This window comes from Mariprofundus micogutta, assembly GCF_001895085.1.
GTDB lineage: Bacteria > Pseudomonadota > Zetaproteobacteria > Mariprofundales > Mariprofundaceae > Mariprofundus > Mariprofundus micogutta.
The window spans coordinates 1-82251 of record NZ_BDFD01000011.1 but is presented as its reverse complement, the minus strand read 5'-3'; the positions used below and the strand labels follow the sequence as shown (position 1 = coordinate 82251).

General features: G+C 50.5%; 81 protein-coding genes, 3 tRNA genes and 1 riboswitch. Of the genes, 47 read left to right on the top strand and 37 right to left on the bottom strand.

Annotated elements, in window-relative coordinates:
• Nucleotides 1-297: 297 nt before the first annotated feature.
• The gene (locus MMIC_RS07465) at nt 298-819 is read left to right on the top strand and encodes a LexA family transcriptional regulator (RefSeq protein WP_072659836.1); all 522 of its coding nucleotides are present in this window, start codon (nt 298-300) and stop codon (nt 817-819) included.
• Complete coding sequence (locus tag MMIC_RS07460; RefSeq protein WP_227819412.1) at nt 779-1504, top strand: hypothetical protein; 726 nt, start codon at nt 779-781, stop codon at nt 1502-1504. Before MMIC_RS07465 ends, MMIC_RS07460 begins: the two co-directional genes overlap by 41 nt.
• 219 nt (nt 1505-1723) lie before the next feature.
• Here MMIC_RS07460 and MMIC_RS12595 read toward each other — a convergent pair whose 3' ends face one another.
• Together MMIC_RS12595 and MMIC_RS07455 are read right to left on the bottom strand one after the other, a co-directional pair.
• Nucleotides 1724-1978 (bottom strand): hypothetical protein, encoded by a 255-nt coding sequence (locus MMIC_RS12595; protein WP_143144908.1) that lies wholly within the window; start codon nt 1976-1978, stop codon nt 1724-1726.
• A gap of 91 nt (nt 1979-2069) precedes the next feature.
• A complete protein-coding gene (locus MMIC_RS07455) occupies nt 2070-2483 on the bottom strand; it encodes a PilZ domain-containing protein (protein ID WP_072659835.1) in 414 nt (137 codons plus the stop codon).
• Nucleotides 2484-2630: 147 nt separating this feature from the next.
• Between MMIC_RS07455 and MMIC_RS07450 the strand changes: the two genes are divergently transcribed.
• Nucleotides 2631-2706 (top strand) — tRNA-Thr (locus MMIC_RS07450).
• Nucleotides 2707-3365: 659 nt separating this feature from the next.
• Here the strand turns inward: MMIC_RS07450 and MMIC_RS07445 are convergent.
• Nucleotides 3366-3791: a DUF3617 domain-containing protein gene (locus tag MMIC_RS07445; protein WP_072659834.1), complete on the bottom strand. Its 426-nt coding sequence runs from the start codon at nt 3789-3791 to the stop codon at nt 3366-3368.
• Nucleotides 3792-3901: 110 nt separating this feature from the next.
• Nucleotides 3902-4180 (bottom strand): hypothetical protein, encoded by a 279-nt coding sequence (locus tag MMIC_RS07440; RefSeq protein ID WP_072659833.1) that lies wholly within the window; start codon nt 4178-4180, stop codon nt 3902-3904.
• Nucleotides 4181-4277: 97 nt separating this feature from the next.
• Here MMIC_RS07440 and hypA point away from each other — a divergent pair, with 97 nt between their 5' ends.
• Genes hypA through MMIC_RS07410 form a run of 6 tightly spaced genes read left to right on the top strand, consistent with a single transcriptional unit; the run spans nt 4278 to nt 9110 of the window.
• A complete protein-coding gene (gene hypA / locus MMIC_RS07435; protein WP_227819411.1) occupies nt 4278-4784 on the top strand; it encodes a hydrogenase maturation nickel metallochaperone HypA in 507 nt (168 codons plus the stop codon).
• Nucleotides 4784-5587, top strand: a complete 804-nt coding sequence (gene hypB / locus MMIC_RS07430) for a hydrogenase nickel incorporation protein HypB (protein ID WP_072659832.1) — start codon at nt 4784-4786, stop codon at nt 5585-5587. Before hypA ends, hypB begins: the two co-directional genes overlap by 1 nt.
• Nucleotides 5587-5814 carry a HypC/HybG/HupF family hydrogenase formation chaperone gene (locus MMIC_RS07425; protein WP_072659831.1) on the top strand — a complete coding sequence of 76 codons (228 nt, stop codon included), beginning with the start codon at nt 5587-5589 and terminating at the stop codon, nt 5812-5814. Before hypB ends, MMIC_RS07425 begins: the two co-directional genes overlap by 1 nt.
• A complete protein-coding gene (hypD, locus tag MMIC_RS07420; protein WP_072659830.1) occupies nt 5811-6929 on the top strand; it encodes a hydrogenase formation protein HypD in 1119 nt (372 codons plus the stop codon). Before MMIC_RS07425 ends, hypD begins: the two co-directional genes overlap by 4 nt.
• Entirely contained in the window at nt 6926-7951 is a 1026-nt protein-coding gene (gene hypE, locus MMIC_RS07415; protein ID WP_072659829.1) for a hydrogenase expression/formation protein HypE, read from the top strand. Before hypD ends, hypE begins: the two co-directional genes overlap by 4 nt.
• Entirely contained in the window at nt 7905-9110 is a 1206-nt protein-coding gene (locus MMIC_RS07410) for a Kae1-like domain-containing protein (RefSeq protein WP_143144907.1), read from the top strand. The genes hypE and MMIC_RS07410 overlap by 47 nt, the downstream gene beginning before the upstream one ends.
• A gap of 56 nt (nt 9111-9166) precedes the next feature.
• Here MMIC_RS07410 and MMIC_RS07405 read toward each other — a convergent pair whose 3' ends face one another.
• The 4 genes from MMIC_RS07405 to MMIC_RS07390 all read right to left on the bottom strand — a co-directional run bounded on the left by MMIC_RS07405 (nt 9167) and on the right by MMIC_RS07390 (nt 13086).
• Nucleotides 9167-9853 (bottom strand): hypothetical protein, encoded by a 687-nt coding sequence (locus MMIC_RS07405; RefSeq protein ID WP_143144906.1) that lies wholly within the window; start codon nt 9851-9853, stop codon nt 9167-9169.
• Nucleotides 9854-10062: 209 nt separating this feature from the next.
• Entirely contained in the window at nt 10063-10707 is a 645-nt protein-coding gene (locus MMIC_RS12890) for a TSCPD domain-containing protein (protein ID WP_072659826.1), read from the bottom strand.
• Nucleotides 10704-10928 carry a hypothetical protein gene (locus MMIC_RS12700; protein WP_072659825.1) on the bottom strand — a complete coding sequence of 75 codons (225 nt, stop codon included), beginning with the start codon at nt 10926-10928 and terminating at the stop codon, nt 10704-10706. The genes MMIC_RS12890 and MMIC_RS12700 overlap by 4 nt, the downstream gene beginning before the upstream one ends.
• Entirely contained in the window at nt 10915-13086 is a 2172-nt protein-coding gene (locus tag MMIC_RS07390) for an adenosylcobalamin-dependent ribonucleoside-diphosphate reductase (RefSeq protein ID WP_083530506.1), read from the bottom strand. Before MMIC_RS07390 ends, MMIC_RS12700 begins: the two co-directional genes overlap by 14 nt.
• A gap of 321 nt (nt 13087-13407) precedes the next feature.
• On the opposite strand from MMIC_RS07390, the gene ubiE reads away from it, so the two are divergent.
• From ubiE to MMIC_RS07350, 8 genes are all read left to right on the top strand, one after another.
• Nucleotides 13408-14202 (top strand): bifunctional demethylmenaquinone methyltransferase/2-methoxy-6-polyprenyl-1,4-benzoquinol methylase UbiE, encoded by a 795-nt coding sequence (ubiE, locus tag MMIC_RS07385; RefSeq protein WP_072659824.1) that lies wholly within the window; start codon nt 13408-13410, stop codon nt 14200-14202.
• Nucleotides 14203-14278: 76 nt separating this feature from the next.
• Nucleotides 14279-14932: a ubiquinone anaerobic biosynthesis accessory factor UbiT gene (gene ubiT, locus MMIC_RS07380; protein WP_227819414.1), complete on the top strand. Its 654-nt coding sequence runs from the start codon at nt 14279-14281 to the stop codon at nt 14930-14932.
• A 13-nt stretch (nt 14933-14945) separates the two neighbouring features.
• On the top strand, nt 14946-16550 hold the full coding sequence (ubiB, locus tag MMIC_RS07375) for a 2-polyprenylphenol 6-hydroxylase (protein ID WP_072659822.1): 1605 nt from the start codon (nt 14946-14948) through the stop codon (nt 16548-16550).
• A 90-nt stretch (nt 16551-16640) separates the two neighbouring features.
• The gene (gene metK, locus MMIC_RS07370) at nt 16641-17810 is read left to right on the top strand and encodes a methionine adenosyltransferase (protein ID WP_072659821.1); all 1170 of its coding nucleotides are present in this window, start codon (nt 16641-16643) and stop codon (nt 17808-17810) included.
• 76 nt (nt 17811-17886) lie between these two features.
• A riboswitch (S-adenosyl-L-homocysteine riboswitch) is annotated at nt 17887-17961 on the top strand.
• 20 nt (nt 17962-17981) lie between these two features.
• The gene (gene ahcY / locus MMIC_RS07365) at nt 17982-19388 is read left to right on the top strand and encodes an adenosylhomocysteinase (protein ID WP_072659820.1); all 1407 of its coding nucleotides are present in this window, start codon (nt 17982-17984) and stop codon (nt 19386-19388) included.
• A gap of 23 nt (nt 19389-19411) precedes the next feature.
• Nucleotides 19412-19687, top strand: coding sequence for a hypothetical protein (locus MMIC_RS07360; protein ID WP_227819410.1), 276 nt, complete (start codon nt 19412-19414; stop codon nt 19685-19687).
• Nucleotides 19688-19761: 74 nt separating this feature from the next.
• On the top strand, nt 19762-19941 hold the full coding sequence (locus tag MMIC_RS07355; RefSeq protein WP_072659819.1) for a hypothetical protein: 180 nt from the start codon (nt 19762-19764) through the stop codon (nt 19939-19941).
• A gap of 32 nt (nt 19942-19973) precedes the next feature.
• The gene (locus MMIC_RS07350) at nt 19974-20597 is read left to right on the top strand and encodes an OmpA family protein (RefSeq protein WP_083530505.1); all 624 of its coding nucleotides are present in this window, start codon (nt 19974-19976) and stop codon (nt 20595-20597) included.
• Between the two features lie 189 nt (nt 20598-20786).
• On the opposite strand, the gene MMIC_RS07345 is transcribed toward MMIC_RS07350, so the two are convergent.
• The 5 genes from MMIC_RS07345 to msrA form a co-directional block, all read right to left on the bottom strand.
• Nucleotides 20787-22040: a M48 family metallopeptidase gene (locus tag MMIC_RS07345; RefSeq protein ID WP_072659818.1), complete on the bottom strand. Its 1254-nt coding sequence runs from the start codon at nt 22038-22040 to the stop codon at nt 20787-20789.
• Nucleotides 22041-22149: 109 nt separating this feature from the next.
• On the bottom strand, nt 22150-23139 hold the full coding sequence (locus MMIC_RS07340) for a nicotinate-nucleotide--dimethylbenzimidazole phosphoribosyltransferase (protein WP_072659817.1): 990 nt from the start codon (nt 23137-23139) through the stop codon (nt 22150-22152).
• A 95-nt stretch (nt 23140-23234) separates the two neighbouring features.
• Nucleotides 23235-24347, bottom strand: coding sequence for a 3-dehydroquinate synthase (gene aroB, locus MMIC_RS07335; RefSeq protein WP_072659816.1), 1113 nt, complete (start codon nt 24345-24347; stop codon nt 23235-23237).
• 106 nt (nt 24348-24453) lie between these two features.
• The gene (gene msrB / locus MMIC_RS07330) at nt 24454-24942 is read right to left on the bottom strand and encodes a peptide-methionine (R)-S-oxide reductase MsrB (RefSeq protein WP_072659815.1); all 489 of its coding nucleotides are present in this window, start codon (nt 24940-24942) and stop codon (nt 24454-24456) included.
• Nucleotides 24939-25526, bottom strand: coding sequence for a peptide-methionine (S)-S-oxide reductase MsrA (gene msrA, locus MMIC_RS07325; protein WP_072659814.1), 588 nt, complete (start codon nt 25524-25526; stop codon nt 24939-24941). The genes msrB and msrA overlap by 4 nt, the downstream gene beginning before the upstream one ends.
• 110 nt (nt 25527-25636) lie before the next feature.
• On the opposite strand from msrA, the gene MMIC_RS07320 reads away from it, so the two are divergent.
• The gene (locus MMIC_RS07320; protein ID WP_072659813.1) at nt 25637-26824 is read left to right on the top strand and encodes a BaiN/RdsA family NAD(P)/FAD-dependent oxidoreductase; all 1188 of its coding nucleotides are present in this window, start codon (nt 25637-25639) and stop codon (nt 26822-26824) included.
• Nucleotides 26825-26889: 65 nt separating this feature from the next.
• On the opposite strand, the gene MMIC_RS07315 is transcribed toward MMIC_RS07320, so the two are convergent.
• Genes MMIC_RS07315 through dusB form a run of 3 tightly spaced genes read right to left on the bottom strand, consistent with a single transcriptional unit; the run spans nt 26890 to nt 30321 of the window.
• Nucleotides 26890-28284 (bottom strand): sigma-54-dependent transcriptional regulator, encoded by a 1395-nt coding sequence (locus MMIC_RS07315; RefSeq protein WP_072659812.1) that lies wholly within the window; start codon nt 28282-28284, stop codon nt 26890-26892.
• The gene (locus MMIC_RS07310) at nt 28281-29324 is read right to left on the bottom strand and encodes a two-component system sensor histidine kinase NtrB (protein ID WP_227819409.1); all 1044 of its coding nucleotides are present in this window, start codon (nt 29322-29324) and stop codon (nt 28281-28283) included. Before MMIC_RS07310 ends, MMIC_RS07315 begins: the two co-directional genes overlap by 4 nt.
• Nucleotides 29296-30321 carry a tRNA dihydrouridine synthase DusB gene (dusB, locus tag MMIC_RS07305; protein WP_072659811.1) on the bottom strand — a complete coding sequence of 342 codons (1026 nt, stop codon included), beginning with the start codon at nt 30319-30321 and terminating at the stop codon, nt 29296-29298. Before dusB ends, MMIC_RS07310 begins: the two co-directional genes overlap by 29 nt.
• 28 nt (nt 30322-30349) lie before the next feature.
• On the opposite strand from dusB, the gene yihA reads away from it, so the two are divergent.
• Nucleotides 30350-31087: a ribosome biogenesis GTP-binding protein YihA/YsxC gene (gene yihA, locus MMIC_RS07300; protein WP_227819408.1), complete on the top strand. Its 738-nt coding sequence runs from the start codon at nt 30350-30352 to the stop codon at nt 31085-31087.
• On the opposite strand, the gene MMIC_RS07295 is transcribed toward yihA, so the two are convergent.
• Nucleotides 31084-31365, bottom strand: a complete 282-nt coding sequence (locus MMIC_RS07295; RefSeq protein WP_072659810.1) for a Dabb family protein — start codon at nt 31363-31365, stop codon at nt 31084-31086. The two genes, yihA and MMIC_RS07295, sit on opposite strands and share 4 nt — an antisense overlap.
• Nucleotides 31366-31541: 176 nt before the next feature.
• Between MMIC_RS07295 and MMIC_RS07290 the strand changes: the two genes are divergently transcribed.
• The 6 genes from MMIC_RS07290 to MMIC_RS07265 all read left to right on the top strand — a co-directional run bounded on the left by MMIC_RS07290 (nt 31542) and on the right by MMIC_RS07265 (nt 36346).
• Nucleotides 31542-31886: a hypothetical protein gene (locus MMIC_RS07290; RefSeq protein WP_072659809.1), complete on the top strand. Its 345-nt coding sequence runs from the start codon at nt 31542-31544 to the stop codon at nt 31884-31886.
• A 124-nt stretch (nt 31887-32010) separates the two neighbouring features.
• Nucleotides 32011-32556, top strand: a complete 546-nt coding sequence (locus MMIC_RS07285; protein WP_072659839.1) for a BPSL1445 family SYLF domain-containing lipoprotein — start codon at nt 32011-32013, stop codon at nt 32554-32556.
• Between the two features lie 123 nt (nt 32557-32679).
• Nucleotides 32680-34494, top strand: coding sequence for a DUF1538 domain-containing protein (locus tag MMIC_RS07280; RefSeq protein WP_072659808.1), 1815 nt, complete (start codon nt 32680-32682; stop codon nt 34492-34494).
• Entirely contained in the window at nt 34481-34846 is a 366-nt protein-coding gene (locus MMIC_RS07275; RefSeq protein WP_072659807.1) for a P-II family nitrogen regulator, read from the top strand. Before MMIC_RS07280 ends, MMIC_RS07275 begins: the two co-directional genes overlap by 14 nt.
• Nucleotides 34843-35175 carry a hypothetical protein gene (locus MMIC_RS07270; RefSeq protein WP_072659806.1) on the top strand — a complete coding sequence of 111 codons (333 nt, stop codon included), beginning with the start codon at nt 34843-34845 and terminating at the stop codon, nt 35173-35175. Before MMIC_RS07275 ends, MMIC_RS07270 begins: the two co-directional genes overlap by 4 nt.
• 73 nt (nt 35176-35248) lie before the next feature.
• On the top strand, nt 35249-36346 hold the full coding sequence (locus MMIC_RS07265) for a tRNA-queuosine alpha-mannosyltransferase domain-containing protein (RefSeq protein WP_072659805.1): 1098 nt from the start codon (nt 35249-35251) through the stop codon (nt 36344-36346).
• On the opposite strand, the gene MMIC_RS07260 is transcribed toward MMIC_RS07265, so the two are convergent.
• Entirely contained in the window at nt 36336-36899 is a 564-nt protein-coding gene (locus MMIC_RS07260) for an NnrU family protein (RefSeq protein WP_072659804.1), read from the bottom strand. The two genes, MMIC_RS07265 and MMIC_RS07260, sit on opposite strands and share 11 nt — an antisense overlap.
• Nucleotides 36900-37072: 173 nt before the next feature.
• On the opposite strand from MMIC_RS07260, the gene MMIC_RS07255 reads away from it, so the two are divergent.
• The 4 genes from MMIC_RS07255 (at nt 37073) to sthA (ending at nt 44212) form a co-directional block, all read left to right on the top strand.
• Nucleotides 37073-37474 (top strand): rhodanese-like domain-containing protein, encoded by a 402-nt coding sequence (locus MMIC_RS07255; RefSeq protein WP_072659803.1) that lies wholly within the window; start codon nt 37073-37075, stop codon nt 37472-37474.
• A 91-nt stretch (nt 37475-37565) separates the two neighbouring features.
• A complete protein-coding gene (locus MMIC_RS07250) occupies nt 37566-39215 on the top strand; it encodes an NAD(P)-binding protein (protein ID WP_072659802.1) in 1650 nt (549 codons plus the stop codon).
• Between the two features lie 12 nt (nt 39216-39227).
• Entirely contained in the window at nt 39228-42830 is a 3603-nt protein-coding gene (gene nifJ, locus MMIC_RS07245; RefSeq protein WP_072659801.1) for a pyruvate:ferredoxin (flavodoxin) oxidoreductase, read from the top strand.
• Entirely contained in the window at nt 42827-44212 is a 1386-nt protein-coding gene (gene sthA / locus MMIC_RS07240; protein WP_072659800.1) for a Si-specific NAD(P)(+) transhydrogenase, read from the top strand. The genes nifJ and sthA overlap by 4 nt, the downstream gene beginning before the upstream one ends.
• 41 nt (nt 44213-44253) lie before the next feature.
• On the opposite strand, the gene bioB is transcribed toward sthA, so the two are convergent.
• The 12 genes from bioB to MMIC_RS07180 all read right to left on the bottom strand — a co-directional run bounded on the left by bioB (nt 44254) and on the right by MMIC_RS07180 (nt 52967).
• Nucleotides 44254-45240 (bottom strand): biotin synthase BioB, encoded by a 987-nt coding sequence (gene bioB / locus MMIC_RS07235; protein ID WP_072659799.1) that lies wholly within the window; start codon nt 45238-45240, stop codon nt 44254-44256.
• 119 nt (nt 45241-45359) lie between these two features.
• Nucleotides 45360-47057 carry a phosphoenolpyruvate--protein phosphotransferase gene (ptsP, locus tag MMIC_RS07230; RefSeq protein WP_072659798.1) on the bottom strand — a complete coding sequence of 566 codons (1698 nt, stop codon included), beginning with the start codon at nt 47055-47057 and terminating at the stop codon, nt 45360-45362.
• The gene (locus tag MMIC_RS07225; protein ID WP_072659797.1) at nt 47054-47323 is read right to left on the bottom strand and encodes an HPr family phosphocarrier protein; all 270 of its coding nucleotides are present in this window, start codon (nt 47321-47323) and stop codon (nt 47054-47056) included. Before MMIC_RS07225 ends, ptsP begins: the two co-directional genes overlap by 4 nt.
• A complete protein-coding gene (locus MMIC_RS07220) occupies nt 47320-47760 on the bottom strand; it encodes a PTS sugar transporter subunit IIA (RefSeq protein ID WP_072659796.1) in 441 nt (146 codons plus the stop codon). The genes MMIC_RS07225 and MMIC_RS07220 overlap by 4 nt, the downstream gene beginning before the upstream one ends.
• 2 nt (nt 47761-47762) lie before the next feature.
• The gene (gene rapZ / locus MMIC_RS07215; RefSeq protein WP_072659795.1) at nt 47763-48644 is read right to left on the bottom strand and encodes an RNase adapter RapZ; all 882 of its coding nucleotides are present in this window, start codon (nt 48642-48644) and stop codon (nt 47763-47765) included.
• The gene (gene hprK, locus MMIC_RS07210; protein WP_072659794.1) at nt 48641-49594 is read right to left on the bottom strand and encodes an HPr(Ser) kinase/phosphatase; all 954 of its coding nucleotides are present in this window, start codon (nt 49592-49594) and stop codon (nt 48641-48643) included. The genes rapZ and hprK overlap by 4 nt, the downstream gene beginning before the upstream one ends.
• Entirely contained in the window at nt 49594-50034 is a 441-nt protein-coding gene (locus MMIC_RS07205; RefSeq protein ID WP_072659793.1) for a PTS sugar transporter subunit IIA, read from the bottom strand. Before MMIC_RS07205 ends, hprK begins: the two co-directional genes overlap by 1 nt.
• 8 nt (nt 50035-50042) lie before the next feature.
• The gene (gene hpf / locus MMIC_RS07200) at nt 50043-50600 is read right to left on the bottom strand and encodes a ribosome hibernation-promoting factor, HPF/YfiA family (protein ID WP_072659792.1); all 558 of its coding nucleotides are present in this window, start codon (nt 50598-50600) and stop codon (nt 50043-50045) included.
• A gap of 100 nt (nt 50601-50700) precedes the next feature.
• The gene (rpoN, locus tag MMIC_RS07195) at nt 50701-52098 is read right to left on the bottom strand and encodes an RNA polymerase factor sigma-54 (RefSeq protein ID WP_072659791.1); all 1398 of its coding nucleotides are present in this window, start codon (nt 52096-52098) and stop codon (nt 50701-50703) included.
• A gap of 190 nt (nt 52099-52288) precedes the next feature.
• Nucleotides 52289-52615, bottom strand: a complete 327-nt coding sequence (gene grxD / locus MMIC_RS07190) for a Grx4 family monothiol glutaredoxin (RefSeq protein ID WP_072659790.1) — start codon at nt 52613-52615, stop codon at nt 52289-52291.
• Between the two features lie 3 nt (nt 52616-52618).
• Nucleotides 52619-52852 (bottom strand): BolA family protein, encoded by a 234-nt coding sequence (locus MMIC_RS07185; protein WP_072659789.1) that lies wholly within the window; start codon nt 52850-52852, stop codon nt 52619-52621.
• 38 nt (nt 52853-52890) lie between these two features.
• Nucleotides 52891-52967, bottom strand: a tRNA-Ile gene (locus MMIC_RS07180).
• 139 nt (nt 52968-53106) lie between these two features.
• Between MMIC_RS07180 and MMIC_RS07175 the strand changes: the two genes are divergently transcribed.
• Nucleotides 53107-54432: a DEAD/DEAH box helicase gene (locus MMIC_RS07175; RefSeq protein WP_072659788.1), complete on the top strand. Its 1326-nt coding sequence runs from the start codon at nt 53107-53109 to the stop codon at nt 54430-54432.
• Between the two features lie 106 nt (nt 54433-54538).
• Entirely contained in the window at nt 54539-57952 is a 3414-nt protein-coding gene (locus MMIC_RS07170; RefSeq protein WP_072659787.1) for a response regulator, read from the top strand.
• A gap of 3 nt (nt 57953-57955) precedes the next feature.
• Here MMIC_RS07170 and MMIC_RS07165 read toward each other — a convergent pair whose 3' ends face one another.
• Nucleotides 57956-58291, bottom strand: coding sequence for a hypothetical protein (locus tag MMIC_RS07165; protein WP_072659786.1), 336 nt, complete (start codon nt 58289-58291; stop codon nt 57956-57958).
• 112 nt (nt 58292-58403) lie between these two features.
• Here MMIC_RS07165 and MMIC_RS07160 point away from each other — a divergent pair, with 112 nt between their 5' ends.
• Together MMIC_RS07160 and MMIC_RS07155 are read left to right on the top strand one after the other, a co-directional pair.
• The gene (locus MMIC_RS07160; protein ID WP_072659785.1) at nt 58404-59144 is read left to right on the top strand and encodes a hypothetical protein; all 741 of its coding nucleotides are present in this window, start codon (nt 58404-58406) and stop codon (nt 59142-59144) included.
• An 83-nt stretch (nt 59145-59227) separates the two neighbouring features.
• Nucleotides 59228-60661: a diguanylate cyclase domain-containing protein gene (locus MMIC_RS07155; protein ID WP_072659784.1), complete on the top strand. Its 1434-nt coding sequence runs from the start codon at nt 59228-59230 to the stop codon at nt 60659-60661.
• A 6-nt stretch (nt 60662-60667) separates the two neighbouring features.
• Here the strand turns inward: MMIC_RS07155 and MMIC_RS07150 are convergent, their stop codons facing one another.
• A complete protein-coding gene (locus tag MMIC_RS07150; protein WP_227819407.1) occupies nt 60668-60889 on the bottom strand; it encodes a hypothetical protein in 222 nt (73 codons plus the stop codon).
• Between the two features lie 210 nt (nt 60890-61099).
• On the opposite strand from MMIC_RS07150, the gene MMIC_RS07145 reads away from it, so the two are divergent.
• Genes MMIC_RS07145 through MMIC_RS07135 form a run of 3 tightly spaced genes read left to right on the top strand, consistent with a single transcriptional unit; the run spans nt 61100 to nt 64537 of the window.
• On the top strand, nt 61100-61960 hold the full coding sequence (locus tag MMIC_RS07145) for a glycine--tRNA ligase subunit alpha (protein WP_072659783.1): 861 nt from the start codon (nt 61100-61102) through the stop codon (nt 61958-61960).
• Complete coding sequence (glyS, locus tag MMIC_RS07140) at nt 61957-64056, top strand: glycine--tRNA ligase subunit beta (protein ID WP_072659782.1); 2100 nt, start codon at nt 61957-61959, stop codon at nt 64054-64056. The genes MMIC_RS07145 and glyS overlap by 4 nt, the downstream gene beginning before the upstream one ends.
• A gap of 13 nt (nt 64057-64069) precedes the next feature.
• Complete coding sequence (locus tag MMIC_RS07135; RefSeq protein ID WP_227819413.1) at nt 64070-64537, top strand: MEKHLA domain-containing protein; 468 nt, start codon at nt 64070-64072, stop codon at nt 64535-64537.
• 17 nt (nt 64538-64554) lie between these two features.
• Here the strand turns inward: MMIC_RS07135 and MMIC_RS07130 are convergent.
• Nucleotides 64555-64631: transfer RNA gene (locus MMIC_RS07130), tRNA-Arg, on the bottom strand.
• Between the two features lie 100 nt (nt 64632-64731).
• Here MMIC_RS07130 and MMIC_RS07125 point away from each other — a divergent pair.
• Nucleotides 64732-66954 (top strand): heavy metal translocating P-type ATPase, encoded by a 2223-nt coding sequence (locus tag MMIC_RS07125; RefSeq protein ID WP_072659780.1) that lies wholly within the window; start codon nt 64732-64734, stop codon nt 66952-66954.
• On the opposite strand, the gene MMIC_RS07120 is transcribed toward MMIC_RS07125, so the two are convergent.
• Together MMIC_RS07120 and MMIC_RS07115 are read right to left on the bottom strand one after the other, a co-directional pair.
• A complete protein-coding gene (locus tag MMIC_RS07120) occupies nt 66955-68097 on the bottom strand; it encodes an MFS transporter (protein WP_072659779.1) in 1143 nt (380 codons plus the stop codon).
• A 37-nt stretch (nt 68098-68134) separates the two neighbouring features.
• On the bottom strand, nt 68135-68620 hold the full coding sequence (locus tag MMIC_RS07115; protein ID WP_072659778.1) for a hypothetical protein: 486 nt from the start codon (nt 68618-68620) through the stop codon (nt 68135-68137).
• Between the two features lie 15 nt (nt 68621-68635).
• Here MMIC_RS07115 and MMIC_RS07110 point away from each other — a divergent pair, with 15 nt between their 5' ends.
• The 5 genes from MMIC_RS07110 to arsC all read left to right on the top strand — a co-directional run bounded on the left by MMIC_RS07110 (nt 68636) and on the right by arsC (nt 74487).
• Nucleotides 68636-69262: a hypothetical protein gene (locus tag MMIC_RS07110; RefSeq protein WP_072659777.1), complete on the top strand. Its 627-nt coding sequence runs from the start codon at nt 68636-68638 to the stop codon at nt 69260-69262.
• A gap of 45 nt (nt 69263-69307) precedes the next feature.
• On the top strand, nt 69308-70120 hold the full coding sequence (locus tag MMIC_RS07105) for an HDOD domain-containing protein (RefSeq protein ID WP_072659776.1): 813 nt from the start codon (nt 69308-69310) through the stop codon (nt 70118-70120).
• A gap of 105 nt (nt 70121-70225) precedes the next feature.
• Nucleotides 70226-72022, top strand: coding sequence for a chloride channel protein (locus tag MMIC_RS07100; protein ID WP_072659775.1), 1797 nt, complete (start codon nt 70226-70228; stop codon nt 72020-72022).
• Complete coding sequence (locus MMIC_RS07095; protein WP_072659774.1) at nt 72015-74117, top strand: ATP-dependent helicase; 2103 nt, start codon at nt 72015-72017, stop codon at nt 74115-74117. The genes MMIC_RS07100 and MMIC_RS07095 overlap by 8 nt, the downstream gene beginning before the upstream one ends.
• A gap of 25 nt (nt 74118-74142) precedes the next feature.
• On the top strand, nt 74143-74487 hold the full coding sequence (gene arsC, locus MMIC_RS07090; RefSeq protein ID WP_072659773.1) for an arsenate reductase (glutaredoxin): 345 nt from the start codon (nt 74143-74145) through the stop codon (nt 74485-74487).
• 62 nt (nt 74488-74549) lie between these two features.
• Here the strand turns inward: arsC and recQ are convergent, their stop codons facing one another.
• Nucleotides 74550-76715 carry a DNA helicase RecQ gene (gene recQ, locus MMIC_RS07085; RefSeq protein ID WP_072659772.1) on the bottom strand — a complete coding sequence of 722 codons (2166 nt, stop codon included), beginning with the start codon at nt 76713-76715 and terminating at the stop codon, nt 74550-74552.
• A 286-nt stretch (nt 76716-77001) separates the two neighbouring features.
• Between recQ and MMIC_RS07080 the strand changes: the two genes are divergently transcribed.
• The 5 genes from MMIC_RS07080 (at nt 77002) to MMIC_RS07060 (ending at nt 81608) form a co-directional block, all read left to right on the top strand.
• The gene (locus MMIC_RS07080) at nt 77002-77781 is read left to right on the top strand and encodes a uroporphyrinogen-III synthase (protein WP_072659837.1); all 780 of its coding nucleotides are present in this window, start codon (nt 77002-77004) and stop codon (nt 77779-77781) included.
• A 14-nt stretch (nt 77782-77795) separates the two neighbouring features.
• On the top strand, nt 77796-78785 hold the full coding sequence (gene hemB, locus MMIC_RS07075; RefSeq protein ID WP_072659771.1) for a porphobilinogen synthase: 990 nt from the start codon (nt 77796-77798) through the stop codon (nt 78783-78785).
• A 1-nt stretch (nt 78786) separates the two neighbouring features.
• Nucleotides 78787-79914, top strand: a complete 1128-nt coding sequence (locus MMIC_RS07070) for an NADPH-dependent FMN reductase family protein (RefSeq protein ID WP_072659770.1) — start codon at nt 78787-78789, stop codon at nt 79912-79914.
• The gene (locus MMIC_RS07065) at nt 79914-81053 is read left to right on the top strand and encodes a tetratricopeptide repeat protein (protein WP_072659769.1); all 1140 of its coding nucleotides are present in this window, start codon (nt 79914-79916) and stop codon (nt 81051-81053) included. The genes MMIC_RS07070 and MMIC_RS07065 overlap by 1 nt, the downstream gene beginning before the upstream one ends.
• Before the next feature lie 159 nt (nt 81054-81212).
• Nucleotides 81213-81608, top strand: a complete 396-nt coding sequence (locus MMIC_RS07060) for a Rieske (2Fe-2S) protein (protein WP_072659768.1) — start codon at nt 81213-81215, stop codon at nt 81606-81608.
• Between the two features lie 60 nt (nt 81609-81668).
• On the opposite strand, the gene MMIC_RS07055 is transcribed toward MMIC_RS07060, so the two are convergent.
• Nucleotides 81669-82028 (bottom strand): tellurite resistance TerB family protein, encoded by a 360-nt coding sequence (locus MMIC_RS07055; RefSeq protein WP_072659767.1) that lies wholly within the window; start codon nt 82026-82028, stop codon nt 81669-81671.
• Nucleotides 82029-82251 lie beyond the last annotated feature (223 nt).

Genomic DNA, 82251 nt, shown 5'->3' with positions numbered 1-82251 from the left:
TTCGTTTCCACTGTGATCACTCCTGTTTTTTCCTCCAACTAAATCATTAGCTGGGGATACTACAGGGGGGTCAAATTTGGACGCTGATTTACCCCTCTAGGGGGTCAATTTTGAACGCTGAATAACAATTACTGAAGTGCCGCAGGACTGGAAAGAAATCCAGTTCCGTATACCTGCTCGCGGCTATTCGCTGACCAGCCTTGGCCTGAAACGGCAGGCCAACAGGCTAAGAGATCGGATGTCTGATTGACATTCCTTATTCCGGATTCCAGAATCCAGAATTATTGAGGCTGTGTCATGGAACTGAAACAACAGGATATCTATGTTGCCCTGAAGCTGGTTGTGCTGAATAACGAGCCCTGCTCCATGCAGCGGCTGGGCGAGGCGATTGGTATGAGTGCATCACGGGTGCATGATTCCATCCACCGCTTGATCCGGGCAAACCTGATCAGGAAAGATGCTGGATACAGGCCGGTAATGGCGAATTTGAAGGAATTTATTCTGCACGGTGTCCGCTTTGCCTTTGTACCGGAGATCGGCCAGCCGACCCGTGGCGTGCCAACCGCCGCATTTGCACCGCCGTTAAACCGCGAATTTGTCCCTTCCGGCGAATTACCCCAGGTCTGGCCCGATCCGATGGGAGAGGTGCGCGGCATATCATTTTCACCGCTGCATAAATCCGCGCCTGCGGCCGCACGCAAAGATCCCGCTTTTTACGAATTGCTGGCCATGGTGGATGCGATTCGCGGGGGCCGTGCGCGCGAAAGAAATATGGCGCTTGAAAAGCTTGCTGAAAGGCTCTCATCCGGTGAGGCGTGATGATCCGAACCTTGAAATGTTGCAGCTGGCAGCAGACGGATTGCGGCCGTTTCTGGATGAGATCGTGTTTGTTGGCGGCTGCGCCACCGGGTTGCTGATTAGCGACTCTGCCGCTCCTCCGACGCGAGAGACAAAGGATGTGGATGTCATAGTCGAGGTCGCAAGCCTTCATGACTATCACCGGTTGGCCGAAAAATTGCGAAACAGAGGATTTCGGGAAGATTTAAGCGAAGGCGCGCCCATGTGTCGATGGGTGTTCGGTGCTGTGACAGTGGATGTGATGCCGACGGATGCGGCCATTCTCGGGTTTTCCAATCGCTGGTATTCAGAGGCCATAGCAAATGCAATCAATATAAGCCTGCCTGCCGGAATCGTGATCAGACTGGCTGCCGCCCCGTGGTTCCTGGCAACGAAATTGGAAGCCTTCTACGGGCGCGGTAACAGGGATAATATGGCCAGTCATGATCTCGAAGACCTGATCGCGGTCCTCGATGGCAGGGAATCTGTTGTGCATGAGGTTGAACAATCCGGAACCGTTGGTCGCTATCTGGCTGGTGAATTCAGTCGACTTCTGGCACTGGAAGCATTCCACGATGCCTTGCCATGTCATCTACCATCCGATGCCGCCAGCCAGATGCGAGCAACCATAGTGATTGAACGTATGACGGCGATCAGTGGATTTTGACCGGGATTCATAGCGTGAATCGCGTCTGCTTATCTGGTTACGGAGGTTCCGTACCACTGGGGAAATCGGATTATAATCCAGTCATTTGATCTATCGCGCTATGCGAAGCAACACCCGCTGCTTCGCATAGATTGCTCATACCGGCTCGCGGTTACTCATTAACACCAACCGGCCTGTAGCGGCAAACTAATCAAATCACGCGGTGTTTTTCAATTCGTTTTAGGCGAGCCTGTCTAGACGTGAACCTGTGCTTTCCCAGTGATGAACAAGCTTGCCGTGCAGGTTGTAAGAGTCCTGGCGGGAGTGGTCGGACTGGTCGGGGTGTTGTTGCCACTGTGCTGCGGCGTAACCGGAAACCGCCTGTGTACCGGTTGCGACAGATGGGGAAGTTGAAACCTGATGTAATACGGATGGTGGCACCACAACTGCAGGCGGGCGCTCATGATAGAGTGTGATTCCGGATACCATCATCATATGACTATTATAGCATATTCGTAAAATTCAGGTTTTAAGTTGTTGTTCGGGACAGGCTTGTTTGCTCAGTACTCAGGAAAAAAGCAGTTATCTAGGCTGCGTTTTGACTACCGATTAAGGCATCAATCAGGTCTTTGTCTTGCGGGCTTTCATAATTAAAGCGGATGCCTATGCCGCTTTCAGTATGACGCACCACTGTGCCGCCGAGATCGACAAGATCGGACGAAATACTGACATCAAGTGTAATACGAACCTGATCACCGATTTCGAAGCGGTCAGGGCCTTCGATAAAGATGCCTGCAGTGCTCAGGTCTTTGGCTTTTCCGAAATGCTGTTTGTCCTCGGATTTGAACGAAACCTGTTCATTATACTGAGTGCGCGGTGAGCGGCGCGAACATCTGGACCATGATTCAATCAGCTCCAGCAGTTCGTTGCTCTGCGTGCCGGGCAAACGATTGGCAATTTCGGTTAATGCTTCAATGTCTTGAGTGGATACAGCTTCCATAGAAACGAATATAGCGTCCGGCAGATGATATCTCTATTGCTTTCTATGCATGCTGCAGGGCAGGTATGCATAGCGTTTTCACAATCATTATAATCTCATGCTTGAGTCCGTCTTTGCGCTGCGTATAGTTCGCCGAAGTTGTGATTGGCCGGCATAGCTCAGTTGGTAGAGCAGCTGATTTGTAATCAGCAGGTCACGGGTTCGACTCCTGTTGCCGGCTCCAGTTCAATGATCAGATGATGTAAAAGGGGAGCCATTCGGCTCCCTTTTTTATGGTTCATCGCGGAAGTCCGGGAAACAGTCTTTGTAAGAACTGAAGGCGTTTCTCTCTTGCTATTATGGCGGGATTGTTTGTTCATTTCTTTTCCAGAAAAGAAACGAACCAAAGAAAGCTGCCCGGCAATCTGCTTCTCCCTGCGCATTTATTGTTCAATGGGGCGAAACCTTTTTGATTCGAGCCTTGCATGGCTCTCACCCTTCGGGCGAGCTAAAGCTCGTCCAAACGGTACCTTCTGTTTGTCGCCTCATCCCATTGAACAGTAAATACTCCGGCGCATCTTGGAACGGGGTTGAAAATCCTGGTAGATTTATCACACATTGGACCTCAGCCTTTGGATCCCCCGCTAGCAGGCTGCCGAGACAAATGTCCAAAACCGGAATAAAGCGGCGGAGCCGTGACCGGTTTTGGGTATGCAGGATCGGGAATCCGCAGGACAGGCTGGTTCCGGGGCGGCTTTCTTTCACCCCTTTCTTTACCGCTAAAGAAAGGGGAATGCTCTGCTTTAGCAGAGTAGTAACTATTGAATGTATCTATTTAACAGGGATCAAAAGTCTTCTTCAGGCATGGTTCACGCTAATGCTCGATGAACCTTTTTTATGGCCTTACTTGCACGGGCCGAGGCGTTTGCCGGTGATATGACTTTCCATTGTCATGCCCTGCGAGTTCATGTGCATGCTGCCTTCCATGGTATCGCCACTGTAGGTGGTGGTGCCGCTCATCTCTGAAATCATGCCATTTGCAGTGCAGCGCATGCTCCAGGTCACGGTATTTCCCGACACCAACTGTTCGATCTTTTCGCAATTCTGATGCTTATCCGTCTGCGCAGGCACCATCATATCGTTGCTGAGGCACTGCCGATGTGTCATTGGCGGCATGGCTGGCATTCCTGCAGGCATACCGCTCATTTCCATTTGCGTCGTCATTTCCCATTCGCCCTCCTCAAGAATGCGGGCGGGGGCGTCGGATGAGCAGGATGTGCCGGTGCATAGAATCAGTAGTGCGAGAAGTGTTATATGGTGCCTTTGCATGGTCACCCTCCAGTAAAAAGGTGTGCGTTTTTACTATAGCATAAAAAAGCCGCCACACTGATCGTGTGACGGCTCTGATTCATGTATCTGGCGATGGATTCAGCGCTTGCCTACTCCTCGATCCAGCCGTTCAGCGCTTCAACAATCTGCCTGGCCTGTTTGGCGTTGGTGATATTGAACTTCGAGCGGGGTGTGTATTCACCATTACGCTTCTGGAAGCGGCGAATGGTAAATTTATCCTCACCGTACGCTTCAGTTTTAAAGTCCCAGTTCACATAGCGGAACATGATCGTTGTCCAGGCACCTTTGCTCAGGATTACTTTATCCAGCTGTTTGGTGGTCAGGATGCCGCCTTCTTCAAAATCGATCGTTAAGTCATCAGGTGTCATAAATTCCTCTTCGTTGTAATAAAGACTTATAAAAAAGGGGACCGTCAGGCCCCCGTTTTCTATCTGTGCAATGCATCAATGGCGCAACTTTATACTAATGTCGCAGATATTTCCCGTACTGCAAGCAGGCTTAAGCGCAGCAGGAGAGCAGATCCGTTTTTTATCCGGGCGTATCAGAGCCATGATGGACTGGCTTGCGGCACTGGAATCGACAGGCGGAGTTGTTAGCATCTTTGCATGGGTCACGATCGCGGTTATTTGCATGCATGAACTTTCGTTGTGCGAGGGCATTGTGGAGATGCTGCAGGATAAAGCCCGGCAAGAGCAGTTCAGGCGTGTTCAAAGTATACGGCTGGAGATCGGCAGACTCTCCTGTGTAGAAGTTGATGCATTAAGGTTTGCCTTTGAGGCGGTGGCCCGAAACAGTGTGGCCCGGAATGCCGTACTTGAAATAGACGAGATTCCCGGACGTGGCTTCTGCAGTCGTTGCGGGGAACTTGTAGAGATGACACACCGGTTTGATGTCTGCCCGCTGTGTGGTGGTTATCCCGTTGAACTCAGGCAGGGAGATGAGATGCGAATTAAACATGTGGAGGTGTTGTGATGTGTACGGTATGCGGATGTGGTGAACAGGATGATCACCAGCATGAACATCATCACTCACATCAACACGACTACAGTCGTGGCGAAGCCGGAGTACACGTGGCCGGTATGGAGCAATCACGCCTGATCAGTATCGAACAGGATATACTGAGCAAAAACAATCAATATGCAGCTGCCAATCGCCGCTACTTCAGTGAACATGGCATCCTCTGTCTGAACCTTGTCTCCAGCCCGGGATCCGGAAAAACGACCCTGCTCAGTGAAACAATCAAAGCCATGTCCGGGCAGATTGCTGTGTCGGTTATCGAAGGTGATCAGCAAACCGAGCTGGATGCCGAGCGCATCCGCAGTGCGGGCAGCACAGCCGTGCAGATTAATACCGGCAAGGGCTGCCACCTCGATGCACACATGATCGGCCATGCCATTGATGAGCTGAAGCCGAACCCGGCCAGCATGCTGTTTATTGAAAATGTCGGGAATCTGGTTTGCCCTGCCGCCTTTGATCTTGGTGAAGCAGCCAGAGTGGTGATTCTTTCGGTCACAGAAGGGGCTGATAAACCGTTGAAATATCCGGATATGTTTCACACTGCAAACCTGATGATTCTGAATAAAACGGATCTGCTTCCCTATGTCGATTTTGATGTGGATGCCTGCTGTGAATATGCCCGCCGCATTAATCCCGGCATCAAAATTCTTAAACTGTCCGCCAAAACAGGTGAAGGCATGGCTGACTGGTCCAGCTGGGTCCGGGCGAATCTGGACATTGCACGAATCGGCGCATCTTCCCCGGAACAAAACAGCTAATGTGCCTTGCCGTTCCGGCCAGGGTCGAATCACTGGATGATGTTTCCTCTACAGCGATGGTTGATCTGGATGGTATCCGAAAAGAAGTTTCCACCGTGCTGCTTGATGAAATAAATGTTGGTGATTATGTGCTGATCCATGTCGGTTATGCGCTTGAGCGCATCGATCCGATAGAAGCAGAAAAAACGCTTTTACTGTTTGATGAACTGAGGGATAGCGAAGCGTGAAATATGTCGATGAATATCGTGATGGTGATAAGGCGCGCGAGTTAGCTGCACGGATTCACAATGAGATAGACCCACAGCGCCAATACCGTTTCATGGAGTTCTGCGGCGGTCATACACATGCGATTTTCCGCTTCGGTATCCATGATCTGATGCCGGAAAACCTGAAGTATGTACACGGGCCGGGATGTCCGGTCTGTGTATTACCGGCCGGACGCATTGAAGCTGCGATCAAGCTGGCAGAGAGCGAAGATGTGATACTCTGCACCTATGCCGATCTGATGCGCGTACCTGCAGGCAAGGGTGATAGTCTGAACAGGGCAAAAGCGCGCGGTTCAGATATCCGCATGATCTATTCGAGTTCCGATGCCCTTGCAGTCGCGCGTGAAAACCCTGATCGGCAGGTCGTTTTTTTTGCCATCGGTTTTGAAACCACGACCCCGCCGACTGCCGCGGCAATCCGCATTGCCCGGGCCGAGGGCTTAAAAAACTTTACGGTATTCTGCAATCATGTTCTGACCCCTCCTGCCATGCTGCATATTCTCTCAAGCGGTGAAGCCTGCATTGACGGTATTCTCGGCCCTTCACATGTCAGCACGATTATCGGCAGCCATGCCTATGCCGACTGTTGCAGTTTATATCGTATGCCATTGGTGATCGCCGGTTTTGAGCCCTTGGATGTCATTCAGTCCACGCTGATGTTGGTGCGTCAGGTCAATCAGGGCCGATGTGAGGTGGAGAATCAGTATGTCCGGGCAGTCAGGGAAACGGGTAATCAGAAGGCTCAGGCATTGATGGCAGAGGTTTTTGAGCCGCGCTCCGTGTTTGAATGGCGCGGACTCGGTGATCTGCCGGCCAGTGCGGTGCAGATTAATGCGCAATATGCGCTGTTTGATGCCGAAAAACGCTTTGCCATGCAAAAGATGCAGACGGCCGATGTGAAGGGCTGCATCTGCCCTGCGGTATTGCGCGGTATCAGTGACCCGGATCAGTGCAAGCTGTTTGCCACGGCCTGCACGCCAGAAGAGCCCAAGGGCGCTTGCATGGTGTCATCTGAAGGGGCATGTGCAGCACAATACAGCTATGGCAGATATCGCAGCGCCGAGACCCGGGTATGAGTCGACTGGATATCAAAAACGGCCTTGTAGAAATGGCGCATGGCAGCGGCGGCCGAGCATCTGCTGCGCTGATTGATGGTTTATTTACCAGACACCTTGATAATGCACTGTTGAGACAGGGCGATGATGCCACACTGTTCGAGGTGTCGGCTGGCCGTATGGTCATTTCGACAGATGCGCATGTTGTATCGCCGCTGTTTTTTCCGGGTGGGGATATCGGTTCACTTTCGGTGCACGGCACGATTAATGATGTTGCCATGTCCGGCGCGAAACCTCTCTATTTGTCGGCGAGTTTTATTCTTGAGGAAGGTTTTTCACTGGCTGAACTGGAGAAGATCGTTATCTCGATGGCAGAGGCCAGCCGTCTGGCCGGTGTGCCGGTGGTGACGGGTGATACCAAAGTGGTCGAGTCCGGCAAAGGCGATGGCGTGTTTATCAGTACCACTGGCATCGGAGTGCTTGCCGAAGGCATACGGGTTTCCGGTGATCGGGCAGAAGCAGGTGATGCCATCATTGTCAGCGGTTATATCGGAGATCATGGCATTGCGATTCTCTCCAGCCGGCAGGGGCTGGAATTCGATACGCAGATTCAATCCGATTCCGCCGCACTGCATGGGCTGGTGGCTGATATGGTGCAGGCCGTACCGGATATCCACTGCCTGCGTGACCCTACCCGTGGCGGTCTGGCGACGACACTCAATGAATTGTGCAAACAGTCGGGCGTAGGCATGCGGATTCATGAGACTGATATTTCAGTGCGTGCCGAAGTGAAAGGAGCCTGTGAACTGCTTGGGCTGGACCCGCTGTATATTGCCAATGAAGGAAAGCTTGCCTGTATCTGCCCCAAGGCATCAGCAGCAAAGCTGATATCTGTCATGCAGGCGCATCCACTGGGCAGGGAGGCGGCCGTGATCGGTGAGGTGGTTGCCGATGAATCCCGGCTTGTTGTCATGCAAACCACATTCGGTGGCCAGCGTGTGGTGGACTGGCTGGCCGGAGAACAGCTACCGCGCATCTGTTGAAATGACAGATCCGTTGAGCATGCATATCGATCTGCCGGCAGGCTTTGAAGCTTCAGCGCCGCTGCTGGCACTGGGCGGCGAATTGAAAAGCAGTCTCTGCCTGCTCAGGGATGGCCGGGCACAGATGAGTGAGGCCATCGGCGATCTGGAGCAGGAGCATGTCTACCGCTCGTTTATTACACAACTCGATGCTCTGTTTGCTTTATCTACTCCGGCACAGCTTGTCATCGATAAACATCCCGATTACCTCTCCTCACAATGGGGAGAAAAACGGGCACAAAAATTCAATATCGGCCTGACTGCGGTACAGCATCACCATGCGCATATTACATCTGTGATGGCTGATTCCGGTCTGCAGGCCGACGCAAAACCGCTGCTTGGCATTGCGCTGGACGGACTGGGTTTCGGTGATGATGGCAGCTTATGGGGCGGTGAAATATTACTGGCCGATTACCGGACATGTGAGCGGCTGGCCTGCTTGCAGCCGGCTGCCATGATCGGTGGTGCTGTTGCAAGCCGTGAGCCATGGCGCAATACGCTGGCACATCTGCTGCCGATTTGGGATCAGGTATGTGACCATTATTCGGATGTCGATATGGTGCAATTCCTGCAAAACAAACCGCTCCCGATGCTGCAGTCCATGCTGGATAAAGGTCTTAATGCTCCGCTTGCCTCCTCATGCGGACGCCTGTTTGATGCTGTGGCGGCATGCCTCGGCGTATATCGCGAACAGGTTTCATTTGAGGCTCAGGCAGCCATCGCGCTGGAGAAACTGGCCACGACCTGTTTTGAACAGGCCAATGCAGCCTATGCATACCGGATTGATGATGGCGATTTGCTGCAGCTGAACTGGCAACCGATGTGGCTGGAACTGCTGGCTGATATCCAACTCGGTATTGAAGCGGCAGTTATCGCATCCCGTTTCCATCACACATTGATTTCCGCCCTGACCAGAGTGGTGCAGCGCTTAAGAGAGAAACATGAGTTTGATACGATCGCTCTCTCTGGCGGGGTTTTCCAGAATCGCTTGCTCTCCACCTATCTGCCGCGAGTACTTGAGGCAGACGGGTTTACAGTCTTGCAGCACAATCAGGTGCCGCCACATGATGGCGGCCTGTCTTTGGGGCAGGCCGTGATTGCTGCTGCGCGAGGGCTGTAGAAAGGTTTTGCAGATGAGCTGTTTGGATGGCGCTTGCCGGACAGGCAGTGGTGGTTTCAGGCCCAGTAACTGGTTTCCCGCCTGATATCATCAAGAATCATCTGCTGCCTGTATTGTCCGATAGCATCGTGTATTTCGCTGGCTTTCAGTGATGAAACAGATTGAATCACTTGCGCAGGGGAAGCCGGGCTTGTGCCGATTGGCCTTGCTTGTGCCGTGGCAGGCGTGATTTCCGGCTGCATCTGAACAGTGGGCTGGATAGATACGTGTCTGGGTGGCGGTGGTGTAACTGCCGCAGTCAATGAATCTGCTTCACTTCCGGTATGTGCCACTGGCGATGAGGCTTTTGCATGTGTCGAAGTGGTAGCTGCAACCATATGTTCACCAATATCTTTGCCCGTGGTCCGGCTGCTAAAGACATTAACCAACGCCGAGGCAAGACCGCCGATCAGGCTGCCGAGCACGCCGCCGAAAATGGCACCGCCGATGACACGTGGCGCATCACCGATTTCATCGCCACTGATTTTGCGATAAATGGTCGAAATGACCGGCAGATGTTGCAGCGGGTTAATCATATCCAGGAAATCCCCGAACCCGAATCTCTTTTCTTCCCATAAACCGGATGCCTTGTCTGTCTTTTCAGGTGCTGATAGTTGCTGCACCGGTTCAGGTTTTGCATGAACCGGTTGCCCGTTCATTGGACGGTTCACTGCTGGCGGAGCCAGAAAAGAGGTGTGCGGCATCACTTGCATACCCGGTGTGTTGCAAGATAGAAGCCAGTATCAATATCCTGTAAATTCAAACACTTGGATGATCCGCCCGTGCGCCGTCCGGCAAAATGTTCCTCCCGAACCGGCAACAAAACAAAAAGGCTGCTATTCAATGAATAACAGCCTTTTAATAGGTTTATGTGCTTTGAGTGACTACTGTCTAAGTTTACAACTCTTGGGTGTCATCCGCACTTAGAATCGCCACATTCCAGACAACAGTTACAATTATCGAGCCTTACAACGGCCATGGCACCGCATTTGTCGCACTGGTTGCCTTTGGCAATGGCATCTGATCCCAGCTTCTCTTCAGCTTCATGACGCTTGGCCTGCAGCTCGGAATTATTGAGCTGGCCTTCCATCATGCCGATGGAAATCAGATGCTGTTGAATCACTTCTCCGATCTCTGCAACGATAGATGGCATATATTTGCCACCGCGTTTGTAGTAACCACCACGCGGATCGAATACAGCTTTCAGCTCTTCAACCAGGAAGGTGACATCGCCGCCTTTGCGGAAGATGGCAGAAGTAATACGCGTCAGCGCAACGATCCACATGAAATGTTCCATGTTTTTCGAGTTGATGAACACCTCGAACGGGCGGCGATGCGATGATCCATCCGGTTCAGTGACAATGACATCGTTAATGGTGATATACATAGCATGTTCAGAATTCGGTGTTTTGATTTTGTAGGTGCTGCCTTCAAGGATGTCATCACGCTCAAGCAACGGCGCAATCTGGTGTACAACTGCACTCTCTTCCTGTTTGGCATCATCTCCGGGTTTCTTTACTTCGTAACCGGTAATTTTGCTATCGATTTTAATGCTCATCTTTTACCTCCACGCATGGTCAGAATCTGATTCATCCGGACTTGCCCAAAATTACGCAGCGAGTTTTCATGGTCTTTCATGCCCGGACGCTGCGACCGGTAGTTGTGGGTGCTCTCACCATCCCTTGCTGTGACGGGAGAGCTGTTCAAGGCCCACAGGTTTATCGGCGGGAAGTTCAACTCCGGCCAGCTGATTCCGTTGCCGGAATCAGAATTTCCCATAATACCCCTCTTTGAGTGCATCAAAGAGGTTGGCGGCAGTATGCATTTCACCGTCATATTCAATCTCTTCATTACCCTTGGCTTCAACTACGGTGCCGTCATCGAGGCTGAATTTATACACGGTGTTTTCCAGATCTTCTTCTTTTACCAGTACGCCCTGGAAGGCTTCCGGATTAAAGCGGAATGTGGTGCAGCCTTTCAGGCCCTGATCGTAGGCATAGAGGTAGATATCCTTGAAATCCTCGTATGGGAAATCAGTCGGCACATTTGCAGTTTTGGAGATGGATGAATCCACCCAGCGCTGGGCCGCAGCCTGAATATCGACATGTTGTTTCGGTGTAACTTCATCAGCCGAGATGAAATAGTCCGGCAGTTTGCTTGCTTCATCCTGAGAGAAGGGCATGGCATCTGCATTGATTAGTGCACGATAGGCCAGCAGCTCATAAGAGAATACGTCCACTTTCTCTTTCGATTTTTTGCCTTCACGGATGATGTTGCGCGCATAGTGGTGGGCAAAGCTGGGCTCAATACCGTTAGAGGCATTGTTAGCCAGGCTCAAAGAGATGGTGCCGGTTGGCGCGATAGATGAGTGATGCGTGAAGCGGCACCCTTTCTCGATCAGTGCTTCAATCATCGCCTTGTCTTCCTGTGAACCGGTAGCCAGGAACTTCTGCATATACTTCGAATATTTGGCCCAGAGGATTTTACCACTGAGTTTGTCTCCGATTTTAATGCCGTCATCAGCCATTTCAGGGCGTTTGGCCATCATTTCACGGGTAACTTCGTAATCTTTTTCCAAAGCGGGGGCGACACCCTTCTCCTCAGCCAGTTGCAAGCCTGTCGCAAAACCGGTGCGTGCCATTTCATAGGCAATCTTGTCGGTGAATTCGAGGGAGCCGGCAGTGCCGTATGGTGTGCGCAGCATGGTCAGCGCGGAACCAAGCCCCAGGAAGCCCATGCCATGGCGACGTTTGGAGAGAATTTCATCACGCTGTTTTTCCAGTGGCAGGCCATTGATGTCGACAACATTGTCGAGCATGCGAGTGAAAATAGAGACTACATCACGGTAGGCATCCCAGTCGAAATAAGCATTCTCAGTGAATGGTTCACGTACGAACTTGGTTAGATTGACGGAGCCAAGCAGGCAGGCACCGTATGGCGGCAATGGCTGTTCACCACATGGGTTGGTGGCGCGCACATCTTCGCAGAACCAGTTGTTATTCATGTCGTTTACTTCATCAATCAGAATGAAGCCCGGCTCGGCATAGTCATAAGTTGACGCCATGATGACATCCCACAGGCGCTGTGCCTTGATGGTCTTATATACCTTGCAGGCAACGCGGCCGCGATCATCGTGTGTGGCGTCCTTGGGTGGATTGGCCACTGTTCTGAACACGATACGCGTTTCCGGATCGTCGATTTCAGTCTGTGTGGCCGGGAAAACCAGGTCCCAGTCAGCATCATTTTTCACGGCTTCCATGAAATCACGTGTGATCAGGCAGGAGAGGTTGAACTGACGCAGGCGCCCGTCTTCACGCTTGGCGCGGATAAAGTCCATGGCATCCGGATGGCTGATATCAAATGTGCCCATCTGAGCGCCACGACGGCCACCGGCAGATGATACGGTGAAACACATCTTGTCATAGATATCCATGAACGAGAGCGGGCCGGAGGTGTAAGCTCCTGCTCCGGATACATAAGCACCTTTCGGGCGCAGTGTGGAGAATTCATAACCGATACCGCAACCTGCTTTCAGGGTGAGGCCGGCCTCATGTACCATGGAAAGGATACCATCCATGGAATCGGGAATTGTACCGGATACCGTGCAGTTGATGGTGGAGGTGGCAGGTTTGTGCGCTTCCGCGCCTGCATTGGACATAATGCGCCCGGCCGGAATCGCACCGTTGGCCAGTGCCCAGGTGAATTTCGCGAACCACTCGTCGCGCTTGTCTTCATCTTCAACCGCGGCCAGGGCTTTGGCAACGCGTTCATAGGTTGCTTCAATGCCATCATCAACATTGTTGTTGAATTTGTCCTTCAGGCGATATTTTTTGTCCCAGATATCAAGCGATGCAGGCTGAAAGCCGATTTCGGCAGCCTTGCTTTCATGATCCTGTTGAACCGATGCAATGCTTAAAGCATTTGATGTGATGCTCATGCGGCCTCCCAATTATTCCCTCTGCTAATGTGTGAAAATGCAAAATAGTGGTGGCGAGTGTAGGCACTATATCTAGGGTGTCAAGCAATCGAAGCACACTAACTGTAGTGCTTTGATACACACAAACTATACACTATTTATCCACAGCTTATGCACCGTTTTGGCCGTATTCCTGTGGATTTAAAGCAATATTCGGCGACTCAAAAACTGTATGGGAGACTTGCCGGACAAGCCCCTGAACGGCGATGCAGGCAGTGACAGATAACTGTGCTGCGGCTTTCATTTGGAGAGTGGCGGTTAGCCTGATACGATGCGCATCCCATGAATGATATAAACCCAAACATTGATCCCGACACCTCATCCGGTGCTGAAGCCAGCCCGACCCATTTCGGTTTTGAAACCGTAACGGGTACGGAGAAGGTCAATCGCGTGATGGGCGTGTTCTCATCGGTTGCCAGTCAGTATGATATTATGAACGATGCCATGAGTGGCGGCATGCACCGCTTATGGAAACGCAAGATGATTGCCACGGCAGCCATAGGTGCGGGTTCTCGCGTATTGGATGTGGCAGCAGGCTCTGGTGACATCGCGATCGGTCTGGCTAAAAAAATGGGACCCAGCGGGCGCGTGGTGCTGACCGATCTCAATGGCCCGATGCTGGCTGAGGGTGCGCGAAGAGTAATTGATGAAGGCTTATTGCCCGGTAGGGCAGACTGCATTCAGTCCGATGGCACCAAACTCGCCTTTGCAGATAACAGCTTTGATTGTGTCACGATTGCTTTCGGCATTCGCAACTTTCTGGATATCGAAGCGGGACTGGCTGAATTTTATCGTATCCTGAAGCCGGGCGGGCAGTTCATGTGTCTGGAATTTTCGCGTCCGACATTGCCGGGCCTGGATGTCGTATACGATGCCTACTCCTTTAATGTGATTCCGTTTATGGGTGAAAAAATAACCGGTGATCGTGACTCGTACCAGTATCTGGTTGAATCGATTCGCCGCTTCCCCGATCAGCAGCGTTTTGCCAAACTGATCAGAGGCGCAGGCTTCGATCTGGTGCAACACGATAACCTGACCGGCGGCATCGTAGCCCTGCACAGAGGATATAAGGTATGAACGCAATCACTCTCCCGCCACGGATGGCGGGCGAAGCACAGCTTCGTGAGATTTCCGGAGGACGCCCGTGAGTGTGATGTTTTTGCCGTTAAGGTTGATTCCCGTGCCGGTACAGTGCGTGGTGATGACCACCGTACTGGAGCTGGTATTTTCGCGTGATGAATCACTCAAGCCCTGTCTGGCTGATATGGAAGGACGTGTTTTTCGTATCCATGTACGTGATACCGATGCCATCATGTTCCTGGGCTTCAAGCGTGGAAAGGCCTGGGTGCATTCGAATTATAATGGTGATGTTGATGTGCGCATGAACGCCACGACAGCCGGTTTTGCACGCATGTGTTTCGGCCATGAGGACCCTGATGATCTGGTATTCCAGCAGGTTTTGAAGCTGTCGGGCGACTCCGATGCGATGTTGCGATTCAAGAAATTGTTTGCAGCAGCTGACCTCGATTGGGAGCGCGAATTGCGCGCCGCATTCGGCGATTTTTTCGGCACCCGCGTGGCCAAGGCTGCGCATGCTCTGGTTGCTGCTGAACAGAAGCTGGCCGAAGGCTCGAAACAGGCATTGAGCAATAGTCTGCGTGGCATGGACGTACCTGACAGTACGCGTTTGCAGGAGTGGCAGGCTGGCGTCGAACATCTGTCACATCAGATATCCCGCACCAAAGGTCGCATGACCAGACTGGAGCACAAGCTGGAACATCTCACAGAAGCAGTCGAGAAACAGTGATCAGCATCCGGATATGAGACTTCCCGCCAATCTCCGTCGCAATATTCGTTTGATGCGTATTGGCCATATTCTGGCCACGCATGGCATGGCGGCTCTGGCCGTACGGCTTCGTCTGTTTTATCCCTATGTATGGCTTGTGCAGCTATTCCGTGGTGATGAGTTACCGAAAGACCTTGGCACGCAGATCCGGCTGGTGCTTGAACAGCTCGGGCCGACGTTTATCAAGTTCGGACAGATGCTCTCCACACGTGTCGACCTGTTGCCGCTGGATGTGGCGCTTGAGCTGAAAAAGCTGCAGGACGATGTGCCGCCGGAGTCGTTTGAAAAAGTACGGCGCGTGATTGAACAGAGCTTCAAACAACCACTGACCGGGGATGATGGCGTGTATGCCGCATTTGATGAAACACCGGTTGCTGCAGCCTCAATCGCCCAGGTTCATTTTGCCGAACTGAAAGATGGACGCAAGGTGGCCGTGAAGGTGCGCCGCGATCATATCAGTCGCACCATCGAATCCGATCTTGCCATCCTGAAATTGCTGGCAGGCCTGTTTCACCGCTATTTCCCTGAATATCATCGCTTGAAAGCACCTCAGGTTATCGAAGAGTTTGCCACCACTATTCGCGGGGAATTGAACCTGCGTGCCGAAGCTGCACATGCCAGTCGCTTTGGTGAAAACTTTGCCGAAGTCGAAGGTGTGCGAGTGCCTGAGGTGATGTGGGACTATACCCATACCGAAGTGTTGACCACGGAACGTATCTCAGGGACGCCGATTGATGAGCGGGAAAAGCTGGAGGCGGCAGGGCACGACTGTCTGAAGCTGTGTGAGCGAGCCGCTACTCAGTTTTTCCGCATGGTCTTTACCGATGGTTACTTCCATGCAGATATGCATCCGGGCAATATTTTTGTAGGCGATAACGGCGATATCATCTTTATCGATTTCGGCATTGTGGGCAGGCTTGATATCAAATCACGCCGATACATTGCAGGTATGCTGCTGGCATTTCTGCAGGAAGATTATCGTCGTGCTGCAGAAGTGCATGTTGAAGCCGGTTATGTGCCTGCCGAGACCGACATCTCCGCGTTTGAAGATGCCTTGCGTGAGATTGCTGTACCGATCTTTAACCGACCGCTGGCTGATATTTCAATCGCAGAACTGCTGCTCTCGATGTTTGCAGTCACAGAACGCTTCAAAATGGAAACACAGCCGCAGTTGCTGCTGCTGCAGAAGACAATGGTTGTGATTGAAGGGGTAGCCAGGGAACTGGCTGATCAGGCAAATATCTGGATGCTGGCCCGGCCGATGATTACCGAGTGGATGGCACGTCATATGGGGCCGGTTGGTAAGGCTGAGGCGCTGGGTGAAGAGATACGTGGCCAGCTGTATAACTGGATGCAGCTTCCGGCCAAGGTGGATGGCGTGCTCTCACGCATTGAGCAGGGTGAAGTAAGCTTTAACAACGAACCATCCCGCTTCTCTGTGGTTGCTGGTGCCATGCTATCAGCTGCTGGTGGTGGCGGACTGGTCTGGAGTGCAGTCAACGATGGCGGCACGGGTTTGCTGCTACTATCTGCTACAGTGATGGGGCTTGGCTTTGTTCTGACAATGAGTCGTGGCTAGCTGTGTTTGGCGCTTTACCCTGTTTCGTCTATACTGCGCTCCAACTCCGTTAATTTGTAAGTATATTATTTCAATAAGGATAGATTATTCATGAGCAAAAACTTTGTTTTTACATCTGAATCTGTGTCTGAAGGACACCCGGATAAGGTTGCTGACCGTATTTCCGATAGCGTACTCGATGCGATTCTGGAGCAGGATAAATACGCACGCGTAGCCTGCGAAACCATGGTCACGACAGGCCTTGCCCTGATTGCAGGTGAGATTACTACCTCCGCTGTCATCGATTATCAGGATGTTGTACGGGGCGCGATTAAGGATATCGGTTACAATAGCTCGGCCATGGGTTTTGACTGGGAATCCTGTTCCGTGCTGGTCTCCCTCGACAAACAGTCGGTTGATATTGCCGCTGGCGTCAACGTTGGTGAGGGTATTGATCTGGATCAGGGTGCAGGCGATCAGGGGCTGATGTTCGGTTATGCGTCGAATGAAACTGATGTGTTGATGCCGACAGCCATTCATCTGTCACATCAGCTGGTGGCCAAACAGGCTGAGGTTCGTAAAAACGGTTCGCTCGAGTTCCTGCGCCCGGATGCAAAATCTCAGGTCACTGTACGCTATGAAAATTACAAACCTGTAGCTATTGATGCGGTAGTGCTCTCTACCCAGCACAATCCTGATATTGAACATAAAGAACTTTCCGAAGCAATCATGGATGAAGTCATCAATCCTGTGCTGGGTTCAACCGGTCTGCTGCATGCAGACACAGAATATCACATCAATCCAACCGGCCGTTTTGTGATTGGCGGCCCTGTAGGTGACTGCGGTGTAACCGGTCGTAAGATTATCGTAGATACCTACGGTGGTTTCGGTCATCACGGTGGTGGTGCATTCTCCGGTAAAGATCCAACAAAGGTAGACCGTTCCGCATGTTATATGATGCGTTATGTGGCCAAGAACATCGTGGCAGCAGGCCTTGCCGATCGTTGTGAAGTTCAGGTTGCATATGCCATCGGTGTTGCGCGTCCACTTTCAGTGATGATCAATACCTTCGGCACTGGCAAAATCGATGAAAGCAAGCTGGCTGAAATCGTACGTGAAGTGTTTGATCTGCGTCCGAAGGGCATTGTTCAGGAACTGGATCTGCTGCGTCCTATCTATGCTAAAACAGCTGCTTACGGTCACTTCGGTCGCGAACTGCCGGAGTTTAGCTGGGAGAAAACTGACAAGGTGGATGCACTGAAGGCAGCCGCGGGTATTTAATCAATAAAGAACTGGAAAACGTGTTTGCGTTTCCCGGTTATGCGAAATCAGGCGTTTAACGCCTGATTTTTGCGTCCTGACTGAGGAGCACTGCAGTATCCGTTGGGTACGAGGCTCAGTCGAAAACATAGTTTAACGGTGCTCATATTTTTATATATTAGGAGTATGAGAATGTCTGAGTTTACAGATTATAAAGTAGCGGATATGTCCGCTGAATGTGTTGCATGGGGTCGCAAAGAGCTGGCTATTGCTGAAACTGAAATGCCCGGCCTGATGGCAACACGTGAGAAATATGCAGCATCACAGCCTTTGAAGGGTGCGCGTATTGCAGGTTCACTGCACATGACCATCCAGACAGGTGTGTTGATTGAAACACTGACAGCCCTCGGTGCGGAAGTGCGTTGGGCATCGTGCAATATCTATTCTACACAGGACCACGCTGCTGCAGCGATTGCTGCCGAAGGTATCCCGGTCTTTGCTCACAAAGGCGAGACGCTGGATGAGTATTGGGAGTTCTGCCACAACATCATGGAATGGCATGACGGTGGCACACCGAACATGATTCTTGATGATGGCGGTGATGCAACAACACTGCTGGTGCTGGGCGCCAAGGCTGAGCAGGATGCATCTGTACTGGATAATCCGGGTTCCGAAGAGGAAGTAGCCCTCTTTGCATCAATCAAAAAACGTCTGGCTTCTTCGCCGGGTTACTACACCAGCCGTCGCGATGCGATACGCGGTGTAACTGAAGAGACCACTACCGGCGTACATCGTCTGTATCAGATGTTTGAGCGCGGTGAACTGCCATTTCCTGCCATCAATGTGAATGACTCTGTGACCAAGTCCAAATTCGATAACCTCTACGGTTGTCGTGAGTCACTGCTCGACGGCATCAAGCGCGCTACCGACGTGATGATTGCAGGCAAGATCTGCGTAGTGCTCGGTTATGGCGATGTGGGTAAAGGCTGTGCGCAGGCATTCCGCGGCATGGGCGCAACCGTATGGGTTACTGAAATCGATCCGATTTGTGCTTTGCAGGCAGCTATGGAAGGTTACCGTGTAGTCAATATGGATGATGCATGTTCACAGGGTGATATCTTTGTCACCACCACCGGCAACTACCACGTGATTACGCACGACCATATGATTGCCATGAAAGATCAGTCGATTGTCTGCAACATCGGCCACTTCGATAATGAGATCGATGTAGCAAGCCTGAAGAAATATGAGTGGGACAACGTCAAACCACAGGTAGACCAGATCATCTTCCCGAATGGCAACCGCATCACGCTGTTGGCTGAAGGTCGCCTGGTGAACCTTGGCTGTGGAACCGGACATCCGAGTTTCGTAATGTCCAACTCCTTCACCAACCAGACGCTGGCTCAGATCGAACTGTTCACGCAGACCGGTGAGTACAAGAATGAAGTGTACACGTTGCCCAAGAAGCTGGATGAAGAGGTTGCACGTCTGCATATGGCCAAGGTTGGTGTAAACTTGACGCCGCTTTCACAGGAACAGGCTGATTATATCGGCGTTCCGGTTGAAGGTCCGTACAAGCCAAACCACTACCGCTACTAAGCAGGTCTGATATGAGGATGGTGATGATGAAGCAACTGTTTCGCATCACCATCCTTGCATCAGTTTTTCTTGTTTCCCCGCTCTGGGCTGCCGGAGGCCTGTCGGTTGATGCCAAATTTGACCTGACCGGCGATGGTATTATTGATGCCTCTGACTGGGGTCGTTTGACCGAAGATGCAAAAAAGACCTATGCTTACGAATCGGTTCAGGCTCTTGGCGAAGACCCTTATGCCATTCTTGAAGAAAAACTGAATCGGGGTGACCGCTATTTGCAGGGACTGCGTGCCGTCTACGAATAAGTTTGTGACTGATATCACCTCGCCAGATGGAAAAGTGATTAGGCTCGGAGAATTCTGTAACCAGGAGGGTTTTCATGTTCAGAACCGTAATATTGGCCGCTTGTCTTGCCTTGCTTTCCGGTTGCGCAAGCAACGACAATCAGGTTGATCCCGCAGCCCGGGCGGAAAATGAGCGCTTAAAAGCTGAAGCGGCGGCACTTCGTGAAGCAGTGGTTGAGCAGAGGGCAACGTTGGAGTCGCTGAAGCAAAACTGAACCTGATTAACCTTGAACCAGAGGGGGGACATATGTCCAAGTTAAAAGCCTATCTCATCGTATTATTACTGCCGTTGGTTTCCGGCTGTGCCACAATTGATGAATTTTTGTTTGATGCTCATCCGGACGGGACACCCATCAGACAAGAGCGCGCTCATGAGACTCCGGTTCAGAGCGCTCCTGAGACTGTGACGGCCGAGCCGGAATCTGTCCCGGAGGCTGCTAATGCTCAGCTCGAACCCGAACCAACCCCTGTTGCTGAGCCGGTAAGTGAGCAGCTATGGGTTAGAATTACATTTAAATCCGGACAGACTGGTCTGGCACCAGGTGCACGTTCTGCCTTGATGAAGGCAGCAGGAAAATTCAAATCGCAGCAGAACGATCAGCGTATTGCTGTGCGCGGGTACTGTGATGATGAGCCGATTGGTGGGTATGATGGTAAACAGAAGTCAGCCCATCACTATGATTCGCAGCTGACCCTGAGTCAGGCACGAGCGGATTCGGTCAGAGATGTGCTGATCAAAGCCGGTATAACATCCGATAAAATCACTGCTACAGGTCATGGCGCCACTGCTTTCATTGCCGATAATGCAACAGTCGAAGGTCGCAATAAAAACCGCAGAGTGGATATCTATCTGTTAGGAAACCAGCAATAGTGTGATGTCTCATCCTGAAATACGTTGACGTTTTTTAATTAAGCCGGTTGCCATTTGCAGCCGGCTTTTTTATGCGGCATCGCACAAAGTTCCGGAAGCTTTCTAACCGTGGGCTAACACATTTTCTTCAGCCACACTCAATCCTGTTGGTCCGCGATGCATGTCTTTCACTATCCAAACAAAACCAGCTTAAGTTGCTGTTTTGAGAAGCCGTTCAATATTGGCAATGCGAATAGGTGCAGGCGGATGTGAATCATTCCACGCACTGTAGACAGGGTCAGGCGTAAGTGTGCTGGCATTATCCTCATACATTTTTACTAGCGCACTGGCCAGGGCTTCGCCGCTGCTGTTGGTCACTGCATAAGCATCGGCTTCAAACTCATTCTTGCGCGAGAAAAAACTCATGATTGGCGATAATGCAAAGGTAAATCCCGGCATCACCAGCATAAACAGGAGCAGGGCGATATGGCTGGATGGGGTCTGAATGCCCAGCCCTGTGTAAAACCAGCTCTGCGCACTGAGCCAGCCGAGCAGGGCAAAACCGATCAATGTTGAGAATACCATGATGACCAGTCGCTTTTTGACGTGGCCGTGATGGAAGTGCCCCAATTCATGCGCCAGTACTGCTTCGGTTTCAATCGGCTGAAGCTGCTTGAGCAGGGTATCGAAAAAGACGATACGTTTGGCATTGCCAAGCCCAGTAAAGTAGGCGTTTCCATGGTTAGAGCGTTTCGAGCCATCCATCACAAAAAGTCCGTTGCTTTCAAAGCCGCAGCGTTTGAGCAGTGCTTCGATCGTTGATTTCATTTCACCATCAGGCAGCGGTTCGAATTTGTTAAACAGGGGCGCGATGAATGTCGGATATGCCCAGATCATGAGCAGCATAAATGCTGTCCAGAAACCCCATGCATAGAGCCACCACAGCTCTCCTGCGCCAAGCATCAGCGTCAGGATTACCCAGGCAATAGGTGCGCCGATGGCCAGCATCAGAGCCAGCTGTTTAACCATGTCAGAGATAAACAGGGCGGTAGTCATCTTGTTAAAGCCGAAACGCGATTCGATGGAGAAAGTTCCGTAAATCTCCAGCGGCAGTTCCAAGAGTTGGCCGATGAGGAAGAACAGCAACAGCACACTGACGCCTGTCCAGACTTCAGAAAGACCGAATGAACGCGACAGACCATCCAGCCATTCCAGGCCGCCACCAATGGTCCATAGTACCAGCAAGAGCAGACTAAAAACCTGGGCGATGCGGCCCAGCCCCAGTTTCGCAGTGGTATAATCAGCAGCCTTTTGATGTGCCGAAAGAGAAACTTTCTCTGCAAAATGTTCAGGAACAGCACCTCTGTTGGTCAGTACTGATGCCTTTTGCCTGATCGAGAGACACAGGCCTGTTAATGTGGCGATCGATGCAAAGCTGAATACGATCCATGTCCAAGTTGTCATGTTTACCATCCTGATAGTATTGAGTCACAAGCTAGCGCAGAGAGTTGTAAAGCCAATGCCAACTGGCTTAAGGGTATTGCAGCGTTATAACAACAGTGTGAACAAGCCGTTAATCTTCCAGCGACACCAGTCCGGCTTGTAGTGAAAGAGCAGATTGAATAACCGGTATTAGCAGTGTTGCGACTCTGGCTTCCCCGATGCTCTTGTTAAGTTCCATCAATGGCTCCAGACCGAGGTCATCGATGGCATGCCTTTGTCCGGCATTATCAGAGGAGACATGGCTGGCCAGCATCCAGCCTGCAATACGTACATCCCATGCTGCAGCGGCAAGAGCGGCGGCAGTGGATGCAAGGTCATCAAGCAGTACAGGTACGCCTTGATGTGCGGCAGCACGATAGAATCCGGCCATGGCGGCAAGTTCAAAGCCACCGAGCTCACGCAGAATATCATGCGATGGCGTGCCCTGTGTGCGACTAAGGGCCGCTTCAACTGCGATCAGCTCCTGAGCGTAAATTTCAGGACTGCCATTAGAACTGGAGCGCAGCACCTCTTCCGGGGAAAGGCCTACCAGTTCGGAAATAATGGCTGCAACAGAAACTTCATTGTTGGCAGAAATAGAACCGGCAATAAGCAGGTTGGCGCCATCAGCTATCATGCGATTGGCTATCTCTTCGCCGATACCCGTACTTTCCCAGTAGTCTCCCTGATCCATAGCGGCTTCCTGTGCGATATTGCCTGAACCTGTGCGTATCTTTGCTTGTTCAAGATCATCCATGTCAGCAAGCTTCTCACGCACGCCGAGATCAACGATAAGCAGCGAAGCACTTCCCTGTTTGCAGAGCTTGCGAATGATCGAGTTTTTATCAAGGGCAGCATGTGTCCGTTCGGCGGTAGTTGTGGACTCACCATAATCCACATCTGATGTAATATTATGATCGGATGCAAACAGGACTACGGCTGGCTTGATAGCATCAGGAATCTTTTTGCCCTGGCGCGTCGAGAACCAGGCCGCAATATCTTCCATCCGGCCCATACAGCCTGAGGGTTGGATTAAATTACTGTGGTATTCCTTATCCGGATATATGGACGGGATTTCCATGCCCTACTCCCCCTTGCCAGTCATGCCGTTTATACACGTTATGAAAGCAATATTCAGTATAGCTGCTTTTCGGTGATATGCGAACGCCACACTCATCATGTTGACTGGTACGAATCAATCAGATGTCGAATGGCATCGGGTTTCACATCCTCAGCCAGGAATGCTTCACCAATGCCTCTGAGCAGAATATAGCGGATACGACTGCCGACATTCTTTTTATCGTGTCCCATGGCATCAAGCCAGTGTTCGGCATCAAATGCAGGAACATCAACCGGAAGTCCGGCCGCTTGAAAGATGGCTCTGATTTGTGTTTCGATACCGTTCCCGGAAAATCCTAGCTGCTCGGATAGGCGGGCGGCCATCAATGTGCCGATGGCAACAGCTTCACCATGCAGATAGGTGCTGTAATGGGTCATCGATTCAATGGCATGGCCGAAGGTATGGCCCAGATTCAATAGCGCGCGCACCCCTTGCTCGGTTTCATCAGCCATGACGACTTCCGCCTTGTGGCGGCATGAAGTATGAATCATTTTACTGAGTACGGAGGCATCCAGATCAAGTGCTGCAGCCATATTGCTGTTCATCCAGTCGAAGAAAGAGGCATCCCGAATCAGACCGTATTTGATGGCTTCTGCAATGCCGGCTTTCACCTCACGCGGCTCCAGCGTATTGAGCACCAGTGAATCCACCCAGACCAGTCGGGGTTGGTAAAATGCACCGATCATATTTTTCCCATGCGGATGATTAATGGCAGTTTTTCCGCCAACGCTCGAATCCACCTGAGCCAGCACAGTGGTTGGCACCTGAATAAAGGGAATACCGCGGCGGTAACAGGATGCGGCAAAGCCGGTCATGTCGCCGACAACACCACCACCAAGCGCAATGACAGGTTCATTACGAGAGAGTTTGGCATCCATCAGTGCATCCATGATGAAAGCAAAACTTTCCATGGTTTTGTATCGCTCTCCATCAGCCAGAATACATTCGCTAACCTGCCACCCGGCTTGTTTCAATGAGGCGCGCAGGCGATCCATATATAGCGGTGCAATGGTGACATTGCTGACCACCATACAGCGGCTCGGTTTTTCAAACAGGCCAGCCATAGCCGGACCGATGTCATCAAGACAGCCGGGTTCAATGTGAATATCATAGGAGCGCGGACCCAGTTCGACGTGGTAAACCTGCGCTGTAGCACGTGTTTCAGTCATGAGCCGACTCTGACATTTAAAGGCCGATCAGAGAAGCCGGAAATATCCTCAGTCTGTTATCGCTTACTGATTGATGGCGTTTTGAAGCATCAGCGCCTGAACCGGCTCAGGCCGGGATGAATTTCAATGCTACGCCGTTATTGCACCAGCGTTGACCGGTAGGTTGCGGACCGTCATTAAACACGTGGCCCTGATGGCCACCGCAGCGGGCACAGTGGTATTCAGTGCGTGGCAGAATCAGTTTGAAATCGCGTTTGGTTTCAACGTTTCCCTCAATAGGCTGGAAAAAGCTCGGCCAGCCTGTGCCGCTGTCGAATTTGCTTTCAGAATCGAAGAGAGGCAAATCGCAGCCGGCGCAGGTATAGGTGCCTTTGCCGTACTCTTTGTTCAACGGACTGCTGAATGCGCGCTCTGTGCCTTCATTCCTCAACACTTCGAACTGCTCGGGAGTGAGTATGTCAGCCCACTGTTGTTCACTTCTTTCAATCTTATCAATCATAGCGGATTTCCTTTCATTGCCGGCAAAACCTGTACGAGATAAACCGGCCAGAACTGAGGCTGCAAGCGCAGCCTGTATAAATGTCCGGCGTTTCATTTTTTACCCCATAGCTGTTCAAGACGTTGATCGCGTCCGCAGTTATAACGGTAGAATTTATAGCGGACCGGATTCTTCAGGTAATAGTCCTGATGATAATCCTCAGCGGGCCAGAAACTGCCTGCAGCGGTGATTTCTGTAACGATATCCTCCTTAAAGGATTTGTTTTGCATCAGGGTTGCCTTTGAAACTTCGGCAGCCTGCTTTTGTGCTTCTGAATGATAGAAGATACCAGGCCGGTACTGTGTACCAACATCGCAGAACTGGCGATTTGCCGTGGTTGGATCGGAGTTGCGCCAGTAGACATCCAGCAGTTCCTTGTAACTGACTACTGAGGGATCAAAAACAATCTGTACGGCTTCGGTATGGCCGGTAATGCCAGCGGAAACCTCCTCATAAGTCGGGTTCTCTTTGCTGCCTCCGACATAACCGGAAGTTGTTGATATTACACCGTTCAATTCATCAAAAGGATGCTCCATGCACCAGAAACAGCCGCCGGCAAAGGTGGCCGATTCTGTTTTTTCTGCTGCGATTGCGGGAGCTACCATGATCATCACCATCCACATCAATATAATTTTTCTCATCAAACCTCCTGCTACTGAAGATTAGACGCTCTATCCGGTCAATCATTACAGCGGATTCTGAAGTGAAGATGAAACGTGCCTGAAGCTGGTCTTGCGGGCAGCATAAGGGCATGAAAGATGTAGATCTGATCGTGATCGGCGCAGGAGCTGCAGGTTTGATGTGTGCCGGTACGGCTGCCGGGTTCGGCAAGTCGGTGCTTGTACTCGATCACGCCGAAAAGGCTGGCAAGAAAATTCTGATTTCCGGTGGCGGGCGCTGTAATTTTACCAACCGTTTTGCTGGTCCGGCTAACTTTATTTCGGCAAACCCTCATTTCTGTAAATCGGCTCTGGCACGTTTCTCAGCAGCGGACTTTATCTCCTGGGTGGAGCAGAACGGCATAGCTTATCATGAGCGTGAGCATGGTCAGCTGTTCTGTGACGAATCAGCACGTGATATTCTCGATATGCTTTTGCAACCATGTCATGAATTCGGAAGCCGATTCATGCTGAATACAGAAATCCATGGCGTGGAAAAGCATGCATCGTTTGTAGTGAAGACCGACAAGGGTGATTTCAGTGCAGCGTCGGTAGCGATTGCAACCGGAGGGCTCTCCATTCCCAAAATGGGTGCCAGTGCGTTTGGCCTTAGAGTTGCCGAGGCCTTCGGATTGAATGTGATAGAGGCGAATCCGGGCCTGGTGCCGTTCACATTTACAGGAAAAGAGAAAGAGCGTTTGCAGACGCTGGCTGGCATCTCACTGGATGTCACAGTATCAAATCGAGGTACTGCATTCACTGAAGCCATGCTGTTCACCCATCGAGGTCTTTCCGGCCCGGCCATGCTGCAGATCTCATCTTACTGGCAGCCTGGCGATAGTCTTTGTATCAATCTGCTTCCGGCCTGTGATGTCAGGGCCTTGCTTGCCGAGAAATCTCAACAGAGGCCGGATGCGCAGCTGGCAACGGCACTCTCAGAAATATTGCCAAAGCGGCTGGTGCAATTGCTTTTCGATGCAGATTTGCGCGAGCTTCGTTTGAAGCAACTCAATCACAGACAGCTGGAACAGGTGTTGGAGACACTGCAGGGCTGGTCTCTCAAGCCCAATGGTACGGAGGGCTACCGTACTGCCGAGGTGACCACTGGCGGCGTCGACACCAATGAACTCTCATCGAAAACCATGCAGAGCAATAAAGTTCCCGGTCTATATTTTATCGGTGAAGTGGTAGATGTGACTGGCCATTTGGGAGGTTTTAACTTCCAGTGGGCCTGGTCATCAGGTTATGCCGCAGGCATGGCTATCGCAGGCATTATTTAGTTCTTTTCCGTAAAAGAACTAAAGATAACCGGGGATGAATACAGCAACATGCCCAAGTCTTTACTCTAACGAAAATATTGCGGATCGATATCGTATTTACGCAGTAACTTTCGCACGGTATTGCGATTCAGCCCAAGCATATCAGCAACCTTGAGTTGATTACCGTTACACTTTTCCATCGCCAGTACCAACAGCGGTGGTTCGACCTGTTCAAGCAGGTGTTGATGCAGATTGATAGCCTGCGCATAGCCAAGCTGATTCAGATAACTGCGGGTACAGCGCGTAACCGCATCGGAGAGGGTTTCTTCACCCTTTTGCATATTATCCACATTGCCAAGTGCCAGAGCCACATCGGACAGTGTGATGCTGGCTCCCGGTGTCAGCACTGCGAGCCTGCGCATGACATTTTTCAATTCACGCACATTGCCGGGCCAGTCATGACGACTTAACAGATCGGCTGCATCATCGAGCAGGATCGGGGCTTTCATACCCAGTTCTTCAACAGCCTGATCCAGCAGAAAGTTGGCCAGTTCATGAATGTCGTCACGGCGCTCGCGCAGTGGTGGAATATGCACAGGAATAACATTCAGACGGTAATAGAGGTCTTCGCGGAACTCTCCTTTGGCAATCTTTTTCGGAAGATGCTGATGGGTCGCTGCAAGCAGACGCACATTCACCGTTTTTGACTGGCTGCCGCCGACACGCTGAACGCGTCCCTCTTCCAGTACGCGCAGCAACTTGGCCTGCAGAGCTGCCGGCATATCACCGATTTCATCAAGAAACAGTGTGCCTCCGTCAGCCTGTTCAAACCTGCCTTCACGCGTCTTGTCGGCTCCGGTAAATGAGCCTTTTTCGTGGCCGAATAATTCTGATTCCAGCAGTTCAGCAGGAATAGCTGCGGTATTGATAGCAATGAACGCGCTGTCGGATCGCTGACTGCGTTCGTGGAGAGTTTTAGCGACCATCTCCTTGCCTGTTCCCGATTCACCGGTAATCAATACTGTCAGGTCGGATGCGGCTACCCGCCCTAATGTGCGGAATAGATTTTGCATCGCCTGACTGCGGCCAATGATCAGGTCCTTTTTTTCGGCGTGGGCCGGTTTTAGTTTTTCTTTTACCGGGCGTACACGCTGAACCAGCTGACGCACTTCATCGAGATCAAACGGTTTGGGAAGATATTCCATAGCACCGATACGATAGGCCTCGGCGGCATGGCCGAAGGTTGTTTCTGCAGTGAGCATCACAACCGGCATCGTCAATGCACCGGTCGCGAGAAAATCCATGCCATTGCCATCTGGCAGGTAAACATCCAGAAACGTAATGCCGATGTCGTGATCGAGCAGTGCTGCCTCGGCTTCTCCGATAGAGCCTGCCTGAATGACTTCCAAATCCTCTTCCTGCAGTACCCGATCCAGAATCCAGCGGATTCCTTCATCATCATCTATCACCAATGCCTTCATGGCTGGTTCTCCTCTGTTATTTCACGCTTGACCGGCAACTGTAATGTCAGCGTAGTGCGCCCATTTTCACTCTTCAATTTTACCCGGCCGCCATGCTCAACCATGACGCGTTCAACCAGTGCCAGACCCAGCCCGCTGCCGCGTTTTTTGCCTGTGACATAAGGCTCGAACAGGCGATCCTGCAGCTCTTCCGGGATTGTTGCGCCGTCGTTGGTAATCGCGATTTCAATCACCTGACCATGATGCCCGGGCAGGTGCACCAGCGGTGCCATGCGTGTTTGCCACTCGATTCTATTGTCGGCTGCTTCCACAGCATTCTGCCACAGGTTTTCCAGTGCCTGCCTGAATCTGGCCGGATGCACCATGGTTTCCGGCAGGCTGGGATCAAAAACACGACCGACATGAATCCCATCCTGATACTGGATGACATCCTGAATCAGGGTGTGAATATTGGTCAGTTCCATCTGCACAGATGCACGTGGGCCAACCTGTAGAAAATTATCGATTCGATCACGAATGCGATCTACCCCGACCAGCATCTGTTCGACTGCCTCGCGACTAGCGGTGGACATATCCTGTTCGGATAACCACTGCGTTGCACCGCGAAGTGCAGCCAGAGGGTTTTTTACTTCATGTGCCATTTCCAATGCAATGCGTGCCACAGCTTCGGCCATCTCATGGCGCTTGGTATGCTGGTCGACTTCCACACGATGAGCTTCCGGGACAATGATCGCGGATAGTCCCTCTTCATGTGAACTCATATGAAGAGATGCCGGCATACGTGTTGAAAGTATGCAAATCTGATGGCTGGAAACACTGCTGTGAGGAGTCAGACGTTTGAATAACTCATCAATCTCGGCTTTGGGTGAAAAGATATCATTCAGGTGCAGGCCGATCAGATGTTTGTTTGAATGCCCCAGCATTTCCTGAGCCAGAATGTTGGTTTGAGTGATGCGGCAGTCATGGTCGAGCAAAATCATCGGCAAGGGAAGTGCCGAGAGAGCTACGGAATCAGGCGGCATGCGCCAGTTCGCCGGCATGATCATCTTCAGCAAGGCTAAGGAAATAGGCTTCAGCACTGTCGAGCATCTGCTGCCAGTCAGGCATGACTTGAAAATGACTACGAAAATCTGCAGATCCTCTCAGGCCCTTGCTGTACCAGAGCACATGTTTGCGGGCCATTTTGGAGGCAAACTGAACACCGTGGTGCTCGGCAAGATTGTGCATATGTTCAAGCACAATAGCACAGCGCTGCTCAGCAGTAGGTGGGGCTGGTTGCGGCTGATCGGTAAGGGCGGCGTAGACTTCGCCCAGCACCCATGGATTTCCTTGTACGGCGCGACCCACCATCACACCATCACAGCCGGAAATGCGTATCATTTCTTTAGCTGACTCAGCACCAACCACATCGCCATTGCCGATCACAGGGATTGAAACGGCTGCTTTGGCCAGGCCAATATCTTCCCAGCTGGCATGCCCATGAAACATTTGTGCGCGTGTGCGACCATGCACAGTGAGCAACTGAATGCCTGACTCTTCGGCGATGCGTGCAATATTTTCAACATTCTTGGAAGAGTCATCCCAGCCGGTTCGAATCTTCAATGTTACCGGTACTTCCACTGCTTTAACCACGGCTTCCAGTACACGTGCGACAAGCGGTTCATCTCTGAGCATGGCGGATCCGGCGGTCTGTTTGCAGATTTTCTTCACCGGGCAGCCCATATTGATATCGACAAAGTCTGCACCATGATCAACGGCCCAGCGCGCGGCTTCACAGACAAAGACCGGATCGGAGCCGGCAATCTGAATTGATGCCGGATGTTCATCGGCACCAAGCTCAGCCATGCGCTCAGTGCGAACGCGACCCATATCTATTGCGCGTGATGCGATCATTTCGGTGACCACAAGGCCGACACCAAAGCGTTTGCAGATTTTGCGAAATGGAAGGTCGGTGATACCGGCCATGGGGGCCAGCACCAGTGGTACATCGATTTGATGATCTCCCAGCTTGAAGCCGGGAAGTAGTTTGTTACTCATGGGGTTTATCTATCCTGCTGCCTAAATATTGGGCAATCATACTGAATCGATATCAATCCACCAGCCTTATTCACTGTCTCCACTGCTGCTTGCTACTGATCCCGGCAATCGTCAGCTTTGCGCCATGAGCAGTGATCAGGAAAAAAAGGCCATCCACTGGCCGAATACACACTTTGTGCAGTCGGTTGCCGATCCGAAGATGTTTCCAGACATCGATTTGCCCCAAATTGCAGTGGCCGGCCATTCCAATGTGGGTAAATCATCATTGATGAATGCCCTGTTCGGGCGCAAAGGTCTGGTTAAGACCTCCAAGAATCCGGGCTGTACCCGATTGCTGAATCTGTTCGAAGTGGATGAGCAAGTCATGTTGGTGGACCTGCCGGGTTACGGATATGCACGCGCGCCGAAAAAAGAACAGAAGCGCTGGATCAGTATGATTGATGGCTATCTGGCTCATTCCGATCTGAAGCTGGTGTTGCTGCTGCTAGATATCCGGCATGGACCGAAAGATTCCGATATGCAGTTGATCGAATACCTGAATGAGGTGGGACTACGCTGGATTCCTGTTGCCACCAAGGCCGACAAACTGTCCGGCAATAGTCGCGCCAAGCGATTGAAAGAGATGACTGAAGCCATGGGTGGTATGCTTAGCCCGATGCCAACCTCCAGTTCAAAAGGCATAGGTATCGATAAGTTGCGAGCTCTGCTTCAGAAGGAGATTTTCAAATCTCCTTACGATGACCTTCTCATCGGCAGAGAAGATTAAACTTCGTAATCAACCACGGTACGGGCAATTGCTGCACCCTTCACAAGTGGAATGACTGCTACGTGTTCCGGGTGTGCCTGATAAATCTCCAGCGCAGCTTTATCTGCCAACTCTGAATAGAGTACAACATCAGCTGATTGTTCTGTCTCCAGAAAATCAATTCCGACCTCGATCCTGATCAGTCCCGGAATTTTGCCAGCCAAAGCTTCCAGCCGCGTTTTGATCTCCGCCGCATCAGCCTTATCTCTCAATTTCCACATTACGATATGCTTGACCATATTGTCTCCTGAAAAGCCTAAAGACTAACCATCTATATTTAGTCTGTTTTATGCAATCATTAAGCAAATAATCTTATGCAAACAGGGGATGAGTTTATGTATAGATACACTGCTCTAATCACTTATGTTGTAATTATCTGGTGAGTGTCGGCGACACTGCCTGTGAGGTGTAAACTATGAGCCAGTTCACGCAAGCGCTTAGCGCAAGGGGAACATCCGATTTTAAGACGGTGCTCAAGAGGGAGATAGAAGGGCTGTCGGTTAATGAGTTGCCTCTGCAGCAGGGGCTTACAACAGGCAGCTATGCACTGGATCGTGATATTGAAGCTATGGTACTTAAAACCTGGGAGTCCGATGATTTCATCCATGTGAAGGCAGGAGTATTCTACAAAAGCATTATTGCCGGATGCAGCTGTGCAGATGATCCGACGCCGATAGATGAGGTTGATGAACATTGTGAAGTGATGATCGAAATCGACAAAATTTCGGCAGAGGCTACGATCAGATTGCTGCAGGGTTAAGCAAGGGTCTGCAGGGGCCTTGTTCGACAGATACCGTTGCATTCAGGCACACTCAGCTCGGACAAACAGGTCTATTTTTGCTATAGTATTGATACAGGAACAAAAGGAGGTTCATATGAAAACTATGACGATTCGTTCCATTTTAGTTCTTTTGACCCTTGCATTTGGTCTACACAGCATTCCTGCTGCCGATGCGGCAAGCAAGGCAGAGATTGATGCCAAGGTGAATGCGACCATCTCCACTTTCTATTCACAGGTAAAATCCGGTAAGGAGTTGGCGAGAAAGGCTGTGGGTATTCTGGTGTTCCCCGAAGTATTCAAGGCCGGTTTTGTTGCCGGAGGTGAATATGGTGAAGGCGCGATGCGTGAAGGTGGAAAAACCACGGGTTATTATAATACTGCCGCTGCTTCTATCGGCTTTCAGCTGGGGGCCCAGATGAAATCTCAGGTGATTATGTTTATGACCCGAGATGCACTTAAGGCTTTCAAGGCCAGTGATGGATGGAAGGCTGGTGTGGATGGCAGTGTTGCACTGATTACGGTCGGTGCCGGTGGTGAAATTGATACGAATACCATCAAAGATCCGATTATCGGATTTATCTTCTCCAATAAGGGGCTGATGTATAATCTTACCTTTGAAGGCAGCAAAATCTCTAAAATGAAAAAATAACAGATGCTGAGCCGGGTTAAGCCCGGCTCAATCCATTTCCAGAACACGACACTTCAATCAGGCACAAGCAGTTTATGGCTTAATTCTTGCTTCCCCATAAGAAAAATCCCTAGGGGGCCGTGCATGAATGAGGAGCATTCAGGCAGTAGTGCTGAGAGCATCAGGTTTTCTACATACTTGCGTTATACCTGTGTTAATCAGACGACTGTAAGTTTCAACGCTGTATCCGAACAGCTTAAAATCAAAGCGGAAACAGATGGGGCCGGCCCGGGTTTAGGGCTGCGGGTGCTTGACTGGTTCAGGTTACTGTTTCCATACACCAGGGATATGCTGGTTGAGCAGATGAAGGCAGTTCTGCCATTGGTATTCTATATCGCCATATTTACAGTGCTGGTGTTGCACCAGTCCTTATCTGACCCAATCGTCGTAAGTGCCGGTGTGGCAGCGATTATTCTGGGCCTGATGTTGTTCATGGAAGGCTTGAAACGAGGCCTTATGCCTTTTGGTGAGGCCATTGGCGTAACACTGCCTGCCAAAGCCAAGCTGCCGGTTGTCATGCTGATTGCCATGCTGCTGGGCATTGGTGTGACCTTTGCTGAGCCTGCTATCGGGGCTCTGAAAACAGCAGGCTCTATTGTCGATGTTGAAAAGGCACCCTATTTGTATGCCCTGCTGAATGAGTGGTCAGGCACGCTGGTGCTGGTTGTAGGTGTCGGTGTTGGTCTTGCTACTGTATTGGGTACGCTCAGGCTGCTGAATGGGTGGAGCCTGAAGCCATTGATATTCGCGGCATTGATTCCAACATTGTTGTTAACGGTTGTCTGTATGCTTGATGCGAACCTTTCGCAGGTCATCGGCCTTGCCTGGGATTGTGGCGCAGTCACAACCGGACCGGTAACAGTTCCATTGGTGTTGGCTCTGGGCATTGGTATGGCTGAGGCAGCAGGCAAAGGAAAATCACCTTTGGCTGGTTTCGGTATTGTTACCATGGCATCGCTGTTTCCAATTTTGGGTGTGCTGTTGCTGGCGCTGTTTGTTGCGAGCAATACGACGCCTGAAGCGATTATTCTTGCAGCCCAACAGTTGTCGGCGGCTTCCGCTTCAGTTGAGCAGTCAGTCTGGTATCAGGTGACTCCGGGGCAGGAAATCCTTGGTGGCATGCAAGCAATTGTTCCTCTGGTTGTATTTTTGATGATAGTTATGAAATTTGTCATTCGTGAAGATTTAAGCCGTCTGGCCATTGTCATGTATGGCATTACGCTGTGCGTGTTGGGTATGATTATTTTTAACCTCGGCCTGACATTTGGTCTGGGGAAAATCGGAGCAATGGTTGGAGCCATGTTGCCCGGAGCTTTCGCCTTAATTGATACGATTGCTAATTCACCGCTCTATTCATTCACGCTCGGTATGACCATTGCCCTGATCTTTGCCTGGCTGCTGGGTTTTGGCGCCACGTTAGCTGAACCGGCCCTCAATGCCTTGGGCATGACTGTGGAAAACCTGACTCAGGGCAGCTTCAGGAAATCCATGCTGATGTATGCCGTATCATTGGGCGTGGGCACAGGCATTACGCTGGGAGTGATGAAAATCGCCTTTGATTTCCCGCTGGCCTATATGTTGATTCCACTCTACCTGTTGGCTTTGTTGCTAACGCTTTTTTCCACGGAAGAGTATGTGAACATCGCATGGGATAGTGCAGGTGTTACGACAGGTCCGGTTACGGTTCCACTTGTCCTTGCCATGGGGTTGGGGCTGGGTAATGCCGTGGATGTGGTCGAAGGCTTTGGCATTTTGTCCATGGCCTCTATTGCACCGATAATTTCAGTGCTGACAACGGGTTTATGGGTGAGCTGGAAGGTGAAACGTCGCCACAAGCAGGTGGATGAACATACACCGAAAAGTAAACCAATGGGAGAAATTCAATATGAGCCAACGTAATATAATTACATTGAGTGACGTATCGCTGGTGACCTGCATGGTGCAACGAAAACTTGCTGATGACGTAATAAGGTCTGCTCAGGATGTTGGTGCCCAGGGTGCTACGGTCCATTTTGCACATGGCGTTGGCGCACATGAACTGCTTGGTATTTTGAGCGTTGCCGTGGATGTAGAAAAAGAGGTGATCAATATTCTGGTGCCTGATGGGGAGATCGATCAGGTATTTGAATCCATGTTCCTGGCCGGAAAGCTGGATACGCCGGGTATGGGTTATATCTATGTCACAAAACTGGAAAAAGCTGCTACATACGTGCACCCGGAAGTTCTGGCTGAGCTGGGAATCAAGACATGAAGACGGCAAACAAACTGATTACATGTATCGTGCCTGAGGGTTTGGGGAAGCCGGCTATAAAGGCTCTGTATGAAACCTATGGGACAGCTTCTGCAGATTTCCACGTGGCAAGTGGTATCGGAAAATCCGCGATGTATTCGGAGCACAGCCTGGGGCAGAGGACCGAAAAGGATATTATCACAGTGATGGTTTCTCTTGAGCAGGCTGAGGACGTTTTCGCATTTCTTTATCAACAAACAAATATAAATCGTCCGCATGGTGGAATCATTTATATGAATGATCTGAGTCATGCCAGTGACTATTCTGTTCCTGAGATCGCAGGGGATTGATTTTAGAACTGATCGGGCACTGATAAACCAATTTCATCGTTGTGGAAGGCCTGGAAATATCGAACAATAGGGCATGCGTATCCTTTTGCTCTCCGCTTATGATGCAACCAGCCACAGGCAATGGCGGCGGGGGCTGGTAACGCATCTCAACGAACATGAGTGGACGGTTTTAACGCTGCCCGACAGGCATTTTTCATGGCGGATTCGTGGCAATGCCCTTTCCTGGGCTACAGAGCAAAAAGACCTACTGCAGCAACCATTCGATCTTATTGTTGCCACATCAATGGTTGATCTTGCCACCCTGAGAGGCCTGGTTTACCAGCTCGCGGCAACACCGACTCTGCTTTATTTTCATGAAAACCAGTTCGCTTACCCTGAGTCAGGCCATGCCCATAGCAGTGTCGAAGCACAGATCACTTCAATCTACAGTGCGATGGCAGCAGACCGTCTGTTGTTCAATTCGGAATACAACCGCAAGACATTTCTGCTGGGTGCAACAGGACTATTGAAAAAGATGCCCGATCATGCGCCGTTATCAGCACTTGAAATACTGGAGCATAAAAGCGCCGTGCTTGCCGTACCGGTTGATGATATATGCGTTGAGCACAGGCAAACCAGGGGCGATCTGCCAGTCACACTGGTTTGGAACCATCGCTGGGAATACGACAAAGGACCCGAGCGTCTCTATCTGGTATTAAAAGAGCTATCTCGTTGCAGGCTGGATTTTCAAATACACATTCTGGGTCAGCAGTTCCGTAAGCGACCGGATGCCTTTGCAATGATAAACAATGAATTCGGAGAGCAGATTCTAAGCTGGGGTTATATCGAGGACAGGAATGCCTATCTGCAAATATTACAGCAGTCAGATATCGTGTTTTCCACTGCGCTGCATGATTTTCAGGGCCTTGCCATGCTCGAGGCGATAGCCGCGGGATGCGTACCTGTTGCGCCGAATCGCCTGGCCTATCCTGAGTATATTTCTACAAACTTGTTGTCAGATTCTTATGAATGCGAAGCCGAGCACGATGCGATTGCCATCGCTGCTATGATTATGCGCGTCGCGGACAATATAGATGAATACCGTACAGATATTCCCGATATTGCCGGGAAATCATGGGCAGGCATGGTAGAGAGCTACCGCAGAGAGTTGGGGCGCCTGACTACTCCATGATTGGCACGCCCGCGATGGATGCGTGGAAGAACATAATTAGTGTGTAAATCACGGCAGTGATGACCAGTACGATACCATCGCCTTTAAAGGTAAGTGGGCCAGCAGAAGGCCGGGCACCGCGTTGATTGGCTGAGAACATGGCAAACAGTGAGTAGATCAGAAATGCACCAAACATTGTGACAGAAGCCAGATCACCATTGGCCAGCAGGTGACCGGTCGACCATGCTGTAATACCCCAGAGCATGGGATGAGCGCTTACTGTTTTGATACTGGTTGGAAACTTCATTTGTGCAGCAATCACACCATATAGTGCGAACAGCATCAGCAGGCTGGTTACGTGCCTTCCCCATGATGGTGGCTCGTAGACATCAACAAACTCAGCTTCACCCATACCCATCACTATCAGCACCATGCCGGCAAGCGAGACCAGTGCAAAAAGCCCCTTGAATGCTTTTTCGCCCAGCTTGTTTTTCAAAGCTGCATACAGTGGTTTTACACTGGGTAGCAGATGTATGGCGAAGAAAATGATCAAGCCTAAGCGTAGCGTATTCATTGGTGCACCCCTTCTCATAGTGTCTGTTCGGTCGAAACTTTATGGCCAATAAATGAATAATATGTGAATGTTGCCTTATACGGTGAGATTTTAGGAGATGATGACTTATTGCCATGCGGGCAACATAAATTCGGAAGCACTGAATGAATCTGCACTTCCCTAAAGGAGAAATTATGAATCAATCTGCATCCGGGTTTCTTTTGATCGGCTTGTTCAGCCTGCTGTGTGCCTGCACGCTGTTTGAAAGTAGCGCTGAAAAAGTAAGCCAACAGCAACTGCTTGAGCGCATGGCTGCGCAAGAAGAGATGTTAATCCTGGATGTGCGAACACCGGGTGAATACAGCGAAGGATATATCGGCAATGCGATCAACATCGATCACCGCGAAATTGAGGAACGACTGGCAGAAATTACGGCGTTTAAAAACAAGCCCGTCATAGTCTACTGCTATTCGGGCATGCGTGCAGGAATGGTGGAAGCGAAGTTGATAGAACATGGTTTTACTCAAGTCCAGCATCTGGATGGTGACTGGTCGGCATGGCAGGACGCGGGACTGGCTTCGACAAAACCGAAATAGCCCTTTTTGTATTATACTCTTTCAGGCTATTTTAGATTATAGTTGTTCGCCTCGTTGGTATACGAATATTTTTGAATGTGAGAGTGACTTTATGAGCTCAAAAAAATATATGACAGGTAGTCTTGACCTGACTAAACATGATGCCGGAACTGGAGCGCACCGCTCGCGAAAACCGGTATATATGGATTTTTTACCACCGTGTAATCACGCCTGTCCCGCAGGCGAAGATATTCAGGCATGGCTGGCACTGGCGCAGGCCGGAGAATATGAGGCGGCCTGGCAAAAACTGTTGGAGAATAACCCGTTTCCGGCCATTCACGGTCGTGTCTGTTATCATCCGTGTGAGACAGCCTGTAATCGAAATTATACCGATGATACCGTGAGCATCCATGCCGTGGAGCGCTTCCTTGGTGACCTGGCCATGGAGAAAGGCTGGAAGCCTGAGTTTGATGCGCCTGCAGGTGGCAAGCGCGTATTGATTGTTGGTGCAGGTCCTTCGGGTCTGTCAGCGGCCTATCATCTGGTTCGTCTTGGCCATGAGGTGGAAATTCGTGAAGCTGGCCCGGTAGCCGGGGGCATGATTCACTTTGGGATTCCAGCATATCGGATGCCGCGTGCCGAGTTGAATCAGGAGATTCAGCGTGTTGTTGATATGGGTGTCAAAATCACACTGGATTATCGTGTTGATGATATCGAAAAAGAAAAATCTGAAGGTAATTTCGATGCGGTATTTATCGCAGTAGGTGCACATCTGAGTAAAAATATCGAAATTCCGAGCCGCGATGCACGTAAAATGATGGATGCGGTGAGCTTTCTGAAAAGTGTGGAAAATGGTGAAGATCTGCAGCTGGGGCGTCGCGTTGCGATTTACGGCGGAGGCAATACAGCTATGGATGCGGCGCGCACTGCCAAACGTCTGGGAGCTGAAGAGGCAGTCATTATTTATCGTCGTGACCGCGCCAGCATGCCAGCGCATGATTTTGAGGCTGATGAGGCTATTGAAGAAGGCGTGAAGATTAACTGGCTGCGTACGATCAAAGAGATCGATTGCACCACCATGACCGTTGAGGTGATGGAGCTGGATGAGAATGGACGCCCGCAACCTACTGGTGAAACTGAAACTCTTGAAACTGACGCGCTGATTATGGCCGTAGGGCAGGATACTGATACCGGCTTCCTCAAGCAGGTTGAAGGAATTGAATTCAACTGGGATGGCACGGTCAACGTTGGCCCGAATATGATGACCGGTGCTGAAGGTGTATTTGCCGGTGGCGACATGGTTCCATCCGAGCGTTCAGTGACCATTGCAACCGGGCATGGCAAAAAAGCAGCGCGTTATATCGATGCATGGCTGCGTGGCGAAAGCTACAAGCCTGCAGCCAAACATCCGATTGTTGAGCATGAAAAATTACAGCTCTGGTACAGCACTGAAGCGCCGAAACGTAAACAGGGTGAACTCTCGCCTGAATCGCGCCTCGGTGGTTTCGAAGAAATTCTCAAAGGTTACAGTGAAAAAGAGGCGCTGTTTGAAGCCAAACGCTGCCTCTCATGCGGCAACTGCTTTGAATGTGATGGTTGCTACGGTTCTTGCCCGGAAGATGCGATTATCAAGCTCGGTAAAGGTAAGCGCTATTTGTACGACTATGACAAATGTACAGGCTGTGCTTCATGTTTCGAGCAGTGCCCATGCCATGCGATTGAAATGGTTGATGAAAACGCAAACAAAGCAGTTCAGGAATAAGGATCGGCTACGATGACAGATAATAACAAAGCCAAACAGGTTACATTTGACGGCGGCACTGGTGTTGCCCATATCGCTTACCGGGTCAGCGAAATCTGCTCGATTTATCCGATCACACCTTCTTCAGATATGGCCGAGCTGTGCGACCAATGGTCAGCTCAGGGCAAGGAGAACATCTGGGGCCAGGTTCCGGATGTGATGGAATTACAATCTGAAGGTGGTGCTGCGGGTACTGCCCACGGTGCATTGCAGACCGGTGCGCTGACAACAACCTTTACTGCATCGCAGGGCCTGCTGCTGATGATTCCGAATATGTACAAGATTGCAGGTGAGCTGACTTCAGCCGTATTCCATGTGGCAGCCCGCTCACTGGCTACGCAGGCACTGTCCATTTTCGGCGATCATCAGGATGTCATGGCAGCACGCATGACCGGTTTTGCCATGCTCTCCTCAGCCTCTGTGCAGGAAGCGCATGATTCAGCCCTGATTGCCCACGCGGTAACACTGAAAGCACGTGTACCGTTTATGAACTTTTTCGATGGTTTTCGCACCTCACATGAAATCAACAAAATCAGCCTGATTTCTGATGATCAGATCAGGGCAATGATTGATGATGAACTGGTGTATGAACATCGTCGTCGTGCACTGAACCCGGACAATCCGTTTATCCGCGGAACCGCACAGAACCCGGACGTCTATTTCCAGGGCCGTGAATCGGCCAATCAGTTTTATGATGCAGTGCCGGGCATGGTACAGGAATCTATGGATCAGCTGGCTGAACTGACGGGACGTCAGTATCATCTGTTTGATTATTTTGGCGCTGAAGATGCCGAATCTGTCATCATAGTTATGGGTTCTGGTGCCCAGACGATTGAAGAGGCAGTCAAAGTGCTCAATGCACAGGGTGCGAAACTGGGTGTAATTACTGTACGCCTGTTCCGTCCGTTCTCTCGCGAACATCTGATTGCAGCGCTGCCGGTGACAGTGAAAAAAATCGCCGTACTGGATCGCACCAAGGAGTTGGGCGCACGCGGGGAGCCACTGTATCAGGATGTTATGGCTTCGCTGTCCGAGTCGGTTATGGTCGGTGACATGGCGGTACTGCCGCATGTGATTGGTGGCCGTTACGGGCTTTCTTCAAAAGAGTTTACCCCGGCCATGGTGAAAGCCATTTATGATGAGCTGAAGAAAGATAATCCGAAGAACAACTTCACGGTTGGCATTAATGATGATGTAACTTTTACCAGCCTGGAAGTGGATCATAGCTTCATCATTGAGCCGAACAATGTGACCCGTGCATTGTTCTACGGACTGGGTTCCGATGGAACTGTTTCGGCCAACAAAAACAGCATCAAGATTATCGGTGAAAATACACCGCTGCATTGTCAGGGTTATTTCGTTTACGATTCCAAGAAGGCAGGTTCTCAGACTGTTTCTCACCTGCGTTTCGGTCCTGATCCGATTCGAGCCCCCTACCTCGTGGATTCAGCAAACTTTATTGCCTGCCATAAAGCATCGTTTATCAATCAGGTGGAGATGCTGGATAAGGCGGCACAGAACGGCGTATTCCTGCTTAACAGCCCGACTCCGGCCGATCAGGTATGGAATGACCTGCCGAAACATGTGCAGCAGTCGATTATTGATAAGAATGTAGAATTCTACGTGATTGATGCCTCGACCGTTGCCCGCAATGCAGGCATGGGGCGTCGTATCAATACCATCATGCAAACCTGTTTCTTTGCACTGTCGGGTGTGTTGCCGCGTGATGAAGCGATTGCACAGATTAAAAAGGCCATTGAGAAGACCTATGCCCGTAAAGGTATGGATGTGGTTGAGCAGAACTTCAAGGCTGTAGATGCTGCCCTTGATCATCTGCACAAGGTTGAAGTTACCAGTGTTACTACCAGCCACCATGATATGGATCTGATGGTGCCGGTACGTGCGCCGGAGTTTGTTCAGGACGTGATTGCTCCGATGCTGGCTGGTAAAGGTGATGATTTGCCTGTTTCCAAGGTTCCTGTGGATGGTACTTATCCATCCGGATCTGCGCAGTGGGAAAAACGCAATGTTTCCGATTTTGTGCCGAAGTGGGAGCCGGATGTATGTATCCAGTGCGGTAACTGTTCTTTTGTCTGCCCGCATAGCGTGATTCGTGCCAAGTTCTATCATGAAGACCATCTGGCCAAGGCTCCGGAAGGTTTCCCCTCTGCAGAAGTTTCTGCGCGCGGCTTCCCGGAAACACGTTATACCTTGGAAATTTATCAGGAAGACTGCACCGGCTGTGAAATGTGCGTGAACGCATGCCCGGCTTTCGATTTGACAGATGCATCCAAAACTAAGAAAGCCATTAATATGACAGCAAAAGCACCACTCATGGAGCAGGGGCGTAAAGATGTGGAATTTTTCGAAACGCTGCCGGTGAATGACCGTGCGACTATTGATTATTCATCCGTGCGCGGTACTCAGTTCCTCGAACCGCTGTTTGAATTTTCGGGAGCCTGCTCCGGTTGTGGTGAAACACCTTATGTGCGTCTGCTGACGCAGCTGTTCGGACCGCGCCTGCTGGTTGCAAATGCCACAGGTTGCTCTTCTATTTACGGTGGTAACTTGCCTGCAACGCCATGGACGTCGAACAAGGATGGGCGTGGGCCTGCCTGGTCGAATTCGTTGTTTGAAGACAACGCGGAATTCGGTCTGGGTATGCGTATTGCGGCCGATCACCATACGCATATGGCCAAGCAGGAGCTTGATAAGATGCGTGGCCAGTTTGATGATTATTTCGTAGACGAAATTATTCATGCTGACCAGAGCATCGGTTATGAGGTGACCCAGCAGCGTGAGCGTGTGGAGAAGCTGAAGCTGGTGCTTGAAGGCATGGATACACCGCAGGCGAAAAATCTGCTTACTGTGGTCAACCATCTGGTACGTCGCAGTGTCTGGCTGATTGGTGGTGATGGCTGGGCTTATGATATCGGTTCATCCGGACTCGACCATGCGCTGGCATCCGGACGAAATATCAACGTACTGGTGCTCGATACCGAAGTGTATTCGAACACAGGTGGTCAGGCCTCCAAATCGACACCGATTGGTGCGGTAGCCAAATTTGCTTCGGCGGGCAAACCGGTGGGTAAAAAGGATCTGGCTCTGCAGGCGATCTCCTACGGTAATGTTTATGTGGCACGAGTTGCCATGGGAGCCAATCCGCAGCAGACATTGCTGGCCATGCGCGAAGCCGAAGATTACCCGGGACCATCGATTATTCTGGCTTACAGCCATTGTATCGCCCACGGTATCGACATGACCAAAGGCCTGCATCAGCAGGATATAGCTGTGCAATCCGGCTACTGGCCGCTGATTCGATACAACCCGATGCTGCGTCAGGCTGGCAAAAGACCGTTTGTTCTCGATTCTCCAACTCCAACGATGAAGGTGAAGGACTACGCCTACACCGAGATGCGTTACAAATTGCTGCAGAAGAATGATCCGGAAGAATCAGAGCGTCTGATGAAGCTGGCTCAGGAATCTGTTGATCTGCGTTGGGCAACCTATGAACACATGGCTCAACAGGATCCATCCGAATTTCAACCCATGGATAGTCTGGAATCGCCTGTATGAATGAATCAGGACGCGATTACGATGTCCTGATTGTTGGTTCGGGCCCTGCCGGACAGCACGCCGCCTGGCAGGCTGCTCGCATGGGCAAAACCGCCGCAATTATTGAGCGCAAACCAAGTATTGGTGGCGCAGGTCTGCAAACGGGAACTATTCCCAGCAAGGCATTGCGTGAAGCCGCTTACCTGTCATCGAGAAGCAGTGATCAGGGCATGCGCGAGGGGCATACCAGCTCCCGTTACGGTGTTTTGGCAGCTGCTATGCGTCGTAAAGATATGGTGGTTACTCAGCAGGAGTCGGTAATCGTAAAACGCCTGCTTAAATCGGGCGCTGCTCTTATTCCGGGCGAAGCATCGTTTGTTGATGAGCATACGCTTGAGGTGATTGATTCAAAGGGTACGTTCAAACGTTTATCAGCTGACGTGATTTTGCTGGCAACAGGCTCAAGGCCACGGCGTCCGTCTGATGTGCCGTTTGATAAGAAGACAGTGCTGGATTCGACTTCAATTCTGAAGCTCAAGAGATTGCCGAAAAGTCTGGTGGTGATCGGCGGCGGTGTGATTGCCTGTGAATTTGTATCCATTTTTGCAGCTCTTGGTGTGGAGGTCAGCGTGGTTGATTCGCATGAACAACTGCTTGCTTACCTCAGTGAAGATGTGGTCGGTGTGTTGGCTGAATCATTTGAAAATATGGGTGTGCAGCTGCATATGAAACAGCGCGTTGTTGCTATTCGTAAAGAAGAGGGTCGTACTTTGACGCTGCTGGAGTCAGGCAAGAAACTGTATAGCGATGCTGTTCTCTATGCGCTTGGACGTGAGCCCAACTCACAAAGTTTGAATACAGCCAAAGTTGGTTTTGAACTGGATAAGGGCTGGATTGAAGTGAATGAACATTTTCAGACCAGTGTGCCGCACATCTATGCTGTGGGCGATCTGATAGGCAGACCGGCGCTGGCTTCAACCGGTATGGAACAGGGACGTACAGCTGTGCTGCACGCCTTTGGTGAAACAGGTCAGTCCATGCCTGAAAATCTGCCGATGGCGATTTATGCTATTCCGGAGATTTCATGGGTGGGCAAAACCGAGAAAGAAGCCAGGCGTGATAAAATTGATTACGTGGTAGGCCGCGGTTTCTACAAAGAGAGTGCTCGCGGTCAGATTATCGGTGATGCCAATGGTCTGGTGAAGCTGATTGTTGATGCTAAAAGCCACAAACTTATCGGCGCGCATATTGTTGGAGAACATGCCAGTGAGCTGATCCATACCGGTCAGCTGCTCATGCATTTCAACGGTACAGTTCACGATCTGGTCGCCAATGTATTCAATTATCCCACATTGGCTGAGTGTTATAAGCTGGCTGCACTGGATTGCCAGCAAAAACTCTGATCAGTTATCTCCCGATGTTTTCATGCATCCTCAGTGGTGATTCAAGCATTCACCATGCGGCGGCTTGAAGGAACAGGTTTTTCCATCGGGCGCAGTCCGAGTTTGGCAAACAGTTTTTGATCATTCTCGGCATCCTGGTTGCCGGTCGTCAGAAGTTTCTCACCATAGAAAATAGAGTTGGCTCCGGCGAGGAAACAGAGGGACTGCATCTCTTCAGACATCTCTTCACGACCGGCGGAAAGTCGCACATGTGAGCCCGGCATCGTGATGCGGGAGACTGCAATGGTGCGAATGAATTCAAAGTTATCCAGATCACCGGCAAACTGTGCATCATTTGCAACAGGTGTGCCCTCCACTTTCACCAGCATATTGATTGGCACTGATTCCGGGTGTGGGCTCATGCGAGCCAGCTGGGCTACAAGCCCAGCACGATGACTCCGTGTTTCACCCATGCCGACAATACCACCACAGCAGACACTCATGCCATTGGCACGTACATGTTTCAGGGTGTCGAGACGTTCATCATATGTGCGGGTAGAGATAATCTCTTTGTAGTATTCCGGATCGGAATCGAGGTTGTGATTGTAGTAGTCCAGTCCGACCTCTTTGAGGTGTGCAGCCTGATCAGCATTGAGCATACCAAGGGTGGCACAGGCTTCCATGTCCATCTCCTTGATTTCGGAAATCATGTCGCAGACCAGTTCAAAAGCACGTCCTTTGGGCTCACGCCATGCTGCACCGATACAGAATCGAGATGCGCCCTTCTCTTTGGCGATTTTGGCGGCGGCGATGACCTGTTCTTTTTTCATCAGCAGTTCAGATTCCACATCAGTGTTATAACGCGATGACTGAGGGCAGTATTTGCAGTCTTCTGGGCAACCGCCGGTTTTAATCGATAACAGTGTGGATAATTGCACTTCATTGGCATCGAAATGGGCACGATGGGCCTGTTGAGCACGGAACATCAGATCATTAAATGGCAGTTCAAACAGTGCCTCAATCTCATCTACACTCCAGTCGTATCGCATAAGTTCTCCTGTTATACACTCTGTTAACCTTGGGACGCGAAGGGTAAACGGCTTTGTCCAATTCGGCAAAGAGCAGATTGTGTTTATGGGGAAAATGTACTGATAAAATCGCAGTATCGTTAAGAAATCAGTGGCAGATAGGTCTGGCGGCTAAGGTATCGTCGAATAGTGAGTATATTACTCGCGCTCATGGAGAGGTATTGCATGTCCAGATTCAGAAATGTGGCAGTCCATTCCGGATCGGCAGCCAGTTCACCACAGACTGATATCGGGATGCCATGTTTTTTTGCAGCTGATGCCGCCAGAAGAATCAGCTGCAAAATAGCGGCATGACCAGATTGATACAGGCCGGCCATCTCGTCATCGCTACGATCCGAAGCCAGTGTATATTGCATCAGATCATTGGTGCCGATGGAGAAGAAGTCGGAAACTTTGCCGAGGTCTTCCGCGATCAGGGCTGCTGCAGGTACTTCGATCATGGCGCCAATCGGAGGCAATTCGGTTATGCCGAGCTGATTTCGACACTGATCTGCCAGTTCTCTGACCTGTTCCATCTCTTCGCGGCAGCTGATCATTGGCACGAGAATGTTTACCGGACCTTCCTGCGCTGCCCTGATCATGGCACGCAACTGGACTTTCAACGGTTCAGGGTTTCTCAGCATTAAACGAATACCACGCAGACCCATGGCTGGATTGGCACCGGAGTAGTCGGCACCGGCCAGATCACGATAGAGCCAGGGGCGATCACCACCGACATCAAGCAGACGCATGGTGACAGGTTTCCCCTGCATGCGACGGACAAGCATCACATACTGTTCAAACTGGAATGTTTCATCAGGCATGGTTGTTTCATTGATGAACAGGAATTCGCTGCGATAGAGGCCGATCCCGTCAATACCAATCGATTCAGCCACATCAAGTTCTTCCGGAAATTCGATATTCGCCATCAGCTTTAATTCACGGCCATCTTTGCTGAGTGAAGGTTTGCAGGCAAAGGCTTCCAGTCCGCGTTTGCTGACCAGAATAGCCTCCATAAATTTGCGGTAGGCCTTCTGCTCAATCTCACTTGGATTGAGTACCCAGAGCCCCTGTTCTGCATCGAGAATCAGTATCTCACCATCATGGATGTCATTAAGAATGCCGGTAGCACCGACCAGTGCCGGAAGGCCGATGCCGCGGGCAACGATGATGTTGTGTGCGTCAACGCCACCCTGCTCCGTTACTACGGCAGCAACACCATGGCGCCACATATGCACAATATCGGAAACTGAAAAATCATCCCCGACATATATTACAGGCTCTTTATCTGCACTCTGTTCCTGCAGTCCCTGTTCTGGTTTTGATTGCCCCAAAAGGTGACTCAGTATGCGTCGGCCAGCCTGTTCAACATCGTCTTTGCGATTGCGCAGATATTCATCCTTCATCTGTTCAAACACCGTTTGAATGACGTCCATTTCCTGTCTCAGTGCCCATTCAGCATTGATACACTCATTTCGGATACGTTGGCTGGCGGATTTCAACAGTTCGGGGTCTGCAATCAGCATACAATGCACATCTAGAATCAGCATTGGATCACGTGTGCCGATATTGCTTAAATGTTGGCGCTCTTCATCGATCTCTTTTTTTGCGGCGGTGATTGCCTGCAGCAACCGGTCTACTTCAGCTTCAAGCTGCTCAGGTTTGAGATACTTTTCAGGGATTGGCTGGCGCCCGTGCAATAGTTTTTGAACCCGGCCGATAACAATGCCGGAACTGGATGCAACCCCCTTACCGTCGCGACGGTTTTCCGGTAGCTGTCCAAATCGCTTTGGACTCACCCGCCTTCTCCAAAGTGGTTGTTGACCAATGTCTCCAGAGCATCGAGCGCAGAATCGGCATCGACACCGTCTGCAATGAGTTTCAGCTCTGTTCCTTTGCATGCAGCGAGCATCATAATGCCCATGATGCTTTTACAATTCACTTCGATGTCATCTTTGGCGAGTTTAATATTGCTCTCAAAGCGACTGGCTTCAGTTGCCAGTTTAGCCGAAGCCCGGGCATGCAGTCCCAGCTTGTTCTGGATTCTGATGAAGCGTTCAGTCATCGCCGCCCCCCCTCAGTACTCTTCTTGTCTGATTGTCCGGTATTGTGAAGATGCGGAGCAATGCGCATATACAGCCGACCTGACTCAACGACCTGTTCGGCCAGCTTCGCAAGATTCTTCTGTTTGTCCCGCAGTGTTGCGGCTTTGATCAACAGCGGCAGGTTAAAGCCGGATACCACTTCAACATGACCGGCTTGCAAGCAGCCCATGGCAATATTGCATGGGGTTCCGCCAAACATATCGGCCAGCAGAAGTACGCCTTTGCCGATGTCACAGGCACGTATTTTTGCCTGCATAGAGCGGGTCAGTTCATCGGGAGTTTGCGAATCCAGAACATCGAGTACTTCGATCAGTGGCTGTTTTCCCACAATATGTTCCATGGCTGCCAGCATTTCACTGGCAATGCGTTCATGGCCAATCAGGACAATACCGATCATGCTTATTTTGCCTCCGGGCTTACATCTATTATGCTGCTGTGACTGATGCCCAGTTCACGATGCTGTACGGTAGGTTCGGCCCAGCCCTGACTGTTCAGCCATCCCGAGATCAGTTCGGCCATATACACTGAGCGGTGGCGTCCACCGCTGCAGCCCATGGCAATGGTTAGGTATTGCTTGCGTTCTTTGCGAACCAGCGGCCATGTGAATGCCAGCCAGCGCTGGATATGTAATGCTGCCTCTTTGACATCTTCGTAACTCTCAAGAAAGGAGATCACGCCCTGATCACATCCTGTCAGAGGTGCCAGCTCCGGCTGGTAATGCGGGTTGGGAAGAAAACGCATATCAAAGACGATATCGGCATTAGCAGGCAGACCGTTTTTATAACTGAAAGAGATGATGTTGCAGATCATCTGTCGTTTCTTTTTGCCGGGTTTCAGGCAGAAAATGTCGACCTTTTCTGCTAGTTCGTAAGGTGTGAGGTGACTGCTGTCGAGAACCAGGTCTGCCATGTTCCGGATTGCCAGCAGACTCTCCCGTTCAAGCCTGATGGATTCCATCAGGTCGGAGCCTGCCGGAAACGGGTGGCGGCGTTTAACTGTGGAGAAGCGCCGCCTTAAAACCTCATCCTCTGCTTCGACAAACAGCAATTGCCACTGGTCATGGCTTGGAATGTCCTTGATGGCGGCGCGAATAGCTTTGGCTGTGAAACCACTACGTGAATCCAGGCAGACGGCTGCAGGTTGTTTGCGTGCCAACATACTGTTGGACCAGTCAGATAATAGCTCCAGAGGAAGATTGTCGGTGCAGAAAAAACCTGCATCTTCCAGAGCATGCAATACGGTACTTTTTCCGGCACCGGAGAGACCACTGATTAGTATCATAGCTCCTGGCCGCCTTCGTCAATCTTGTGTTGCAGAGATCGCACGAAGTCATCACCGCTGTCGATGCCACGTTGTTTCAGCAGTTGATTACGAGTTGCAACTTCGACCAACACTGCAAGAGAGCGGCCGGTTCGAATGGGAATGGCAATGCGGGGAATGCTGACTTCAAGAATTTCAGTATCACTGTCTTCGCCGAGGACTCTGTCTTCTGCAGCCACCTGGTCCCAGGGTACAAGCTCAACCACGAGGCTTAATCGTTTGGTATCAGTGATGGCTGCAGCGCCATAGAGGTCGCGGATATTCAGAATACCAATGCCACGAATTTCCATGTGGTAACGTAGTGTGTCCGGGCTTTTGCCTACTATGGTAGTCGGGTTTTTTCGTGAAAACTCCACCATATCATCAGCAATGAGGCGGTGGCCACGGGAAATCAGCTCCAGCCCGATTTCACTTTTACCAATGCCGCTGGCACCTGTAATCAACACACCCAGGCCAAAAATATCCATGTAAACGCCATGCTGATAGACCACTGGTGCCAGGTGCTGGGAGAGAAAGAGCATCATGTTAGTCATGAATGTTGAAGATGGATCATCAGACACTATCAATGGAGTGTCGGTGCGTTTTGCGGCATTGAGTATAATGTCGGGAGGTGTTTGATTGCGGGTAATGACGACGCCAGCCAGACGCAAATCAAATACGGCATCAACAGCAGTTTGCTGTTCCTGAAGGCTGCGGGTAGCCAGATAATGTAATTCGGTCTGACCGATCACCTGAAGTCGGTAATCACTCAAATGTTCAATAAATCCGGCGAATGCCAGGGAGGGTTTCTGCATGCGTGGATGGTCAATATAACGATCAAGACCGGCTTCTCCGGCCAGAAGGCGCATCTTGGCAGCTTCGCCCTGTGCGGCCAGCAGTTCACGGATTGTGATACGGCGGGCCAGGGTCATTATTCTTTTTTCACCAGTTCGGAAAATATATCCGCAATATCCTGCGTGCTTCGGGCATGAAGAATGGCTTCCCGTACACTGCTTTGCTGCAGGGTTCGGGCCAACTGTGCCAACAGCTCCAGGTGTTGACGGTCATCCGAATCTGGTACCAGCAGTAACACGACAATATGCACAGGTTCGCCATCAATTGAATCGAAGTTGATCCCCTCGATATGGCGTCCAATGGCAATCATGGGGGTCTGCAGGTCAGGCATGCGGCCATGGGGTATAGCTATCCCATGGCCGATTCCTGTGCTTCCCAGTTGCTCACGCGCCATGACGACCTCCATTACCCGGTCGGGGTCGATGGAGGTTAATATATTGGCAACCTCGGTAATCAGAGCTCGTTTACTGTTGGCTCCACAATCGAGGATGACATGTTCAGGCGTTAGCAAGCGCATAGTTGTGATCAGGCTGCTTCGGGTTCAATCCAGCTTAGTGCGCCGTCAGGTCGACGATAGACTGCATTAAGCTGTTCGGTCTGCCCGTTGGTGAAAAACAGCACATCGCGGCTGCCCAGCTCCAGCTGCATCACTGCTTCATCCACACTCATCGGTTTGGCATCGATCTGTTCATGGCGCAACGTTTCAGGCTGGTGATCTTCAGTCAGCTCATCTTTGTCATTGGCCATATCCAGAACTTTGTGTGAAACCTTGATTTCACGGCCTACCGGGTCACCACGATGACGACGAAGTTTTGCCCGATAGCGTTTAAGCTGACGGTTGAGTTTATCTACGACTCCATCAATTGAGGCATACATATCTTCAGTCTCGTGACTGCCGTGAATGTTGATGCCACTGGCTTGCATGTTGACTTCACAGCGTTGACGAAACTTCTCCACCGAAAGCACAACATGCACGTCTACGACGTGGTCGAATGAGTGTTTCAGGTGTTGCAGTTTGTCATCCACATAAGCCTTCAGCGGCTCTGTGAGATCTACATGACGTCCGGTGATGGATACTTGCATGTTGTTACCTCCGCTTTTGTTTTATTGTAACAGCCTTGCTGTGACTGGTTACATTTGGAAAGATGTTTTCTTTCCTTTCTGATATGTATACATATCAGGGCTAACGTGTTTTTGTACCACGCCGCCGTTGGCTGCTTGGGGGCAGCCCTAACTGTTCTCGATATTTCGCTACAGTTCTGCGTGCGATTTCAATACCTTCTGCCTGTAATCGGTCGGCAATGGCCTGATCCGAAATAGGGCGTCCTACAGGTTCGGATTCAATCAATGCTTTCACACGTTGTTGTACACGATAGACCGATATCGTACCTCCACCACGTGTCGGTAGGCCAGCAGAAAAGAAGCGTCTGAGCTCAATCATGCCGATTGGTGTGTCGGCATATTTTCCGTTGGTGACTCTCGAGATGGTGGATTCATGCAGGCCGACCTCTTCTGCCACATCTTGCAGGGTCAGAGGTTTCAGGCCCAATACACCATACTCAAGAAACGTGCGTTGACGCTGGGCCAGACACATGGCGACTTTCATCAGTGTTTCACTACGCTGATCCAGTGCATGCAAGAGCCACTTAGCCTCTTTCATGGCCTGCGTCATAAACTCTTTGTCTTTCCCCTTCCATTCGTGCTCTTTCCAGCGTTCATTGATACTAATGCCTCGCCAGCCAGTGCCGGGAATATCGACTTCTATATTGTTGTCATTATTGCGGCGGAAGACGATTTCAGGTCGGATGAAGTAGTTATTGTCTCCGCGCAGGCCATGGCCCGGGAACGGGTCCAGGCGGCGCATGCGGATTCTTGCCTGTACAATCGTTTCCACATCACATTCAACCTTTTTTGCCAACTCTTCATCATGAGCCAGCAGGGCATCGGCAAAATGCAGCAGTAATCGTTTGACCCAGCGATCAATTTCGCATGTGTCATCCAGCTGCAACAGCAGGCATTCGGTAACATCCCGAGCTCCGAGACCGGTCGGGTCAAGCTGATGGATAACATTGAGTAGTACGCGTTCTACCGTTTCACCATCGGTTTCAATATTGCCTTCAAGTTCTTTGGCAAACTCGGAGGGATCATTGCGAAAATAACCGTCATCATCGAGAGAGTCGATCAGGGCATGTGCGACTTCTCTTTCATTATCTGACATGGGTTGGCGGTCAATCTGATCATGCAGGCTGTCGCTGAGGTTTTCTTCACCTGCCCAGAGTTGTTCGCGGTCAATATAGCGGTCGTCATCACGCGTGGAGGGTGCATACATGCTTTCCCAGCGATCATCGCCCTGCTCTTTCCACTGCTCCTGCTCTGAGACCTCAATGGCCTTTTCCTGTTGTGCCGGTTCTGCAGCAGTAGCTGCATTAGGGTCCATTTCCAGCATGGGATTGGATTCGATGGATTCTTCCAGATAATTCTCAAGTTCCATACAATTCATAGCCAGAACCTTGAGGCTCTGGGTCAATTGCGGCGTCAAGGCCAGTCGCTGGCCAAGCTTATGGGAAAGTTTGGTTTCCATCAGTCGTTCAGATTGCCTTTGTATGCATAAAAACTGGTTTTAGGATTGTACGCTTGCTGCTGTGGGTAGAATCCACGGAAGTCTGGTGAGGGAGAAGTGTTCTTAATAACCATCAACATCCTTTTTATAACAAAATCAGCACCGTTAATCAAGCACTACGCAGTGCATGGAAGGCAGCGTAAGGCTGAGGTTACGCTTCTTTTTTCAGTGGAGCCAGCAATTCTTCCAGCTCACCATTTTCATGCATTTCCGTCACGATATCACAGCCACCAACGAAATCAGCTTTGATATATAACTGCGGGATGGTGGGCCAGTCAGCGTAAGTCTTGATACCCTGGCGCACTTCTTCACTGAGCAGTACATTCACCGCTGCAAATGGAACACCATAGCCTGAAAGGATACCTGCTACGCGCTGGGAGAAGCCACACTGAGGGAAATCGGGCGTGCCTTTCATAAACAGGACAACGTCATTGTTTTTTACGACCTGATCAATCTGCTCTTGTACGGGATCACTCATTGTTTACTCCTTGGGAATCGAGGTCTTCAACGCCAGAGCGTGAATGGCCTGTTTCATATGTTCACCCAGCGCGGCATAGACCATCTGATGCTGGGCAATACGTGATTTGCCTGCAAAACTTGCTGAAACAACATTCATTTCAAAATGGTCGTCACCGGAATACAGATGTACCTGTACTTGTGCATCAGGAATATGCTGGCGTACCATGTCGGCAATGTCTTCTGGTTTTGGAGGCATATTCTTCCTGTTGTTCTCTGATTAATATATTCAGGGAGTGGTGGGCTCACTAGGACTCGAACCTAGAACCAACCGGTTATGAGCCGGTTGCGCTAACCAATTGCGCCATGAGCCCGCATTCCCGGAAAGCGGGCAGACTAGGGCCTAAAATAGAGGACTGCAATCATAAGCAGACTAGGGAAATTATCTTGCCCTGTATGGATGGATAGTAACATTTGTGGCAAGCCTAACGTCTAGCGCGTACAGTTACCGCCATGAAACAGACACTTGTCATCAAACCAACGCTATTTACCGAACTCAATCTTCCCGAATCACTGCTGAAGGGCATTGAGGAGCTTGGCTTTACGGAGATGACGGATGTGCAGCAGATTGCACTGCCGATGACACTGGCAGGCAAAGATGTCGCCGGGCAGGGGCGAACAGGTACGGGTAAAACAGCAACGTTTCTGATTACCGCCATTAATCGCCTGCTTTCAACTGAACCGAAGCAGGGTCGCAGCAAACATCATCCTCGCGTATTGGTTATAGCACCCACTCGCGAGTTGGCAGTACAGATATCCGATGATGCCGCCAAGCTGGCCAAGTTTACTGATCTGAAGCTGCATACTGTGTATGGCGGTGTTGATTATGAAAAACAGCGCCTCGGTTTTGAAAAGGGTGTCGATATCCTGATCGGTACACCGGGTCGTTTGATTGATTACCTGAAGAAACGGGTCTATTCCTTATCCAAAGCCGACATGCTGATTATCGACGAGGCTGATCGCATGTTCGACCTTGGTTTCATCAATGATCTGCGCTTTATGCTGCGACGATTGCCGAAATATGATCAGCGCCAGTCGTTGATGTTCTCAGCCACACTATCTCATCGTGTGCTGGAGCTGGCTTACGAGCATATGAATGAGCCTGAGAAGCTGCGTGCCGAAGATGGTGACGTGACGGCCTCCGGTATTACTGAATCGATGTATCACACCAGTATGGATGACAAGTTTCCGCTGCTGGTTCATCTATTGCGCGAATCCGATGTGAAGCGTGGCATGATTTTTATTAATGAGAAACGTACCGGAGAGAAAGTGGCCCGTAACCTGGCCCGCTACGGTTTTTCAGTCGGTATACTTTCCGGCGACGTTCGTCAGCAGAAACGCACGCGTATTCTGGATGATTTCACCAAAGGTAAGCTGCATCTGTTGGTGGCTACCGATGTTGCCAGTCGTGGTCTGCACATTGACGGTGTTAGCCATGTGTTCAATTACGATCTTCCTGAAGATGCTGAGAACTATGTTCACCGCATTGGTCGTACTGCCCGTGCCGGCTCAACTGGCACTGCTATTTCTTTCTCATGTGAACGCTTCTGTTTCGGCCTGCCTGATATCGAAACCTATATCAGTCGCCAGGTGCCTCTCTGCCATATCGAACATGAGATGTTACAAATCGGTCAGCCAACCAATCCTGAAGCCACTGCAGAAGGATTGAAGAAAGAGGATAAGGCGGAGCAGGGTGGCCAGGCCGGGCGAAAAGGGCAGCCGAACAATAACCGTAATCGCAACCGTAGAAGACCATCAGGGCGCAACTCCAGATCATAAGGCAACTGGAATTGCCGCTCATGCATGCGGTCATCCTTCACAAATGAAAAAATAGTCTATACTGAGAGTTACTGGTTGCACATGGAGGTGTAAACAAGGAGCTCGAATGTTCACTTCTCTTCAGCGAAAGTTATTAATCATGATCCTGTCTGCAGCCGTGATCTGCACCTCTATTATGGGGTGGTCATGGTATCAGTCGCATCTATCCATGCTTGATGAGTTGGTGAAGGAACGCATCCAGGTTGAAGCGATGCTGATCGGGCAAATGACCCATGATTATCTAATACAAAAGAACGGGCCTGCTGCAGCGAAAGTACTCGATGCTTCATTGGCTGCCGATGGACACTTCCATGCCGTTCATCTTCTACTTCCTGATTATTCGCTGCTGGCAGCAGCAGGGGATCCGATTGCTCCCAAGTTATGGTTGAATGGGGGCGTGAAACATGCTCTGGAGCATGCACCGACCGAGCATTATATTTTACATCCGGTACATGACAACGAACAACTCATAGGCCATGTGTTGATAGAACTGGAGCAGGTTTCCTTGCTTCAGGATAAAGAATCCGTCGTTTATGTGATGTTGTTGACGATGTTTATCAGTCTCTTTTTTGCAGTCGGTATCTTTATCATATACCGCAACCAGGTCAGTCAGCCACTTGCCCTGCTGGCCACGCGAATGAAAGAGATGCTCGAAACCGATCCGCTTGGCCAATGGATTGAGACAGGGGAAAGATCTGATCACCCCGGCTTTGAACGTATTCCAGTTGAATCCAGAGATGAAGTGGGCGAACTGGTATCTGCATTCAACGAGCTCCTGGAAGATCTCGAGCTCAATTTTGAGCAGGTATACAGCCAATATCATGATTTGAAATTAAGCCTGCATCAATTCAAGGAAATGACGATTGCCACGCCATTGCCGATTGTTATCTCGCGTATAGAAGATGGGCAGCTGCTTTTTCATAACCCGGCAGCTTTGGAGCTCCTTGATGATGATCGAACAGAGGTAAGGGATAAGCATATCTCTGAATATTATGTGGATACCGATTCCAGGAAGATGCTGCGTCGCAAATTGCGTCGGGATGGTGCTGTCACCGGTTATGAGTTTGAGGCTCGCAAGATGACAGGGGGTAAGTTGTGGATTTCGGCTTCTGTGCGAAGCATTGTATATAATGGTGAAGATGCCTATTTGGCCGTGCTTGCAGACTTGACCGAGCGCAAGGAGCACGAAGACCACTTGCGTCAGTTCAATGAAAAACTGGAAGAGACAATCAAGGAGCGTACGCGTGACCTGAAGAAGGCCAAAAATCAGGCGGAATCCTCGAGCCGGGCAAAAGGGGTATTCCTGGCCAATATGAGTCATGAGATTCGTACGCCAATGAATGCCGTGATTGGCCTGGCTCATCTGGTACTTGATACAGAACTTGACCCCATCCAGCGGGACTATCTGGTGAAGATGCTTGGTGCGTCTGAAGACTTGTTGGCGATTCTCAATGAGATTCTAGATCTCTCCAAGGTTGAAGCCGGGAAGTTGACGATGGAGGAGATTGACTTTGATCTGTCGGAAACCCTTGAGAAATTAACCAGTATTGCCGGTCTGAAAGCCGATGAGAAAGGATTGAACTTTATTGTCGATTATCCGCCAGAAGTTCCAATGCAACTGGTCGGGGATCCACTGCGCTTGCGGCAGGTGCTGATCAATTTGGTGAATAATGCAGTCAAATTTACTGAATCCGGAGAAATTCGCTTATCTATTGGGGTAATGGAACAAGAGCAAGATTCTGTTTTATTGCATTTCTCTGTTTCAGATACGGGCATCGGCATGTCCCACGATGATCTGGACCGTTTATTTAAAGCCTTCTCTCAGGCCGATAGCTCTACTACGCGCAGATTCGGAGGTACCGGTCTTGGTCTGGCGATCAGTAAACATCTGGTGAAGCTGATGCGTGGCCGAATGAGCGTGGACAGTATGCCGGGTAAGGGAAGCACCTTTCATTTCACGGCCAGTTTCGGGCTGAGTAAGGCTTTGCAACCATCGAAGGTATTGTTGCCCGAGGCACTGCAGCAGATGCGTGTATTGGTTGTGGATGACAATCCAACCGTGAACCTGGTGCTGAAGCGATATATGAAAGCCCTGAACCTGAATCCTGAATGTGCGGATTCGGCAGAAGCGGCGCTACTGAAAATCGAGAGCTGTTCTGAACCCCCCTTTGATCTGGTGCTTATGGACTGGAAGATGCCGGGCTTGGACGGGATAGAGGCAAGCCGTCTGATCAGAGCCAATGACACACTATCCAGGCAGCCAAAAATCATTCTGGTTACGGCCTATGGCGGCAACGGACACTTTAGTGATGATGATCGGTCGACCATTGATGCCAGCATGGTTAAGCCGGTAAGTATGAACTCGCTGGTGAACACTATAATGTCGGTTTTTGAATGTAAGCCTGACAGCATTAACCTGGCCTATGGTCACAAACCTCTGGCATATATGGCACCGGAACATTTACGCGGAGCGCATCTTTTGCTGGCTGAGGATAATGAAATCAATCTCCAGGTGGCGATGGGATTGCTGGATAAGGTGGATATCAGCGTTCGGGTTGCACATAGCGGCATTGAGGTGCTGGAGGCTCTCGATGAAGAGCAGTTTGATGCTGTCTTGATGGATATGCAGATGCCGAAGATGGGGGGGCTGGAGGCAACCCGGAAAATCCGGCTCGATGGGCGATTTAACGATCTTCCGGTTATTGCCATGACTGCCAATACTATGGTTGATGATATCAGGAAATGCCGCGAAGCAGGTATGAATGCGCATATAGGAAAACCGATTAATCCCGAGCAGATGTATGAAATACTTGGTGAGCATATCCATGTAACTACAGCAGACACTGAGCATATCGTTAAAAAAAGAAATGGTTCTCATGGATGGGATGATTCCGCAGCTTTGCCTTTATTAGCGGGCATTAATGTCGAAGCCGGCATACAGCGTCTTTCAGGTGACAAAACCGGCTATTTTAACATTCTCAAAAAATTCAGACATAGCCATGAGGCATTGGGTGAGAATCTACAGGAGTTGATGGATGCTGGAGAGAATACAAAAGTATTAGACAAGCTGCACGGGCTCAAGGGCGTGTCAGGTAATATCGGGGCTGATGAGTTGCATCTTGCTGTAAAGAACCTGGAAACATCTCTGAAACAAGGTGGTCCTGATGTCAGCAGTCGCCTTTCAGATGTTTACTGTCAGCTCGACATCGTCATGCAGAGCCTGCGTGAGTGGTGTGATAAGGAAAAGGCTTCTTCGTTTCAGTCTGTTGAATTAATAGAGGCGATGCCTTTGCTGGAGAAAATGCGCGATTTACTCATGGATAGCGATGGCGATGCATCCGATTATATGAATGAGATCAAAGAGAAATTCATGGGCAGTGAGATAGAGACTGAAGTCAGGCAACTACACGCCTGTATTGATCAGTATGATTATCAGGCAGCTCTGGCTGTGGTGAATAGGCTGGTCGAAACAGCCAGATAACACTTATTTCAGGGAAGCGCCGCACTTCTCACATGTTTCCACCGTTGTGAGAATCTTTTTGTTGGCAATCATTTTTTCACATGATTCACAGAAATAGAAGCCTTTCAGGTTGGTGTAAATAATGGCGGCAACGGCGATTCCGAGCACAACAAAACCCTTGGTCGGAAAGTTCAGCAGCCAGGCGATTATCATCAGCATGCCGGAGAGGCTGAAGATAATGATTGGCCAAAGCCGTTTTTTCAGTTTGATATCAATATTGATGGCAAACACAGCAAGCCGGGCTGTGATGAACACAATCCAGAAGAAAACAACAAAGAAAATCAGATCACCAGTAGTCAATGTGTTGCACCCCGCGCTATCCTGCGCAACTCTAGTCGAATTATGCTGCGGGTAAATATTGTATATCTCAGCAGCTTGTGGAACTGCCTGGTGTTCGCTATAACGTTGAGCTATGGATGATGATGTAGTGCGACACAGTGAAGCTCCGGACATTGATGACAAAGCAGGCCGGCATGCTTTTCATGCACACGCAAAAGTACAAGCTGATGCTGAATCAGAGCATGAGGCGGTCAGCAGAATCAGAAAACAACACAAATTAAAAAATAAAAAAAAACGGAAGGCGCCAAAGCGGCGTTTTATTTTCTGGGCACAGAGCCTGATTATTCTTCTTGTCTGTGTAACACTCGGGGTGGGCATCTGGGCAATCATTGCAACAACCGGCAAAAGCGGCGGGGTATCGTGGTCTGATGAGTTACAGCGAGGAAACTTTGATCTGGCCGCCAGAAAGTTCTCGATAACAGCTTCAGCAGCAGCATCTCAGGTGTTTGAGTCTGATTTGTCCACCGAGGCTATTATGCAGGATTTTAATGCAGCCCTTCCCCATCTGAGAAAAGCAGGTTATATCCTCACCGAAATGGAGGTGGAACTGGGGATTCCTCCCAAGTTGATACCTCATTTTTATCATGATCCTGATGTAAAGCTGGATTTACAGAAAACACTCAAGAAACTTGGCGACAATAATATTGGTTCCGCTTTGATCATGGCCCTTGCTGAGGCAGGTACGCTGCAGAAACAGATCGAAGTAGCGGATATGCAGTTCAACCATATTGAGGTGGAGCTGGGGCTGATTCCTGCACTTAAGTTGCAGTATAAGAACGGCATTGGCATTCAGGACTATATTCACAAGGATTAAATGCGCAGTCTGTTTAGGCACACTTATTGCTTCGAGTGGAAAGGTGCGTACGCTAGAGCTTGAATGATGAGAAGGGAGGGTGCATGGCAATTGGTCAGAAAATGAGCCAGACAGAATTGTTTTCGCTATTTGCCCACGCCAGCAATTGCATGCATGAAGCCCTCGATATCCCTGCTATTTTACGTGCTTCTGTCTCTTCTGCCGTCAGCCTGGTTGATGCCAGGGCCGGTTCTGCAGGGCTGCTTGTCAACGATAAGCTGGCTTTTACGGAGCACTGGGACGGCCAGACCTGGTCGCCCATGCAATGTGGTTTTGGTGCTGAAGATGGATGGGTGGGCGACCTGATTCGCTATAGAAAACCCTTTATCATTACCGAAGGCGATGCCATTACCGGTTTTGCTCCGGAAGTCGCCCCTGCCCTGGTTGATATCGATCAGTTGATTGCAATGCCAATTATTGGCAAACAGGATGATATGCTGGCCTGCCTGTTGGTGTTTGATAAAAACAGCGGGCAGTTTGATGCCAAGGACGGGATGCTGCTGGAGCAGTTGGCATCAATGGTTTCTGTTGCTCTTGAGAATGGTATTGAACAGCAGGAAAGCAGCAGAATTGAAGCAGATCTGGAGAAATCAGTGGCGACATATCGAACCCTGGTTGAGCAGATCCCTGCCATTACCTACATTGCTACACTGGATCGTAGCCGCATCCTGTTTGTTAGTCCTCAGGTCGAGGATATTCTCGGTTACTGCCAGGATGATTTTCTGGCTAATCAGGAGATGTGGTCGGAGCAGATCCATCATGAAGATCATGAGCGGGTGATTGCTGAGGTAAAACAGAGCTTGAAGGACGACCTTCCGTTTCATTCCGAATACAGGATCTGTGCAAAAGATGGCAGGGATATCTGGGTGAAAGATGCGGCAGCTACGGTGCGGGATCATGATCAGGACCTGTATCTGCAGGGTGTGGTTTATGATATCACCGAACGCAAGCAGTCTGAGAAAAAACTACTGCAAATGGCTCATTTTGATCAGTTAACAGGGCTCGCCAATCGCTCACTATTCCATGATCGGTTGGATCAGGCAGTAGCACAGGCCAAACGACATAAACAGAAATTGGCTGTTCTGTATCTGGATCTGGATGGCTTTAAAGCTGTAAATGATGCGCTGGGGCATAAGGCCGGTGATCTGTTGCTGGCTGAGACGGCCAGGAGATTAAGGGATAATGTACGTGAAGTAGATACCGTTGCGCGCATGGGTGGCGATGAGTTCACCATCATATTGAATGAAATTGACTCCCAGAAAAATATCAGTCTGGTGGCTGATAAACTTATTGGTGCTGTGTCGAGTCCTTACGAGGGTATAGGTGTGGCGTTGCCTGTAACGGTGAGTATAGGCGCTGCAATATATCCGGATGACAGTATGCACAAGGATGTTTTGGTGACCGCAGCAGATAATGCCATGTATCATGCGAAAAACAGCGGCAAGAACCGCTGTTGTTTTCATCTGGCTAAAAGTTAGGGACTATTAGCTGCTTTTGCCTTTCTGGTTGTACATTTCCATCAGTTTGGATTCCAGATTCTGACTGCCGGAAGGTTGTGATGCCTGACGAGCTTCATTGGAGAAAGTCATCTGATCATCTTTTGCGGCTGGCTGGCCACTCTGAGGGGCTGCATTAGGCGCAGGGCGATGTGCCTGCTGAAGCAAACGACTAATGAAACCGTCAGAGGGCAAAGCTGTAATAGCCACAATCAACTCCTTTATTCGATCTGTTTTTTTACCAGGAATCCTGCCTACAGAGTCCTTACATCATTAAACATCGGTTGAGAGTTGCTCGACTTTAGCCTGATATGCATATTTTTTTCGAATTATTGTCTTTTCGTAATGATCTGTGCGCGTCTTCTGGCAAGCAGACGCCTGCGAAGTTAGGCTTGCCACCAATTTATCAGGGAGTTCGGCGTGTTAACCTTTCAGGATTTGATTCTCACTTTACAGCAATTTTGGGCCAAACAGGGTTGTGTGGTTCAGCAGCCATACGATTCATCAATGGGAGCGGGTACCTTTCATCCTGCTACATTCCTGCGGGTGCTGGACGATAACGACTGGAGCACAGCTTATGTGCAACCATGTCGACGCCCTACCGATGGACGCTATGGAGAAAACCCCAACCGACTACAGCACTACTATCAGTTTCAGGTGATTCTGAAACCTGCGCCGGAAAATATTCTTGAACTGTACCTCGATTCATTACGCAAGATTGGTATCGATCCGGAAGTGCATGATATCCGGTTTGTTGAGGATGACTGGGAATCTCCGACACTGGGTGCCTGGGGCCTTGGCTGGGAAGTCTGGCTTAATGGTATGGAAGTTACCCAGTTCACCTATTTCCAACAGGTGGGCAGCGTGGAGCTGACACGCACACCCGGTGAAATCACATACGGCCTTGAACGTTTGGCCATGTATCTGCAGGGCGTGGATAATATTTATGATCTGGTTTGGGTTGAGACAGCCGATGGCAAACAGGTCACCTATGGTGAGGTGTTCCATCGCAACGAAGTTGAATTCTCCACCTATAACTTTGATGAAGCTGATGCAGCTCGATTGCATGAACAGTTCGATCATGCTGAAGGCGAATGTAAACGCCTGACTGAAAAGAATCTGGTTCTGCCAGCCTATGAGGAAGTCATGAAAGCATCTCACTCTTTTAACCTGCTGGATGCGCGAGGCGCGATTTCAGTGGCTGAGCGTCAGCGCTTTATAGGACGTGTGCGAGGGCTGGCCCGCACCGTTGCGCGTGCTTATGCGGGGGTAGATGCATGAGCATGAAGCCATTACTGATCGAAATCGGTGTAGAAGAAATTCCAGCGGGTGTTGCGCCGCGTATGGGCGAAGTGTTACAGAGGAATGTCGTTGATGTGCTTGCCGATGCCGGCATTCAAAATGTCATGGTGTCTTTAGGTGTTACGCCACGGCGCTTGATGCTGCATGCAGCATCATGTCCTGTTCAGCAGGATGACAGGGAAGAAACGATCTGGGGGCCGCCGGAACGTGTGGCTTTCAAGGATGCTGAACCAACCGGTGCTGCGCATGGGTTTGCCAAGAAATCAGGCCTGTCATTGGATGATTTTGAACTGGCCGACAAAGGTGATGGCAAAGGAAACTATATGAAAGCCGTTCGCACGGTGAAAGGTCGCCCTGTTGCTGAAATCTTGGCTGAAGCGATGCCGGCTATCCTGCGCAAGTTGCCAAGCCCCAAACAGATGCAGTGGCAGGATGGGGACTCCCGGCCTGATGCATTTATTCGCCCGGTACGCTGGATTGTGGCAAGGCTCGGTGACGATGTGATTCCATTTTCTTTTGCAGGTGTAACTGCTGGCAAACTATCTCGCGGCCATCGCGTACATGGTTCTGTCGGTGAGATAGATGTGCATGACCCATTTGCATGGCTGGAAGGCCAGTTCGTACACGCTGATCGCAACAGCAGAAAGGCACTGATTGCTGAACAGCTTGCTACCGCTGCCAGAAAGCAGGGCGTAGAACTGGTTGATGACGATGATTTGCTCGAAGAAGTAACGGATCTGGTTGAATGGCCGATGGCGATTGCAGCTTCATACGATGAAGATTTTTTGCGACTGCCTGAAGAGGTTAGCCGCATTGAATTGAAACATCATCAGCGTTGTTTTTCCGCGCATGATGCCAATGGTAAGGTCAGCCCGGTCTTTTTTACCGTAGCCAATATCGAATCCAGGAATCCTGATGCGGTAGCAGAGGGAAATGAACGCGTAGTCAATGCACGTCTTGCCGATGCAGCATTCTATTTTGATCGTGATCCGAAAGAGTCTCTGGATGCACGAGTCGAGAAACTGTCTGAAATCGTATTTCAGGATGGATTGGGCATGGTTGGTGATCAGGTACGTCGTATGCGTGCTTTTGTGCTCGATAATGCTACCGCACTTGGTGTCGATGCCAATGATGCGCAGCGCGCAGCTTTGCTCTGCAAATCCGATCTGACGACAGGCCTGGTGGGCGAATTTCCCGAGCTGCAGGGTTATATGGGTGGCAAATATGCACGCATGGATGGAGAAAATGATGCGGTGGCCCATGCCATTGAACATCATTATGCCCCGGCAGGTGCCGATGACGATTTGCCACCTAGCCGTATTTCCCGGGCTATTGGTGTTATCGAACGCGCTGACAAATTACTGGGTTATTTTCACCTTGGGCGCATTCCAACTGCAAGCGCAGATCCATTCGGCTTGCGCCGTGCAGCCATTGGCCTGATTCGTCTGCTGGCGGATACCTCAACCCCGATTGAAATGACGCTGGACCAGGTCATCAACGAAGCTGCCAAGCAGTGGAATCAGCAGCGTGTTACCATTGCCATTGCAGATGAGACCAAACAGCAGGTTCGTGAATTTATTATTGAGCGTTTGCTGGGGCTGAGTGTTTCACTGGGCTTCTCGAAAACATCGGTGGATGCAGCAGTGAACTCATCCGAGATACGTCCACTGTATCGCGAAGCCTTGATCGCCAGGCACTTGATGGGTTTTGAGTCTTCGGAAGATGGGCAGGCGATTGCCGCTGCAAACAAACGCATTGCCAATATTCTCAAGAAAGCGGGTTCAGTGGAGCCTGATGTTAAAACATCACTATTCTCTGAAACGGCTGAGCAGGCGCTGTTTGATGCGCTGCTGATGGCTGAGTCAGGCTTTAATCAGGCTGTAGCGGAAGGTTCATTTGAAGAGAGTATTTCTCCAGCTCTGGCAGAGCTGGCCAGGTTGCGCGCGCCGGTGGATCGCTTTTTTGATGATGTGATGGTGATGGCTGAGGATGAGGCGGTGCGGGCCAATCGTTTGGCACTGCTATCCCGTTTGAGGTCTTTGTTCCTGAACCTGGCGGACATCTCACGCTTGTAAGGCATTGACCGCAGTGATGCATGAGCCATGTGAAGCGAATGACTGGCATGTAGCCCATGTTGAGTTGCTGAGTCAGAGCCTGCTGCACTGGACCGGCTGTGGATTGATCGAAGAGTGTGATGCCGTGACGGCTGCCCGCCAGCTCTACTTTGCACCATTCGCCCTGCTCTCACATGGCACAGAGGTCGATCCTGTGATCAATTACGCCAACAAGACGGCTCAGGAGCTGTTCGAGATGGAATGGTCTGCTTTTGTGCAGCTGCCATCCCGTTTATCCGCGCAGGCCGTCGTTCAGTCCGAGCGAGATGCTTTGCTCAAGCGCGTTACTGAGCATGGATTTATCGATGATTATACCGGAGTGCGGGTTTCCAGTACGGGGCGTCTCTTTTGCATTGATCACGCTACGGTATGGAATCTGCTTAATACTCAGGGTGAATATGATGGTCAGGCTGCCATGTTCAGTATCTGGCAGCACCTGTAAGCATTATAAAAGAGAAGTGGCGCACGATGCAGGAGTCGAACCTGCGGCCTCAGCCTTCGGAGGGCTGCGCTCTATCCAGCTGAGCTAATCGTGCGTAAGGCTGCGCATTGTCGGGAGGGGGATGCAAACCGTCAAGTTATGCCTGATGTTTTTCATTCATGGCCTGTTAAGCCAGCCTATTCTATCATATAGCGATGACTACGATTCGTTTGGCCGTTGATGGCATGAATTGCGCTGGTTGCGTTGGCAAGGTTGAGGCTGCGTTACTGGCTGTGCCGGGTGTTACTGAAGCTATGGTGAATCTGGCTGAACGCAGTGCTTTGATAAAAGGTGATGTCGATGCTGCATCCCTTATTGCAGCGGTGCAGGACACGGGGCGCAGTGCGCGGGAAATTCGTAGTCTGGTCGATGAGCAGGAACATGAGACTGCCGAACTGCAGCGTTTCAGATTACAGATGAAGAAGTTTATTTTGGCAGCGGCTGTTGGTGCGCCGATGTTTGTCGCAGGTATGTCTGGATGGTTGCCGGGGCTTACCGCCACGGGTGGCCAACTGATCTGGATTGTACTGGGATTGTTGACCCTGGCTGTGATGATCTATTCTGGCAGTCAATTCTATCTTGGTGCTGTAAACGGTCTGAGGCGGCTTCAGTTTGATATGGATAGCCTGATTGCCATGGGTACCGGCTCGGCCTGGCTCTATTCGATGCTGATTTCTATCTGGCCGGATATTGTGCCGGTCATGGGGCAACACCTCTATTTTGAAGCTGCTTTGATCATCCTTGCCCTGATTAATCTTGGTCATGCCCTGGAATTGAGGGCGCGTGGCAAAACCTCGGAAGCTATTCGAAGGCTCATGGGCTTGGCTGCAAAAACAGCACGTATCGTGCGTGATGGTGATGAGACTGATGTTCCCATCGAGGTTGTGCAGATCGGCGACACGATTCGTGTACGCCCCGGCGAAAAAATTGCTGTTGATGGCATCATCAGCGAAGGTCATTCCACAATTGATGAATCAATGCTGACCGGTGAGCCGATGCCAGTTGAAAAAACTACCGGAGATCAGGTGGTTGGAGGCACTATCAATGGACGAGGCTCTTTTCTGTTTCAGGCCAGCCATGTCGGAGCTGATACTGTGCTGGCGCATATCGTAGCCATGGTGCGTCAGGCCCAGAGCAGTAAGCCGCGCATAGGACGTCTGGCCGACAAAATCGCTGCGGTATTTGTGCCTGTCGTGATGGCTATTGCAGCGACCACGTTCCTGATCTGGTTTTATGCCGGGCCGGAGCCACAGATCAGCTATGCGTTGGTTACCACCATGACAGTGTTGATTATTGCATGCCCCTGCGCACTGGGCCTGGCGACCCCGATGTCGATCATGGTCGGTGTGGGTAAAGCCGCGGAATATGGTGTGCTGATTAAAAACGGTGAGGCGCTGGAGCGGGCCGGAAAAATTACCACTGTGGTGCTGGATAAAACCGGCACACTTACGATCGGAAAACCGACATTGACTGAACTTATTGCATTGAATACGAGTGAGTATGAATTACTGCGACTGGCTGCCAGCCTGGAGGCCGGCAGTGAGCATCCGCTGGCTGCCGCCATGCTTGCTGCAGCAGTAGAAAGGGATATTTCCAGTGAGCCTGTCAATGCATTTAAGGCGCATAGCGGGCGCGGTATAGAAGGGGATTTTCAAGGCTCCCAACTGTTGATGGGCAATCAGTTGTTGATGACTGATAACGGCGTGGTGATTCCGGATGTAGTGCAGAAAAAGATAACAGCTTTATCCGAACAGGCGGCTACGCCGATATTGCTTGCTCGTGACCGTTTGCTGGTCGGCATCTTGTCGGTTTCTGATCCACTGCGCGATGATGCAAAAGAAACAGTGCAACAGATGCATGATGAGGGATTACAGGTGGTTATGCTAACTGGCGATAATCATGAAACTGCGCGCGCTGTGGCTCGTAAGGCAGGTATCGTGGAGGTCATGGCCGGGGTACTGCCTGAGGATAAAGACGCCTGCATAGAAAGACTTCAAGGCAAAGGTGAAATCGTCGGCATGGTGGGGGATGGTATCAATGATGCGGCGGCTTTAGCGCGTGCGGATGTTGGTTTTGCCATTGGTGCGGGTACAGATATTGCGATGGAAAGTGCCGATGTGACATTAATGTCTTCAAATCCTGCAAGTGTACTGACGGCGATAGAAATCTCGAAAGCGACGATGGGCAATATCAGGCAGAACCTGTTTGGAGCATTTGTCTATAATTCGCTGGGGATTCCAGTTGCAGCGGGAATTCTGTATCCCGTTTTCGGAGTTCTGCTTAATCCCATCATTGCCGGGGCCGCTATGGCTATGTCATCTGTAACCGTGGTCAGTAATGCCAATCGACTACGTTTATTCAAGTCTGCAGGGCGTTAATCAGGGTTTATTTCTGACTTCGGAAAGCATCAGGGCCAGTGGAATGCCAAACAGGGCAATCGCTGCGCAGGCATAAAATGCCATGGCGTAACCCATGCTTTCGGCAATCAGGCCGCAACCCATTATGCCGATGGTACTGCCGAGCCCGAATCCTGCTGCAGAAAATAGACCTTGTGCGGAGGCATGCCTGTTGTCCGGGGCAATACGTTTGACCCAGGCAATCGCTGCGACATGAAATGCTGCAAAACTGGCTGCATGCAATAGCTGCAGGATCACAAGCCATACGGCATCAGTCGTCAGGCCAATACCAAACCAGCGCAGGGCGGCCAGCATCAGGCAGGTTGAAAACAGATACGTCGGGGCAGCCTGTTGAATCTGTTTCGACCAGAGCCACATCAGTATAATCTCAGCCATGACACCGATGACCCAATAGATGCCGATCTGCAGCCCGGTAAAGCCGTTTTCTACAAGATACAGACTGAAAAACCCGTAATAGGCACCGTGAGAGATTTGCATGATAAAAGCGATAGCCAGCAGAATATAAAATGCTCTGGGGAACGAGTCTTGCCCATGTTCACTTTCCGCCGGGTGTTGCAAGGTTGGAAAACCCTGTGCTGAAATGGCTAAAACAACCATGAGTCCGGCCAGGACAAATGGAAAGCTGTTGATATTACTTTCGCTGAACCACAGGCCACCTGCCAGTGAGGTGAGAATAAAGCCGATAGAGCCCCATGCGCGCAAACGTCCATAATCGGCACCATCAGCTTCTGAAACAGAAACTGAAAGCCCGTCGGTTAATGGCAACACAGCAGCCCAGAACATGCCGAACAGAAGAATGGTAATTGTCAGTATGTATGGATGATCTGATATGCCGATGGATACGGCAGCCACAGCCGCCAGCCATGATGCGATAATAATGAAACGATGCGCCCATGCTTGCGGTTGCCTGTCGAGCAGGTGGCCAGCCCAGGGTGGGGCCACGACTTTGGCAAGCGCCAGAAGGCCTGTCATAAAGCCCACCATGGCCGCGTTTAAACCCAGTCCATCGAGATAAACGGGAAAAAATGGCAGCACAAGGCCCATGGCAGCAAAGTAAGCGGAATAAAACAGGCGAATACGATTTAACGATGTCTGGCTAACCATGCTTTAGTAACCTGACGAAGCAGTGGGTGTTTGCTGTTTAAACACCCTCAACCGTGAACAGGAAGGCCAGCACAGCAAACTTGGCATAAATGATGGTAATAAAAATAGAGGTCATTGTGGTTACCAGGAAAGAGTTGACCTTTTTGCTGGAGAACAAAATCTTCGGTAAAAAAGATAGGCCTGACAGAAAACCCGCTACGCCGAAAACAATATTCAGCTCAGTATCACTGACTTCCAGTTCAATCATGGCATGATTCAAATCATCAAACACAGAACCAACCAGCAGGACAAATACCAGCCAGTTGATATACAGGGCAAGGTATTCAAGCGGATGACAGCTCAGTTTAAACCTTCGGCCCAGCAGGATCAGGGGTAGCGCAACGATGTTGCCAAAGATGGCGAAGATAATCAGTGAGTGAAGATAAGCATCCATGCGCCAGAGGCTACAGCAGGCGAAAATAAAATCACCGGTGAAAAGCGTAGTTGGATGTTGCTTAAGCGCAGTTTCTGCATCACATTTCAATGATGCAATATATTCATGTCGGAACGGTGGTCTGAAGTGGAAGAGTGGCTGAGTATAGTCATTCGTCAGATGGTGTTATACAGCCTGCCGGTTCTTGTTTCGCTCACATTGGTTACCATGCTGGAGGCACGCTGGACTCGCATACAGATACCCCATCCGTTTTATGCCATAGCCTGGCGTGGTGCATGGGTCCCGCTGCTGGCAAGTCTGTTTTTTCACCGGGGTGTGATTATTGCATTGCCAAACTATCTGCAGTTTGGTGTCAAAAGTGCTGCGCTCCGATGTCTGGTGCATCTCATCCTGTTTGGCGTCGGTTTCCTGCTGTATAGCTGGAGCTTGTCGTATCAGGCTCCTTCAGGGCTGCCTCCCCTGCATCACTGGTGGGCCAAGGTGTTGATGTTTTTTAATCTGTGTATGGCTGCTTTGCACTTGCTCCCCTTGCCTTTATTGCTGCTTGGTGAGTGTCTGGAAAAAGCTGCGGGAATCAGGTTTTTTCAGAAGTTGGCGTTGAAAAGGAACCATGCTTGGTTATTGATTGCTGCAGTAGCTGCTTCGCCACTGCTGGATATGCTGCTTGGGGCATATCTCGTGTATCCTGTTTATGAAGAGGTGAGCAGTTATGCCACATATCTGTGGAGATAGAATATACAGATGCCTGTTGGCCTATGAATTGCTAGATTGTGAACTATGAATGAATCCGGATTTGATCGTCAATCAACACTAGAACTTCTGGCCTTCAGTGATGACCTACCGTCATTGCCTGATCGCTTTGTGAAAATTCAGCAAATTGCGCAGGATCCGGATTCCAGTGCGGATGATCTGGCTGAAGTGATCAGGAGTGATCAGGCCACATCCGCAATGATTCTTAAATTTGCCAATTCGCCCGCCTATAATCCGACTCAGACGCCTATTGGCGAGCTATCCAAAGCTATTGCCCGCCTTGGTTCAAGAGAAACAGTGCATATCGCAACAGCGATATCCTTGATGTATGGCATGATACTACCTACTGGCATGGCCAATATTCGTGCCTTCTGGGGGCATGCATTTGCCGTGGCTCTGGTGTGTGAATGGATTGCTCGAGAAGCAGATCCTGCTGAGCAACACTGTAGTCATGAACGCGCTTTTATGACGGGGCTGCTGCATGATGTTGGCAGGGCCGCTCTGGGCATGCGCGTGGACTTTTCCTACTTTGAACGGGATGTGGGACATCTTCGCGGCGAATCACTGATTCAGGCAGAAGAAGTTTTTTATGGTATGAATCATGCCGAAGCAGGCCAAAGACTTTTGCAGCTATGGTTGTTTCCGGATGATTTGAGTGAAGCAGTTGCTCAGCACCACAATCCCGATGCTTCTCCATTCCTGGCCAGAGTGTGTTTTGCTGCCAATACGTATGTGAACGAGTATTTGCCGGACAGAGCGCCATTTGAGACTATCCATGATCGGGTTACTGAAGCGATGGAAGCTTCTCCTCCTGATTTTTCCTCTATTCTGAATCAATAGCTCTATTCTACATCCTACCGGCAGGCTAAAGATGATGTAAGTGTCGAGCTTATGGCGATTTGTTGTTAACGTTGCATTCTTTGTTGGCAAGGATTCCGGACACCGATGATATTTAGGGACAAACTGCTGAGCGAGCACAGGCATTTGCGAAACTGGATGCGGGAGCAGGATACGATTTATGTCGTATTGCTCTCCATTGTTGTGGGTGTTGTTTCCGGTTATGCCGCGCTATTGCTTCATTTTGCAATTGAGTGGGTCAGCCTGTTCTGGACAGGAGAGCGGACCTGGCAACAGGCAATGCATGATCTTCCATGGTATATCTATCTTATCGCACCGACTGTTGGCGGGTTTCTGGTTGGCTGGATTACGGTGCGTTTTCTTCCCGGTGGTGAGTTGCGGGGTGTGGCAGGCGTGCTCGCCGACATGGTACAGCGCAAGGGGCATGTGCACCCACGCCAGATGGCAACGGAAACTGCCGGAGCTGCGATTGCTATAGGCAGTGGTGCAAGCCTTGGGCGTGAGGGGCCGACAGTTGCTCTGGGGGCACTGATTGCATCTGAAATTGGTCGCCGTGTTGGTTTGTCCGAGCAGCAACTTCGGACGCTGATTGGCTGCGGCGTTGCAGCAGGCATCGCAGCCTCATTTAATACTCCGATTGCAGGTGTACTGTTTGCACTTGAAGTGATTCTGGCGGATTATGCCATCGCCACGTTTAGTCCGATTGTGATTGCCTCGGTCCTGGCGACCGTAGTTGCCCGTTCCGAAGTTGGAAATTTCCCTGCATTTACGGTTCCCGAATATCATCTGATCAGCGCATGGGAAATTCCGGCTTATATGGCGATGGGAGTTCTGTGTGGCATCGTGGCAACAGGTTTTATTAAATCGATGGCACCGACAAGGAAATGGCTGGCAGAGGTTTTACCTAACCGTAAAGTCAGACCGGCCGCGGTAGGATTTGTAATCGGTTTAATGGGGTTGGCTATCCCTCAGGTGATGTCAATCGGCTACGGCTTTGTTGAAGATATGATGCTGGAGCGTACTGACCCTGTTTTGCTTGGCATTACGCTGCCATTGGCAGCTTTTCTTGCCATTATTCTGATTGGAAAATTTATTGCCGTGGTGTTGAGTTCGGCAGGTGGTTTTCCCGGCGGCCTGTTTGGCCCTACGCTGTTTCTGGGCGCTACTGTGGGTGCTCTGTTTGGTGATATTGTGCATGGTCTGTCGCCAGCTTATTCGGAAAGTTATGGTGCTTATGCATTGGTGGCTTGTGGTGCTCTGACTGCAGCAGCTCTGCAGGCACCGTTGACAGTCATGTTGATTGTTTTTGAGATGACAGCCGACTATCACATTATGTTGCCGCTGATGATTGCCTGCAGTGTGGCAACCATGGTGACACGCTCATTTGGTCGTACTTCGGTATTTACCGAGGCGCTTGAAGAGCGTGGCATTGATACCAACTGGGGGAGAGAGCAATCATGGATGCGCTCGGTTCCGATCACACGCATTCCCTGGCGCAGCATTCCGCGTGTCTCTGCGCATGCGCGTCTTGAAGAGCTAAAACAGGTTTACACAGGTTCGGGCAAAGGCTGTGTGCAGGTCGTGGATGATGAGGGATTGATGATCGGGATTGTCACCTTCGGCGATCTGCAGCAATGGCTGCTGGATCCGGCCCTGGATCATGTGGTTGTGGCATCTGAAGTGGCGAATCGCAATGTGTTGGTCGTTGCAGAATCGGATAGCCTGCTTGATGCGATTCACATTCTGGACCGTGCCGAGTTTGAACAGATGCCTGTAGTTTCTGATGATAATCCGTGCAAAGTGCTGGGCATGCTGTCGCGAAATGCCATCTTTTCTACCTATCACAAGCTGATCGTGAAACATGGAGAAGGCGATCATGGCTGATCTGAATTCAGCACAACAACAGGCCGCAGAGGCAGGAAGCGGGCCGCAGCTTATTCTTGCCGGTGCAGGCACGGGAAAAACACGCACGATTGTGCATCGTATTGGTCATCTGATTGCAGAACGTGGTATTGCTCCGCACAGAATTCTTGCCGTCACCTTTACCAACAAGGCTGCTGCTGAACTGCAAGCACGTTTAGGTCTGCTTATCGGCGATGATGGCGGCGGTGTTGTATCAGGCACATTTCATTCGATTTCCCTGAAATTCCTTCGCCGCTATGCGGATGTACTTGGATACTCCCGTTCATTCCAGGTTGTTGACAGTGATGATCAGAAAGCGCTGGTGAAACGTTTATTGAAAAACAGAAATATCGCTACTGATCGATTGCATCCCTCTTACATGATCAGTTGGATCGAGCATTGTAAGCATGCCGGCCTGACACCGGAGCAGGCACCTGAAGGTGAATGGAATGGTATAGCCTTGCATGAGTTGTATGCCTTGTATCAGCGGGAACTTATGCAGCATGAACGTATGGATTTTTCCGACCTGATTCTCAATGCGGCCAGGCTGATGCGCGAGCATGAGGCGGTTGCTGCAGCGCTGAGAGCCCGCTTTGATCATGTGTTGGTGGATGAATATCAGGATACCAATCCTATTCAACATGAGTGGTTGCTGCTGTTGTGCGGAGAACATCGTAATCTTACCGTGGTCGGTGATGATGATCAGAGTATTTACGGCTGGCGCGGTGCGGATGTGTCGCACATCCTTGATTTTGAGCAGGCCTGGCAGGGTGCCGGCATACACAGGTTGGAAGAGAATTACAGATCCAGCGGCGCGATTCTGGAACTTGCCAATGCGGTGATTTGTGAAAATGAAGGTCGTCATGAGAAGGCACTTAAAGCCACGCGTGAAGATGGTGATAAGCCCGAGTGGAAAGTGTGCAACGATGAGTATGATGAAGCCCGTCAGGTGCTGGGGCGTATCGAACGTTGGCGTTCAGGAGGATATGCGTGGTCTGAGATCGCCGTATTGTATCGCTCGAACCGTCAGTCACTTCCGCTGGAGCAGTTATTCCGTGAGTCTGACATCCCATACCGCATTATCGGGGGGGTGGGGTTCTTCGAACGCATGGAGATCAAGGATGCTTTGGCCTACTGGGCCCTGCTGAATCGTTGTGGTGACGGGCTTCAATTGCTGAGAATCTGTAATAAACCCAAGCGTGGTTTGGGTGTTAAAGGGCAGGAACAGCTGGCAGCAGCTCTGGCCTCATCGGGGCTGCGTACTTGCGAATGGCTGGATTTGATTGCCTCAGGTCAGGCGGAAGGAGCAGCGAAAAAAGTCACTCCGCTTGCGTGTCTGATTCGGGATATGCAGGCCGAGCTGGAAACACAGCCTGATCGTGGCTTGAATATGATTCTTGAGAGTAGTGGTTATCTGCAGAGTTTAACGTCTATGGGCGAAATCGAATCTGCTTCGCGTATCGAGAATATCAGAACCCTGCAGGACTACATAGAGCTCTCCATGGCTCAGGGGTTGACGCCAGTCGAATTCATGGATCGGGCATCACTGTTGCAGAGCAGCGAAGAGATGAATGAATCGGAGCAGGATAGTGAAGACGCTATTTCTATGATGAGTCTGCACAGGGCCAAAGGTTTGGAGTTTGATTGTGTTGTGTTGCCGGGTGTGGAAGAAGGATTGCTGCCGCATCAACGTGCACTTGATGAGGGTGAGGCTGGTATTTCTGAGGAAAGACGTCTGCTGTATGTTGGCGTCACCCGGGCAAGAGAGCAGCTGTTGCTGACTTCAGCACGTCTGCGTCGATTCTTTGGCGAAATGCACTATCCTTTACCCAGTCGTTTTATTAAAACACTAGCCTCTGAGGTTCTGCAGCAGGATACTTTTGTGCCGGCTGCATCACATGAGCAGTCTGCTGGCGGAGGTCTTGGCATCGGTGTTCAGGTCTGCCACCCCTCTTTTGGTGAAGGTATGATTATGGGGATGGAAGGTGCAGGAGATGCCACGCGTGTAACTGTGCAGTTCAGACGTTCAGGTACCAAGCAGTTGATGCTCAAGTATGCCGCACTTCAGCTGGCCTGATCAATTCAATACTATAGGAGTTTTTATGTCAGTTAAGATTTATCATAACCCGCGCTGTTCGAAATCAAGGCAGACACTGGCTTTACTGCAGGAGCAGGGCATCAACCCCGTGATCATTGAATATCTGCAAACACCACCTGCCGAGGCTGAGTTGGATGCCTTACTTACCAAGCTGGGCAAAGAGCCTGCTGAGTTGATGCGTAAAGGTGAGGCCGAGTTTAAAGAGCATTTCAAAGGCAGGGATTTGAGTCGCAGTGAGGCCATTGCACTCATGGTGACGTATCCGAAAGTGATTGAGCGCCCGATTGTGGTGAATGGAGATCAGGCTGCAGTAGGCAGGCCACCCGAAAGTGTACTGGATATATTATAATTGTTGCAGTCAGCATAAAGAAGCCCGGGCAAAACCCGGGCTTCTTTATTAAGTAATGCAGATCAGGCTACGCCGATAGCTTCTCGCCAGGCGAGAATCAGGCGGAACTCTTCATTGCTCAGATCAATGGTGAGGTCACGTTTGATTTCAGTCAGCGATGCATATGGGTCGGCATCATCAAGTTCAGTCATCACCGTATCAAAGTTTTTGCCGATAAAGGCAGGCACATCGATATACTGACCCGCACGAATAATAGCGACATAGTTCTTGAGGACCGTCATTTCACTTACACCTTGCTGGGCTGCAATTTCACTCAGGTTGTTACCTTTGCGCTGCAGTGCCAAAGTGTAGGTTTGCGTTTCATTCAGACCCGGGCCTTTGGCAATCAGTTTCGGAATATCTTTGCCGCCCGCCTGTTCAGATTTGCTGCCACTTTTCTTGGCATGGTCCGCGATCACCTGAATAAAGGCAGCGCCGTAGGCTTCCAGTTTGTGCTGGCCAACACCGGAGATGCTGTTCAGTGATGATTCATCAGTTGGTTTGCGTTGTGCCAGTTCGGTTAAGGTTACATCACTGAATACCACATGTGGCGGGACATCTTCTTTTTCAGCAATTTTTTCACGCAAGGTCACCAGCTTTTTGAATAGTGGTTCGTCGCGTTGCGTGCTGAGTCGTTTAAACTGACGACGGATACCCGGTTGATATTTAGCCAGAATGATGGGGTCTCCAATGCCAATGTGTTCAGCTTTTTTGGTGGCCAGCATCGCTGCCCGTTTGGAAACATCCTGAATGAAGTAACCATGATGCACGAGTTGGCGGAGGATTGAAGTCCATTCATCCGCATTCAGATCGGATCCTGCACCGTGAGTTTTAAGCTTGTCATGTTTGTTTTCACGGATGCGTGCATTGGTGGAGCCACGCAGTACATCAACAATATAACCCATGCCGAAATGGCCTTTGACTTCACGTACGCACTGTAATGCCACCTGGGCAAATTCGGTGGCATCATAGGTGGCAGGCGGATCGAGGCAGATGTCGCAGTTGCCACAGGGTTTCTCCAGACCTTCGCCAAAGTAACCGAGCAGGACGCGGCGACGGCAGGTCAGGGCTTCAGAGAAGGCCACCATGCTATTGAGCTTGTGCACTTCAACACGGCGCTGATCGATGTTTTCAACATTTTCAATCAAACGTCGTACCAGATTCACATCGCCTGAGCCGTAGAGCATCAGGGCTTCTGATTCCAGGCCGTCACGACCGGCACGACCGGTTTCCTGATAGTAGGATTCAATACTTTTCGGAAGATCATGATGGATGACAAAACGTACATTCGGTTTATCCACACCCATGCCGAAGGCAATAGTTGCCACGATTACTTTGACGCGGTCACGCAGGAAATCATCCTGAACCTTTTCACGAGAGCGGCCTGGAATACCTGCATGGTAGGCGGCGGCAACGATGCCATGGCGTTGCAAATTCACTGCCAGATCTTCCACACGTTTGCGTGACAGGCAGTAGATGACGCCGGAGGCATTCGGCCAGCCTTCCAGAAATTGCAGAATCTGGGTTAATGGCTGGCGTTTTTCAGCTACCAGATAGCGGATGTTAGGGCGATCAAAACTGGCTACAAAACGCTGTGCTTTTTCTAGCTTCAAACGCTCACTGATATCTTCACGTGTGTGCTCATCGGCGGTGGCAGTCAGGGCCAGCATCGGCACTTCAGGAAAGATGTCACGCAACTCTCCGAGGCGCACATATTCAGGCCTGAAATCATGTCCCCATTGTGAAACACAGTGTGCTTCATCAATGGCAAAGATGGATAGTTTTACTTTTTCCAGTTTTTGCAGAAAGCTTTTCGATAACAGGCGCTCCGGTGCAACATAGAGCAGGTCGAGATGACCGCCTTCAAAACGTTCGAGTACCTCTTTGGCTTCAGCAGCTTTCAGTGATGAGTTGTAGTAGGCGGCATTCACGCCGCAGGCGGTTAGTGCATCCACCTGATCTTTCATCAATGAGATCAGTGGTGATACGACAATGCCGGTTCCTTCACGCATCATGCCCGGAATCTGGTAGCAGATTGATTTGCCTCCGCCGGTTGGCATCAGGACGAATGCATCTTTGCCATCAATCAGTGAGGTGATGATCTCTTCCTGCATCGGCCGGAACTGATCGTAACCGAATACATCTTTGAGAACTTTTCTTGCTTGTTCTTTAACTTTTTTTGTTGCCATTTCTTTCCTCTAACAACGGGCTCTTGCCCGATTGCGTGTAGTGACCGAAAACAATGGTTTCCAGTCCTGTATAAATCAAAAAATCAGGTTGATTTACAAACCCATCCATGGGTGTAATGACGTATTAACCTCAGTTTCTAGTATATTTCACCATGTTTATCGCGGCTTGGCAACTGTTTTGAAAGGAGTTCGTATATACGCTCTGAGCGCTATTGCCATTCGGGTGATATTTATTCTGACTTATGCAGGGATAGCACTTGCAGTAAAGTTATTGCATGATTGCTGTATGCAAGCGTCGAGTCTGCAAGGAAAACAGATATTACTTACCCGTACAGTTCACCAGAATGATGAGCTGGTTGAGCTGCTGCGAAGCTATGGGGCCGAACCTGAGCTGTTTCCATGTTTGGAGATGGTCCCTATGGTTGATGCAACCCTGTCAGGCCTGTCGATGCTGAATGAATGCAGTGACGTGGTGTTCAGCAGCAGCAATTCAATCCATATTCTTGCGCAACTTCTGAATGATCAAAACCAGACGCTGGTGAGCATGCTGCAAGACAAGCGTGTGGCTGTCGTGGGCAATAAAACAGCCGGGGCACTCAGGCAGTATGGTGTCACTGTTGATCTGGTGCCTGACAAGTCCTCACAGGATGGCTTGATTGCGACCTATTTGAAGCATGGTCTGCCGCGCTCAGGCCTGATGTTTTTCCGGGCGGATGAGGGGCGTGAGGCACTTGCCAGAGCACTCACATCAAGAGGTGTGAAAGTGATTATGGTGCCAGTATATCGCATGACCTTTCCCAAGGCTGATAGCAGTGATGTCAGGGGCAAGATTGCTGCCAGTGATATCGATGCGGTACTGCTGGGCAGTGCGAAAGCTGCGCGCAATTACATGCGCCGAATCGGTGATGTGGAGCTGGCCAATAAACCCGTAGTTGCTGTGATCAGCCACAAGCTCGCCAAGGTCGCAGAAAATGAAGGCCTTAGCGTGCAGGTTGTAGCAAAAGACGCTAGTTTTGACTCCATGCTTGATAGTTTGGCTGATTATTATGAATCTATTTCTTCCTGAGGAGGAGCCTTTTTATGACCCTGCCTGATCTGATTGTCCGTCCCCGTCGCTTGCGCAGAAATGCCACTATCCGACAGATGGTTCGTGAGACAACGCTGTCAACGGATGACTTTATCTATCCGATCTTCGTCGATGAAACGATTGAAGAGGCCCGCGAAGTAGCAAGTATGCCGGGTGTTTCCCGCATTCCGCTATCTATGGTGGGAGAAGTGACACAGCAGGTAGCAGCACTCGGCATTCCCGGCATCATATTGTTCGGTATTCCGGCTGAAAAAGATGCGATCGGTTCAGGGGGGTGGGATGACAATGGCATTGTACAGCAGGCTATTCGTGCAGCAAAAGCCGCCAGTCCGGAGACATGTGTCATTGCTGATACCTGTTTTTGCGAATATACCGATCACGGTCACTGCGGTGTGTTGCACGGTGAAGATGTCGACAATGATGAAACATTGCTCAATCTGCAGAAAGAGGCTGTTTCCTATGCCAGGGCCGGTGTCGATATTGTCGCTCCTTCCGGCATGATGGACGGTATGATTGCGGCCATTCGTGAGGGGCTGGATGACGCCGGTTTCAAAGACCTTCCGATCATGTCTTATGCAGTGAAATTTGCCTCGGGTTATTTCGGCCCGTTCCGCGATGCGGCTGATTCCACACCGTCATTTGGCGATCGTGCAAGCTACCAGATGGATCCGGCAAACCGGCGTGAGGCGCTAAAAGAGGCATGGCTGGATGTTGAAGAGGGTGCTGATATGCTGATGGTTAAACCCGGGCTAGCCTATATGGATATCATCCGGGAAGTGAAAGATGCCACCAATCTGCCCATGGCTGTGTACAATGTTTCAGGTGAATATGCCATGGTCAAAGCTGCAGCTGAAAAGGGCTGGATTGATGAGAAGCGTGTCGTACTGGAAACCATGCTAAGCTTTAAACGCGCCGGTGCCGATCTGATCCTTTCCTATCATGCACTGGACGTGGCCCGCTGGTTGCGCGAAGATAAGGCATAAGATGAGTGAGAATAAAGAGACCCCTGAACTTCAGGGCGACAGTTCGGATGCTGGCAAAGCTGAAGATGTAATTTCTGTGTCTGATACTTCGTCTGCCTCTTCCGGAGAAGAGAAAAAGTCATCCAGCGGCATTCTGAAGTTCCTTGCCTTTCTGCTTATTGTCGCAGGCATAGTGGGCGGTGGCCTTTATGCCAATGGTGAGTTGGGGCCGGTACTTGATTCGGCGAAGTCTGCCTTTCATGATGTGAAGGCTCAGTTGAGTTCAGGGCCTGAATCGGATGCGTCGCAAGAGGCTTCCGAGCCAATTCCGGCTGAGACTGAGCATGAGTTTGCATCCTCTGAGCCCGTCCAGAGCGATGCTGAATTTGCTGCAGAAGCAGTTCCAGCTGAGCCTGACCCTTCAGGTTTCCAGTCAGCTCCAGAGTCAATAGAAGATCATTCAGTAGTGGCGGCTTCCGGTCAGGTTGAAGAGTTGCAGGCAACCATCAATGCGTTGCGCAGTGAGATGCAGGCCATGGAAGAGTCTCAGAGTGTTTTGCGTGAAAAACTACTTGAGCAGCAGCAGTTTAACCTGCAGGCGCGTTTGCGCTGGATTACTGACCCGGCCAGTCATTTACCTCAACTGCAGATGGCCTGGGAAGAGATTGCCTCAATGCCGGAGCTGAGCGCCGAACGGCGAGAGACAGCAGTTGCAATGCAGGCTCTGGCTGAGAATAGCTCTCAGGCATTGCTGCTCTGGCATGATAGTTTGAACAAATGGTCGGATTCTCTTGCCATTCCCGAGCAAGAAGATGTGTTACAAGAGCCGGAACATCCATGGTTAGCATGGCTGGTGGGCCAGTTTCATTTGCGGAAGGCCCCATCGACTGAAGCCAAACGTCTGGCAGGTTTGAGTCAACGCTTGTCAATGGCTGCCAGTCAGCTTGGTCAGGAGAAGTTGCCGAATCATGCTGATTGGCAGGCCCTCAGGGCCGAGTTGTTGTTGCATGTCACCAGCACACAGGGCCAGACAGATAGCAGTTCGGTCGAGCTTGGTTTGCCGGATGACTTCAGCGCCATTCAGGCTGATATTCAAAAGCTTCGTGACACTGCGGTGCAGTGGGTACAGAGCAAGCAGGGAGAAGTCTGATGCGTTTGGTGTTTTTACTGGTTTTAGCGTTGCTTGTCACGGTTGCATTGATTGTTTTTCCAAATATTGCGGATCAGGTACTGCGTCTGGAGGCGTTTGGCTGGATTTTTGAAACACGTCAGGGCGCATTTATTGTTGCCCTGCTGGTGCTGCTCTTCGCATTGGCACTGTTGCGGCTGCTTGTGCGTGCCATGTTTGCAGGCCCTGGAAGTGTCTGGCGCTCGCTAAAGGGTGGCAGCAGTAAACGACGGGAGTCCCGACTTCGTGAAGGTCTGGCCCAGTGGCTGGATAATCGTGGTGATTTTGGCGTCAAAGCTATGAAGCGTTCGAAGGGCATATTGCCGGATTGGGCAATGGATATGCTGAAAATACTTGCTTTGCCGGCCAAAGATCAGGAGGTCGCAGCAGATCAGGATGATGCTTTGATTGTTGCTCTGGCTGCCCGCATAGCGACAGATCCCGGCGCGGAAAGGAAACCTGATCTGACAACACGAAGGGCTCACCTGGAAGCATGGCTGAATGTGCACCCCAATGCGCCACTGGCGCTGTCCCGTATGGCAGATGTTGCGGAAGAGGAGGGTGATTGGCCGAAAGTGGTTGAGTTGCTTGAATCGGAGTGGAAACAGGGGCATCGCTCTGCGCATTCGGTCAAACCACGTTTGACGGAAGCCTATTTGAAGCTTGCTGCCGATCAGCCAGATCAGGCGATGGCACATTTACGCAAGGCTTATCGCTTGTTGCCGGATAATGATGCTGTACAGCTAGCTTATGGAAATGGACTGCTCGCCAATGGCGAGCGGGCAACTGCACAGCGCTTGTGGACCGGTTACCTGGAGCAGCATAATGCCTTTGAAATTGCGTATGCATTACTTGATATGCACAGGCTGGATGCCATTCGTGCCTACCGAAAGCTTGAAGGTTTGAAGGATGCCGAAATGACTTTGGCTCAACGCTGGTTGCGAGCTGAACTTGCACATGCTGCAGCATTGGAAGGACTGGCTTATGAGCAGATGCAGGCACTGGCAGAAGATGAATCCTGTCTGGATGCATGGAAGAGTCTGGCCGCCTGGCACAGTGATGCAGGTGAGTATGAAAAAGCCTCGGCCTGTTATCAGCAGGCTTTGGCCCTGTCTCAGTGAAAATACACTGTGAGGGCCTGAGCTCATTGACAATAAATGATTTATTTTCTATAAAATAGCTATAGCGGGTCTCTTGGTCCGCTGGCGGTCACCGACGGGTGGCCGCCTTTTTTTGGGCTTACGCTTGCGCTGCCTGCCGATCACTGTTTGGATATTCCAATGGCTGAAGATGTTGAAAACCAGATTGCCTTGCAACGGGTCGAACGTCCGGGAGAGGGGCAGGCTGTCTGTTTTGATTTGAAGTCCACGATTAGGCTCTCAACCGGAACAATTGTAGAAATCACTGAGCAGGGGTTTCTGGCCTGTTATCAGGGGCAGTTGCGCGCATGGCGTAATCATTGTCCACATGCAGGCTCCCCGCTTGACTGGAATCCCGGCCAGTTTTTCAGTGATGACGGCACACAGCTGGTTTGTCATACTCATGGAGCACTGTTTGATCCCTTGTCCGGCGATTGCCTTGCAGGCCCCTGCCCTCGTGGCCTTTTTCCGATTGAGTTGCGGGAGGAGGGTTGCAGTGTGCTGGTGCCTGAATCTGCTCCCGGAGTAGAAGCATAAGCACTTCCAATGCTGGTCGGATAGCCACCTGGGGTGGTTGCAGGGTGTTTTATCTGCAGGCTAGACTAAATGCTCTAATCCCCACTGTTTTCTAACATAACGGAGTCTTTTTTCTTCATCATCATCCAGTTGGTCGTCAGAAGTGGCAATTTTTTGCAAATAGTCGTAGATCACATCTTTATGCTGAACTGAAAGTGTTGTGGATAATTCTCTTATCGCGGCTTCAAAATGCTGTTGTCCATCTGCTTGCTTAAGGTGCTTGTTCAATTCAGCTTTATCGAATTCCGGAAAGAGAGTTGTGCCGTGTGCAGCAGCAAAATCGACCTCTTCTTCCTTGATTTCTCCATCTGCAGTTATCATGGAGGTCGCAAGCCGATAGACAGAGTGAAGTAGGCTTGGAGCTTCCGGGTCGGCACTCATAAGCATCTCCGGGTATATATTTATCAGTTCAATTCCAGCAAAGGCGAATGAACTTTTTTGTATATATAGACGAGTTCTTATGTGGTGTCAAAATTCAGTCTTTTCCAATATGAAATGAGTCTGAAAACGTAGTTGTCCTGTCCATCATATGGGGATGCTTATCCAGATGGACGAAAGGAAGATCAAAACAGTTGCCGATATTTCAGTCTTTCTGTCAGGAACA

What these genes read in the sequence shown, in the direction of transcription:
- arsC (WP_072659773.1), top strand. Translation starts at nt 74,143, where the DNA reads ATGTCAGTTAAGATTTATCATAACCCGCGCTGTTCGAAATCAAGGCAG.
- MMIC_RS07095 (WP_072659774.1), top strand. Translation starts at nt 72,015, where the DNA reads ATGGCTGATCTGAATTCAGCACAACAACAGGCCGCAGAGGCAGGAAGC.
- MMIC_RS07080 (WP_072659837.1), top strand. Translation starts at nt 77,002, where the DNA reads ATGCAAGCGTCGAGTCTGCAAGGAAAACAGATATTACTTACCCGTACA.
- MMIC_RS07455 (WP_072659835.1), bottom strand. Translation starts at nt 2,483, where the DNA reads ATGGAAGCTGTATCCACTCAAGACATTGAAGCATTAACCGAAATTGCC.
- MMIC_RS07070 (WP_072659770.1), top strand. Translation starts at nt 78,787, where the DNA reads ATGAGTGAGAATAAAGAGACCCCTGAACTTCAGGGCGACAGTTCGGAT.
- MMIC_RS07100 (WP_072659775.1), top strand. Translation starts at nt 70,226, where the DNA reads ATGATATTTAGGGACAAACTGCTGAGCGAGCACAGGCATTTGCGAAAC.
- MMIC_RS07465 (WP_072659836.1), top strand. Translation starts at nt 298, where the DNA reads ATGGAACTGAAACAACAGGATATCTATGTTGCCCTGAAGCTGGTTGTG.
- MMIC_RS07445 (WP_072659834.1), bottom strand. Translation starts at nt 3,791, where the DNA reads ATGCAAAGGCACCATATAACACTTCTCGCACTACTGATTCTATGCACC.
- MMIC_RS07350 (WP_083530505.1), top strand. Translation starts at nt 19,974, where the DNA reads ATGTCCAAGTTAAAAGCCTATCTCATCGTATTATTACTGCCGTTGGTT.
- msrB (WP_072659815.1), bottom strand. Translation starts at nt 24,942, where the DNA reads ATGAAACGCCGGACATTTATACAGGCTGCGCTTGCAGCCTCAGTTCTG.
- MMIC_RS12595 (WP_143144908.1), bottom strand. Translation starts at nt 1,978, where the DNA reads ATGATGATGGTATCCGGAATCACACTCTATCATGAGCGCCCGCCTGCA.
- dusB (WP_072659811.1), bottom strand. Translation starts at nt 30,321, where the DNA reads ATGAGTAACAAACTACTTCCCGGCTTCAAGCTGGGAGATCATCAAATC.
- MMIC_RS07185 (WP_072659789.1), bottom strand. Translation starts at nt 52,852, where the DNA reads ATGCCTCCAAAACCAGAAGACATTGCCGACATGGTACGCCAGCATATT.
- MMIC_RS07065 (WP_072659769.1), top strand. Translation starts at nt 79,914, where the DNA reads ATGCGTTTGGTGTTTTTACTGGTTTTAGCGTTGCTTGTCACGGTTGCA.
- nifJ (WP_072659801.1), top strand. Translation starts at nt 39,228, where the DNA reads ATGACAGATAATAACAAAGCCAAACAGGTTACATTTGACGGCGGCACT.
- hypA (WP_227819411.1), top strand. Translation starts at nt 4,278, where the DNA reads ATGTCGCAGATATTTCCCGTACTGCAAGCAGGCTTAAGCGCAGCAGGA.
- bioB (WP_072659799.1), bottom strand. Translation starts at nt 45,240, where the DNA reads ATGCGATACGACTGGAGTGTAGATGAGATTGAGGCACTGTTTGAACTG.
- MMIC_RS07160 (WP_072659785.1), top strand. Translation starts at nt 58,404, where the DNA reads ATGGATGATGATGTAGTGCGACACAGTGAAGCTCCGGACATTGATGAC.
- MMIC_RS07280 (WP_072659808.1), top strand. Translation starts at nt 32,680, where the DNA reads ATGAATGAGGAGCATTCAGGCAGTAGTGCTGAGAGCATCAGGTTTTCT.
- hpf (WP_072659792.1), bottom strand. Translation starts at nt 50,600, where the DNA reads ATGCAAGTATCCATCACCGGACGTCATGTAGATCTCACAGAGCCGCTG.
- MMIC_RS07295 (WP_072659810.1), bottom strand. Translation starts at nt 31,365, where the DNA reads ATGGTCAAGCATATCGTAATGTGGAAATTGAGAGATAAGGCTGATGCG.
- glyS (WP_072659782.1), top strand. Translation starts at nt 61,957, where the DNA reads ATGAGCATGAAGCCATTACTGATCGAAATCGGTGTAGAAGAAATTCCA.
- MMIC_RS07405 (WP_143144906.1), bottom strand. Translation starts at nt 9,853, where the DNA reads ATGCCGCACACCTCTTTTCTGGCTCCGCCAGCAGTGAACCGTCCAATG.
- metK (WP_072659821.1), top strand. Translation starts at nt 16,641, where the DNA reads ATGAGCAAAAACTTTGTTTTTACATCTGAATCTGTGTCTGAAGGACAC.
- MMIC_RS07260 (WP_072659804.1), bottom strand. Translation starts at nt 36,899, where the DNA reads ATGAATACGCTACGCTTAGGCTTGATCATTTTCTTCGCCATACATCTG.
- MMIC_RS07390 (WP_083530506.1), bottom strand. Translation starts at nt 13,086, where the DNA reads ATGAGCATCACATCAAATGCTTTAAGCATTGCATCGGTTCAACAGGAT.
- MMIC_RS07270 (WP_072659806.1), top strand. Translation starts at nt 34,843, where the DNA reads ATGAAGACGGCAAACAAACTGATTACATGTATCGTGCCTGAGGGTTTG.
- MMIC_RS07105 (WP_072659776.1), top strand. Translation starts at nt 69,308, where the DNA reads ATGAATGAATCCGGATTTGATCGTCAATCAACACTAGAACTTCTGGCC.
- MMIC_RS07155 (WP_072659784.1), top strand. Translation starts at nt 59,228, where the DNA reads ATGGCAATTGGTCAGAAAATGAGCCAGACAGAATTGTTTTCGCTATTT.
- MMIC_RS07220 (WP_072659796.1), bottom strand. Translation starts at nt 47,760, where the DNA reads ATGATCGGTATTGTCCTGATTGGCCATGAACGCATTGCCAGTGAAATG.
- rpoN (WP_072659791.1), bottom strand. Translation starts at nt 52,098, where the DNA reads ATGGAAACCAAACTTTCCCATAAGCTTGGCCAGCGACTGGCCTTGACG.
- MMIC_RS07315 (WP_072659812.1), bottom strand. Translation starts at nt 28,284, where the DNA reads ATGAAGGCATTGGTGATAGATGATGATGAAGGAATCCGCTGGATTCTG.
- MMIC_RS07110 (WP_072659777.1), top strand. Translation starts at nt 68,636, where the DNA reads ATGTCGGAACGGTGGTCTGAAGTGGAAGAGTGGCTGAGTATAGTCATT.
- MMIC_RS07320 (WP_072659813.1), top strand. Translation starts at nt 25,637, where the DNA reads ATGAAAGATGTAGATCTGATCGTGATCGGCGCAGGAGCTGCAGGTTTG.
- ubiT (WP_227819414.1), top strand. Translation starts at nt 14,279, where the DNA reads ATGTTTTTGCCGTTAAGGTTGATTCCCGTGCCGGTACAGTGCGTGGTG.
- MMIC_RS07355 (WP_072659819.1), top strand. Translation starts at nt 19,762, where the DNA reads ATGTTCAGAACCGTAATATTGGCCGCTTGTCTTGCCTTGCTTTCCGGT.
- MMIC_RS12700 (WP_072659825.1), bottom strand. Translation starts at nt 10,928, where the DNA reads ATGGGAAATTCTGATTCCGGCAACGGAATCAGCTGGCCGGAGTTGAAC.
- ahcY (WP_072659820.1), top strand. Translation starts at nt 17,982, where the DNA reads ATGTCTGAGTTTACAGATTATAAAGTAGCGGATATGTCCGCTGAATGT.
- hypE (WP_072659829.1), top strand. Translation starts at nt 6,926, where the DNA reads ATGAGTCGACTGGATATCAAAAACGGCCTTGTAGAAATGGCGCATGGC.
- msrA (WP_072659814.1), bottom strand. Translation starts at nt 25,526, where the DNA reads ATGAGAAAAATTATATTGATGTGGATGGTGATGATCATGGTAGCTCCC.
- ubiE (WP_072659824.1), top strand. Translation starts at nt 13,408, where the DNA reads ATGAATGATATAAACCCAAACATTGATCCCGACACCTCATCCGGTGCT.
- rapZ (WP_072659795.1), bottom strand. Translation starts at nt 48,644, where the DNA reads ATGATACTAATCAGTGGTCTCTCCGGTGCCGGAAAAAGTACCGTATTG.
- MMIC_RS07060 (WP_072659768.1), top strand. Translation starts at nt 81,213, where the DNA reads ATGGCTGAAGATGTTGAAAACCAGATTGCCTTGCAACGGGTCGAACGT.
- MMIC_RS07290 (WP_072659809.1), top strand. Translation starts at nt 31,542, where the DNA reads ATGAGCCAGTTCACGCAAGCGCTTAGCGCAAGGGGAACATCCGATTTT.
- MMIC_RS07120 (WP_072659779.1), bottom strand. Translation starts at nt 68,097, where the DNA reads ATGGTTAGCCAGACATCGTTAAATCGTATTCGCCTGTTTTATTCCGCT.
- MMIC_RS07275 (WP_072659807.1), top strand. Translation starts at nt 34,481, where the DNA reads ATGAGCCAACGTAATATAATTACATTGAGTGACGTATCGCTGGTGACC.
- MMIC_RS07055 (WP_072659767.1), bottom strand. Translation starts at nt 82,028, where the DNA reads ATGAGTGCCGACCCGGAAGCTCCAAGCCTACTTCACTCTGTCTATCGG.
- MMIC_RS07170 (WP_072659787.1), top strand. Translation starts at nt 54,539, where the DNA reads ATGTTCACTTCTCTTCAGCGAAAGTTATTAATCATGATCCTGTCTGCA.
- MMIC_RS07340 (WP_072659817.1), bottom strand. Translation starts at nt 23,139, where the DNA reads ATGGAAATCCCGTCCATATATCCGGATAAGGAATACCACAGTAATTTA.
- sthA (WP_072659800.1), top strand. Translation starts at nt 42,827, where the DNA reads ATGAATGAATCAGGACGCGATTACGATGTCCTGATTGTTGGTTCGGGC.
- grxD (WP_072659790.1), bottom strand. Translation starts at nt 52,615, where the DNA reads ATGAGTGATCCCGTACAAGAGCAGATTGATCAGGTCGTAAAAAACAAT.
- hypB (WP_072659832.1), top strand. Translation starts at nt 4,784, where the DNA reads ATGTGTACGGTATGCGGATGTGGTGAACAGGATGATCACCAGCATGAA.
- MMIC_RS07345 (WP_072659818.1), bottom strand. Translation starts at nt 22,040, where the DNA reads ATGACAACTTGGACATGGATCGTATTCAGCTTTGCATCGATCGCCACA.
- recQ (WP_072659772.1), bottom strand. Translation starts at nt 76,715, where the DNA reads ATGGCAACAAAAAAAGTTAAAGAACAAGCAAGAAAAGTTCTCAAAGAT.
- MMIC_RS07425 (WP_072659831.1), top strand. Translation starts at nt 5,587, where the DNA reads ATGTGCCTTGCCGTTCCGGCCAGGGTCGAATCACTGGATGATGTTTCC.
- MMIC_RS07360 (WP_227819410.1), top strand. Translation starts at nt 19,412, where the DNA reads ATGATGAAGCAACTGTTTCGCATCACCATCCTTGCATCAGTTTTTCTT.
- MMIC_RS12890 (WP_072659826.1), bottom strand. Translation starts at nt 10,707, where the DNA reads ATGAGCATTAAAATCGATAGCAAAATTACCGGTTACGAAGTAAAGAAA.
- ubiB (WP_072659822.1), top strand. Translation starts at nt 14,946, where the DNA reads ATGAGACTTCCCGCCAATCTCCGTCGCAATATTCGTTTGATGCGTATT.
- MMIC_RS07250 (WP_072659802.1), top strand. Translation starts at nt 37,566, where the DNA reads ATGAGCTCAAAAAAATATATGACAGGTAGTCTTGACCTGACTAAACAT.
- hprK (WP_072659794.1), bottom strand. Translation starts at nt 49,594, where the DNA reads ATGACCCTGGCCCGCCGTATCACAATCCGTGAACTGCTGGCCGCACAG.
- MMIC_RS07265 (WP_072659805.1), top strand. Translation starts at nt 35,249, where the DNA reads ATGCGTATCCTTTTGCTCTCCGCTTATGATGCAACCAGCCACAGGCAA.
- MMIC_RS07310 (WP_227819409.1), bottom strand. Translation starts at nt 29,324, where the DNA reads ATGCCGGCGAACTGGCGCATGCCGCCTGATTCCGTAGCTCTCTCGGCA.
- MMIC_RS07285 (WP_072659839.1), top strand. Translation starts at nt 32,011, where the DNA reads ATGACGATTCGTTCCATTTTAGTTCTTTTGACCCTTGCATTTGGTCTA.
- aroB (WP_072659816.1), bottom strand. Translation starts at nt 24,347, where the DNA reads ATGACTGAAACACGTGCTACAGCGCAGGTTTACCACGTCGAACTGGGT.
- MMIC_RS07175 (WP_072659788.1), top strand. Translation starts at nt 53,107, where the DNA reads ATGAAACAGACACTTGTCATCAAACCAACGCTATTTACCGAACTCAAT.
- MMIC_RS07205 (WP_072659793.1), bottom strand. Translation starts at nt 50,034, where the DNA reads ATGCGCTTGCTAACGCCTGAACATGTCATCCTCGATTGTGGAGCCAAC.
- MMIC_RS07255 (WP_072659803.1), top strand. Translation starts at nt 37,073, where the DNA reads ATGAATCAATCTGCATCCGGGTTTCTTTTGATCGGCTTGTTCAGCCTG.
- MMIC_RS07125 (WP_072659780.1), top strand. Translation starts at nt 64,732, where the DNA reads ATGACTACGATTCGTTTGGCCGTTGATGGCATGAATTGCGCTGGTTGC.
- hemB (WP_072659771.1), top strand. Translation starts at nt 77,796, where the DNA reads ATGACCCTGCCTGATCTGATTGTCCGTCCCCGTCGCTTGCGCAGAAAT.
- MMIC_RS07225 (WP_072659797.1), bottom strand. Translation starts at nt 47,323, where the DNA reads ATGACTGAACGCTTCATCAGAATCCAGAACAAGCTGGGACTGCATGCC.
- MMIC_RS07440 (WP_072659833.1), bottom strand. Translation starts at nt 4,180, where the DNA reads ATGACACCTGATGACTTAACGATCGATTTTGAAGAAGGCGGCATCCTG.